The 114,724-nt window shown below is 61.9% G+C and carries 99 protein-coding genes, 1 tRNA gene, 1 other RNA gene and 2 pseudogenes (1 of these 103 cut by a window edge); 51 read left to right on the top strand and 52 right to left on the bottom strand.

Annotated features, from left to right (window positions below; genetic code table 11):
- The first annotated feature begins 52 nt into the window (after nt 1–52).
- From NVV93_RS16240 to NVV93_RS16215, 6 genes are all read left to right on the top strand, one after another.
- A complete protein-coding gene (locus NVV93_RS16240; RefSeq protein ID WP_258251675.1) occupies nt 53–1,240 on the top strand; it encodes a lipid-transfer protein in 1,188 nt (395 codons plus the stop codon).
- 56 nt (nt 1,241–1,296) lie between these two features.
- The gene (locus tag NVV93_RS16235) at nt 1,297–1,734 is read left to right on the top strand and encodes a MaoC family dehydratase N-terminal domain-containing protein (protein WP_258251674.1); all 438 of its coding nucleotides are present in this window, start codon (nt 1,297–1,299) and stop codon (nt 1,732–1,734) included.
- Nucleotides 1,735–1,744: 10 nt separating this feature from the next.
- Nucleotides 1,745–2,164: a MaoC family dehydratase gene (locus NVV93_RS16230; RefSeq protein ID WP_258251673.1), complete on the top strand. Its 420-nt coding sequence runs from the start codon at nt 1,745–1,747 to the stop codon at nt 2,162–2,164.
- Nucleotides 2,165–2,201: 37 nt separating this feature from the next.
- Nucleotides 2,202–3,035, top strand: a complete 834-nt coding sequence (locus NVV93_RS16225; protein WP_258251672.1) for an SDR family NAD(P)-dependent oxidoreductase — start codon at nt 2,202–2,204, stop codon at nt 3,033–3,035.
- A gap of 378 nt (nt 3,036–3,413) precedes the next feature.
- Complete coding sequence (locus NVV93_RS16220; protein WP_258251671.1) at nt 3,414–5,162, top strand: response regulator; 1,749 nt, start codon at nt 3,414–3,416, stop codon at nt 5,160–5,162.
- A gap of 230 nt (nt 5,163–5,392) precedes the next feature.
- On the top strand, nt 5,393–6,961 hold the full coding sequence (locus NVV93_RS16215; protein ID WP_258251670.1) for a long-chain-fatty-acid--CoA ligase: 1,569 nt from the start codon (nt 5,393–5,395) through the stop codon (nt 6,959–6,961).
- Nucleotides 6,962–7,162: 201 nt separating this feature from the next.
- Here NVV93_RS16215 and NVV93_RS16210 read toward each other — a convergent pair.
- The 3 genes and pseudogenes from NVV93_RS16210 to NVV93_RS16200 form a co-directional block, all read right to left on the bottom strand.
- Nucleotides 7,163–7,561: pseudogene (locus NVV93_RS16210) on the bottom strand (OprD family outer membrane porin); the annotation flags it as partial.
- A gap of 35 nt (nt 7,562–7,596) precedes the next feature.
- The gene (locus NVV93_RS16205) at nt 7,597–8,328 is read right to left on the bottom strand and encodes an RNA methyltransferase (RefSeq protein ID WP_258251668.1); all 732 of its coding nucleotides are present in this window, start codon (nt 8,326–8,328) and stop codon (nt 7,597–7,599) included.
- An 11-nt stretch (nt 8,329–8,339) separates the two neighbouring features.
- A complete protein-coding gene (locus tag NVV93_RS16200) occupies nt 8,340–9,959 on the bottom strand; it encodes an NAD(P)/FAD-dependent oxidoreductase (protein ID WP_258251667.1) in 1,620 nt (539 codons plus the stop codon).
- A gap of 256 nt (nt 9,960–10,215) precedes the next feature.
- Between NVV93_RS16200 and rlmE (NVV93_RS16195) the strand changes: the two genes are divergently transcribed.
- Nucleotides 10,216–10,836 (top strand): 23S rRNA (uridine(2552)-2'-O)-methyltransferase RlmE, encoded by a 621-nt coding sequence (gene rlmE / locus NVV93_RS16195; RefSeq protein WP_258254396.1) that lies wholly within the window; start codon nt 10,216–10,218, stop codon nt 10,834–10,836.
- Between the two features lie 298 nt (nt 10,837–11,134).
- Here the strand turns inward: rlmE (NVV93_RS16195) and NVV93_RS16190 are convergent, their stop codons facing one another.
- From NVV93_RS16190 to NVV93_RS16125, 14 genes are all read right to left on the bottom strand, one after another.
- Nucleotides 11,135–12,181, bottom strand: coding sequence for a lipopolysaccharide assembly protein LapB (locus NVV93_RS16190; protein WP_258251666.1), 1,047 nt, complete (start codon nt 12,179–12,181; stop codon nt 11,135–11,137).
- 1 nt (nt 12,182) lies between these two features.
- Complete coding sequence (locus tag NVV93_RS16185) at nt 12,183–13,151, bottom strand: type II secretion system F family protein (protein ID WP_258251665.1); 969 nt, start codon at nt 13,149–13,151, stop codon at nt 12,183–12,185.
- Nucleotides 13,152–13,177: 26 nt separating this feature from the next.
- Entirely contained in the window at nt 13,178–14,164 is a 987-nt protein-coding gene (locus NVV93_RS16180) for a type II secretion system F family protein (protein ID WP_258251664.1), read from the bottom strand.
- Nucleotides 14,161–15,591: a CpaF family protein gene (locus NVV93_RS16175; RefSeq protein ID WP_258251663.1), complete on the bottom strand. Its 1,431-nt coding sequence runs from the start codon at nt 15,589–15,591 to the stop codon at nt 14,161–14,163. Before NVV93_RS16175 ends, NVV93_RS16180 begins: the two co-directional genes overlap by 4 nt.
- 3 nt (nt 15,592–15,594) lie before the next feature.
- The gene (locus NVV93_RS16170; protein ID WP_258251662.1) at nt 15,595–16,812 is read right to left on the bottom strand and encodes an AAA family ATPase; all 1,218 of its coding nucleotides are present in this window, start codon (nt 16,810–16,812) and stop codon (nt 15,595–15,597) included.
- Complete coding sequence (locus NVV93_RS16165; protein WP_258251661.1) at nt 16,806–17,309, bottom strand: TadE/TadG family type IV pilus assembly protein; 504 nt, start codon at nt 17,307–17,309, stop codon at nt 16,806–16,808. The genes NVV93_RS16170 and NVV93_RS16165 overlap by 7 nt, the downstream gene beginning before the upstream one ends.
- On the bottom strand, nt 17,309–17,797 hold the full coding sequence (locus NVV93_RS16160) for a TadE family protein (protein ID WP_258251660.1): 489 nt from the start codon (nt 17,795–17,797) through the stop codon (nt 17,309–17,311). Before NVV93_RS16160 ends, NVV93_RS16165 begins: the two co-directional genes overlap by 1 nt.
- 8 nt (nt 17,798–17,805) lie before the next feature.
- Nucleotides 17,806–19,167: a Tad domain-containing protein gene (locus NVV93_RS16155; protein WP_258251659.1), complete on the bottom strand. Its 1,362-nt coding sequence runs from the start codon at nt 19,165–19,167 to the stop codon at nt 17,806–17,808.
- Nucleotides 19,168–19,177: 10 nt separating this feature from the next.
- Nucleotides 19,178–19,453, bottom strand: a complete 276-nt coding sequence (locus NVV93_RS16150) for a hypothetical protein (RefSeq protein WP_258251658.1) — start codon at nt 19,451–19,453, stop codon at nt 19,178–19,180.
- 16 nt (nt 19,454–19,469) lie between these two features.
- On the bottom strand, nt 19,470–20,987 hold the full coding sequence (locus NVV93_RS16145) for a type II and III secretion system protein family protein (protein ID WP_258251657.1): 1,518 nt from the start codon (nt 20,985–20,987) through the stop codon (nt 19,470–19,472).
- A 370-nt stretch (nt 20,988–21,357) separates the two neighbouring features.
- The gene (gene cpaB / locus NVV93_RS16140) at nt 21,358–22,161 is read right to left on the bottom strand and encodes a Flp pilus assembly protein CpaB (RefSeq protein ID WP_258251656.1); all 804 of its coding nucleotides are present in this window, start codon (nt 22,159–22,161) and stop codon (nt 21,358–21,360) included.
- A 12-nt stretch (nt 22,162–22,173) separates the two neighbouring features.
- Nucleotides 22,174–23,493, bottom strand: coding sequence for an AAA family ATPase (locus NVV93_RS16135; protein ID WP_258251655.1), 1,320 nt, complete (start codon nt 23,491–23,493; stop codon nt 22,174–22,176).
- A 15-nt stretch (nt 23,494–23,508) separates the two neighbouring features.
- Nucleotides 23,509–24,051 (bottom strand): prepilin peptidase, encoded by a 543-nt coding sequence (locus NVV93_RS16130; protein WP_258251654.1) that lies wholly within the window; start codon nt 24,049–24,051, stop codon nt 23,509–23,511.
- Between the two features lie 9 nt (nt 24,052–24,060).
- On the bottom strand, nt 24,061–24,261 hold the full coding sequence (locus tag NVV93_RS16125) for a Flp family type IVb pilin (protein ID WP_258251653.1): 201 nt from the start codon (nt 24,259–24,261) through the stop codon (nt 24,061–24,063).
- A 383-nt stretch (nt 24,262–24,644) separates the two neighbouring features.
- Here NVV93_RS16125 and NVV93_RS16120 point away from each other — a divergent pair, with 383 nt between their 5' ends.
- Complete coding sequence (locus tag NVV93_RS16120) at nt 24,645–25,523, top strand: AraC family transcriptional regulator (protein ID WP_258251652.1); 879 nt, start codon at nt 24,645–24,647, stop codon at nt 25,521–25,523.
- A gap of 67 nt (nt 25,524–25,590) precedes the next feature.
- On the opposite strand, the gene ssrA is transcribed toward NVV93_RS16120, so the two are convergent.
- Nucleotides 25,591–25,949: a transfer-messenger RNA gene (gene ssrA / locus NVV93_RS16115) on the bottom strand.
- A gap of 138 nt (nt 25,950–26,087) precedes the next feature.
- On the opposite strand from ssrA, the gene NVV93_RS16110 reads away from it, so the two are divergent.
- The gene (locus NVV93_RS16110) at nt 26,088–29,003 is read left to right on the top strand and encodes an ATP-binding protein (RefSeq protein ID WP_258251651.1); all 2,916 of its coding nucleotides are present in this window, start codon (nt 26,088–26,090) and stop codon (nt 29,001–29,003) included.
- Between the two features lie 10 nt (nt 29,004–29,013).
- Here NVV93_RS16110 and NVV93_RS16105 read toward each other — a convergent pair whose 3' ends face one another.
- The 5 genes from NVV93_RS16105 to NVV93_RS16085 form a co-directional block, all read right to left on the bottom strand.
- Nucleotides 29,014–29,259: a hypothetical protein gene (locus NVV93_RS16105; RefSeq protein WP_258251650.1), complete on the bottom strand. Its 246-nt coding sequence runs from the start codon at nt 29,257–29,259 to the stop codon at nt 29,014–29,016.
- Between the two features lie 222 nt (nt 29,260–29,481).
- Nucleotides 29,482–29,613 (bottom strand): hypothetical protein, encoded by a 132-nt coding sequence (locus tag NVV93_RS16100; protein WP_258251649.1) that lies wholly within the window; start codon nt 29,611–29,613, stop codon nt 29,482–29,484.
- Nucleotides 29,614–29,724: 111 nt separating this feature from the next.
- On the bottom strand, nt 29,725–32,538 hold the full coding sequence (locus tag NVV93_RS16095) for an FAD-binding and (Fe-S)-binding domain-containing protein (protein ID WP_258251648.1): 2,814 nt from the start codon (nt 32,536–32,538) through the stop codon (nt 29,725–29,727).
- A 163-nt stretch (nt 32,539–32,701) separates the two neighbouring features.
- Entirely contained in the window at nt 32,702–33,847 is a 1,146-nt protein-coding gene (gene lldD, locus NVV93_RS16090; protein WP_258251647.1) for an FMN-dependent L-lactate dehydrogenase LldD, read from the bottom strand.
- 130 nt (nt 33,848–33,977) lie between these two features.
- Nucleotides 33,978–35,666 carry a lactate permease LctP family transporter gene (locus NVV93_RS16085; protein ID WP_258251646.1) on the bottom strand — a complete coding sequence of 563 codons (1,689 nt, stop codon included), beginning with the start codon at nt 35,664–35,666 and terminating at the stop codon, nt 33,978–33,980.
- Between the two features lie 306 nt (nt 35,667–35,972).
- On the opposite strand from NVV93_RS16085, the gene NVV93_RS16080 reads away from it, so the two are divergent.
- The gene (locus tag NVV93_RS16080) at nt 35,973–36,743 is read left to right on the top strand and encodes a GntR family transcriptional regulator (RefSeq protein ID WP_258251645.1); all 771 of its coding nucleotides are present in this window, start codon (nt 35,973–35,975) and stop codon (nt 36,741–36,743) included.
- Here the strand turns inward: NVV93_RS16080 and smpB are convergent, their stop codons facing one another.
- A complete protein-coding gene (gene smpB / locus NVV93_RS16075; protein ID WP_119892257.1) occupies nt 36,744–37,226 on the bottom strand; it encodes an SsrA-binding protein SmpB in 483 nt (160 codons plus the stop codon). It abuts the gene before it with no gap.
- Nucleotides 37,227–37,394: 168 nt separating this feature from the next.
- Here smpB and NVV93_RS16070 point away from each other — a divergent pair, with 168 nt between their 5' ends.
- Both NVV93_RS16070 and NVV93_RS16065 read left to right on the top strand, forming a co-directional pair.
- Nucleotides 37,395–37,829: a type II toxin-antitoxin system RatA family toxin gene (locus NVV93_RS16070; RefSeq protein ID WP_258251644.1), complete on the top strand. Its 435-nt coding sequence runs from the start codon at nt 37,395–37,397 to the stop codon at nt 37,827–37,829.
- Nucleotides 37,792–38,142 (top strand): RnfH family protein, encoded by a 351-nt coding sequence (locus NVV93_RS16065; protein ID WP_375162894.1) that lies wholly within the window; start codon nt 37,792–37,794, stop codon nt 38,140–38,142. The genes NVV93_RS16070 and NVV93_RS16065 overlap by 38 nt, the downstream gene beginning before the upstream one ends.
- A gap of 54 nt (nt 38,143–38,196) precedes the next feature.
- Here NVV93_RS16065 and NVV93_RS16060 read toward each other — a convergent pair whose 3' ends face one another.
- Nucleotides 38,197–38,724 carry an outer membrane protein assembly factor BamE gene (locus tag NVV93_RS16060; RefSeq protein WP_258251643.1) on the bottom strand — a complete coding sequence of 176 codons (528 nt, stop codon included), beginning with the start codon at nt 38,722–38,724 and terminating at the stop codon, nt 38,197–38,199.
- A gap of 97 nt (nt 38,725–38,821) precedes the next feature.
- Here NVV93_RS16060 and fur point away from each other — a divergent pair, with 97 nt between their 5' ends.
- The gene (fur, locus tag NVV93_RS16055) at nt 38,822–39,226 is read left to right on the top strand and encodes a ferric iron uptake transcriptional regulator (RefSeq protein ID WP_258251642.1); all 405 of its coding nucleotides are present in this window, start codon (nt 38,822–38,824) and stop codon (nt 39,224–39,226) included.
- Nucleotides 39,227–39,289: 63 nt separating this feature from the next.
- Here the strand turns inward: fur and recN are convergent, their stop codons facing one another.
- Nucleotides 39,290–40,963: a DNA repair protein RecN gene (gene recN, locus NVV93_RS16050; RefSeq protein ID WP_258251641.1), complete on the bottom strand. Its 1,674-nt coding sequence runs from the start codon at nt 40,961–40,963 to the stop codon at nt 39,290–39,292.
- A 158-nt stretch (nt 40,964–41,121) separates the two neighbouring features.
- Here recN and grpE point away from each other — a divergent pair, with 158 nt between their 5' ends.
- From grpE to NVV93_RS16010, 8 genes are all read left to right on the top strand, one after another.
- Nucleotides 41,122–41,688, top strand: coding sequence for a nucleotide exchange factor GrpE (gene grpE, locus NVV93_RS16045; RefSeq protein WP_258251640.1), 567 nt, complete (start codon nt 41,122–41,124; stop codon nt 41,686–41,688).
- A 97-nt stretch (nt 41,689–41,785) separates the two neighbouring features.
- Nucleotides 41,786–43,702, top strand: a complete 1,917-nt coding sequence (dnaK, locus tag NVV93_RS16040; protein ID WP_258251639.1) for a molecular chaperone DnaK — start codon at nt 41,786–41,788, stop codon at nt 43,700–43,702.
- Between the two features lie 122 nt (nt 43,703–43,824).
- Nucleotides 43,825–44,949 (top strand): molecular chaperone DnaJ, encoded by a 1,125-nt coding sequence (gene dnaJ, locus NVV93_RS16035; protein ID WP_258251638.1) that lies wholly within the window; start codon nt 43,825–43,827, stop codon nt 44,947–44,949.
- 59 nt (nt 44,950–45,008) lie between these two features.
- Entirely contained in the window at nt 45,009–45,812 is an 804-nt protein-coding gene (gene dapB / locus NVV93_RS16030; RefSeq protein ID WP_258251637.1) for a 4-hydroxy-tetrahydrodipicolinate reductase, read from the top strand.
- Between the two features lie 184 nt (nt 45,813–45,996).
- A complete protein-coding gene (gene carA / locus NVV93_RS16025; protein ID WP_258251636.1) occupies nt 45,997–47,133 on the top strand; it encodes a glutamine-hydrolyzing carbamoyl-phosphate synthase small subunit in 1,137 nt (378 codons plus the stop codon).
- Nucleotides 47,134–47,168: 35 nt separating this feature from the next.
- Complete coding sequence (gene carB, locus NVV93_RS16020) at nt 47,169–50,390, top strand: carbamoyl-phosphate synthase large subunit (protein ID WP_258251635.1); 3,222 nt, start codon at nt 47,169–47,171, stop codon at nt 50,388–50,390.
- The gene (greA, locus tag NVV93_RS16015) at nt 50,387–50,863 is read left to right on the top strand and encodes a transcription elongation factor GreA (RefSeq protein WP_258251634.1); all 477 of its coding nucleotides are present in this window, start codon (nt 50,387–50,389) and stop codon (nt 50,861–50,863) included. The genes carB and greA overlap by 4 nt, the downstream gene beginning before the upstream one ends.
- A gap of 22 nt (nt 50,864–50,885) precedes the next feature.
- Complete coding sequence (locus tag NVV93_RS16010) at nt 50,886–51,275, top strand: DUF4149 domain-containing protein (RefSeq protein ID WP_258251633.1); 390 nt, start codon at nt 50,886–50,888, stop codon at nt 51,273–51,275.
- 19 nt (nt 51,276–51,294) lie between these two features.
- Here the strand turns inward: NVV93_RS16010 and yhbY are convergent, their stop codons facing one another.
- Nucleotides 51,295–51,609, bottom strand: coding sequence for a ribosome assembly RNA-binding protein YhbY (yhbY, locus tag NVV93_RS16005; protein ID WP_258251632.1), 315 nt, complete (start codon nt 51,607–51,609; stop codon nt 51,295–51,297).
- Nucleotides 51,610–51,695: 86 nt separating this feature from the next.
- Here yhbY and rlmE (NVV93_RS16000) point away from each other — a divergent pair.
- The 15 genes and pseudogenes from rlmE (NVV93_RS16000) to NVV93_RS15930 all read left to right on the top strand — a co-directional run bounded on the left by rlmE (NVV93_RS16000) (nt 51,696) and on the right by NVV93_RS15930 (nt 68,329).
- Nucleotides 51,696–52,323 (top strand): annotated as a pseudogene (gene rlmE, locus NVV93_RS16000) (23S rRNA (uridine(2552)-2'-O)-methyltransferase RlmE).
- A 171-nt stretch (nt 52,324–52,494) separates the two neighbouring features.
- Nucleotides 52,495–54,411, top strand: a complete 1,917-nt coding sequence (ftsH, locus tag NVV93_RS15995; protein WP_258251631.1) for an ATP-dependent zinc metalloprotease FtsH — start codon at nt 52,495–52,497, stop codon at nt 54,409–54,411.
- 8 nt (nt 54,412–54,419) lie between these two features.
- A complete protein-coding gene (gene folP / locus NVV93_RS15990) occupies nt 54,420–55,271 on the top strand; it encodes a dihydropteroate synthase (RefSeq protein WP_258251630.1) in 852 nt (283 codons plus the stop codon).
- A gap of 16 nt (nt 55,272–55,287) precedes the next feature.
- On the top strand, nt 55,288–56,625 hold the full coding sequence (gene glmM / locus NVV93_RS15985; protein WP_258251629.1) for a phosphoglucosamine mutase: 1,338 nt from the start codon (nt 55,288–55,290) through the stop codon (nt 56,623–56,625).
- A 63-nt stretch (nt 56,626–56,688) separates the two neighbouring features.
- Complete coding sequence (tpiA, locus tag NVV93_RS15980; RefSeq protein ID WP_258251628.1) at nt 56,689–57,444, top strand: triose-phosphate isomerase; 756 nt, start codon at nt 56,689–56,691, stop codon at nt 57,442–57,444.
- Between the two features lie 5 nt (nt 57,445–57,449).
- Nucleotides 57,450–57,836, top strand: a complete 387-nt coding sequence (gene secG / locus NVV93_RS15975; RefSeq protein WP_258251627.1) for a preprotein translocase subunit SecG — start codon at nt 57,450–57,452, stop codon at nt 57,834–57,836.
- A gap of 8 nt (nt 57,837–57,844) precedes the next feature.
- A tRNA-Leu gene (locus tag NVV93_RS15970) sits at nt 57,845–57,930 on the top strand.
- A gap of 297 nt (nt 57,931–58,227) precedes the next feature.
- Nucleotides 58,228–58,686 carry a ribosome maturation factor RimP gene (gene rimP / locus NVV93_RS15965; RefSeq protein WP_258251626.1) on the top strand — a complete coding sequence of 153 codons (459 nt, stop codon included), beginning with the start codon at nt 58,228–58,230 and terminating at the stop codon, nt 58,684–58,686.
- Nucleotides 58,687–58,733: 47 nt separating this feature from the next.
- Entirely contained in the window at nt 58,734–60,215 is a 1,482-nt protein-coding gene (gene nusA / locus NVV93_RS15960) for a transcription termination factor NusA (RefSeq protein WP_258251625.1), read from the top strand.
- A 25-nt stretch (nt 60,216–60,240) separates the two neighbouring features.
- Nucleotides 60,241–62,724, top strand: a complete 2,484-nt coding sequence (gene infB / locus NVV93_RS15955; protein WP_258251624.1) for a translation initiation factor IF-2 — start codon at nt 60,241–60,243, stop codon at nt 62,722–62,724.
- Between the two features lie 102 nt (nt 62,725–62,826).
- A complete protein-coding gene (gene rbfA, locus NVV93_RS15950; protein WP_258251623.1) occupies nt 62,827–63,219 on the top strand; it encodes a 30S ribosome-binding factor RbfA in 393 nt (130 codons plus the stop codon).
- A gap of 3 nt (nt 63,220–63,222) precedes the next feature.
- A complete protein-coding gene (gene truB / locus NVV93_RS15945; protein WP_258251622.1) occupies nt 63,223–64,140 on the top strand; it encodes a tRNA pseudouridine(55) synthase TruB in 918 nt (305 codons plus the stop codon).
- 134 nt (nt 64,141–64,274) lie between these two features.
- Entirely contained in the window at nt 64,275–64,544 is a 270-nt protein-coding gene (gene rpsO / locus NVV93_RS15940; RefSeq protein ID WP_258251621.1) for a 30S ribosomal protein S15, read from the top strand.
- 163 nt (nt 64,545–64,707) lie between these two features.
- A complete protein-coding gene (pnp, locus tag NVV93_RS15935; RefSeq protein WP_258251620.1) occupies nt 64,708–66,813 on the top strand; it encodes a polyribonucleotide nucleotidyltransferase in 2,106 nt (701 codons plus the stop codon).
- Nucleotides 66,814–66,913: 100 nt separating this feature from the next.
- Nucleotides 66,914–68,329, top strand: a complete 1,416-nt coding sequence (locus NVV93_RS15930; protein WP_258251619.1) for a tetratricopeptide repeat protein — start codon at nt 66,914–66,916, stop codon at nt 68,327–68,329.
- 260 nt (nt 68,330–68,589) lie between these two features.
- Here NVV93_RS15930 and NVV93_RS15925 read toward each other — a convergent pair whose 3' ends face one another.
- The 19 genes from NVV93_RS15925 to dksA all read right to left on the bottom strand — a co-directional run bounded on the left by NVV93_RS15925 (nt 68,590) and on the right by dksA (nt 92,183).
- Nucleotides 68,590–70,059, bottom strand: coding sequence for a rhomboid family intramembrane serine protease (locus tag NVV93_RS15925; protein ID WP_258251618.1), 1,470 nt, complete (start codon nt 70,057–70,059; stop codon nt 68,590–68,592).
- Nucleotides 70,060–70,083: 24 nt separating this feature from the next.
- On the bottom strand, nt 70,084–70,362 hold the full coding sequence (locus NVV93_RS15920) for a DUF2845 domain-containing protein (RefSeq protein WP_258251617.1): 279 nt from the start codon (nt 70,360–70,362) through the stop codon (nt 70,084–70,086).
- 37 nt (nt 70,363–70,399) lie between these two features.
- Entirely contained in the window at nt 70,400–70,714 is a 315-nt protein-coding gene (locus NVV93_RS15915; protein ID WP_258251616.1) for a DUF2845 domain-containing protein, read from the bottom strand.
- A gap of 76 nt (nt 70,715–70,790) precedes the next feature.
- Nucleotides 70,791–73,835, bottom strand: coding sequence for a DUF748 domain-containing protein (locus NVV93_RS15910; protein ID WP_258251615.1), 3,045 nt, complete (start codon nt 73,833–73,835; stop codon nt 70,791–70,793).
- Nucleotides 73,836–73,943: 108 nt separating this feature from the next.
- A complete protein-coding gene (locus NVV93_RS15905; protein ID WP_258251614.1) occupies nt 73,944–74,960 on the bottom strand; it encodes a class I SAM-dependent rRNA methyltransferase in 1,017 nt (338 codons plus the stop codon).
- 151 nt (nt 74,961–75,111) lie between these two features.
- Nucleotides 75,112–76,293, bottom strand: a complete 1,182-nt coding sequence (locus NVV93_RS15900) for an acetyl-CoA C-acetyltransferase (protein WP_258251613.1) — start codon at nt 76,291–76,293, stop codon at nt 75,112–75,114.
- A gap of 99 nt (nt 76,294–76,392) precedes the next feature.
- Nucleotides 76,393–77,271, bottom strand: coding sequence for an oxygenase MpaB family protein (locus tag NVV93_RS15895; RefSeq protein WP_258251612.1), 879 nt, complete (start codon nt 77,269–77,271; stop codon nt 76,393–76,395).
- Between the two features lie 197 nt (nt 77,272–77,468).
- A complete protein-coding gene (gene acs, locus NVV93_RS15890) occupies nt 77,469–79,406 on the bottom strand; it encodes an acetate--CoA ligase (RefSeq protein WP_258251611.1) in 1,938 nt (645 codons plus the stop codon).
- 145 nt (nt 79,407–79,551) lie between these two features.
- On the bottom strand, nt 79,552–81,216 hold the full coding sequence (gene pgi / locus NVV93_RS15885; protein ID WP_258251610.1) for a glucose-6-phosphate isomerase: 1,665 nt from the start codon (nt 81,214–81,216) through the stop codon (nt 79,552–79,554).
- Between the two features lie 87 nt (nt 81,217–81,303).
- Nucleotides 81,304–81,684 carry an aspartate 1-decarboxylase gene (panD, locus tag NVV93_RS15880; RefSeq protein WP_258251609.1) on the bottom strand — a complete coding sequence of 127 codons (381 nt, stop codon included), beginning with the start codon at nt 81,682–81,684 and terminating at the stop codon, nt 81,304–81,306.
- 85 nt (nt 81,685–81,769) lie between these two features.
- Nucleotides 81,770–82,630, bottom strand: a complete 861-nt coding sequence (gene panC, locus NVV93_RS15875) for a pantoate--beta-alanine ligase (protein ID WP_258251608.1) — start codon at nt 82,628–82,630, stop codon at nt 81,770–81,772.
- Complete coding sequence (gene panB / locus NVV93_RS15870; RefSeq protein WP_258251606.1) at nt 82,627–83,427, bottom strand: 3-methyl-2-oxobutanoate hydroxymethyltransferase; 801 nt, start codon at nt 83,425–83,427, stop codon at nt 82,627–82,629. The genes panC and panB overlap by 4 nt, the downstream gene beginning before the upstream one ends.
- Before the next feature lie 125 nt (nt 83,428–83,552).
- Complete coding sequence (gene folK / locus NVV93_RS15865) at nt 83,553–84,041, bottom strand: 2-amino-4-hydroxy-6-hydroxymethyldihydropteridine diphosphokinase (RefSeq protein ID WP_258251605.1); 489 nt, start codon at nt 84,039–84,041, stop codon at nt 83,553–83,555.
- A gap of 2 nt (nt 84,042–84,043) precedes the next feature.
- A complete protein-coding gene (locus NVV93_RS15860; protein WP_258251603.1) occupies nt 84,044–85,450 on the bottom strand; it encodes a polynucleotide adenylyltransferase PcnB in 1,407 nt (468 codons plus the stop codon).
- A gap of 678 nt (nt 85,451–86,128) precedes the next feature.
- The gene (locus tag NVV93_RS15855) at nt 86,129–87,559 is read right to left on the bottom strand and encodes a sigma-54 dependent transcriptional regulator (protein ID WP_258251602.1); all 1,431 of its coding nucleotides are present in this window, start codon (nt 87,557–87,559) and stop codon (nt 86,129–86,131) included.
- A gap of 4 nt (nt 87,560–87,563) precedes the next feature.
- Nucleotides 87,564–90,536: a sensor histidine kinase gene (locus tag NVV93_RS15850; protein ID WP_258251601.1), complete on the bottom strand. Its 2,973-nt coding sequence runs from the start codon at nt 90,534–90,536 to the stop codon at nt 87,564–87,566.
- Nucleotides 90,520–90,696 carry a hypothetical protein gene (locus tag NVV93_RS15845; protein ID WP_010796831.1) on the bottom strand — a complete coding sequence of 59 codons (177 nt, stop codon included), beginning with the start codon at nt 90,694–90,696 and terminating at the stop codon, nt 90,520–90,522. The genes NVV93_RS15850 and NVV93_RS15845 overlap by 17 nt, the downstream gene beginning before the upstream one ends.
- Nucleotides 90,697–90,801: 105 nt before the next feature.
- Nucleotides 90,802–91,689 (bottom strand): tRNA glutamyl-Q(34) synthetase GluQRS, encoded by an 888-nt coding sequence (gene gluQRS, locus NVV93_RS15840; RefSeq protein ID WP_258251600.1) that lies wholly within the window; start codon nt 91,687–91,689, stop codon nt 90,802–90,804.
- 50 nt (nt 91,690–91,739) lie between these two features.
- Complete coding sequence (gene dksA / locus NVV93_RS15835; protein WP_258251599.1) at nt 91,740–92,183, bottom strand: RNA polymerase-binding protein DksA; 444 nt, start codon at nt 92,181–92,183, stop codon at nt 91,740–91,742.
- 195 nt (nt 92,184–92,378) lie between these two features.
- On the opposite strand from dksA, the gene NVV93_RS15830 reads away from it, so the two are divergent.
- The gene (locus NVV93_RS15830) at nt 92,379–93,560 is read left to right on the top strand and encodes a pyridoxal phosphate-dependent aminotransferase (RefSeq protein WP_258251598.1); all 1,182 of its coding nucleotides are present in this window, start codon (nt 92,379–92,381) and stop codon (nt 93,558–93,560) included.
- On the top strand, nt 93,550–94,278 hold the full coding sequence (sfsA, locus tag NVV93_RS15825; RefSeq protein WP_258251597.1) for a DNA/RNA nuclease SfsA: 729 nt from the start codon (nt 93,550–93,552) through the stop codon (nt 94,276–94,278). Before NVV93_RS15830 ends, sfsA begins: the two co-directional genes overlap by 11 nt.
- 25 nt (nt 94,279–94,303) lie before the next feature.
- On the opposite strand, the gene NVV93_RS15820 is transcribed toward sfsA, so the two are convergent.
- Entirely contained in the window at nt 94,304–94,624 is a 321-nt protein-coding gene (locus NVV93_RS15820) for a Rieske 2Fe-2S domain-containing protein (RefSeq protein ID WP_258251596.1), read from the bottom strand.
- 224 nt (nt 94,625–94,848) lie between these two features.
- Nucleotides 94,849–97,155 (bottom strand): TonB-dependent hemoglobin/transferrin/lactoferrin family receptor, encoded by a 2,307-nt coding sequence (locus NVV93_RS15815; RefSeq protein WP_258251595.1) that lies wholly within the window; start codon nt 97,153–97,155, stop codon nt 94,849–94,851.
- A gap of 211 nt (nt 97,156–97,366) precedes the next feature.
- Between NVV93_RS15815 and NVV93_RS15810 the strand changes: the two genes are divergently transcribed.
- From NVV93_RS15810 to NVV93_RS15785, 6 genes are all read left to right on the top strand, one after another.
- Nucleotides 97,367–98,083 (top strand): energy transducer TonB, encoded by a 717-nt coding sequence (locus tag NVV93_RS15810; RefSeq protein WP_258251594.1) that lies wholly within the window; start codon nt 97,367–97,369, stop codon nt 98,081–98,083.
- A 15-nt stretch (nt 98,084–98,098) separates the two neighbouring features.
- On the top strand, nt 98,099–99,175 hold the full coding sequence (locus NVV93_RS15805) for a hemin-degrading factor (RefSeq protein WP_258251593.1): 1,077 nt from the start codon (nt 98,099–98,101) through the stop codon (nt 99,173–99,175).
- A 116-nt stretch (nt 99,176–99,291) separates the two neighbouring features.
- Complete coding sequence (locus NVV93_RS15800) at nt 99,292–100,191, top strand: hemin ABC transporter substrate-binding protein (protein ID WP_258251592.1); 900 nt, start codon at nt 99,292–99,294, stop codon at nt 100,189–100,191.
- A gap of 50 nt (nt 100,192–100,241) precedes the next feature.
- On the top strand, nt 100,242–101,225 hold the full coding sequence (locus NVV93_RS15795) for an iron ABC transporter permease (protein ID WP_258254394.1): 984 nt from the start codon (nt 100,242–100,244) through the stop codon (nt 101,223–101,225).
- Nucleotides 101,225–101,992, top strand: coding sequence for a heme ABC transporter ATP-binding protein (locus NVV93_RS15790; protein WP_258251591.1), 768 nt, complete (start codon nt 101,225–101,227; stop codon nt 101,990–101,992). Before NVV93_RS15795 ends, NVV93_RS15790 begins: the two co-directional genes overlap by 1 nt.
- 33 nt (nt 101,993–102,025) lie before the next feature.
- Nucleotides 102,026–102,904, top strand: coding sequence for a ChaN family lipoprotein (locus NVV93_RS15785; RefSeq protein WP_258251590.1), 879 nt, complete (start codon nt 102,026–102,028; stop codon nt 102,902–102,904).
- Between the two features lie 286 nt (nt 102,905–103,190).
- Here the strand turns inward: NVV93_RS15785 and NVV93_RS15780 are convergent, their stop codons facing one another.
- The 3 genes from NVV93_RS15780 to NVV93_RS15770 form a co-directional block, all read right to left on the bottom strand.
- Nucleotides 103,191–103,991, bottom strand: a complete 801-nt coding sequence (locus NVV93_RS15780) for a Crp/Fnr family transcriptional regulator (RefSeq protein ID WP_258251589.1) — start codon at nt 103,989–103,991, stop codon at nt 103,191–103,193.
- 105 nt (nt 103,992–104,096) lie between these two features.
- On the bottom strand, nt 104,097–104,369 hold the full coding sequence (locus NVV93_RS15775) for a TfoX/Sxy family protein (protein WP_258251588.1): 273 nt from the start codon (nt 104,367–104,369) through the stop codon (nt 104,097–104,099).
- 143 nt (nt 104,370–104,512) lie between these two features.
- The gene (locus NVV93_RS15770; RefSeq protein ID WP_258251587.1) at nt 104,513–106,075 is read right to left on the bottom strand and encodes a bifunctional aminoglycoside phosphotransferase/ATP-binding protein; all 1,563 of its coding nucleotides are present in this window, start codon (nt 106,073–106,075) and stop codon (nt 104,513–104,515) included.
- 116 nt (nt 106,076–106,191) lie between these two features.
- Here NVV93_RS15770 and mrcB point away from each other — a divergent pair, with 116 nt between their 5' ends.
- From mrcB to NVV93_RS15755, 3 genes are read left to right on the top strand one after another with little or no spacing between them, the layout of a single operon-like run.
- On the top strand, nt 106,192–108,516 hold the full coding sequence (gene mrcB / locus NVV93_RS15765; RefSeq protein WP_258251586.1) for a penicillin-binding protein 1B: 2,325 nt from the start codon (nt 106,192–106,194) through the stop codon (nt 108,514–108,516).
- Between the two features lie 43 nt (nt 108,517–108,559).
- Nucleotides 108,560–109,288 (top strand): tetratricopeptide repeat protein, encoded by a 729-nt coding sequence (locus NVV93_RS15760; RefSeq protein WP_258251585.1) that lies wholly within the window; start codon nt 108,560–108,562, stop codon nt 109,286–109,288.
- Nucleotides 109,288–109,617, top strand: a complete 330-nt coding sequence (locus NVV93_RS15755; protein ID WP_258251584.1) for a YqcC family protein — start codon at nt 109,288–109,290, stop codon at nt 109,615–109,617. Before NVV93_RS15760 ends, NVV93_RS15755 begins: the two co-directional genes overlap by 1 nt.
- Nucleotides 109,618–109,628: 11 nt before the next feature.
- Here the strand turns inward: NVV93_RS15755 and NVV93_RS15750 are convergent, their stop codons facing one another.
- Nucleotides 109,629–110,063 (bottom strand): DUF4124 domain-containing protein, encoded by a 435-nt coding sequence (locus NVV93_RS15750; RefSeq protein WP_258251583.1) that lies wholly within the window; start codon nt 110,061–110,063, stop codon nt 109,629–109,631.
- A gap of 418 nt (nt 110,064–110,481) precedes the next feature.
- On the opposite strand from NVV93_RS15750, the gene NVV93_RS15745 reads away from it, so the two are divergent.
- From NVV93_RS15745 to pssA, 4 genes are all read left to right on the top strand, one after another.
- Nucleotides 110,482–112,206, top strand: a complete 1,725-nt coding sequence (locus tag NVV93_RS15745; RefSeq protein WP_258251582.1) for an acetolactate synthase 3 large subunit — start codon at nt 110,482–110,484, stop codon at nt 112,204–112,206.
- 2 nt (nt 112,207–112,208) lie between these two features.
- Nucleotides 112,209–112,700 carry an acetolactate synthase small subunit gene (gene ilvN / locus NVV93_RS15740; RefSeq protein ID WP_258251581.1) on the top strand — a complete coding sequence of 164 codons (492 nt, stop codon included), beginning with the start codon at nt 112,209–112,211 and terminating at the stop codon, nt 112,698–112,700.
- Between the two features lie 45 nt (nt 112,701–112,745).
- A complete protein-coding gene (gene ilvC, locus NVV93_RS15735; RefSeq protein ID WP_258251580.1) occupies nt 112,746–113,762 on the top strand; it encodes a ketol-acid reductoisomerase in 1,017 nt (338 codons plus the stop codon).
- 148 nt (nt 113,763–113,910) lie between these two features.
- Nucleotides 113,911–114,724, top strand: the 5' portion of a protein-coding gene (pssA, locus tag NVV93_RS15730; RefSeq protein ID WP_258251579.1) for a CDP-diacylglycerol--serine O-phosphatidyltransferase. It continues 2 nt past the right edge of the window; only the first 814 of its 816 coding nucleotides appear in the window; it begins with the start codon at nt 113,911–113,913; its stop codon straddles the right edge of the window (only 1 of its three bases is visible, at nt 114,724).

The following is a 114,724-nucleotide window of genomic DNA, read 5'->3' as shown; positions in this document are numbered from 1 at the left end:
TGGCGATCCAGAGCTGGAGCATTCCGGCCAGTCTTTCAGAGGAGCATCACCCATGAGTGAGAAAGTCATCGTTGCCGGCGTCGGCATGATTCCCTTCACCAAGCCGGGCGCCAGCCCGAGCTACACCGACATGGGTGCCGAAGCCCTGCGCCAGGCGCTGAAAGACGCGGGCATCGGTTACGACAAGGTGCAGATGGCTTTCGCCGGCTACGTCTACGGCGACTCCACCTGCGGCCAGACCGCGATCTATGAAGTCGGCCAGACCGGCATCCCGATCGTCAACGTCAACAACAACTGCTCCACCGGCTCCACCGCCCTGTACCTGGCACGCGCCGCCGTGGCCAGCGGCCAGGCCGACTGCGTGCTGGCCCTGGGCTTCGAGCAGATGCGCCCGGGTTCGCTGAAGTCCAACTGGGACGACCGCCCGGTGACCCGTGAGCGTTTCCTGCCCGTCGTCCAGCAGCTCACCGCCGACGCCGCCGACGTTCCTGGCCCGCTGCGCACCTTCGGTGGCGCTGGCCGTGAGCACATGCAGAAGTACGGCACCAAGATGGAAACCTTCGCGGCGATCCGCGCCAAGGCCAGCCGTCACGCCGCCAACAACCCTTTGGCGCTGTTCAAGAAAGTCGTCACCACCGAAGACGTGATGAATGACGTGGTGATGTGGCCGGGCGTGATGACCCGCCTGATGGCCTGCCCGCCGACCTGTGGCGCCGCCGCGGCAATCGTCTGCAGCGAGAAGTTCGCCAAGCAGCATGGCCTGCGCACTGACGTGGTGATCCTTGCTCAGTCGCTGACCACCGACCCGGCCGTCTCCTTCGATCCGCCTTCGATGATCAGCTACGTCGGCTTCCAGATGGCCCAGAACGCCGCGCAGAAAGTCTACGAGCAATCCGGCTTCGGTCCGGAAGACGTGCGTGCCGTGGAGCTGCACGACTGCTTCGCCCACAACGAGCTGCTGACCTATGAAGCCATCGGCCTGTGCCCGATCGGCGGCGCCGAGAAGTTCATCCTCGACGGCGACAACACCTACGGCGGCCAGGTCGTCACCAACCCGTCCGGCGGTCTGCTGTCCAAGGGCCACCCGCTGGGTGCCACCGGTCTGGCCCAGTGCTACGAGCTGACCCATCAGTTGCGCGGTACCGCCGGTGCCCGTCAGGTCGAAGGCCTGAATATCGCCATGGCCCACAACCTCGGCCTGGGCGGCGCCTGCGTCGTCACCATGTTTGGCAAGAACTAAACGTCATCTCACGCGCCTCCTCGCAGGCGCGTGACCCAACATAGGAGTCAAGACAAATGGCAGACAAAAGTCTGATCGGTCGTTCGCTCGGCGTAACCACCGCCGACGTGGAGAAGGGCCGCCTGCGCTTCTTCGCCAAGGCCATCGGCGAGACCGATCCGATTTACACCGACGAAGCCGCCGCCAAGGCCGCTGGCCACAAATCCCTGCCGGTGCCGCCGACCTTCTTCATGTGCCTCGGTGGTGAAGGCCGCGATCAGGTCGAGCAGTTGAAGATCTACGGCTTCGACCTCGCTCGTATCCTGCACGCCGAGCAGTCTTTCGTTTATCACAAGATGGCTTATGCCGGTGACACCTTGACGTTCGACACCAAGGTCGCCGACGTGTACGACAAGAAAGGCGGCGCCCTGCAGTTCGTGGTCAACGAAACCCGCGTGACCAACCAGCACGGCGAGCACATCGCTGATGTCCGCTCGTCTCTCGTACAGCGTTAAGGAGCCGTCGATGACTACCGTTCAATACTCCGATATCCAGGTTGGCGACGAGATTCCGCTGCTCAAGTTGAAGCCGGTCAATCGCACCACTCTGGCTTTGTATGCCGGCGCTTCGGGCGACCACAACCCGATCCACATCGATATCGACTTCGCCCGCAAGGCGCGGATGCCCGACGTGTTCGCTCACGGCATGTTGTCCGCCGCCTACCTCGGCCGTCTGCTGACCAGCTGGGTGCCGCAGAGCCAGGTGCGCAGTCTGGCGATCCGTTTCACCGGTATCACTCAGCTCGGTCACATCCCGACCTGCACCGGCAAGGTCACCGAGAAGTTTGAAGAGAACGGCGAGAAGCGTGTGCGCCTGGCAATCCGTTGCGGCAACCAGTACGGCGAAGAAAAGCTTGCCGGCGAAGCGGTTGTCGCTCTGGCCTGATTTACCCCCACCCCCCAAAAAGCGTAGGAACAGTTAAATGAAAAAGCTCGAAGGTAAAGTTGCTCTGGTAACCGGCTCTGGCCGTGGCATTGGTCGTGAAGTCGCCCTGCAACTGGCTGCCTACGGCGCCAAAGTCGTGGTCAACGATCTGGACCAGGCTCCGGCTGATGAAGTCGTGGCTGAAATCAAAGCCGCTGGCGGCGAAGCCGTTGCTTGCGTCGGCAGCGTCACCACTCCGGATTTCGCCGAGCGTTTCGTACAGACCGCGGTGAAGAGCTACGGCGGCATCGACATCATCATCAACAACGCCGGCTTCACCTGGGACAACGTGATCCAGAAGATGAGCGACGAGCAGTGGTACGCAATCATCGATTGCCACCTGACCGCGCCGTTCCGCATCCTGCGTGCTGCTCAGCCGATCATCAGCGCCCTGGCCAAGAAAGAAGCTGCTGAAGGCAAAGAAGTGTTCCGCAAAGTGGTCAACATCTCCTCCGGCGCTGCCGGTGGCAACGTTGGTCAGAGCAACTACTCCTCGGGCAAGGCCGGCATCCTCGGTCTGACCAAGACTCTGTCCAAGGAGTGGGGCCGCCTGAAAGTCAACGTCAACGCCGTGGCTTTCGGCCTGATCGATACCCGTCTGACCCAGGCCCTGGCTGGCGACGAGAGCAAGACCGTGAACATCGAAGGTCGCGAGATCAAAGTCGGCGTGCAGCAGGCACGTCTGGACAGCGCCTCCACCACCATTCCGCTGGGCCGTCCGGGCAAGGCTGAAGAAGCTGCTGGTGCCGTGGTGCTGTTCTGCTTGCCGGAATCCGACTTCCTCTCCGGTCAGACCCTGTACTGCGGTGGCGGCCCTGGCGGCAACTTCTAAGTACCAACATCTCCCGTGCGCCCGGCTGTTTGAGCGGCGCGGATAAGTGGGATCGTGAAGGCCCGTGGCGCTAGTGCGCCACGGGCCTTCAGCATTTGAGGGTTCCCCGATGCTGCAAAGTGACCGTTCGCCGTGGATGGGCAGGTCGAGCGTCGGCAAGCTACTCAAGACTGAATTGCGCCAACTGTTCCGGGTAAACCACAAGCGCGGTATCGTCTAAGCCTGCAAAGGCTTCGCTAGGCGAACTGTTGCGCCCCCCCCATAAAAAAACCGCTTTCAAGCGGTTTTTTTATGCGTGCGTGGCAGAGCGGGGCGCTCAGCCATGACATCTTTGTCGATCCTCCTATGCTGTGGACGGTATTCCAAGGATGCCACTCGATGACTCGTGTCGTAATTGCTGACGAACAACCGCTGGTGCGCAGCGCCCTACGCACCCTGCTCGAAGCCGATGGGTATGAAGTGGTCGCCGAAGCTGATAACGGCCAAGACGCCTTGCAGCAGACGTTGCGCCTCCAGCCCGATCTGCTGATTCTTGAGCTGTCGCTGCCGCGTCTCGGTGGGCTGGAGGTCATGAGTCGGTTGCGCCAGGGAGGCAGCCCAAGCCGTCGCCTGATGCTCGCCGCGCACAGCACCAATCACTTCGCCGGACTGTGTCTGCAGGCAGGCGGCTCCGGTTTCGTCGGCAAGCACGAGCCGCTGAGTGAGCTGCGTAACGCGATCCATAGCGTGCTAAACGGGCTCAGTCACTTTCCGGTCCGTGCGCTGAGCACCGTGGCGCCGCAGCTAGAGGCGAAGAATGAAGACGAACAGTTTCGCAGCCTGTCGCCCCGTGAGCTGACCGTGTTGCGCTACTTCGCCAACGGCCACAGCAACAAGCAGATTGCCGACCTGCTGCATCTCAGTGATCGCACCGTCAGTACCTACAAGACGCGCCTGCTGCACAAATTGAATACCGGCTCGCTCGCCGGCCTGCTGGAAATTGCCTGGCGCAATGGCCTGCTGCAAAACATACCGCAGGCGGCGGGCGACCCCGGACTGGGGGACGAGCAGACGCGCGACGGCGTGTTCCACACCTTGTTCGATGCCATCCCCATTCCCGTGTGCCTGCGCGACCGTGAGGGCTGTTTACTGCTGTGCAATCAGCACTTTCTCGAATTCCACGGCGTCAGCCGGGCGGAGGCCAAGGGCACGCGTCTGATTGATGCCACGGCAATCGGTCCGGAGGATGCGCTCTGGCTGCATCAGGCCTATCTGCAGGCCGTGGCGTCTGAGCAGCCCTACAGTCACGAGCTGGCGTTGAACTACCGGGATCGCAGCCTTGCGGTGCGCAATTGGGGCGTGCCTTATCGCGATCAGCAAGGTCAGCTGCTGGGCATGGTCTGCTCGGTCGTCGATATGACCGAACAGGACCAGAAGCTCTCGGCGCTGCGGGAAAAACACCAACGACTCGAATCTATCGCCAATACGCGGTCGCTCTACCTCGAAGACATTGCCATGGAGTTTGGCAAGACACTCTCGGCGATCCAGACGGTACTGGCGGAAGTCGCGCCGCAGCAGATATCGCGGTCCCGAATCGCCGATGTACGCGGCGCCGCCACTTCGATGCAGGAAACCCTGAGCGTGCTGTATGACGTGCTGCTCCTGGAGAATCACAAGCTGCGGCTCAGCCCCGGGCCCACGGACCTGCAGCAACTCACCGAGGATGCCGTGCGTGAACTGGCGCAGCGCGATGAGTTTGCTGCGCTGCCGATCGAGTTAGTCGTTGCCCCTGGCGCGGCGGAGGCCTGGGTCGATCCGCGGCGCTACCGGCAGGTGCTTGCGGACCTGTTCAGTTACTGCGCCGGCCGGGGCGCCCGGCAGCTGCTGGTGCGTGCCACCGCCAAACGGTTGGTCCATGGCGAGCTGGACTGGCAACTCGATCTGGAAACCCACCAGCCACTTGGCCCGGCCACGCAACTATATCGGCGTACCAACCAGCAGGCCCACCCAATCGCCGAGGCACACGTGTCGCGCTGCATACGCCTGAGCAAGCTAATGGGCGGCGAGATTCTGCTGGATCATCTGCCTGCTCCTGGCTTGCTGGCCCGGTTGCAGCTGCGCCTGCCTATCGCCACGCAAGACGGCTGATAAACCGGCGCAGCTAACCATGAAAGACTTGCGCTGGCCGGTGTAGCGCCACTCGGATTTCTCTGAGCTGCGGCGCTGGCGCCCGTTGCAGGGACTAATTCCGGGCGAGGAATGAGCAAGGTGCTGGGTTAAATCCGGTTGCCAAAACGCCCACCCGCGCGGCCTCCCGCCAGCGCTGCCGACTACGCTGACGAAAGCCCAATGGTCCTGCACTGACAGCTGGAGTCCGTATGTACATCACTCAAGGTTTGCACCGCCATCTCCAGCAACGCCCTAACGCCACCGCCATCCGCTTCCTCGGTCGTTGCATGACCTACGCCGAACTCGGCGACCGGGTCGCCCGGTTGGCAGGCGCCCTGCAGCAACTGGGCGTGGCCCGCGGTGATCGGGTGGCGATGCTCTCGCTCAACTCGGCACGCTGCATTGAATACAACCTGGCGGTGCCTTGGGCGGATGCGGTGGTCAATCCGGTGAATTTCCGCTGGAGCCTGGCGGAGATCATCTATTCCCTGGATGACTCGGAAACCACCGTCCTGATCGTCGACGAGACCTTCAAGGCGCTAGGCGCGAAGATCCTCGAACAGGCGCAGACCGTGCGCCAGGTGATCTACGCCGGCGAAGGCGAAACGCCGGAAGGTCTGTTGAATTACGAGACGCTGATTGCCGAAACAGCGCCGGTCCAGGACGCGCGGCGGCGGGGTGACGACTTGCTGGGGATTTTCTACACCGGCGGCACCACCGGTTTCCCCAAGGGCGTGATGCTCAGCCACAACAACCTGTTCTTCTCGGCAACCGCCTCGCTGGCGGCCGGGCGCTTTGGCGCCGACGCGGTGTTCCTGCACGCGATGCCGATGTTCCACCTGGCCGATTTCGCCGCGATGGCTTCGTTGTTCATCACCGGCGGCACTCATGTGGTGCTGCCAGCCTTTACCCCGCAGGGCGCGCTGGAAGTCATCGCCAAGGAGCAGATCAACGAGATCCTGCTGGCACCGACCATGATCCAGATGATGCTCGACTGGCGCGATAGCCATGCCGACGCACGTGACCTCGACCTCGGCTCGTTGCGCTCGGTGACCTATGGCGCCTCGCCGATCACTCCGGCGCTGCTCGATCGGGCGCGCGCCGCATTCCCCTCGGCGGGCTTTGCGCAAGGCTACGGGATGACCGAGCTGGCGCCGATCGCCACGACCCTGGAGGCGAAATTCCATACGCCCGAACACCAGGCCAGCGGCAAGATGTATTCGGCCGGGATGCCGGCGTGCTGCGTCGAGGTGGCCATCGTCGATGCCGAGGACCACGAAGTGCCACGCGGCACCGTCGGCGAGATCGTGGTGCGCGGGCCGAACGTGATGCTCGGCTACTGGAAAAAGCCGGAAGCCACCGCGCAGGCGCTGCGCAATGGCTGGATGCACACCGGCGACGGCGGCTACATGGACACCGACGGTTTCGTGTTCGTCTGCGACCGGCTCAAGGACATGATCGTCAGCGGCGGCGAGAACGTCTATTCGGCCGAGGTGGAAACCGCCATCGCCAGCCACCCGGCGGTCGCGCAGGGCGCAGTAATCGGCATCCCCTCGGACCGATGGGGCGAGACGGTGCACGCGGTGGTCGTGCTGAAACCGGGCGCCAGTGTCAGCGAAGCGGAAATCGCCGCCCACTGCCGCGAGCGCATCGCCGGCTACAAGGTGCCGCGCAGCGTCGAGTTCCGCGATGCGCTGCCGCTGTCTGGGGTCGGCAAGGTGCTCAAGACAGAACTGCGTAAGCCGTTCTGGGACAACCACAATAAGGGCATCGCCTGACCGGGTTGCCTGGAGTCAGTCCAGGCAGCATTGATGGGCCTCTCGTGGAACAGAAATACAGCAAGAGCTATGCGGCGGTCGCCAAGGCGGTGAGGTTATTCCGAACCAGCATCGTCCACGTTTGGGCGATAAGGGAAACCTTCTGTCAGGGCGCTCAACGGCTGCGGGTTGCTGGCCCTTTGTGGAGGCCGGGTCGGTGACTCATTTCAGCGGGATGGTGTACGACAGGATCAGGTGGTTCTCATCCAGCTCGCCGGCGCCATCGGAGCGGACCATGGCGTTGCGCCAGCGGATGCCGAGGTTCTTCAGCGGACCAGCCTGTACCACGTAGCTCGGGTCCAGGTTGCGCTCCCACTCCTTGCCATTCTCGCCGGCGATCTCGTAGCCGTCGCCGCGCAGGTAGCGGGCGAAGAAGCTCAGGCCCGGTACGCCGAAGGTGGCGAAGTCGATGTCGTAGCGCATCTGCCAGGAGGTTTCCTCGGCGCGGGTGAAGTCGAGGATCTGCACCACGTTGGCGACGTTGGCGTCGGCGTCCTTCAGGTAGGGGAAGGGGTTGTCGCCACTGTTGTCCTGATAGCCGACGCGGAGGTGAATCGCCCCCGGCTTTCCAAACGAGAGAACGGCGCCCTGATCCGCTATCTGTTTAATTCGTACGCGCACATATTGACCGTCGCGGCCAGGTTCAGCGATTCGATGGCGCCACAACCGGGAATCGTAAAAGGCTGGGCGTTGAGTGCGATCAGTTGCTCACGGGGCACGCCGCGAGCTTCGTTGCCGAACAGATAACAATCGAAGGTTTTGAAACTGGCAGATTGCAAGCGGTCGCCATTCATATCCAGACAGGCAATGCGCTCAAAGCGCGTGCGCAAGGACTCCAATTCCACATCCAGTTCCATAGGCGCATGAAAAATGGCGCCCATGCTGGAGCGCACGACTTTGGGGTTGTACGGATCGACGCTGCCGGGGCTGAGCAAGCAGCGAAAATTACCGAACCACGCCAAGGTGCGCAGGATGGTGCCAAGATTGCCCGGGTCCTGAATTTCATGCAGGTAGATGGCGCGCTCGTTATGAGTGGGTGCAGCAACCGGCGCGGCTGTCGCCGGCATTGGCACCAACGCAATAATGCCCTGCGGTGTTTGGGTGTCGGCGATCTGCGCCATCTGGCGGTCGTTGATCACATGGGTCTTGAACGGGCTTTGCCAGTGCTCGTAGGCGCCGGTTACATACAGCTGGCTGCTCTGTAGCAGCGGATTCTGTAAGGCGGCTTTCTGCAGTTCCAGCAACAGATGTTCGCCCTCCACCAGAAAATGACCGAACTCGGCCCGGTACTTTTTCTGGTGAAGCTTTTTAATGTCGTCGAGTTTCATCAATGCGGCGCTCAGTTGCTCTGCTCAGACAAAAGCGACTTGGCCAACGCTTCGGCGACTTTAATGCCGTCCACGCCTGCCGACAGAATGCCGCCCGCATAGCCGGCGCCTTCACCGGCCGGATACAGGCCGCGCAGGTTGAGGCTTTGCAATGTCTCGTGGTCGCGGGTGATACGGACCGGGGAGGAGGTGCGGGTTTCGATACCGGTGAGCACCGCGTCATCGCGATCAAAACCGCGCAGCTGCTTGCCAAATGCCGGCAGCGCCTCGCGGATGGCCTCGATCGCATAATCCGGCAGCGAGGGCGCAAGATCGCCCAGACGCACGCCGGGTTTGTAGGAGGGTTCCACCTCGCCAAACTCTCTCGACGGCACGCCGCGAATAAAGTCGCCCACCAATTGCGCGGGCGCACAGTAATCACTGCCGCCCAATTCATAGGCGCGGGATTCCAGGCGCTCCTGCAACTCCACGCCGGCCAGCGGGCTGCCGGGGAAATCCTGCTCCGGGTTGATGCCCACGACGATGCCGGCATTGGCATTGCGTTCGTTGCGCGAGTACTGGCTCATGCCGTTGGTCACGACTCGCCCCGGTTCGGAAGTGGCCGCCACCACAGTGCCGCCGGGGCACATGCAGAAGCTGTAGACGGCTCGGCCATTCTTGGCGTGATGCACCAGTTTGTAGTCGGCGGCGCCGAGCTCCGGATGGCCGGCGTATTTGCCCAGGCGGGCCTGGTCGATCAGGCCTTGCGGGTGCTCGATGCGGAAACCCACGGCAAAGGGTTTGGCCTCCATGAACACGCCCTGCCGGTGCAGCATGCGGAAGGTATCGCGGGAGCTGTGGCCCAACGCTAGCACCACATGGCGACTGCGGATGGTTTCGCCGCTGGCCAGCACCACACCCTCGAGCTGGCCATCGTCGATCAGCAGATCGGTAACTTTGCTTTCAAAGCGCACCTCGCCGCCGAGGGCGATGATCTCCTCGCGCATCGCGGCGACCACGCCGGTGAGGCGGAAGGTGCCGATATGCGGCTTGCTCACGTACATGATCTCTTCCGGCGCGCCGGCGCGGACAAACTCGTGCACGACCTTGCGGGCGTAGAACTTGGGGTCTTTGATCTGGCTGTAGAGCTTGCCGTCCGAGAACAGACCGGCACCACCCTCGCCGAACTGTACGTTGGATTCCGGGCTCAGGACCTTCTTGCGCCATAGCGCCCAGGTATCCTTGGTGCGGCTGCGCACATCCTTGCCGCGCTCCAGCACAATGGGTTTGAACCCCATCTGTGCGAGCAGCAGCGCCGCGAACAAGCCACAGGGGCCAAAGCCCACGACCAGCGGTCGCTCGCTCAGATTGGCCGGCGCCTGTCCGACCGGATAGTAGTTAGTGTCCGGGGCTGGACGCACATTGTGATCATCGGCAAAGCGCGCCAGGATTGCAGCCTCGTCGCGGGCCTCCAGATCGATGATGTAGATGAACAGAATGACGCTGTTCTTCTTGCGGGCATCGTAGCTGCGCTTGAACACGGTGAAGTTCAGCAGATCGGCGTCGCTGATACTCAGGCGTTTGACGATGGCCTGGCGCAACTCATCGGCGGAGTGATCGAGGGGCAGGGACAGTTCGTTGATGCGAATCATGGCGGTAATCCTGGCCGGTGACTCCGGCAAAGGAAGCAACAAAGGGTGGGGTAAGGTGCGAATTGTAGCCGCCGCCGCCCACCACTGTCAGGCCTGGCCTGACGGTTCGCCATAAGGCGCCGTGGTGGTCGGTGCCGTGCGCCGCCGCCCCGCAGATTTAACCTGCGCAGTGTTATCGGCCTATAATCGCCGCTACTTTGCGGCCAATAGCGTCCTCTCCGCGCCGCTCCTCACCTTGATTTTCCGTGGCTCTCTCATGAAACGATCCAAAAGCAGCGCCCGCTGGCTGAATGAACACGTCAACGACCCCTACGTCAAACGGGCGCAGAAGGATGGCCTGCGCTCCCGTTCCAGCTACAAGCTGATCGAGCTGAACGAGAAGGACCGGCTGATCCGCCCCGGTATGCTGCTCATGGATCTGGGCTCGGCCCCTGGCGGCTGGTCGCAGGTGGCTGGGCGCTTGGTGGGCGACAAGGGACGGGTTATAGCCACCGACATCCTGCCGATGGATTCGCTGGATAACGTCGACTTTATTCAGGGCGACTTCACCGATGACGCCGTGTTCCAGCAGCTTCTCGAAAAGCTCGACGGCCGGCAGCCGGACCTGATCGTTTCCGACATCGCTCCCAATCTCAGCGGCGTCGCTGCCGCCGATCAAGCTTCGTCGATGTATCTGGTCGAACTCACCCTCGATATGGTCCGCAAAGTGCTCAAGCCCAATGGCAACTATGTGGTCAAGGTCTTTCAGGGTGAAGGCTCTGACGAATTCCTGAAGGACGTTCGCACCTCATTCGAGAAGGTGGTGATACGCAAACCAGCCGCATCGCGACCGCGCTCGAACGAGGTGTATCTGGTGGGGAAAGGGTTTAAAGGATAAGGCGCCTGCGGCGCTGAAGGGCGATCGAGCTCACTTCGATGGTGACGCAGGCTTGATCGGGGCGATTTCAGTGAAGAAGGTTGGAAGCGGTACCGGTCGGACGTGAAGGCGCATGCACAATTTCGCCGGCCAATCCCTGCGGCTCGTGAGCGAAATTGGCCTGGCTGGCGATGCCGCAGCAACACCCTTCGCTTCATCCCAATCCGGCGTATCCGCTGCCGCTGATGGCGATGTTGTGTATGCATCTGATGCCGAACAGGTGCGACTACTCCTTGAACACCGGGAGCTACCCTGCCTGTCAAGGTACCGCTACTGCAGTCACCTCAACGCCCGGCACTGACGCAACGGACTCAACCACCGGCTGGCTGCCCCCCAACTGCCGGATCTGCCGGATCTGCTGAACCCTGCTCAGATTTTCCCAGGCTTTGGTGTAATGCCCTGGCGACTGTTCGATCGCGCTGCGAAAGAACTGTTCGGCCTCATCCAGCTTGCCTTCCACCAGACAGACATAACCGACATCATTGCTGGCCTCGGCCCGCTTCTCGATCTGCTCGAACGCAGAAACGGCCTCTTCATAGCGCCCCATACGCGCCAGCAACAATCCATAGTTGCGCCACAGCGGATGGTAGGAAGGGTCGTAGCCGATCCCCCGCTGATACATACGCTCAGCCTCCGGCCATGAGCCGGCCAGGTAATAGGAATAGCCCTGACTGTTCTGCACCAGCGCCGAGCGCGGCTCGATTTGCATGGCCACGCGGTAGTAGGCCTCGGCCTGGGTGAAGTCGTTGCGCAGATCCGCGAGCACTCCCAGCCCGTTGTAGACCTTGAGCGGCGACTGGCTGTCCACCTTGAGCTCAGCCACGCCAGGCAGGCTGTCGCCCTTGCCATTACCAAGGCGCTTCTGGTCCACAGCGACCGCCTTGAACAGCAGTTCCTGTGCACGCCCGTGATCGCGCGCGGCGAGATACAGCAGGCCCATCTCCGTCAGAGCATCGAGATTGTCCGGATCGCTCGTCAGCACATCGTTGAACGCCATCTCGGCGAGCTGGGCATTGCCTCGCTCACGGTGGATGCGCCCGACCCAGACCAGAGCCTCGTAGCGTTTTGGGTCCAGTTCGAGAGCGCGCAGGTACTGGAACAGCGCCAGATCGAGATTGCCGCTCTGGTAGGCCCTAGCCGCCAGCTGCATGGCTTCGGTCGGCGAGTCGATCTGTTTCTGCACCTGATAAAGCACCGAGTTGTCGCCGGTGTAGACCGAGCGAAAGCCGCTGGCCTGCTCCGAACCGGTGGTCTGACATCCCGACAGCACGGCCAGCGTGGCCAACAGCAGCATTTTTCTGTTCATGTCATAGCTTCCCGAATGCTTTGAAGACACCAATGAGCGCCGGCCCGATGGCCACCAGAAAAAAGCTTGGCCACAGGCAGAAGATCAGCGGAAACACCAGCTTGGTACCAACTTTCGCGGCCTGCTCCTCAGCGGCCTGGGTGCGCCGGTCGCGAAACTCCTCGGCGTAGATGCGCAAGGTATCGGCGATGCTGGTGCCGAAACGGATGCTCTGCGCCAGCAGACTGACCAGGCCCTGCACGTCATCCAGCCCGGTGCGCAGGGCCAACCCCTTCAGCGCTTGGGCGCTGGGGATGCCGGCGCGGATTTCCGCATTCACCAACGCCAGTTCCTCGGCCAGTTCCACCTGGCTCACCGCCATCTCGTCGGCCACCCGCTCGATGGCCTGGGGTAAGGCCAGGCCCGACTCCACGCACACCACCATCAGGTCCAGAGCATCGGGAAAGGCTGCGCGCAGCCGGTTGATCCGCGCGGCCTTGCGCTTCCCCACATAGACCGCCGGCGCTAGCCAGCCGACGCCGGCCGCCCCGGCCGCTAGCAGCAGGGCCAAGGTCAGCGAGAACTTCGGCAGCAAGGGCAGCACCAACAGCGCCAAGCCCAGCAGCGTTAGCGGCAGTACCAGACGGATGGCCCAGTACAGCTGCACGGCCGAAGCAGAACGGTAGCCGGCGTGCATCAACAGGGTGCGGGTGGCGGAAACCTGGCTGCGGTCTTCCTTGGCGAAGCGCTGGCCCACCTGCTCCAGCAGCAGTTGCAGATTACCGGGAGCCCGCTGATCCCCGGACAAGTCGCCATGACCGCGCTTGATCAACGCCAGCCGGCGCTGCACCGGGTCCTGCAAGCCCATCACCAACAATGCCACGGTGACCACGGCGAGCGCCGCACTCAGGCCGATGGCGCCGAGAAACAGCAGGCGCGCCAGTTGTTCGTTGCCCACTGCGCCATTGATCAGAGCTAACAGGTAGTCCATGTCCAACTCCTTCCCTCGACGAACACCTACACCTGAATACGGATGACTTTGCGGATCCACACGATGCCCACCAGCATGGCGCCGAAAGCCGCCATGACCAGCTTCTGCCCAAGTGGCTCCTTGATCAGCACCGGCATGTACTCCGGAGTCGTCAGCATGATTGCCGCGGCCAGCACGAAGGGCACCGAGATCAGCACCCAGGCCGACATCCGCCCTTCCGCGGACAGCGTCTTGACCTTGCGCTGGAAGCGGAAGCGTCCGCGAATCAGGCTGCTCAGGCGCTCCAGCACCTCGGTCAGATTGCCGCCGGTATCGCGGTGGATGAGGATCGAGGTCACCAGCATCATCACCGTCATGCTCGGCATGCGCTCCAGCAGGCCAAGCATGGCCCGGCGCACATCGTTGCCATAGTTGATGTCGGCGAAGGTCAGGCCGAACTCATGGGCCACCGGCCCTTTGTGCTCGTCGGCCACCAGGCGCAGGGTCTCGTTGAACGGGTGGCCGGCGCGCAAGGCGCGGCACATGGCGTCCAGGGCGTCCGGCAGGCCTTCCTCGAAGGCGGCGAAACGCTTGTTGCGATCGCTGGCGATTTTCAGGATCGGCAGCCAGAACACCAGCGCGGCAGCCACTAGGGCCACCCACCAGAGCGGCACCAGCAGCCACAGCCCGACACCGGCCCAAAGCGCCAGCGCCAGACTGAGCATCAGCACGCGATAGGCCCGGTAGTCGTGGCCGGCCTGCTCGATCATCGTGGCCAAGGCCTCCATCAAGGGCCACTGCTCCAGGCCCGCTTCCAGTGGCGACAGCCGCGTGAGGTATTTCTGCCGCAGCACCGTCTGCATGTTCGGCAACTGGGCGGCATGCTCCAGCACACTCAGGCGCGCGCGGATACGCTTGCGCGTCTTGCCCGCCTCGCCAAACACCGGCACCACCACACCCTGGCTGAGCAGGAACACCGCGACGAAGACCATGCCGAGAAACGCCAGGATGTACTCGGAGGGGAGCTGGTTCATGACTGCAGGGCCTCCATCCATTCGGGGCGGAACAGGTTCAGCGGCAGCTCGATGCCGCGCTTGGCCAGCACGTCGCGAAAGCCCGGAATCATCCCGGTCGGACGGAAGTCGCCGAGTACTTCGCCCTGCTCGCCGATGCCACGCCGCTCGAAGGTGAAGATCTCGGTCATGGTGATGATGTCGCCCTCCATGCCGTTGATTTCCTGCACGCTGACCAGACGCCGGCGGCCGTCCTCCTGGCGTTCCAGCTGGACCACCACGTCGATGGCCGAGGCGATCTGCTGGCGCATGGCCTTGATCGGGAAGGTCGCCCCGGTCATCGACACCATGTTCTCGATCCTTCCCAAGGCATCGCGCGGGGTGTTGGCATGGATGGTGGTCAGCGAGCCGTCGTGGCCGGTGTTCATCGCCGTCAGCATGTCCAGCGCCTCGGCGCCGCGCACCTCGCCGATGACGATGCGGTCCGGGCGCATACGCAGGCTGTTGCGCACCAGCTCGCGCTGGCTCACCTCGCCGCGCCCCTCGATGTTCGAAGGCCGGGTCTCCAGGCGCACCACGTGCGGCTGCTGCAGTTGCAGCTCGGCGGAGTCCTCGATGGTGACGATCCGCTCGTTGTGCGGAATGAAACTGGACAGCACATTGAGCATGGTGGTCTTGCCGGTGCCGGTGCCGCCGGACACCAGCACATTCATGCGCCCGCGCACGATGGCCTTGAGCAGCAGGGCGATGGCCGGCGTCAGGGTGCCCATCTGCACCAGGCTCTCGGTGCTCAGCAGGTCCACGGCGAAACGGCGAATCGACATGCTCGGCCCGTCGATGGCCAGCGGCGGAATGATCGCGTTGACCCGCGAGCCGTCCTTCAGGCGTGCGTCCACCAGCGGCGAGGATTCGTCGATGCGCCGCCCCAGGCTAGAAACGATGCGGTCGATGATGTTCAGCAGATGCTGGTCGTCACGAAAGCGCACGTCGGTGCGTTGCAGCTTGCCGTGGCGCTCGACGTACACCGAGGCGTGTCCGTTGACCAGGATGTCCGACACGCTGTGATCGGCCAGCAAGGGCTCCAGCGGCCCCAGCCCAAGCACCTCGTCGGTGATCTGCTTGATGATCAGCTGGCGATTGCTGGCGCTGACCGGTGCCGAATGCTCGTCCAGCAGACGCTGGCATATCTCGCGAATCTGCCGCCCCGCCTCGGCCGGCTCCAGGGAGTCCAGCAATGACAGGTCCATGACCTTGAGCAACTGCTGATAGATCTTCTCGCGCCACTCGGTTTCCACCGGGCTGAGCTGGGTGCGGGTTTCGTAGACGACGTCCGCCGCATTGACCTCCCAGGCCATGGGCGCGGCGACGGCGGCCGGCTCTTCCGCCAATGCCGCCGGGGCGCTTTTACCGGGCTGTTGACGCAGACGATTGCGAAGTTCGCTGAGCATGGTCTATCCCCTGAACAGTCGGCCGAAGGTACGTTTCAGCAAGCCCTGCGCGGCGGCCTCGGTGCCGAGCAGCTCCTGGCACAGCTCGCGCACGGCCAGGGTGACCGGGGCGCGCGGCGCATGAATCCCCAGCGGCACGCCGGTGTTCTGGCTTTCGCTGACTACCGCATAGTCGTTGGGCAGTTTCTGCAGATCGGCACAGCGCAGCGCCTCGGCAATGTCCTTGAGGCTGACCGGGGCGACCTTGTTGTAGCGGTTGACCACCACCTGCAGACGGTTGCCCTGCACACCCAGGTCGTCACGCAGGATGCGCATCAGGCGGGTGGCATCCTTCAGGTGGCTGAGGCTCTGCTGCATCAGGATGTAGACCTGATCGGCCTGTTCCAGCGTGATGCTGGTGAGGTGATCGATCTGCCGCGGCAAGTCGACCACCACCCAGTCGTAGGTACTGCGCGCCAGGCGCAGCAAGGAATCCAATTGCTCCTGGTGCACGTCCTGCGGCAGGCACAGCTCGCTGGAGCGCCCGCCCAGCACATGCAAGTCAGGGCTGAAATGGCTGCAGAAGCCGCGCAGGGCCACGCTATCCAGCTCGTCGATCTGCTGCAGCACTTCCAGATGGCTGTGCGAGGGCCGTACATCCAGATAATGGGTCACGCTGCCGAACTGCAGATCCATATCCAGCAGCAAGGTGCTCGCGCCGCTGGCGCTAAGCTGCTGGGCCAGGTTACAGGCTAGGGAAGTGGCACCGGAGCCGCCCTTGGCATTCATCACCGCGACCAGCTTGCCGCCGCAGCCGGTGCCGCTGCGGGCCTCGCTAAGCACGCGGCCGATCGCCGCCTGCAACTCTTCAGCGGCCACCGGCTCGGGGAGAAAATCCCGGGCGCCGGCCTGCATCGCCAGGCGCATGCCCTCGCGCTCATCCAGCGGCCCGCAGACCAGCAAGGGCGGACGCTCCTGGGCCGGGCGCTGCAGCAGCGCGGCCAGTTCCTCGCGCCACAGGTGACTGAGGCGCAGCAACAGCAGGTCGGGCATCTGCTCCAGGCCGTAAAGCGGATCGGTATGGCCGTTGCTCACCAGCCGCGTGGTCACCTGCAGGCCGGGAATGCGCTGGCTGAGGCCTTGCAGGTGGCGCAAGGCCGCGGCGTCGCGGCTGCTGATCAGCAGCCGCATGCCCTGCTGGGCGACGGTTCTCGACGGGGTGACATCCCTGTTGCTCAGCATGGCGTGATCTCCGGCACTACACCCGCTTCGGCATGCCGGCCAAGGCTCTCGCGGGGCAGGATCGACTGGAACAGCGGCAGCGTGATTCCTGTGCCCAGCACGGGAATCAGCAGGTTGAAGGTGAAGTTCTGCACCCGCAGGCGGACGTAGCGGATCGCACGGAAGCCGGCGGCGCCGCTGAGATCGTTGGGGCTCGCCACGGCCGTGCCGTTCTCGTCCAGATAGGTCAGGCTCAGGTCGGCCGTGTCCAGGCCGCCGATCAGGCTGCTGGCGCCGGCGTCGTTGGCCGCGTTGTAGATAGCGCGGCGCAGGATGCGCGGCTCGCTGATGTCGCATACCGCCGCCAGCCGCGCACCGCGGCGCACGGTTTCATTCAGGGCGTTGACCGTGAAGAACAGACGGCCCATCTCCAGCACAGCGAACAGCAGGATGAACAGCAGCAGGCCGATGATGGCGAATTCGACCACATACACCCCGCGCATCCGCCTGGCGTTCATCACAAGGCCCTCATCACGGTGGTGGCGACCAACGGGACGTTCAGCGCCGTGCCATTGCCGATGAACGCCGGCAGGCCGTTGCCGATGAGTGGCCGGAAGGTGTAGCTGATGGTGACCCGAACGTGCTGCGTACCATCCGCCGCTACTTCCACGTTGCCCGGACAAACCTTGGGGGTCAGGGCGGCACGGGTGTCAGGCGTGCAGGACACAGCCGCCGAAGACGCCACCCCGCTGGTCGCCAGGTTCTGGGTCCGGGTGCGCAGGCTAGCGCTCAACTCGACCCGCCCCAGGGTGGCGTTCCAGGCTTCGTTGGCGGCGAAGCGCCCAGCGTCGCGGCTGGCCTGCAGCAGGCTGTTGTACTGGAACAGCAGGCGGCCGAACTCGCCGATGGCGAACAACAGCAACAGCAGCAGCGGCAGCGTGATGGCGAACTCGACCATGGCCACCCCCTCCTGGGCCTGGCGCCGCGCGAATGCTTGTCGGTCCATGGGCCCTCCTAGGAGTCGCCGCTCGGCGTGCGGTTGTTGTCGATATAGGTCTTGTACAGCTGGATGATCTGCGGGCCGGCATCGTCTATCGGGGTCGGCCCGGCCACATTGTCGCCTTCGCACTCGCGGACGAACTGGCCGAAGATCTGCGCCTCGTTGCCCTTGTGTTCCGCCGGTTGCAGCACGAAGAAGCAGCCGAAACCCAGCACTGGCACCGATGACGTACCCCCATCGGTTCCGCTGCACTGACCGACCACGATCTTCAGCATGCGCCGCTCGAACACCCCACCGCTCTGGCAGCCGCTGCCGCTGCCGGTGCCGGCGGCGCAGGCAGCGGAATCCCGTAGCCAGTCGTTGTAATCGAACAGTGCGTTGCTGGCGGTGGACAGGTTGCCGTTGCTGGAACTTACCGGCTGGTTGCGGTGCTCGATGCGCGGTGGGGTTTCGCTGTCGTCGTACTTCAGCTCGGGCGAGTTGGCGGTGATGACCAGATCCGGCGGATAGTCCTGGCGGCTGAGGTTGCCGCCCTGATACTCGCCAAAGCGGGTGTTCAGGCCCTGCACGGACGGCCCGACGGTATTGCCCGGCTTGGTCTGCACCTGCTCGCCGACGTTGTTGCACTGCTTGATTCCGCCGGCCAGCCCTTCACGGACGCCATTACCGCCATTGCCTCCCAGATCGAGCAGCTGGAAGTTGCCGGGGCCGATCGGCGAGTTGTTGCCAGCAGCGGTTTTCAGCAGCTGCAGATCGCCGAAGCGGTAGCCCCAGAACATCCCATTGCCCGGGTCGTACTGCGCCGGGTTGCCGCACACCATCAGCGGCGCGACGTCGCAGGGGCTGGTAGGACTGGGCCCGGCGGTAGCGATGGCGGCTACCGATTTGGCCGGATCGGGGCCAGCGATCGCCTGCAGAATGCCCCAGAAGAACTGGCTCAGCGGATAGTTCGGCACCGACACCCGCACATAGCTGGCATCTGCAGGCCCCGGGAAGGAGAACGGCCCGTAAACGCTGCTGGCCAGTTCTACCACCGCAAAACTGCCAATGCCCCCGGCTCTGGTGATGGCTGTCGCCAGCTCGCCGTTGCCGTTCTGCGCACTGGCGTTCAGCGACAACGTATCGCGCGCTGCAGTCCGCACCACGGTCGCCGCACCAGCCGCGCCGGACACCTGCAAGAGCCGCTTGGCCCCACTCAGCGCCGCGGCATCCACCGCATTCTGCAGGCGCGTCTTGTTCACCAGCATGTGCCCGCCGTCCAGCGCCAGCGCGGCCATGGCCAGGATCGCCAGCAGCGCGATCACGACCAGTACGATCACCGCCCCCCGCTGGCGACGCGGCGGCGCGGTAAATGGCCTATGGATGCGGGAGTTCATGGTCGGCTCCTCAGTCGCCGATGTTGATCTGGATCGGCTGGCCGACCTGCGCGGCATCGCCGGTCTGGCCCCGATAGCCGTCCATGACCTTCTCGGTCAACGGGCCGTCGGTGCCGGCGGGCGACACCTCCGTGCCGGGATTGGCCGCCACCTGCTTGTCGGCGATCTGCTGGTAGTGGGTCTGGTAGACGCTGTAGCCCAGCGTGCCGACCCGCCCCTCTTCGTAATCCATCACACAGCCGGTCAGCCCGACAACCAGCAGGCCCATGACAATCATGCGTTTCATGCTCGTGCGCTCCGAATCAGTTGAGATCATGGCCAAAGCTGCCTTCGCTGACGCCGAGGCTGACCGGCACCGAGCGCCCGGCCTCACGGCCCTTGGTCTTGCCAAGCAGGTAAAAGTCGAGGTCGCTGGGCTCGACGAACTTCTCGGTTGGCAGGCGCACGGTGCGCGCATCCACCGGCTTGGCCAGGTGCGGCGTGACGAGGATCACCAGTTCGGTTTCGCCATTGATGAACGACTGGCTGCGGAACAGATGCCCCAGCACCGGGATATCACCCAGCCCCGGGAAACGGCTGACGAAATCGCGGGTGTTTTCGCTGATCAAACCGGCGATGGCGATGGTCTGGCCATTGCCCAGCTCGACGGTGGACTCGGCGCTGCGCTTGGTCAGCGAGGGGATGACCTGGGTGACCCCATCACCCAGGATGCTCTGCAGGCCGGTATCCAGCACCAGCGAGTTGGCATTGGAAAGCTCGCTCACCGAGACATTCAGGTTGAGGTTGATGCGCCCGGAATCGAGCACCACCGGAAGGAACTTCACCCCGACCCCGAACTCCTTGAACTCGATGGTGATGCCATCGTCCTCGGTGATCGGCACCGGGAATTCGCCACCGGAAATGAACTCCGCTTGCTGCCCGGTCAGGGTGGTCAGGGTCGGCTCCGCCAATACCTTGGCCGAGCCATTGTCCTTGGACGCCTCCAGCACCACGTTAAAGAGGAATTCGTCCGAGAGGAACTGAGCGAAGATGCCCTTGCCATTGCCGATGAGCGAACCGGGTGGAGTAATCAGTCCACCTCCGGGGGTCAGGCCCAGCCCCTGACCATTATTGAAGCCGCCCCCGCTCCAGTTGCTGGAAGAGCCGAAGTCCAGGGCGTTGAAACGCACATTGAGATTCTTGACCAGGCTGCGTTGCATCTCCGCCACCTTGACCTCCAGCATCACCTGCTGGCTGCCACCGACGCTCAGCAGGTTGATCACGTCCAGCGACTGGGTCGGTGCCGCCACGGCGGCTTCACCTTCCCCCTGCACCACACTCGAGGTTTGTGCGGTATAGGTCTTGGCCAGCTTGACTGCGGTATCCATGGCCACCGCGCTGCTGACCTGACCGCGCAACACCAGGGCGCCTTGGGCGCTGTAAACCTCGATTTCTTCGTTGGGCAGCAGCTCGTGCAGCTTGCTCTTCAAACCGTTGAGGTCGTGCGCCACCTCGAGTTCGAAGTTGTCGATCAGGCGGTTGCTACCGTCCCACAACAGCACGTTGGTGCTGCCCAGGGAGCGCCCCAGCAGGTACAGCTGGGTCGGGCTGGTGATCAGGATGTCGGCGATCTCCGGGTTGCCGACCGAAACCCTCTTCACCGGCGCACGGGTGGTGAGTACGCGCGACTTGTAGATAGGCACTTGGATCTGGCTGGTGTTGGCCGCCGGCATCGCACGTACCGCCGTCGGCGGCTCGGCCGCCTGCACCGCGGCAGTCAGCAGCAAGCATGCGCCCAGGGTGTGCAGCGCGTATGTCCTGAATTTGTGGAGGGTATCCATGTACTACTCCTTGCGTGGTATGCCGCTTGCCATCAGTTAGTACGCCTGCCTCTCAGGGCATGCACCGCTTAGCTTGTCTCCCTCTTCCGTCTACGGGAGAGGGCTGGGGGAGAGGGCCAGCCCAGCTTTTGTAGGGCGGGTTAGCCGCGCAGCGGCGTAACCCGCCAGCGGTGCCACCTGGGCACCCGTGTCCAGCCTGGTCGGTGGGTTACGCCTACGGCTAACCCACCCTACGAATCTGCCTCTCTTGGCGTGCACCGCTTAGCTTGTCTCCCTCTCCCGTTTACGGGAGAGGGCTGGGGAGAGGGCCGGCCGTCGACATCCCCCTCCTGTCCTGCTCTCCCCGTAGGCGCGGGAAGTTAAAGCACCGCTACAGTTGGGCTTTCGCCACCTTGACCTCGATACCGCGAATCACCGTGATGCCGCCGCCACTGCCACCGCTGCGGCGCAGCACCGGTTTGGAAACCTCAGGTGCTACCGCTGCCGGCTGGTTCACCGCCAGTGGTTGCGCCGGCTTCTTCTGCTCGTCCAGCGGATTGCGCAGGGCCAGTTGCAGACGACCTTCGCTCATCGCCTTGACCAGCACCTCCGCCTCGGCGGGGCTCATTTCCAGGGTTACCGCGCGCACCACGACCGGCTGGGTCTTGTCGGTGCTGGCGGTCTGGTCCACCGCCAGCACGCGCAGGTCTTCCAGAATGGTTTCCGCCTCGGCATTGCTATTGCCGCCGGCCTGCTTGGTCGCCAGCACATCCACCCGGTTGCCCGGCAGGAGGAAGCCACCGACCCCGACCACGTCGTCCACCCGCACCGACACCGCGCGTTTGCTGGGCTCGATCAGCGAGGCCAGGGTGCTGCCGCCCAGGTGCTCGGCAAGCCGGGCGCCGCGCAGGATGTCGCCGCGCAGCATGGAGAAGGTGGCGATCTTGCCCACCACCTGCTCGCTGGTTTGGAACGAGTCGTCCGGCACCGTGCCCTTGGGCATACGCACCACGGTGACCTGCTGGGCCTCGACCATCTGCCCGAACGGAATCTCCACGGTGGCGACCACCACGTTCTGCAGGTTGTCGTCCGGACTGGCGTTGAGCCGCGCGCTCAGCCAGTTGTTGGCCATCCAGGCAGCGCCCAGGCCGAGGACCAGGGACAGGGCAATCAGAGTCAAGGTACGCGCGCTCATGTCGGTATCTCCCTAATCCAAAAAGTCGAGCTGGACGAAGTAATTGCGCCAGGCCCACTCCAGATCGATGAATGACAGCGGGCCAGAGGCATTCAGATAGCGTTGACGATCCAGCGCCATGCCCAGCAGGTCACGCGGGTGGCAGGGCACCAACGGCATGCCCTCGGCCTCGTACAAGCCCTGCAGCACGTACCGCAGCAGCAGCGGGTCGAAAGGAATGCCCAGGCGCTCGCACTCCTGGCGCCAGATGCGCTCGTAATGGCCGGGGTCGAGGTAGTTGAAATGCAGCTTGTAGCCAATCCGCCGAAGGAAGGCCTCGTCCGCAAGTTCCAACGGATTGAGGTTGGTGGAAAACACCAGGACCAGGTCGAACGGTATTTCGCAGTGCCGGCCGCCGCCAAGATTGAGGAAATCGCGCCGCTCTTCCATCGGCACTATCCAGCGGTTGAGCAGCGCGCCCGCCGCCACGCGCTGACGGCCCAGATCGTCGATGACGAACAGGCCGTTGCTGGCCTTGAGCTGCAGCGGCGCCTGGTACAGACGGGTGGAAGGGTCGTAGCGGACCTCCAGCTGCTCCAGGCCCAGCTCGCCGCCGGTGATCAGCAGCGGCCGCTTGCAGCACAGCAGCCGCCGGTCGATGCCTTCGTTGAGCAGCAGGCTGCCCTGCTGCTCGACATCCAGGCGCTGGTGGATCTGCGGATCGTAAATTTCCAGCACGGCATCGTTGATGACGATGGCATGCGGCAGCCAGATGGCCTCGGCAAACAAGCGGATCAGGCGGCTGCTGACATAGGTCTTGCCGGTGCCGGCCGGGCCGTAAATCATGATGGCGCGCCCGGAATTCAGGGCCACGCCCAACTGATCGAGCATGTCATCGGCCAGCACCACCCCGTCGAAGGCGCAGTGCATGTCGCTCATGCCGATGCGGCCGTGATGGATGGTCTGCACCTTCAGCAGCGAACGGTAGGCGCTCACCGGAAAGGGCGCGGCGCCGATGTAGCCGCTGCGCGCCAGGGCATCGCGGGCGGCACGCCGGCCACGCTCGGTGAGACCGTAGCGCAGCCCCTGACCGCCGACCTGACCAAGTACCTCGACGCGCCCATCCTTGCGCAGGAAGGCCAGCACCTCTTCCAGCACCGAGCCGGTCAGCGCCAGGCGCTCGACCAGACGCGGCAGATCCAGAACCCCGGCGTCGTGCAGATGCTTGCACAGCAGATCGCCGAGGAAGTTGTCGGTCAGGCCGGTATCACGGATGCTGCGTGGCTGCGGCGCCAGACGCTGCACGGCCTCGCGCTCGCTGGGGTAGGCATCGCTGTCGCTGACGGCGTACATAACGGTTCTCCCGTGCTACAGGCCGAAGCCGAACAGCTGCCAGTTCTTGAAAGGCTGCCAGAACAGACTGAGCAGTGTGCCGAGCAGAATGGCTACCGAGTAGGGGAAAGGCTGATCGGCCACTTCATTCGGCGCTGGCGCCAAGTAGGCCTGTGCCCTGAGCATCAGCCAGTAGCGCGACAGGGTCAGCGGCAACTGGCCGCGCACCAGCACCAGCAGGAAACCGCAGAGTCCGCCGGCCAGCAGACTGCACCCCGCCGCCCACAGCACCGCGCCGGGCGCCAGGAAACTGCCGACCATGGCCATCAGCTTGACGTCGCCGGCAGCCATGCCGCCCAAGACATAGAGCGGCAGGAACACGACGAAGCCGACCAGCAGACCCAGCAGGCCGTTGCCCAGCCCGGTAATGCCGGCGAAATACGCCTGGCTGGCCAGGCCCAAAACCAGCCCCAGCAGCACCAGCCAGTTGGGGATGCGGTGGCGCCGCAGATCGCTCACCACCGCAATCATCAACAGTCCAACCAGACTGAGCACCATTAGCCGTTGCTCCATGGGCATCAACTGGTGTCAGCAGCCAGCGCCCGGCGTTCCCGCTACGGCCTGATGCAAACAGGTGATTGCGGTGTTCACGTTCGTGCCCAGGGTGACGAACGCCAGGACGACCCCTACAGTGACCAGCCCACCCGCCACCGCATACTCCACGATGGTCAGCCCATTCTCGTCCTTCACGAACTTCACCACCGAACTCTTGATCGCTTGCAGATCCATTTCGCCCACCTCATTCGCTTATTGATTTGTCGAACTCAACGGCATGCCATGTGCCGCCTGTCTGCACCCTAGTCAGGGGCAAGTGCGGAGGGTTAGGAGTTTTTTGCGCATCACTAGGAGTTTTTTGCCCGTCCGGCGTCTGACCGAAAAGCGTCAGACGAACGGCGAAATCCCTGCAATGCCAAGCAAAATGGCGATTCCTTGACGCAGGCAGGCGGCCGAGGCAGTTTTTTAGATCGCTATTCAAATAAGACCTTAGTCTTATATAAAAAATAGGTCTTTAGGCTGGTAGCACATTGACAATACTGCAGGGCAGGGAAACGCAAGGCCCTGCGTAGAGTTTCTGGAAGGGCCATATAAGAAAACAGGGCGGGTTCGGGAAAATGGCGTGCATTTCCGGAAGTAAACCAGTGCTGTTATGGCTCGATCTCACACACGATCGCTCGGCGGAGGAATTGATCGGGCAGTTTCGCTCGTCCTGCGATTGCCGGCTGGCACGAGACTCCAATGTGACGGATGCGGAACATGACCAGCAGCCCGACATGATCTGCATGCACTTCGACCGCCCGGATGCCCTCGGTCTCAACCTGCTGCTGGAGGTCAAGCGCACCGCGCCATCGATCCCCATCACCATGTTCACCGTGCAACACTCCGAGGAGCTGGCTGTATGGGCTATGCGTGCCGGCGTCTGGGAGTACCTGGTGTTGCCGCTCCCCGGCGTCGAAAAGACCCGCTATCTGGAATGTCTGCAGCAACTGCGGACCTTGCGCCAAGGCGGCACCATCCACGCCAGCAAACCCTACATCGAGCACGGCTGCCCACTACCCGACAGCATCCGGCTGACCAAGTCGCACCAGAAGCAGCGCGCGCTGCAAAAGGCCCTGCTGCATATCGACCAGCACTTTCGCGAGGGTATCGATCAGAAGGAACTGGCTCAGCACTGCGGCATGACGTCCTTCCGCTTTTGTCGGCTGTTCAAGGAGCAGCTCGGTGTGGGCTTCATGGAGTACATCCTGCGCAAGCGCATGGGCTTCGCCAAGGAGCTGCTCGACAACAGCCAGATGCCTATCACCAGCATCGGTTATGAGGCCGGCTTCAAGGATCCTTCCTACTTCGCCCGCGCCTTCAAGCAATTCGCCGGCTGCACGCCCAGCGAATATCGCCAGGCGCGCCGCGGCGAAGTGCCTGTAGCAGTAGGGCCGGCATTGGATGATCGACCGTTAGAGGTGATCGACAGCCAGATGCTTGGCCTCGGAGCCTGACGCTGGTCATCGCTACTGGCTTTCAGGCACAAAAAAAGACGTCCGTGGACGTCTTTAGATGTGTGGGTGGTGGAGCCGGGGGGATTTGAACCCCCGTCCGCCAGTTCTCCGCTGTCGGTTCTACATGCTTAGCCATCTCTATTGAGTTAACTCCGCGCGGCCCGAGTGGCAGGGCGCTTGGAGCGAGCTGCATAAGTTTTAGCCGTTACACCTGCAGCGAGCTTGGCGGCGATCCTGTTCTATCTGACTGTCCAGAATCTTCGGGTTTACAGGCATCCCCTATGGACAGCTAGCGGCACTTAGGCGGCTAGAGCGTAGTTGTCGTCGTTGGCAACTATAAGTTTGCAACAGTGGATTTACGAGTTCTGTTACCAACTCGGCATGCCCCTAGAGTTTTGTTACCGGCGTCGAATCCTAATCGGCCCCAAAACACTGTAGTAACACAGTGGGATATGCAGTCTACGGCAAAGGTGCTGGCGCGTCGACCGGCATGGACGGCGGGCGGGCAGCGGTTATCATGCGGCTTTCGTCTGCTAACGCCGACATTCTGGAAGAGTCGTCGCTATGTCGCGTGCTTCGCGTTACCCCCTGCGCCGGTGGATCTGGCGCGCCTTCGTGCAGAGCGCCCTGATTCCGCTGATTCTGGTGGAGTCGGTGCTGATCGCCGTGTACCTGCTGACCAACAGTGCGATCCGCGATGCACAACTGGATTATCTGCAGCAGCGTGCGGTGCAGGATCTGACCGCCGCGGTGCAGCGCGAGGGGCAGATCATCGATGGCCGCTTGCAGGGCATCGAGGCACAAGTGCGCATCTACCGCGATGCGGTGGCCCAGGCTCTGGCGGATAAGGCCTACCAGCCGGACGCCTTGGAGCGTCAGCGCCATGCGCTGACGGCTGACGGCGTGTTCTACAGCCGCAGCGACGATGGTCGCGCGGCGTCCTTCTATGCCAGCAGCACGCCGCAGGCCCGGCAGGACCACGCCAAGGCCCTGCGCTTGATGCACGTCGACCCGCTGATGCGCTCGATCCAGGCTGCCAGCCCGCTGGTGTCGGCGATCTACTTCAACAGCTGGGACAGCTACAACCGCATCTACCCGTTCTTCCTCACCCCGGATCGCTATCCCCATGACATGGTGATCCCCGACTACAACTTCTATTACCTCGCCGACGCCCGCCACAACCCCGCGCGCAAGGTGGTGTGGACCGACGTTTACCTCGACCCGGCCGGTTTGGGCTGGATGATGTCGGCGGTCGCGCCGGTGTATCGCGGTGACTTCCTCGAAGGGGTGGTGGGTCTGGATATCACCATCGGCAAGATGCTCGCCGAGATTGGCAGTTTGCAGGTGCCCTGGCAGGGCTACGCGATGTTGGTGGGCCGCGACAACAGCATCATGGCGCTGCCGGAGGCCGGCGAGGGCGACTTCGGCCTCAACGAGCTGACCCAGCACGACTATCTCGAAGCCGTGCAGCAGGAGACCTTCAAACCCGCAGATTTCAACCTCGCGCAGCGCCGAGAGCTGCAGCCGCTGCTGCAGGCCATGGCGGCGAACCCGAGCAGCGTGCAGGAAGTGCTGCTCGGCGGGCGCAAGCAACTGTTGGCCTGGAGCGAGATTCCACAGACCGGCTGGCGCCTGCTGCTGGTGGTCGACGAGGCGAACATCTTCCAGCAGACCAACCGCCTCGCCGAGCACTACCGGCAGATCGGCTACCTGCTGATCGCCGGCCTGCTGTCGTTCTATGCGCTGTTCTTCGCCTGGATGTGGCGCCGTTCGCGGCGTCTGAGCGATGCGCTGGCCGCGCCGCTGCAGGGCATCGCCGGCATGCTGCAGCGCTTGGGCCTGGGTGACTATCGGCCGCAGGCGCCGAGCAGCAGCATCGTAGAGATCGCCAGCATGGGCGCAGCAGTGGTGCAGGCCGGCGCGCAGCTGCAGGCCAGCGAGACGCAACGCCAGCATGCGCAGCGCAAGCTCGAACTGATCCTCGAGAGCACCACCGAGAGCCTCTGGGAGTTGGACAGTGAGCGACTGACCTTCAAGCTCGGCGAGCGCTTCATCCGCCGCTTCGGCCTGCCCTACGACCAGATGCCGCTGGCCGAGTACAACCTGCGCGTGCACCCGGACGACCGTGATCGGTTGCGGCACCTGCGGCTGCTGTGTCGCGAAAGCGAGAGCGAGAACAGCTTCGATGCCGAATACCGCTTCGCCGACGCCCAGGGCCAGTACGCCTGGCTGCTCAGTCGTGGCCAGGTGCTGGAGCGCGACGCCGACGGCATGGCGCTGCGCGTCGCCGGCACGCACGTCGACATCACCCGGCTCAAACGCGTGCAGGAGGAGTTGCGCCGCACCAGCGTCGAGGCGCAGAGCGCCAGTCAGGCGAAGAGTCGCTTCCTGTCCAGCATGAGCCACGAACTGCGCACGCCGCTCAACGCCATTCACGGCTTCGCCCAGCTGATCGAACTGGAGGCCGAGGAACAGGGCGAGACCCAGCCGGTGCTCGGCTATTCGCGGGAAATCCTCAACGCCAGTCGCCACCTGACCTCGCTGGTCGACGACATCCTCGACTTGTCGAGCATCGAAAGCCGCCGCCAGCAGTTGCAGTTGCAGCCGATCGAAGCCGGCGCGCTGCTCGCCGGCTGCGCCGAACTGGTTCAGCCGGAGGTCCAGCAGCGGGGTCAGCAGTTGCAGGTGATGAGTGTCGAACCGCCGCTCTACGTGCTGGGCGATGCGCGCCGGCTGCGCCAGGTGCTGCTCAACCTGCTGTCCAACGCGATCAAGTACAACAGTACCTACGGCCTGGTCAGCCTCGGTTACGAGGTGCGCCCCGGGTGCGTGCGGCTGTGGGTCGAGGATGGCGGCGCCGGGCTGAGTGCCGAGCAGCAGGCGCAGCTGTTCCAGCCGTTCCAGCGCCTCGGCTGGGAGAATTCGACCACCCCGGGTGCCGGGATTGGTCTGGTGCTGTGCCGTGAACTGGCCGAGCTGATGGATGGTGAGATCGGCTTCAGCAGTTCGCCGGGCGTCGGCAGCCGGTTCTGGATCGATCTGCCCAGTGCCGCCGCGCCGCAGGCAGCGGCGGATGCTCAGGCGCACAGCCCGGTGGCGGCGCCACGGGCGCTGGCCCAGGTGCTGTGCGTCGAGGACCATCCGGCCTGTCTGAAGGTGCTCCAGGAGGGCCTGCGCGAATTCGCCGAAGTGCGCGGCGTGGCCTCGGTGCAGCGGGCGCTGGCCGCGCTGGATGAGCGGGTGCCGGCCTTGCTGCTGCTCGACCTCGACCTGCCGGACGGTGACGGCCTGGAGGTGCTCGACCACCTGCGCCACAGCGTTCGCCTGCGCGAGGTGCCGGTGCTGGTCATCAGCGCCACGGCCGACGAGGCCGCCTTCGCCGAGGCGCGCCGACGCGGGGCCCAGGCTTGCCTGGCCAAGCCGGTGGACCTGCAGCAGGTGCGCCGGCTGGCGTTGTCGTTGCTCGGCCGGGCACCCTGAGGCGCGGCGCTTACTCGTTGGCTTGCAGCAGCTGTATCGCTTCGCCGAGGACCTTCACCGACTCGGTGTGGTCGCCGGACTTGTGCAGCGCTTCGCCTTCGGCGCGCAGCTTCTGCACCTGAGCCAGCACGGCGGGGTCGCTGGGTGGGGCGGTTTTCAGCATCTGGTCGATCTGGGTCATGTCCGCTGGGCAGTGCATGGCCCAGAGCGGGGTGCTGAACAGCAGGGCGGCAAACAGCAGGCTGAAACGGCGCATGGCGGTTCTCCAATCTGAATGAACGGATCTTGAGTATAGGAAAGCCGGCGCTGCTGGTTAGCTAGTGCCGCCCCCGCCTTTATCGCTGTTTTCCAGTACCTGCAGGGTCTTGTTGCTGTTGTTAATGCAGCCTTCGGTGTCACCCACGACCTTGGCTTCCTCGGCCTGCTGGGTGGCGGTATCGCCGTTCGACGCTTGGGTCGCCAGGGCGTCCTCCAGCTTCTACAGGTTGATGTCGCACAGGTCGGCGGCGAACACCGGCGCGGTCAGCAAGGCCGCGACTATCAGCATCGCAAAGCGCTTCATGGTCGGTTCCTCTTGTCGGTTTACCCCGGTGCCCCAGTCGTGGGACAACTTCTGGGGTGCCGCTGTCGGCATACAAGGGTGGACTTGCGACTGTCCGGCTGGGTTCAGTTTTTTGGCCGCCCAAGAACGCCCCACGCAGTCGGGGCCGAGCGCAGCGCCTCAGGGCGCGGCCTTGGGCTGGGTGACTCGGTCGACAAGATAGACCAGGCCGTGGTAATCGATGCCGGAATGGCTGGACAGACCAATCTCGCAGGTGCGGCTGGTGGACACGCCTTCCGCGCAGGTCTGCACTGCGTCCTTCAGCGTGCGCAGCGCGTGGTCGTTGAGCTCCGGGGTGGTGAAACCCTTGTCGCCGGCGAAGCCGCAGCAGTGGATGCCTTCGGGGATCACCACTTGCGTGGTGCAGCGTCGCACGATGTCGATCAGCCCCTGGGCTTCGCCGAGGTGCTGGGTCGAGCAGGTGACGTGCACCGCCACCGGCTTGTCCTCCGGGCTGAACTCCAGGCGCTCGAAGAGCTGCTCGCGGATGAACTTCACCGGGTCGTGCAGGTTAAGGCGCGGATCGAGGCCGTCCTGTAGCAGGCGCAGGGTGCACGGGCTGGTGTCGCAATAGATCGGGTCGAGGCCGCCGCGGCTGGCTTTCAGCAGCGCGGCGATCAGTTCCTGCTTCTTGGCTTCAGCCTGCTTGGGGTAGCCCTTGGAGGCGAACGGCTGGCCGCAGCACAGGCTGTCCTGGTGGTCGGGGAACACCACCTGGTAGCCAGCCTTTTCCAGCAACTGGCGGGTCTTGGTGAGCAGCGGTACTTGCTCGGCATCGCCGGCCGCCGGGCCCATGGCCCGCGAGACGCAGGCCGCCAGGTAGACCACCCGTGGGCGGGCATCGGCTACCGGCGCCGGTTGCGGGCCGAGGCTCAGCGGCTGCGGCATGGCCGGTGACCACTGCGGCACGAGGCCGCCGCTGACCTTGTGCAGCGCCGCGCTGGTTTTCGCCAAGCGCGGTGCGCCGAGCAGCCGGCGCGCACCATTGGCCACGTGCAGCGCGGCGCGGGTGCCCTGCATCGCGGTGTGGAAATGCCCGGCCAGCCAGCTGGCGGTCTGCTGATGCGTCGCCGCCTGGGCGCGCAGCTGGCGCACCAGGTCGCCGGTGTTGATGTTCACCGGGCAGCGTTGCGCGCACAGGCCGGTGGCCGCGCAGGTGTCGAGGCCCTGGTACTGGTAGTCGCGTTCCAGTTGCCGGGTGTTCTCGCCGGCGCGCTTCTTGGCCTGGATATCGCGCCAGATGACGATGCGCTGGCGCGGGCTGAGGGTCAGGCCCTTGGACGGGCAGACCGGCTCGCAGAAACCGCATTCGATGCACTTGTCGACGATCGCGTCGGCGGCCGGCAGCGGCTTGAGGTGCTTGAGGTGGATCTGCGCATCGCGGCTGAGCTGCACGTCCGGATTGAGGATGCCGGCCGGGTCGAGCAGGGTCTTGATCCGCCACATCAGCTGGTAGGCGTCGCTGCCCCACTCCAGTTCGACGAACGGCGCCATATTGCGCCCGGTACCGTGCTCGGCCTTCAGCGAACCGCCGAACTCCACCGCCACCAGTTGCGCGACGTCGTCCATAAACGCCGCGTAGCGCGCCACCTGTTCCGGCGCCTCGAAGCCCTGGGTGAACACGAAGTGCAGGTTGCCCTCCAGGGCGTGGCCGAAAATGATCGCCTCGGCATAGCCGTGCTTGTCGAACAGCGCGAGCAGGCGGTTGACCCCGGCGGCCAGCTGTTCGACCGGGAAGGTCACGTCCTCGATGATCACCGTGGTGCCGGTCTCGCGCGCCGCGCCGATCGCCGGGAAGGTGTCCTTGCGGATGCGCCACAGCTGGTTGTAGACGGCCGGGTCTTCGCTGAAGTCGACCTGCTTCTCCACCGGGAACTCGGCGATCGACGCCATGATCTGCGCCAGCTGTTCGTGCAGCAGGCTCTGCGTGGCGGCGCGCGATTCGATCAGCAGCGCGCAGGCCTGGCCGGAGAGGTCCTTCACCCAAGCCGGCATGCCGACCATGTCCTGCACCGAGCGCAGGCTGCGCCGGTCGAGCAGTTCCACCGCCGACACCGGCTGGCGCTTGAGCACCGGCACGGCCAGGCAGCAGGTCTCCACCGAGGGGAAGACGATCAGCGCGCTGGCCTTGTGCGGGTGGTCGGGCACGGTGTCGTAGGTCACCGCGCTGATGAAGCCGAGGATGCCTTCGGAACCGACCATCAGGTGGCTGAGGATGTCCAGCGGCCGGTCGTAATCGACCAGGGCGTTCAAAGACAGCCCAGTGGTGTTCTTCAGCCGGTACTTGTGGCGGATCTTCGCCGCCAGCTCGGGGTTGGCGCGGGTTTGTCTGCCCAACTCGGCCAATTGCGCGAGCAGTGCGGCGTGGCGCTGCTCGAACGCCGCGACGCTGGTCGCGTCCTCGGTGTCCAGCACGCTGCCGTCGGCCAGCACCAGGCGAATGCCGGCGAGGGTCTGGTAGCTGTTCTGTGCGGTGCCGCAGCACATGCCGCTGGCGTTGTTGGCGACGATGCCGCCGATCTTGCAGGCGTTGATCGAGGCCGGGTCGGGGCCGATCTTGCGGCTGTACGGAGCCAGCCAGGCGTTGGCCTGGGCGCCGATCACCCCCGGTTGCAGGCGGATCTGCGCACCGCCTTCGCGGATCTCGCGGCCGTTCCAGTTGTCGCCGAGGACGATCAGCACCGAATCGCTGAGCGCCTGGCCGGACAGGCTGGTGCCGGCGGCGCGGAAGGTCACCGGCACCCGTTCGGCCTGCGCCAGTTGCAGCAGGGCGACCACCTCGGCCTCGCTCTCGACACGCACCACCAGCTTGGGGATCAGCCGGTAGAAGCTGGCATCGGTGCCGAAGGCCAGGGTGGACAGCGGGTCGTCGAAACGCCGCTCGCGCGGGATCAGGCGTTCGACGGCGGTCAGGAAGGCGGCGGGCAGGCTCATGCGTGCTCCAGGAATCACGGTGGGTTGGGGGCCGCTCGTGACGGCCCCTCGGATTATGGTTGACTGCACCCCGCTGCCGTTCACGGTCGCGGGGCTGGGGAGCGGGCCGCTGGTGGGTTGCCCGCTCCACTCCCGCGCCCGGTAAGGCGCGGGAGTCCGGGCGTCAGACGCCCAGTTCGCGGACCAGCGAGTCGCGGCTGATCTCGGAAATCGACTTGGCGCCGGTGAGCACCATGGCCACGCGCATTTCCTTCTCGATCAGGTCGAGCAGGTTGGTCACCCCGGCCTGGCCAGCGGCCGCCAGGGCGTAGATGAAGGCGCGGCCGAGCAGCACGGTGTCGGCACCGAGAGCGAGCATGCGCACCACGTCGAGGCCGGTGCGGATGCCAGAGTCGGCGAGGATCGCCAGTTCACCCTTCACCGCGTCGGCGATGGCCGGCAGCGCACGGGCGCTGGACAGCACGCCGTCCAGTTGGCGGCCGCCATGGTTGGACACGACGATGCCGTCGGCGCCGAACTTCACCGCGTCCTTGGCGTCTTCCGGGTCGAGGATGCCCTTGATGACCATCGGGCCGTCCCAGAAGTCGCGGATCCACTCGAGATCCTTCCAGGAAATCGACGGGTCGAAGTTGGTCCCCAGCCAGCCGATGTAGTCGGCCAGGCCGGTCGGGTGGCCGCGGTAGGTGGAGATATTGCCGAGGTCGTGCGGGCGACCGAGCAGGCCGACGTCCAGTGCCCAGGCCGGGCGGGTCACCGCCTGCAGCATGCGGCGCAGCGCGGCGTTGGGACCGCTCATGCCGGAATGCGCGTCGCGGTAGCGCGCGCCGGGCACCGGCATGTCGACGGTGAACACCAGGGTGGTCACCCCGGCGGCCTTGGCGCGCTCCAGGGCGTTCTTCATGAAGCCACGGTCCTTGAGCACGTAGAGCTGGAACCACATCGGCCGGTCGATGGCTGGGGCGACTTCCTCGATCGGGCACACCGACACGGTGGATAGGGTGAACGGCACGCCTTTGGCCGCGGCCGCCTTGGCCGCCTGCACTTCGCCGCGCCGTGCGTACATGCCGGTCAGACCCACCGGCGCGAGCGCCACCGGCATCGCCAGGGTTTCGTTGAACAGGCGGGTTTCCAGGCTCAGCTCGGCCATGTTCTTCAGCACGCGCTGGCGCAGGGCGATGCTGGCCAGGTCCTCGACATTGCGGCGCAGCGTGTACTCGGCGTAGGCGCCGCCGTCGATATAGTGGAACAGGAACGGCGGCAGCCGGCGTTGCGCGGCGGCGCGGTAGTCGGTTGAGGCAGAGATGATCATGAGCGTCTCATCGGTGGATGGTCGATGTCAGTTCCCTCTCCCGTATACGGGAGAGGGCTAGGGAGAGGGCGGCGGAGCTAATTACCCTCTCCCCCGGCCCCTCTCCCACGCATGAGAGAGGGGAGAGCACTTAATGCACCAGCATGCCGGTGAATACATAGGCTTGCGCCAGGGTGATCAGGCCGACGAAGGTGGCGAAGATCAGGCTGTGCTTGAGGGTGAAACGGAACAGATCCGACTCGCGACCGACCATGCCAGTGGCGGCGCAGGCCACGGCGATGGATTGCGGCGAGATCATCTTGCCGGTCACCCCACCGCTGGTGTTGGCCGCCACCAGCAGGGTGTCGTTGACCCCGATCTGGTGCGCGGTGGTCGCCTGCAGCGAGCCGAACAGGGCGTTGGACGAGGTGTCCGAACCGGTCAAGAACACGCCCAGCCAGCCGAGGAACGGCGAGAAGAACGGGAACGCCGCACCGGTACCGGCCAGCACCAGCGCCATGGTGGTCGACATGCCGGAGAAGTTGGTGACGAAGGCGAAGGCCAACACCATGCCGATCGACAGGATCGGCCACTTCAGTTCGACGAAAGTCTCCTTGAGAGTGGTCAGACCAGTTTTGACGTGGATGCCGAGGATCACCATCGACAGCAGCGCCGAGAAGAAGATCGCGGTGCCGGTAGCGGATACCGGGTCAAGCTTGAATACCGCAGGAATCGCGGTGGGGTTGGCGACGATCGGCGCGACCTTCATCACCAGCTGGTCGAGGTGCGGGATGGCGATTAGGAACACGAAGCTGTCCAGCGCACCGCCGGGAGCGAACATCGCCTTGAACGGCTTGAGGGTCCAGATGGTGACCAGCACGGTGAGCACCAGAAACGGCGACCAGGCTTTGAGAATCTGCGCGAAGCTGTACGGCGACGGCTCGGTGCTGCGCACCCCACCGAATCCGCCGAGTACTGCACTGCCGTCGGCATTCACGCCGGCGATCTCTTGCTCGCCTGCGGTCTTCGGTTGCCAGACCTTGAGGAACAGGGTCAGGCACACCAGGCTGACCAGCGCCGAGGTGATGTCCGGCAGTTCCGGGCCGATGAAGTTGGAGGTGAAATACTGGGTCACGGCGAAACTGGAACCGGCGACCAGGGCGGCCGGCCAGGTTTCCTTGATGCCGCGCCAGCCGTCCATCATCGCCACCAGCCAGAACGGCACGATGATCGACAACAGCGGCAGTTGGCGGCCGGTCATGGCGCCGATCTTGAACGCATCGATACCGGTGACCTGGCCGGCGACGATGATCGGGATGCCCAGGGCGCCGAAGGCTACCGGTGCGGTGTTGGCGATCAGGCACAGGCCGGCGGCGTACAGTGGGTTGAAGCCGAGGCCGACGAGCAGGGCGGCGGTGATCGCCACCGGCGCGCCGAAGCCGGCGGCGCCTTCGAGGAAGGCACCGAACGAGAAACCGATCAGCAGCACCTGCAGGCGCTGGTCACCGGTGATCGACAGCACCGAGCTGCGGATCACCTCGAACTGGCCGCTCTTCACCGTCAGTTTGTAGAGGAACACCGCGGCAACGATGATCCAGGCAATCGGCCAGAGGCCGTAGGCGAAACCGTAGCCGGCGGCGGCGAAGGCCATGTCGGTGGGCATGCCGAAGGCGAAGATCGCCACCAGGATTGACAGCGCCAGGGTGATGGTCCCGGCGACATGCCCCTTCATGCGGAATACCGCCAGGGCGAGGAAGAAGAAAATGATCGGGATGAGGGCTGCGAAGGCCGACAGGCCGAGGCTGCCGAGGGGCGTGTAGAGCTGTTGCCAGGCTTGCATCGTGGGGTGGCTCCCTGATTGTTGTTGGGTGTGCCTGTGGGCCGGGGCTGCCTCGGCGCTTGTGGCGCGCGGGCGAATCGGATCTTGACCTCGGCGTGCAGTGTCGGCTAAATTGGTAATACCAATTTACAAAATCGACGGCTCAGAGTAAAAGCTCGGCGGAAAGGCTGTCAATTTGTCGCACTACGACTTTGGTCGAGAGGCGCCTTGGTGGCGTCCTTCGCTATGGTCTGACCAATTTTGCTGGAGGTTGCGCAAAGCCGCGAAATAGACGCGTGCATCGCTGCGGGCCGGGAGGGAAAGGTAATGAGCTTCAATCAGATCCAACCGCGCCGTTTGTCGGACGATATCGTCGCGCGCCTCGAGTCGATGATCCTCGAAGGCACGCTCAAGCCGGGTGAGCGCTTGCCGGCGGAGCGTGCGCTGGCCGAGCAGTTCGGCGTGTCGCGACCGTCGCTGCGTGAAGCGATCCAGAAGCTGGCGGCCAAGGGCATGCTGGTCAGCCGCCAGGGGGGCGGCAACTACGTGGTCGATACGCTCGGCTCGACCTTCAGTGATCCGCTGCTGCAGCTATTGGAGAGCAACCCCGAGGCGCAGCGCGACCTGCTCGAGTTCCGCCATACCCTGGAGGGCTCCTGCGCCTACTACGCGGCACTGCGCGCCACCGCGCCGGACCATCAGCGCCTGCACGAGGCCTTCGCCGCACTACAGGCCTGCTATGCGCGGGCGCCGACCCCGAGCAGTCGCGCCGAGGAGGGCGCCGCCGATGCGCGCTTCCATCTGGCGATTGCCGAGGCCAGCCACAACGCCGTGTTGCTGCACACTATTCGCGGCCTGTTCGACCTGCTCAAGCGCAATGTGGTGACCAATATCGGCGGGATGTACGCGCAGCGCGGCGAAACCCGCGACATGCTGATGAGTCAGCACCGGGCGTTGTACGAGGCGATCATCGAGGGGCGCGCCGAGGCGGCGCGGGAGATTTCCAGCCAGCACATCCATTACGTGCAGGAAGTGCTGTCGGAGGCACGGCGTGAGGTCGAGCGGACGGCGCGGGCGCAGCGCCGTCAGGGCCTGTGACTAGTCGTCCTTGCCCTTGCTGCGCACCGCGCGCTGAATTTCGCGATCGGAGTCGCGTTCCTTCTCGGTGTGGCGCTTGTCGTATTCCTTCTTGCCCTTGCCCAGGGCGATTTCGCACTTGATCAAGTGTGCTTTCCAGTACAGCGACAGGGCCACGCAGGTGTAGCCTTTTTGCTGAACGTTGCCGAATAGCTTGCCCAGTTCGCGCTGATTGAGCAGCAGCTTGCGGGTACGGATAGGGTCGGCGATCACGTGGGTGCTGGCGGTAGTCAACGGCGTAATGTGACAGCCCATCAGCCACGCCTCGCCGTCCTTGAGCAGCACATAGCTGTCAACCAGTTGGGCTTTGCCGGCGCGCAGACTCTTCACTTCCCAGCCAGCCAATACCAGGCCGGCCTCGTAGCGTTGCTCGACGAAATAATCGTGCAGCGCCTTTTTGTTCTGCGCGATGGTGCCTTGAGGGTGTTTCTTTTGCTTAGCCATAGGGCGCGCATTATAGGGAGATGCTCGCCGGCTGGCGACAGCCTAAGCTTGAGGCGGGTGGGTGAATCTCCGACAATGCGCGATCTTTTCTATCTGTACGGCTTTCTGCGCGAGTGGGCGGTGCTCGCTGCGTGACCTGAACGCTGTGTCGTTACGGAATACAAATACATGAGCACCCACATCCAACGCTCCGCTTTGCTGCCTTATCCTGCGCGGCTGCTGTTTGAGCTCGTCAACGATGTCGCGAGCTATCCGCAATTTCTCCCCTGGTGTTCGACAACCGAGGTGCTTGAGGCCAGTGATACGCATATGCTGGCGCGCTTGTCGATCGCGAAGGCCGGATTTTCCCAGCAGTTTGTCACGCGCAACGTTTTGTTGGCTGGGGAGCGGATAGAGATGAATCTGGTGGAAGGACCGTTCACCGAGCTGCATGGCCTGTGGAATTTCAAGGCGCTGACCGATAAGGCCTGCAAGATCAGCTTGGATCTATCCTTCGATTACGCGGGGCCGCTGGTGCGGGCCACCCTCGGGCCGTTGTTCAATCAGGCGGCCAATACCCTGGTAGATGCCTTCTGCCAGCGTGCCAAGCAGTTATACGGTTGATCTGGTGGAGAAAGTCATCGCGGTAGAAGTCGTCTACGCCCTAGCGGAGAAGCAGGTTCTGCTGCGCTTGAATGTGCCTTATGGTGCGACGGTGTGCGAGGTGGTGATGCGCTCTGGGCTGGAGGCACAATTCCCTGGCCTCGATCTGCAAAATTGTCCGCTCGGCATTTTTGGCAAGGCGGTGGCGAAACCCGACGAGCGCTTGGTTGAGGAGGGCGATCGGGTGGAAATCTACCGGCCGTTGATTGCCGATCCAAAGGAAGTGCGTAAACAACGCGCCGCGCGGGCGGCCCAGGCGAAGGCCAATAAGTAACTATCGAGGCATAAAAAAGCCCGGCACTTGGCCGGGCTTTTTTATGCCTGAGCTTTACTGGGGCGAGGTGTCCAGCGGCTCGGGAATCGGCACCGGATTGGTCTCGATCTGATCGACATCGCGCTGAATCTGCTCAAGGGTTGAGCCGGGTTTGGCCGGTTCTTCAGCCTTTGGCGCTTCGCTGGGCTGGGCCTGCGGCGCCGGGGTGACGGTGCCATCCTGGCCCAGGATTGCTTGGTCGCGGCTGACGCCCGGCATGAAGTCGCCTGAGAGGCCGGCCAACTGGTCGTTGTCGCTGAAGATGACGCTCATGCGCTCTTGCTGGCGCTGGCCGCCACCAGGTTGGATGCTGTACAGGTAGTCCCAACGATTGGCGTGGAAGGTGTCGCTGATCAGCGGATTGCCCATGATAAACCGCACTTGCCGACGGGTCATTCCGGGCTTCAACTGGTCTATCATGTCTTGTGTAACGACATTGCCCTGTTGAATGTCGATTTTGTAAACCCCGGGGAACGAACAGCCGGCGAGTGCGAGCAGTCCCACAAGGGTGAGACCAGTCAGCATGAGCTTGGTGTTTTGCATCGGTGGGTGACTTCCACTATCTTGGCTGGGCAACTTGACCACCGATCATACCCGTATTGAAGGCTGCTGCGAACCAGCCGCCACGAGAAAGCTCACCATGGTTGAAAATAGCGAACTACGCAAAGCTGGCCTGAAAGTGACCCTGCCGCGGGTCAAAATTCTGCAAATGCTCGACTCCACCGGGCAGCGCCACATGAGTGCGGAAGATGTCTACAAAGCACTGATGGAGGCTGGTGAGGATGTTGGTCTGGCGACTGTTTACCGGGTATTGACCCAGTTCGAGGCCGCAGGTCTGGTGGTGCGTCATAACTTCGATGGCGGGCACGCAGTCTTCGAATTGGCCGACGGTGGCCACCACGATCACATGGTGTGCGTCGATAGCGGCGAAGTGATCGAATTCTTCGACAGCGAGATCGAAAAGCGCCAGAAAGAAATCGTCAAAGAGCACGGTTTCGAATTGGTCGATCACAATCTGGTGTTGTACGTACGCAAGAAGAGATAAGTCGGTTTTTTACCGATTGTGGCAACTAAAAAGGCGACCTGAGGGTCGCCTTTTTGCTTTCTCTCAAGAGTTGGCGCTGCTGACCATTTTGCGTGCGTGAGCCAGCGACTCATCGGTGAGGTCGAGGCCGCCGAGCATGCGGGCAATTTCCTCGATGCGCCCGCCGGTATCCAGTTTTGCCACAGCGGTGTGAGTGGCGTCGACCTCGCGGGCCTTGTGCACGAACAGATGTTGATGGCCCTGGGCGGCAACTTGCGGCAGGTGGGTAACGGTCAGTACTTGGCCGCGTTCGCCCAGGCGTCGCAGCAGTTGGCCTACTACCTCGGCAGTGGGGCCGCCGATGCCGACGTCCACCTCGTCGAACACCAGGGTTGGAACTCGCGAGGTCTGCGCGGTGATGACCTGAATGGCCAGGCTGATGCGTGACAGCTCGCCGCCCGAGGCTACTTTGGCCAGGGATTTAGGCGGTTGACCCGGGTTGGCGCTGACCAGGAATTCAACCAGTTCGAGCCCGATGGGGTGTGGCTCTTGGGCCTCTAAGGGGCGCAGTTCGATATTGAAGCGGCCGCCGGGCATGCCCAGCTGCTGCATTTCGCGCTCTACCGCAATGGCTAGGGTGGCCGCTGCTTGTTGGCGCTGCTCGCTGAGTTGGTCAGCTTTTTCCTGATAGTGGCGCGCAAAGGCGGCCAGCTCGTCGGTCAGGCGTTCACCGGCCTGATCGTCGGCATTCAGGCCTTCCAGCTCTTCGAAAAGTTGCTGTTGCAAGGCGGCCAACTCGCCGGGCTGGATGCGGTGCTTGCGCGCCAAGGTGTAGATGCTGTCGAGCCGCTCTTCGATCAGTTGCTGGCGCTTCGGATCGGCATCGAAATGATCGAGAAAGCGCTTGAGTTCGCCGACTGCCTCTTCGACCTGAATTTGCGCGCTGGCTAATAAATTGGCCGCTTCACTCAGTGCGCCGGGTTGATGCTGGAAAGCGGTCAAGCGCTGCAGGCTGCCGGTCAGTGCTGAGAGCACATTGCCGGCGTCGTTTTCGCTGCATTGTTCGAGGACTTGCTGGCAGGCGCCGAGGAGTCGTTCGGCGTTGGCCAGGGTTTTGTGTTCCTGCTCCAGCTGATCCAGCTCGTTTTCGCCGAGCCCCAGATTGTCCAGTTCTTCCAGCTGATAGCTAAGCAATTGATGGCGAGCACGCTGCTCGTCACCCGCGCTGGAAATGCGTTCCAGCTCCTGGCGCGTTTGCCGCCAGCGTTGCGCGGCCAACTGCACCTGGCGAGCGAGCTCCTGGCTGCCGGCGTACTCGTCGAGTAGGCGGCGGTGGGTCTCCGGCTTCAGCAGCGACTGGTGTTCGTGCTGATTGTGAATGTCGATCAGCAGCTCGCCGAGCGCCTTGAGGTCGCCGAGTGGGCAGGGCGAGCCATTGATATAGCCACGCGAACGACCTTCGGCGGTGATGACGCGGCGCAGGATGCACGGACCGTCAATGTCCAGGTCGCGCTCGGCGAGCCAGGCACGCGCCTCGGGGATGGCATGCAGATCGAAGCTGGCCAGGATATCGGCTTTGTCTGCGCTCGGCCGCACTGCGCCACTGTCGGCGCGATCGCCCAGGGCCAGGCCCAGGGCGTCGAGCATGATCGATTTACCGGCACCGGTTTCGCCGGTAATCACACTCATGCCGCGATCCAGTTCGAGGTCGAGATGTTCGACGATGGCGTAGTTGTGGATAGAGAGATGAACCAGCATGACGATCCCCTGAGAGGTCTTTGCTGGGTATTTATACAGTAGTGGTTTTCTGCCTGACAAGCCGTGCATTGCACTTGAAGCGAAAAATTGCGCCCCCATATAGGCGGACAGAACAGTGGGTTATTCCCCGCGAAGAGACTCTAGTTAAGGAGGAACGCATGGCTGAAGAACAGATCCTGGATAACCAGAATCCCGAAGTAGAACCCGCAGCCGAGGCGGCGAGCGATGAGCTCGCGACCCGCGTGCAGGTGCTGGAGGAACAATTGGCGGCGGCCCAGGATCAGTCGCTGCGCGTTGTCGCCGATCTGCAAAACGTGCGCCGGCGTGCCGAGCAGGACGTTGAGAAAGCGCACAAATTCGCCCTGGAGAAGTTTGCCGGCGATTTGCTGCCGGTGATCGACAGTCTGGAGCGTGGCCTGGAACTATCGAATCCTGACGACGAAGCGCTCAAGCCGGTTCGCGAAGGGATCGAGCTGACCCTCAAGCTGTTCCACGACACCCTCAAGCGCTACCAGCTGGAGGCGATTGATCCGCATGGTGTGCCGTTCAATGCCGAGCACCATCAGGCGATGGCCATGCAGGAAAGCACCAACGTAGAGCCGGGTAGCGTGCTCAAGGTGTTCCAGAAGGGCTATCTGCTTAACGGTCGCCTGCTGCGCCCCGCCATGGTGGTGGTCAGCAAGGCGCCAGCGGGTACGCCACCTTCGATCAATGAGCAAGCTTGAAATCGGCGATCAGGCCCCCATCTGTTAAGCAAGCGAATTAGTGCTGCCGGGGTCCGCGATGCGGGCCGCGGCCAAAACCAAGTTTCGGGAGAGTGAAATGGGCAAAATTATCGGTATCGACCTGGGGACTACCAACTCCTGCGTCTCCATTCTGGAAAACGGCAACGTCAAGGTTATCGAGAACGCTGAAGGCGCGCGCACCACGCCGTCGATCATCGCCTACACCAATGATGGCGAAATTCTGGTCGGCCAGTCCGCCAAGCGTCAGGCGGTAACCAACCCGCACAACACTCTGTACGCGGTGAAGCGTCTGATCGGTCGTCGTTTTGACGAAGAAGTGGTCCAGAAAGACATCCAGATGGTCCCGTACAAAATCGCCAAGGCCGACAACGGCGACGCGTGGGTGGAAGTCAAAGGGCAGAAAATGGCCCCGCCACAGATTTCCGCCGAAGTCCTGAAAAAAATGAAGAAGACCGCCGAAGACTACCTCGGCGAGCCGGTCACCGAAGCGGTGATCACCGTGCCGGCCTACTTCAACGACAGTCAGCGTCAGGCCACCAAAGACGCCGGCCGCATCGCCGGTCTGGACGTCAAGCGCATCATCAACGAGCCGACTGCGGCTGCGCTGGCGTACGGCATGGACAAGGCCAAGGGCGACCACACCGTGATCGTCTATGACTTGGGCGGCGGTACCTTCGACGTGTCGGTGATCGAGATCGCCGAAGTCGACGGCGAGCATCAGTTCGAAGTGCTGGCCACCAACGGTGACACCTTCCTCGGTGGTGAGGATTTCGATATCCGCCTGATCGACTACCTGGTCGACGAATTCAAGAAAGAAAGCGGCATCAACCTCAAGGGCGATCCGCTGGCCATGCAGCGCCTCAAAGAAGCCTCTGAGAAGGCCAAGATCGAGCTGTCCTCGGCGCAGCAGACCGACGTCAATCTGCCGTACATCACTGCCGATGCGTCCGGTCCGAAGCACCTGAACGTGAAGATTTCCCGCGCCAAGCTGGAATCGCTGGTCGAAGACCTGGTGCAGCGCACCATCGAGCCGTGCCGCATCGCCTTGAAGGATGCCGGTATCGACGCGGGCGCGATTCACGATGTGATCCTGGTCGGCGGCCAGACCCGCATGCCGCTGGTACAGAAGCTGGTGAGCGACTTCTTCGGCAAAGAGCCGCGCAAGGACGTCAACCCGGATGAAGCCGTGGCCATGGGCGCCGCCATTCAAGGCGCGGTACTGGCTGGCGACGTCAAGGACGTGCTGCTGCTCGACGTCAGCCCGCTGACCCTGGGTATCGAAACTATGGGCGGCGTGATGACTGCGCTGATCGAAAAGAACACCACCATTCCGACCAAGAAGTCGCAGGTGTTCTCGACGGCTGATGACAACCAGGGCGCCGTGACCATCCATGTACTGCAGGGCGAGCGCAAGCAAGCCGCGCAGAACAAGTCGTTGGGCAAGTTCGACCTGGCTGAGATCCCGCCGGCGCCGCGCGGTGTGCCGCAGATCGAAGTGACCTTCGACATCGACGCCAACGGTATCCTGCACGTCGGCGCGAAAGACAAGGCGACCGGCAAGACTCAGTCGATCGTGATCAAGGCCAACTCCGGTCTGTCCGAGGATGAAATCGCGCAGATGGTGCGTGACGCCGAAGTCAACGCCGAGGAAGACCGCAAGTTCGAAGAGCTGGCCGGTGCGCGCAACCAAGGCGACGCGTTGGTGCATGCCACTCGCAAGATGGTCACCGAAGCGGGCGACAAGGCGACCGCAGACGAGAAAGCTGCCATCGAGAAAGCCCTTGGCGAGCTCGAAGTCGCGGTCAAGGGTGACGACAAGGCGGCCATCGAGGCCAAGATGAATGCCCTGTCCGAAGCCACCACACCGCTGGCGCAGAAGATGTACGCCGAGCAGCCGCAAGGCGCGGATGCCGCGAATGCAGCGGATGAGTCGAAAGGCGGCGCCGACGATGTGGTCGATGCCGAGTTCGAAGAGGTCAAGGACAACAAGTAAGCCGCCGGTTTACTTTCGCCCTGTCCGCTGAAGCCTGGCTTCGGCGGACAAGATCCGCCGCGCGGGAGTTCTCTCCCGCGTTGGCGTGTCTGGGGTAGACGAATTAAAGGTGTTGATGAGTTATGGCCAAACGCGATTATTACGAAGTGCTCGGTGTCGAGCGCGGCGCCAGCGAGGTGGAGCTGAAAAAGGCTTACCGACGCCTGGCGATGAAGCATCACCCCGACCGCAATCCCGACGACAAAGCGTCGGAAGAGAAATTCAAAGAGGCCAACGAGGCCTACGAAGTGCTGTCCGACGCCAGTAAGCGCGCGGCCTTCGATCAATACGGTCATGCCGGCGTCGACCCGCAGATGGGTGGCGGCGCGGGCTTTGGTGGCGGCGCCAATTTCTCCGACATCTTCGGTGATGTGTTCAGCGACTTCTTCGGCGGCGGTCGTGGCGGTTCGCGCGGCGGCATGCAGCGCGGCAGCGATTTGCGCTACACCCTCGAATTGGATCTGGAAGAGGCCGTACGCGGCACGACGGTGACCATTCGCGTGCCAACCCTGGTCAATTGCAAAATTTGCGAGGGCTCGGGCGCCAAGAAAGGCACCAGCCCAGTGACCTGTACCACCTGCGGCGGTATCGGCCAGGTGCGCATGCAGCAGGGCTTCTTCTCGGTCCAGCAAACCTGTCCGCGCTGCCATGGCAACGGCAAGATGATCAGCGACCCGTGTGGTGCTTGTCACGGCCAGGGGCGGGTCGAAGAGCACAAGACCCTGTCGGTCAAAGTCCCGGCTGGAGTCGATACTGGCGACCGGATCCGCTTGTCTGGCGAAGGCGAGGCGGGCGCCCACGGTGGTCCGGCTGGCGATCTGTATGTGGTCGTCAATGTGCGTGAGCATTCGATCTTCCAGCGCGACGGCAAGCATCTGTACTGCGATGTGCCGATCAGCTTTGCCGATGCGGCATTGGGCGGCGAGTTGGAAGTGCCGACCCTGGATGGGCGGGTGAAGTTGAAAATTCCCGAGGGCACCCAGACCGGCAAGCTGTTCCGCCTGCGCGGCAAGGGCGTGGCGCCAGTGCGTGGCGGTGCCGCGGGTGATTTGATGTGCCGGGTCGCGGTGGAAACGCCGGTGCATCTGGATCGTCGCCAGCGCGAACTGCTCGAGGAGTTCCGGAGTTCGTTGCAGGGTGACAACTCTCACTCGCCCAAAGCCAGTGGCTGGTTCGAAGGTGTCAAACGCTTCTTTGGCGATGTTTGATTGAGCGGTGCGTGCTGCGCTCCCGAATGGGCGCGGCGTGCGGCTAGGAGCTGAACGATATGCGACGTATTGCAGTGATGGGCGCCGCTGGGCGCATGGGCAAGACTCTGGTCGAGGCAATCCAGCAGACCGAAGGCGCCGGCTTGACGGCGGCGGTCGACCGTCCGGACAGCACGCTGGTGGGTGCGGATGCGGGCGAGCTGGCCGCGATCGGGCGGATCGGCGTGCCATTGTCGGCGGATATCGAGCGGGTGGTCGATGAGCTTGATGTCTTGATCGATTTCACCCATCCCTCGGTAACCCTGAAGAATCTGGACGTCTGCCGTAAGGCCGGCAAGGCCATGGTCATCGGTACCACCGGGTTTTCCGTCGAGGAAAAGCAGCGCCTGAGTGAGGCGGCCAAAGAGATTCCGATCGTCTTCGCGGCCAACTTCAGCGTTGGCGTCAATCTGTGCCTGAAGTTGCTGGATACCGCGGCACGGGTGTTGGGCGACGATGTCGACATCGAAATCATCGAGGCGCATCACCGCCACAAGGTCGATGCGCCGTCCGGCACCGCGCTGCGCATGGGTGAAGTGGTGGCGCAGGCGCTAGGACGCGATCTGCAACAAGTCGCGGTCTATGGTCGTGAGGGGCAGACCGGCGCTCGCCAGCGCGAGACCATCGGTTTTGCCACAGTGCGCGCCGGTGATGTCGTTGGGGATCATACCGTGCTGTTTGCCGCGGACGGTGAACGGGTGGAGATCACCCATAAGGCTTCCAGTCGGATGACCTTCGCCAAGGGTGCGGTACGTGCGGCGTTGTGGCTGGAAGGGCGCCAGGCGGGCCTGTACGACATGCAGGATGTGCTCGGTCTACGTTGAGATACGCCCGTCGGTCATGATGGCGGTAGACCAAAAAGGGGTTTTTCTGTAAGCTGCCCGCTTTAGTGTATCCACTAAAAGTTACGCAGAATGACTCAAATAAAAAAGCGGGGTGACGGTTCGAACGTCATCCCGCTTTTTTTCAAACTGCGTTTGCTCCATGCCTTGATTACGGGAGGTCTTCTTGACTAAGCCAGCCATACTCGCCCTTGCCGACGGCAGCATCTTTCGCGGCGAAGCCATCGGTGCCGATGGTCATACCATCGGCGAGGTGGTGTTCAACACTGCCATGACCGGCTATCAGGAAATTCTCACCGATCCTTCCTACGCCCAGCAAATCGTAACCCTGACCTACCCGCATATCGGCAATACCGGTACCACGCCCGAGGATGCCGAGGCGAACCGCGTCTGGGCCGCTGGCCTGATCATCCGCGATCTGCCGCTGATTGCCAGCAACTGGCGCAGCAAACAGTCGCTGCCCGATTACCTGAAGGAGAACGGTACCGTTGCCATCGCCGGTATCGATACCCGCCGTCTGACCCGCATCCTGCGCGAAAAAGGCTCGCAGAACGGTTGCATCCTGGTTGGCGACGACGCGACAGAAGAGAAAGCGCTCGAGCTGGCCCGCAGCTTCCCGGGTCTGAAAGGCATGGACCTGGCCAAAGTGGTCAGCGCCAGCGAGCAATACGAATGGCGTTCCGGTGTGTGGAATCTGGAGAGCGACAGCCACCCGGAAATCCCCGCAGCCGATCTGAAATACCACGTGGTCGCCTACGACTACGGGGTCAAACTGAACATCCTGCGCATGTTGGTCGCGCGCGGCTGCCGACTGACTGTGGTACCGGCGCAAACTCCGGCCAGCGACGTGCTGGCGCTGAATCCAGACGGTGTGTTCCTGTCCAACGGCCCTGGCGATCCTGAGCCGTGCGATTACGCGATCCAGGCAATCAAAGATGTGCTGGAAACCGAGATCCCGATCTTCGGTATCTGCCTCGGCCATCAGCTGCTCGCCCTGGCCTCCGGTGCGCAAACAGTGAAGATGGGCACCGGCCACCATGGTGCCAACCACCCGGTCCAGGACCTCGACAGCGGCGTGGTGATGATCACCAGCCAGAACCACGGTTTTGCCGTGGACGAGGCGAGCCTGCCGGCCAACCTGCGCGCCACTCACAAGTCGCTGTTCGATGGCACCCTGCAGGGCATCGAGCGGACCGACAAAGTCGCCTTCAGCTTCCAGGGTCACCCGGAAGCCAGTCCTGGCCCGCATGACGTCGCCCCGCTGTTCGACCGCTTCATCGAAGCCATGGCCGCGCGCCGCTAAGCCTGCCGACTGACCCAAGGATTCGAGTAAAAGACATGCCAAAACGTACAGACATCAAAAGTATCCTGATCCTCGGCGCCGGCCCCATCGTCATCGGCCAGGCCTGCGAGTTCGACTATTCCGGCGCCCAGGCCTGCAAGGCGCTGAAGGAAGAAGGTTTCCGCGTCATCCTGGTGAACTCCAACCCGGCCACCATCATGACCGACCCGTCGATGGCCGACGCCACCTACATCGAGCCGATCAAATGGCAGACCGTGGCCAAGATCATCGAGAAGGAGCGCCCGGATGCGTTGCTGCCGACCATGGGTGGCCAGACTGCGCTGAACTGCGCGCTGGACCTCGAGCACCATGGCGTGCTCGCCAAGTTCGGCGTCGAGATGATTGGCGCCAACGCCGACACCATCGACAAGGCCGAAGACCGTTCGCGCTTCGACAAGGCGATGAAAGATATCGGCCTGGCCTGCCCGGTTTCCGGGATCGCGCACAGCATGGACGAAGCCTATGGTGTGCTCGATAAAGTCGGCTTCCCGTGCATCATCCGTCCGTCCTTCACCATGGGCGGCACCGGCGGCGGCATCGCCTACAACCGTGAAGAGTTCGAGGAAATCTGCGCCCGTGGTCTGGACCTGTCGCCGACCAAGGAACTGCTGATCGACGAATCGCTGATCGGCTGGAAAGAGTACGAGATGGAAGTGGTCCGCGATAAGAAGGACAACTGCATCATCGTCTGCACCATCGAGAACTTCGATCCGATGGGCGTGCACACCGGCGACTCGATCACCGTCGCTCCGGCGCAAACGCTGACCGACAAGGAATACCAGATCCTGCGTAATGCCTCGCTGGCGGTCCTGCGCGAGATCGGCGTAGAAACCGGCGGCTCCAACGTGCAGTTCGGCATCTGCCCGGACACCGGGCGCATGGTCGTCATCGAGATGAACCCGCGGGTGTCGCGTTCCTCGGCGCTGGCCTCCAAGGCCACCGGTTTCCCGATCGCCAAGATCGCCGCCAAGCTGGCTGTCGGCTACACCCTCGACGAACTGCAGAACGACATCACCGGCGGTCGTACCCCGGCGTCCTTCGAACCGGCGATCGACTACGTGGTTACCAAGATTCCGCGTTTCGCCTTCGAGAAATTCCCCAAGGCCGATGCCCGCCTGACCACTCAGATGAAGTCTGTCGGTGAAGTCATGGCCATCGGCCGGACCTTCCAGGAGTCGGTGCAGAAAGCCCTGCGCGGCCTGGAAGTCGGCGTCAACGGCTTCGATCCGAAGCTCGACCTGAGCAATCCGGACAGCGAACACATCCTCAAGCGCGAACTGACCGTGCCGGGCGCCGAGCGCATCTGGTACGTGGCCGACGCGTTCCGCGCCGGCAAGAGCGTCGAGGAGGTGTTTGAGCTGACCAACATCGACGAATGGTTCCTGGTGCAGATCGAAGATCTGGTCAAGGACGAGGCGAAGGTGCAAACCCTCGGCCTGTCGAGCATCGACACCGATCTGATGCGCAAGCTCAAGCGCAAAGGTTTCTCCGATGCGCGTCTGGCCAAATTGCTTGGCGTTACCGAGAAGAACCTGCGCAGCCATCGTCACAAGCTGAAAGTGCTGCCGGTATTCAAGCGCGTCGACACCTGCGCCGCCGAGTTCGCCACCGACACCGCCTACATGTACTCGACCTATGAGGAAGAGTGCGAGGCCAATCCGTCGTCGCGCGACAAGATCATGATTCTCGGCGGCGGTCCTAACCGTATCGGCCAGGGCATCGAGTTCGACTACTGCTGCGTACACGCGGCACTGGCCATGCGTGAAGACGGTTACGAGACCATCATGGTCAACTGCAACCCGGAAACTGTCTCCACCGACTACGACACCTCCGATCGCCTGTACTTCGAGCCGGTGACCCTGGAGGACGTGCTGGAAATCGTCCGCGTCGAGCAGCCGAAAGGCGTGATCGTGCAGTACGGCGGGCAAACCCCGCTGAAACTGTGCCGCGCCCTGGAAGAAGCCGGCGTGCCGATCATCGGCACAAGCCCGGATGCCATCGACCGCGCCGAAGACCGCGAGCGTTTCCAGCAGATGGTCCAGCGCCTGAACCTGCGTCAGCCAGCCAACGCCACGGCGCGCAGCGAAGAAGAGGCGATTCGTGCCTCGAAGGTCATCGGTTATCCGCTGGTGGTGCGCCCGTCGTATGTACTGGGCGGCCGCGCCATGGAGATCGTCTATGAAGAAGACGAGCTCAAGCGCTACATGCGTGAAGCGGTGCAGGTCTCGAACGACAGCCCGGTGCTGCTCGATCACTTCCTCAACTGCGCCATCGAAGTGGATATCGACGCGGTCTGCGACGGCACCGATGTGGTAATCGGCGCGATCATGCAGCACATCGAGCAGGCTGGCGTGCACTCCGGTGACTCGGCGTGCTCGCTGCCGCCGTACTCGCTGCCGGCCCATATCCAGGACGAGATCCGCGACCAAGTCAAGAAAATGGCCCTGGAGCTCGGCGTGGTCGGTCTGATGAACGTGCAGATGGCCGTGCAGGGTGAGGACATCTTCGTCATCGAGGTCAACCCACGTGCCTCGCGGACCGTGCCGTTCGTTTCCAAGTGCATCGGCGAGTCGCTGGCCAAGGTCGCCGCACGCGTGATGGCGGGCAAGACCTTGAAAGAAATTGGCTTCACCAAGGAAATCATTCCGCCGTTCTACAGCGTCAAGGAAGCGGTATTCCCGTTCGCCAAGTTCCCGGGCGTCGACCCGATCCTCGGCCCAGAAATGAAGTCCACCGGTGAAGTAATGGGCGTCGGCGACAGCTTTGCCGAAGCATTCGCCAAGGCTCAGCTGGGTGCCAGCGAAATCCTGCCGACCAGCGGTTGCGCGTTCATCAGCGTCCGTGAGGATGACAAGCCGATGGTCGAGCAGGTCGCTCGCGATCTGGTCGAGCTGGGCTTCGAGGTAGTGGCCACTGCCGGTACCGCGCGAATCATCGAGGCCGCCGGCCTGCCGGTGCGCCGCGTCAATAAGGTGACCGAAGGTCGTCCGCATGTGGTCGACATGATCAAAAATGACGAAGTCACGCTGATCATCAACACCACCGAAGGCCGTCAGTCGATCGCGGACTCCTACTCCATTCGTCGCAATGCCCTGCAGCACAAGATCTGCTGCACCACCACGTTGGCAGGTGGTCAGGCGATCTGTGAGGCGCTTAAGTTTGGTCCAGAGAAGACCGTGCGCCGGCTGCAGGATCTCCATGCAGGAATCAAAGGATGACTAAATACCCTATGACCGTTCAGGGCGCTCGCGCCCTGGAGGACGAATTGGCGCATCTGACCAAGATCGTACGGCCGAAGCTCAGTCAGGATATCGGCACCGCGCGTGAGCTCGGCGACCTCAAGGAAAACGCCGAGTACCATGCTGCCCGCGAGCAGCAGGGAATGGTCGAAGCGCGAGTTCGCGATATCGAAGGTCGCCTGCAGAATGCGGTGGTAATCGATGTGACGAGCATTGCGCACACCGGCAAGGTGATCTTCGGCACTACCGTGGAGATCGCCAACGTCGAGACCGACGAAAGCGTGACCTATCAGATCGTTGGTGAAGACGAAGCGGACATCAAGCTGGGTAAGATTTCCGTAGGCTCACCCATCGCACGTGCGCTGATTGCCAAGGTAGAGGGCGATGTGGTGGCGGTGAAAACTCCGAGCGGTCTGGTTGAGTACGAGATTGTCGAAGTCCGCCATCTTTAATCGTCGCTCGTCCAAGGCGGCCATGATCAGCTGGCAACTGGCCCAGACATTCTGGGTCGGCGGCCTGTGGCTGTTGCACTTCGTTATGCTGCCGGCCTTGACCAAGATGGGTCTGGCGCCGCTGCTGATCGACGAAGTCGCCAATACCTTGAATCCGCTGCTGATGGGCTTCGCCGCGTTTTGCGCGCTGCTGCAAATGCTGGTGCTGTGGCCGACGCTCGGTACGCGTGGCATGCGCAGCGATACCCGTGCGCAGTTGCTGCTGACAGTGCTGGTCATGACGGCGGTGTATTTCGTCGTCCACACCGTAGCGCCGCAGGCCATGCGCTGGCTGCTGTTCAATTATCTGGTGGTGGCGTTGTGCGGTTTGCTGCTCGTGCTGCAGCCAGTGCCAGGAAGCAGGGCGCGCTAGACGCGCGCCAGTGCTTGGCTTACATGCCGCTGAAGCGGCTGATGTTGGACAGGTTTTTGTTCGGCTTGGGATTTTTGCGATACAGCAGAGCCATTTTGCCGATGACTTGCGCCAGTTCGGCGCGCCCGGCTTTGCACAGTTCGGCGATGACCGCGAGACGGTCTTCGCGCTCGGTGATGCGCAGCTGCACTTTGATCAGTTCGTGATCGCTGAGCGCTCGATCCAGTTCGGCGATCACTCCTTCGGTCAAGCCATTGTCCGCCACGATCAATACCGGTTTCAGATGGTGGCCAATAGATTTGTATTGTTTCTTCTGCTCCTGAGTGAGCGGCATAATCTGACCCCTGCGTCCGATCTGTTAAAACGGCGGCCAGTTTACCCGAGCGCCCGGTAACCGCCCAGCTAATCACGAGGTATCCCGTGGCCCGCTCCAAAACCAGCCAGTGTTGGCTGAAAGAGCACTTCGACGACCCTTGCGTCAAAATGGCGCAGAAGGGCGGTTATCGTTCGCGTGCCAGTTATAAACTGCTGGGGATTCAGGAGAAGGACCGCATCTTGCGGCCTGGTATGACCGTGATCGACCTCGGCGCTGCGCCAGGCGGCTGGTCGCAAGTCGCCAGTCGAGTGATCGGTGACAAAGGCACGCTGATCGCGTCCGATATCTTGGAAATGGACAGCATCCCTGATGTGACCTTCATTCAGGGTGATTTCACCGAGGATGCGATGCTCATGCAAGTCCTCGATGCTGTCGGTGGTAAACCTGTAGACCTTGTGATTTCAGATATGACCCCCAATATGAGTGGAGTAAGGGCCGCCGATCAGCTGCGCGCGATATTTCTCTGCGAGCTGGCTCTGGATCTCGCCGGCCGCGTGTTGCGTCCGGGAGGCGACTTCCTGATCAGGATCTTCCAAGGCGAAGGCTTCGATGTTTACCACAGGCAGGTTCGTGAATTATTCGACAAGGTACAGATGCGCAAACCCCTGTCGTCGCGTGACCGTTCACGCGAGCAATATGCTCGCCCGCGGTTTCCGCGGCGGACTAGAGTGAAACAAAGGAGCGTTGCTTCGGTCTGACAAGGCGGAACTGCCTCATAAAGGGTTACAGACCGCGCCTGCCCGGGGTGGGCGTTTGTAGTAAGTTAGGCAGGTAAACAACCAGCCAGTATGCAGGCCGCGTTTCGGGACGCGGGCTGCTTCAGAGGGTAGCTAATTGAACGACATGGCAAAGAATCTGATCTTGTGGCTGATCATCGCCGCTGTCTTGGTGACAGTGATGAACAACTTCTCCAGCCCGAGCGAGCCGCAGACGCTCAACTACTCGCAATTCATCGAGCAGGTGAAAGAGGGTGGCGTGCAGCGCGTGACCGTCGACGGTTACAACATTAGTGGCATCGGTACTGACGGCAAGCCGTTCACCACTGTGCGGCCGATGATCGAAGATCGCGGCTTGATCGGTGATCTGATCAATAACAACGTGGTCGTCGAAGGCAAAAAGCCTGAGCAGCAGAGCATCTGGACGCAATTGCTGGTCGCCAGCTTCCCGATTCTGGTGATCATCGCGGTGTTCATGTTCTTCATGCGCCAGATGCAGGGCGGTGCCGGTGGTAAAGGTGGTCCGATGAGCTTTGGCAAGTCCAAGGCGCGCCTGCTTTCTGAGGATCAGGTAAAGACCACCCTGGCTGACGTCGCCGGTTGTGACGAGGCCAAGGAAGAAGTTGGCGAGCTTGTTGAGTTTCTTCGGGATCCGGGCAAGTTCCAGCGTTTGGGTGGCCGAATTCCGCGCGGTGTGTTGATGGTTGGCCCGCCCGGGACCGGTAAAACCTTGCTGGCCAAGGCCATTGCAGGCGAAGCGAAGGTGCCGTTCTTTACTATTTCCGGCTCGGACTTCGTGGAAATGTTCGTCGGTGTCGGCGCCTCCCGTGTGCGTGACATGTTTGAACAGGCCAAGAAGCATGCGCCGTGCATCATTTTTATCGACGAGATCGATGCCGTTGGTCGCCATCGTGGTGCCGGCATGGGTGGCGGTCATGACGAGCGCGAGCAGACCCTTAACCAGTTGCTGGTAGAGATGGACGGCTTTGAGATGAACGATGGGATCATCGTCATCGCGGCCACCAACCGTCCCGATGTGCTGGATCCGGCGTTGCTGCGTCCGGGCCGCTTCGATCGCCAGGTGGTGGTCGGTTTGCCGGACATCCGTGGTCGTGAGCAAATTCTCAAGGTTCACATGCGCAAGGTGCCGGTCGGCGATGACGTCAAACCGGCGGTGATCGCCCGTGGCACGCCGGGGTTCTCCGGTGCTGACTTGGCTAACCTAGTCAATGAAGCGTCGTTGTTCGCCGCGCGTGCGAGCAAGCGCATCGTTGAAATGAAGGAGTTCGAGCTGGCCAAGGACAAGATCATGATGGGCGCCGAGCGCAAATCCATGGTCATGTCCGAGAAAGAAAAGCTCAATACCGCGTTTCATGAGGCTGGGCATGCGATCGTCGGACGTTTGGTGCCCGAGCATGATCCGGTTTACAAGGTGTCGATCATCCCGCGAGGTCGTGCTCTGGGTGTGACCATGTTCCTACCCGAAGAGGATCGCTACAGTCTGTCCAAGCGCGCGCTGACCAGCCAGATTTGCTCGCTGTACGGTGGTCGTATCGCTGAAGAGATGACCTTGGGTTTCGATGGTGTAACCACCGGCGCCTCCAACGACATCATGCGCGCCAGCCAAATCGCGCGGAACATGGTGACCAAGTGGGGGTTGTCAGAGAAACTCGGCCCGCTCATGTATGCCGAAGAGGAGGGTGAAGTATTTCTCGGGCGCAGCATGGGGACCCAACACAGCAATATCTCGGCCGACACGGCGAAGATGATCGACCTGGAAATACGCAGCATCATCGATCACTGCTACGGCACCGCCAAGCGCTTGTTGGATGAGAATCGCGATAAGCTCAATGCTATGGCCGACGCGTTGATGAAATACGAAACTATCGATGCTGAGCAGATCGACGACATTATGTCCGGTCGTGAGCCGCGTGAGCCGCGCGATTGGCAAGGTGGCGATGATGACGCTGGCAAGCCTGTTAGTCGCGAGAGTGAGATCGATCTGTCCGAGAAGCCCATCGGTGGCCCGGCTGCAGAGATCTAAGGCTTTCCATGTCCCTTAAGCAACATCCTGACCGGCTGCCGTGTGGTAGCCGGTTTCTTGATTTGAGCCATCCGCAAGTGATGGGTATCCTCAATGTTACCCCCGACTCTTTCTCCGACGGTGGTCGTTTCAGTCGCCTCGATCAAGCGCTACGGCATGCTGCTGCAATGGTTGCGGCAGGTGCCAGTCTGATTGATGTGGGTGGCGAATCGACGCGCCCAGGTGCGCGTGAGGTTTCGCCAATCGAGGAGTTGGAGCGGGTAGCGCCGATTGTCGAAGCTATTGCGGCTGAGCTCGATGTAATTATCTCGGTGGATACTTCTACGCCTGCAGTGATGCGCGAAGCGGCGCGACTGGGAGCTGGATTGATCAATGATGTCCGCTCGCTGCAGCGCGATGGCGCCTTGGATGCGGCGGCGGCTACTGGCTTGCCGGTGTGTCTGATGCATATGCGCGGCGAGCCGAGCACCATGCAGCAGGATCCGTACTACACGAACCTACTCGATGATGTGCGAGATTTCCTTGCGGAGCGCTTAGTGGCTTGCGAGGCGAGGGGGATTTCACGTGAGCGGGTGATCCTTGATCCTGGCTTCGGCTTTGCCAAGACCCTCAAGCACAATCTGAGTTTGTTCAGGCATCTTGAGTCGCTCCATGCGCTCGGTCGGCCGCTTTTAGTGGGCGTCTCGCGCAAAAGCATGGTTGGCCAGGTGATTGGGCGGGAAGTGAATGAGCGGTTGTATGGCAGTTTGGCTCTGGCGGCCCTGGCAGTTATCAAGGGTGCCAGCATTCTGCGTGTGCATGATGTGGCCGAGACTGTGGATACGGTAAGGATGATTGCCGCTGTGCAGGCGGCCGAATAAGAAAGGCGGAGTAGTTATGGGTAGAAAATATTTTGGCACCGACGGAATTCGCGGCCGAGTGGGCGAGTATCCGATTACTCCTGATTTTGTCCTCAAGCTCGGTTGGGCGGCCGGTATGGCATTTCGTCGTCAAGGCGCATGCCGAGTATTGATTGGCAAGGACACACGGATTTCCGGCTATATGTTCGAGTCGGCGTTGGAGGCGGGCCTTTCCGCTGCGGGCGCCGATGTCATGCTGCTTGGGCCGATGCCAACCCCTGCGATTGCTTATCTGACCCGTACTTTCCAGGCGCAGGCGGGCATCGTCATCAGTGCCTCCCATAATCCGCATGATGACAACGGCATCAAGTTCTTTTCCGGGCAAGGTACCAAGCTGCCGGATGAGATTGAGCGGATGATCGAGGAGTTGCTCGATGCGCCCATGACCGTGGTCGAATCGGCTAATTTGGGAAAAGTCTCGCGCATCAACGATGCAGCGGGGCGTTACATCGAGTTTTGCAAAGGCAGCGTTCCGAGTAACACCAGCTTCTCTGGTTTGAAGATGGTGATCGATTGTGCGCACGGTGCGGCCTACAAAGTGGCACCGAGCGTTTTTCGCGAGCTGGGTGCCACGGTATCGGTGCTGGGTGCGCAGCCCAATGGCTTGAACATCAACGCGGAGTGCGGTTCGACGCACCTTGCATCCTTGCAAGCCGCGGTGCTCAGCGAGCAAGCCGACATCGGCATTGCCTTCGATGGTGACGCCGATCGGGTTTTGATGGTTGATCATGCCGGGGCGGTGGTGGATGGCGACGAGCTATTGTTCATTATTGCGCGCGACCTGCTAGAGCGCGGCAAGCTCCGGGGTGGCGTTGTTGGTACGCAAATGAGTAACCTCGGACTTGAATTGGCTTTGGCCGATCTGGGCATTCCGTTCGTGCGGGCAAAGGTCGGGGATCGATATGTGGTTGCCGAGCTGCTCGAGCGCGACTGGCAGATCGGTGGAGAAAATTCCGGCCATCTGGTGTGTTTCCAGCACACCACCACGGGTGATGCGATCATCGCCGCGCTGCAGGTTTTGCTGGCGCTTAAGCGTCGTGATCAAAATCTCGCGGAGGCTCGCCAGGCAGTGCGCAAGTGCCCTCAGATATTAGTGAATGTACGTTTCGGTGGGGGTTCGGATCCCCTTACCCATCCCGCAGTCAAGGATGCGTGTGCGCGAGTCACAGAGCAGATGAAGGGGCGGGGTCGGGTATTGCTACGCAAGTCGGGTACCGAGCCGTTGGTGCGGGTAATGGTTGAAGGCGATGACGAATCGCAAGTGCGCGGCTATGCCAATGAGTTGGCTAAAGTAGTATCTGAGGTCTGCGCCTAACCGCTTGCCAGTGCTTAGGCTCTTGGGTAAGATCTGCGCCCACTTTGATCGACGAGGTAAGGCATGCGTCGCCCCCTGGTAGCTGGTAACTGGAAAATGCACGGTACCCGCGCCAGCGTCGCAGAGCTGATCAAAGGTCTTCGTCATTTGGCTTTGCCGAGTGGTGTTGATGTGGCGGTTTTTCCGCCCTGCTTGTATGTCAATCAGGTCATGGCTGGGCTCGAAGGTAAGTCAATTGCCGTCGGTGCACAGAACTGCGCGGTTGAGCCTATGCAGGGTGCGCTGACCGGCGAAATAGCGCCGAGTCAGTTGGCTGATGCAGGTTGTACGTTGGTGTTGGTGGGGCATTCTGAGCGTCGCCTTATTTTGGGCGAGCGGGATGAGTTGCTGAGTCGTAAGTTTGCCGCAGCGCAATCTTGCGGGCTGATACCGGTGCTCTGTGTCGGTGAGACGCAGGCGCAGCGCGAAGCCGGCAGAACGCTTGAGATTGTCGGGCGTCAGCTTGGTAGCGTGATTGAAGAGTTGGGCGTTGGTGCATTCACGTCAGCCGTAGTGGCTTATGAGCCGGTCTGGGCTATTGGCACTGGGTTGACGGCTTCGCCGCAGCAGGCGCAGGACGTGCATGCGGCGATGCGCGCTCAATTGGCGACCGAAAATGCAGAGGTCGCGCGCGGTGTAAGAATTTTGTATGGCGGCAGCGTGAAGGCGGCCAATGCGGCTGAGTTGTTCGGCATGCCGGATATCGATGGGGGGCTCATTGGTGGGGCCTCTTTGAATGCGGATGAGTTCGGTGCGATCTGTCGCGCCGCAGGAAGCTGAAGAAAATGCTGGAAACTGTAGTGGTGGTTTTGCATCTGTTGGCAGCGCTCTGTGTGGTGGTGCTGGTGCTGTTGCAGCAAGGAAAGGGTGCGGATGCTGGTGCCTCTTTCGGTTCGGGTGCTTCGGCCACTGTTTTTGGCAGTCAAGGTTCCTCTACCTTTCTCAGTCGCTTTACTGCTATACTTGCGGCCGCTTTTTTCATTACTAGCTTGGGCTTAGGCTACTTTGCTAAGGAAAAGGCTCAAGCATTGACGCAAGTAGGTTTGCCTGATCCGGCAGTGCTTGAAATTCCGCAACAAAAACCGGCTACTGATGATGTGCCGGTGCTCGAAGAGCATAAGCAGGCGACTGGTGATTCAGTCGATGTGCCGAAAGCTCCGGAGCAGAAGTAAACAGTTTTGCCGAGGTGGTGGAATTGGTAGACACGCTACCTTGAGGTGGTAGTGGCCATAGGCTGTAGGGGTTCGAGTCCCCTCCTCGGTACCAATTAACAAGAAAGCCCGCAGTTGCGGGCTTTCTTGTTCGCGGGAGGATTGATTGACCCATCAGGGTTTGGAGACGTATACTTCGGCCCCGGCTTTAGCGCTGGGCGAGGTGGTCTGACGGTTCGCTCTGCGCGTGATCCAGAGGTTGTTGGTTCATCCAATCCCGCAACCAGTTGTAGCGGAGCCCCTTTTTAGGGGCTTTTTGTTAGCTGGATATAGTTGTCGCCAAAATTATTGGTGATTCAAAGGGATGGGCGTTTCGCCCATTTTTTATTTGCACAGCACACGAGAGGCTCAGGTGTCGAGCAAGCTAGAAGAGTTGCAGGCCTTGTTGGCCCCCGTGATCGAGGCCCTTGGCTATAAATGCTGGGGTATCGAGTTTCTTTCCCAGGGGCGACACTCCCTGCTGCGCGTTTATATCGATCATGCCAACGGCATCTTGGTTGACGACTGCGAGATTGTCAGTCGTCAAGTGAGCGGCGTTCTCGATGTCGAGGACCCGATCAGCAGCGAGTACACCCTCGAAGTTTCCTCTCCTGGCATCGATCGGCCGCTGTTCACTCTGGAACAGTTTGCCGCGCATGTTGGCGAGCAGGTGAAGATCAAGCTGCGCTCGCCCTATGACGGGCGGCGCAACTTTCAGGGGCTTCTTCGTGGGACGGAGGAGCAGGACGTAGTTGTGTTAGTTGATGAACATGAATATCTGTTGCCGATCGATTCCATCGAAAAGGCCAACATTGTTCCCAGTTTTGACTGAGACGCGGATCCCGCGGATCCAATGGATTGCGAAAGGCGAGGCGTACGATGAGCAAAGAAGTACTGCTAGTAGTTGAGTCGGTGTCCAACGAGAAGGGTGTACCGGCCAGCGTAATTTTTGAAGCGCTGGAGTTGGCTTTGGCCACTGCGACCAAAAAACGCTTCGAAGACGAAGTCGAGTTGCGTGTAGAGATCAATCGCCACACTGGCGTTTACGATACTTTCCGCTGCTGGACAGTGGTCGACGAGGAAGCGCTGGAAAATCCCGCGGCTGAACTGACCTTTGAGCAGGCGCAAGAACAGCAACCCGGCGCTAAACTCGGTGACACCGTCGAAGAGAAGATCGACTCCATCGAGTTCGGACGGATTGCGGCTCAGACTGCCAAGCAAGTGATTGTGCAGAAGGTCCGCGAGGCCGAGCGCGCCCAGGTCGTTGAGGCCTATCGCGAGCGTTTGACCGAGATTATTTCCGGCACAGTGAAGAAAGTTACTCGCGACAACGTGATTGTCGATCTGGGCAACAACGCTGAGGCCTTGCTGGCACGAGAAGACATCATTCCGCGTGAGACTTTCCGCGTTGGTGCTCGTGTCCGTGCGCTGCTCAAGGAGATCCGCACCGAAAATCGCGGCCCCCAGCTGATTCTGTCGCGTACTGCGCCGGACATGCTGATCGAGCTGTTCCGTATCGAAGTTCCGGAGATCGCTGAAGAGCTGATCGAAGTGATGGCTGCATCGCGGGATCCAGGTTCGCGCGCCAAGATTGCCGTGCGCTCCAAGGACAAACGTATCGACCCGCAAGGCGCCTGCATTGGCATGCGCGGCTCACGCGTTCAGGCGGTATCCGGTGAGTTGGGCGGTGAGCGCGTGGACATCGTGCTGTGGGACGACAACCCGGCGCAGTTCGTCATCAACGCCATGTCTCCGGCTGAAGTGGCAGCGATCATCGTCGATGAAGATGCCCATGCGATGGACATTGCGGTGGCTGAAGACAACCTGGCGCAGGCCATTGGTCGTGGCGGTCAGAATGTCCGCTTGGCCAGCCAGCTGACCGGCTGGACGTTGAACGTGATGACCGAGGCCGATATTCAGGCCAAACAGCAGGCTGAAACTGGCGACATCCTGCAGGCCTTCATCGATGAACTGGAAGTTGACGAAGAGCTGGCTCAGGTTCTGGTTGAAGAGGGTTTCACCAGCCTGGAAGAAATTGCTTACGTACCGATGGAAGAGATGCTCAGCATCGACGGCTTCGACGAGGACATCGTCAACGAGCTGCGTGCTCGAGCCAAAGATCGCCTGCTGACCAAGGCCATCGCGACGGAAGAAAAGTTGGCCGATGCCCAGCCGGCAGAAGATCTGCTCTCACTCGAGGGTATGGATAAAGCGCTTGCGCACGAGTTAGCGGTACGCGGCGTGATAAACCGCGAAGACCTGGCCGAGCAGTCGATTGATGACTTGCTCGACATCGACGGTATCGACGCAGAGCGTGCCGGCAAGTTGATCATGGCCGCCCGAGCCCACTGGTTCGAGTAAGTTTGCGGCCTGAGGAGAGAAATGCATGACGCAAGTCACGGTGAAAGAACTGGCCCAAGTGGTCAACACACCGGTAGAGCGCCTGCTGCAGCAGATGCGTGAGGCGGGTTTGCCGCACACGGGCGCCGAGCAAGTTGTGACCGATAACGAGAAACAGGCCCTGTTGGCCCATCTCAAAAGCAGTCACGGCGACAAGGTCGAAGAGCCGCGCAAGATCACTTTGCAGCGCAAGACCACCAGCACTCTTCGAGTGGCTGGCAGCAAGACCATCAGTGTTGAGGTGCGCAAGAAGAAAACCTTCGTCAAGCGCAGCTCGGAAGAGATCGAGGTCGAGAAGAAGCGCGAGCTGGAAGAGCAGCAGCGTGCTGCGGCCGAAGAAGCTGCGCGTGTGAAAGCGGCGGAAGAAGCCAAGCAGCAGGCTGTCGAAGCTCCAGCGCAACCTCAGGTAGCGCCGGAAGTGGTGCAGGCTGCGCCAGCCCTGGCTGTGGCTGACATCGTGGCAGCTGCGCCAGTCGCCGATGAGCGCAAGAAGGATGACGTGCGTCGTCCTGAACGTGCGCGCGTTGACGATGATCGTCGCGGCGGTGAACGCAAGAACTCCACGCATCGCCCGAACCTCAAGGAAAAGGCGCCGGCTCCGCGTGTGGCTCCGCGTACCACAGAGGAGGAAAGCGACAGCTTCCGCCGTGGTGGTCGTGGCAAGGCGAAGCTGAAAAAGCGTAATCAGCATGGCTTCCAAAGCCCGACTGGTCCGGTTGTGCGTGAAGTCGCGCTCGGTGAAACCATCACCGTTGGCGATTTGGCGCAGCAGATGTCGGTCAAAGCGGCTGAGGTCATTAAGTTCATGTTCAAGATGGGCACTCCGGTGACCATCAACCAGGTCCTTGACCAAGAAACTGCTCAACTGATCGCCGAAGAGCTGGGCCACAAGGTCAAGCTGGTCAGCGACAACGTGCTGGAAGAGCAATTGGCCGAGTCGCTGAAGTTCGAAGGTGAAGCGGTTTCCCGTGCGCCGGTAGTGACCGTTATGGGTCACGTCGACCATGGTAAGACTTCGCTGCTCGACTACATCCGTCGTGCCAAAGTGGCGGCTGGCGAGGCTGGTGGTATCACCCAGCACATCGGCGCCTACCACGTGGAAACCGATCGCGGCATGGTGACCTTCCTCGACACCCCGGGTCACGCCGCGTTTACCGCGATGCGTGCCCGTGGTGCCAAGGCTACCGACATCGTGATTCTGGTCGTGGCAGCGGACGACGGCGTAATGCCGCAAACCGTTGAAGCGGTTCAGCATGCCCAGGCTGCCGGGGTTCCGCTGGTGGTTGCCGTGAACAAAATCGACAAGCCGGGCGCCGATCTCGATCGCATCCGTAGCGAGTTGTCGGTGCACGGCGTGACCTCCGAAGAGTGGGGTGGTGATACGCCGTTCGTGTCTGTTTCGGCGAAAGTCGGTACGGGTGTGGATGAGCTACTGGAAGCTGTCCTGCTGCAAGCTGAAATTCTCGAGTTGAAGGCCACTCCGTCGGCCCCAGGTCGTGGTGTCGTGGTTGAGTCGCGTCTCGACAAGGGCCGCGGTCCGGTTGCCACCGTACTGGTGCAAGACGGTACGCTGCGTCAAGGCGACATGATCCTGGTCGGTTCGAACTTCGGTCGTATCCGCGCCATGCTCGACGAGAATGGCAAGCCGATCAAAGAAGCTGGCCCATCCATCCCGGTCGAGATTCTCGGTCTGGACGGCACCCCGGATGCGGGTGACGAGATGAGCGTGCTGACTGACGAGAAGAAAGCCCGTGAAGTCGCGCTGTTCCGTCAGGGCAAATTCCGCGAAGTGAAACTGGCCCGTGCGCATGCCGGCAAGCTGGAAAACATCTTCGAGAACATGGGTCAGGAAGAGAAGAAGACGCTCAACATTGTCCTCAAATCCGACGTCCGTGGTTCGCTGGAGGCGCTGCAGGGTTCGCTCAGTAGCCTGGGTAACGATGAAGTGCAGGTGCGTGTGGTCGGTGGCGGCGTCGGTGGTATCACCGAGTCCGATGCCAACCTGGCACTGGCCTCCAATGCTGTTCTGTTTGGCTTCAACGTGCGTGCCGATGCCGGTGCGCGCAAGATCGTCGAGCAGGAAGGTCTGGATATGCGTTACTACAACGTCATCTACGACATCATCGAAGACGTCAAGAAAGCCCTGACCGGCATGCTCGGCAGCGATGTTCGCGAGAACATCCTGGGTATCGCCGAAGTCCGTGAGGTGTTCCGTTCGCCGAAGTTTGGCGCGGTTGCTGGCTGTATGGTCATTGAAGGCGTTGTACACCGTAACCGTCCGATCCGCGTACTACGTGACGACGTGGTGATCTTCGAAGGCGAACTGGAATCCCTGCGTCGCTTCAAGGACGACATGTCCGAGGTGCGTTCTGGCATGGAGTGCGGTATCGGCGTGAAGAGCTACAACGACGTCAAAGCCGGCGACAAGATTGAAGTGTTCGAGAAGGTACAAGTGGCCCGCAGCCTGTAAGCCGCGCGCTGTAAGACGCAACGCCCGGTCCGGCCCCGCCTGACCGGGCGTTTGCCGCTTTTAAGCCGCCCGGGTTTGGCCCGTGCGGGGAGTGACGAAGAAATGGCAAAAGACTATAGCCGTACCCAGCGTATTGGCGATCAGATGCAGCGCGAACTGTCTCAGCTGATCCGGCGCGAAATCAAAGACCCGCGCCTGGGATTGGTGACCATCACTGCGGTCGACGTGAGTCGTGATGTTGGCCACGCGAAGATTTTCATTACCGTGATGGGCCAGGATGAATCTGCCGAAGCCATCGCGCAGAACCTCAAGGTACTCAACGATGCCTCGGGCTTCCTGCGTATGCAGTTGGGCAAGGCCATGAAGCTGCGCAGTGTGCCGAACCTGCATTTCCACTATGACGAGAGCGTGATGCGCGGTACGCATCTGTCGGCCCTGATCGAGCGTGCGGTAGCTGAGGATAATCAGCACCGCTCGAGCGACAGCGAGGAATAACCGGTGGCTCAGGTTAAGCGTATTCGCCGCAACGTCAGCGGCATCCTGCTCCTCGATAAACCGCATGGTCTGACCTCGAATGCCGCGTTGCAGAAGGTTCGCTGGCTGCTGAATGCCGAGAAGGCCGGGCATACCGGTAGCCTCGATCCGTTGGCGACCGGGGTGCTACCGCTGTGCTTCGGTGAGGCGACCAAATTCTCCCAGTACTTGCTGGATGCCGACAAAGGCTATGAGACGTTGGCCCAGTTGGGCGTGACCACCACCACCGGCGACGCCGAAGGTGAGGTATTGGAGCGTCGCGAAGTGACCGTTGGTCGTGCCGATATTGAAGCTGTGCTACCGCGTTTTCGCGGGAAAATCAGTCAGATACCGCCGATGTACTCAGCACTGAAGCGCGATGGCCAACCTCTCTACAAGCTGGCGCGGGCGGGCGAGGTGGTGGAGCGCGAGGCGCGTTCTGTTACTATTGCGCGCCTGGAATTACTGGCTTTGGATCAGTCGCAAGCGCGACTGGTCGTGGCTTGCAGCAAAGGCACCTATATTCGCACGCTGGTTGAGGACATCGGCCAGCTGCTGGGTTGCGGAGCGCACGTCGCCGAGTTGCGGCGTACCCAGGCCGGGCCGTTTCAGTTGGCGCAAACCGTGACCCTTGAAGCGCTCGAACAAGCGCACGCCGAGGGTGGCAACGAGGCATTGGATCGCTTCCTGTTGCCATCGGACAGCGGTTTGGAGCATTGGCCGCTGCTGCAGTTTTCCGAGCACAGCAGTTTCTACTGGCTGCACGGGCAACCAGTACGCGCCCCGGACGCGCCGAAATTCGGCATGGTGCGGGTGCAGGATCATAACGGCCGCTTTATCGGTATCGGTGAAGTGAGCGAAGACGGACGGGTCGCGCCGCGTCGACTAATTCGGTCGGAATGACCGTAGCGGACGGTTGAAAGCCTTTGGCGTTTGACCGTTCGATAACGAGGGTGGCTGTTAACAGGCATGGTCACACCTCATTTTTCCATACAGGGAGTTAGTCCCTGGCCTGTTCACTCTAGGAGTCCATTACCATGGCACTGAGCGTCGAAGAAAAAGCCCAGATCGTTAACGAGTACAAGCAAGCTGAAGGCGACACCGGTTCTCCGGAAGTGCAAGTTGCACTGCTGTCCGCCAACATCAACAAGCTGCAAGGCCACTTCAAGGCCAACGGTAAAGACCACCACTCGCGTCGTGGCCTGATCCGTATGGTTAACCAGCGTCGTAAGCTGCTGGATTACCTGAAGGGCAAGGACCACACTCGTTACAGCGCCCTGATCGGTCGCCTGGGTCTGCGTCGTTAAGACGTACACCTGAAGTGAGAAGCTGGAAGTTGGGGGTTGAAAGCGGGGTTTACCGGCTTTTGGCTTCGAGCTTCCAGCTTCTGGCTTTCTGCAGGAATGACTTTGGGTCCGACTCCCGGCATTCCACCAGTTTCCCCAAGGCAACAAAGAGAAGGAAAACACCGTGAACCCGGTAACCAAGAAATTTCAGTTCGGTCAATCGACCGTTACCCTCGAGACTGGCCGTATAGCCCGTCAAGCCTCCGGCGCAGTGCTGGTCACCGTCGACAACGACGTCACCGTATTGGTCGCTGTGACCGGTGCCAAGACTGCCGACCCGAGCAAAGGTTTTTTCCCGCTGTCCGTGCATTACCAAGAAAAGACCTACGCTGCCGGCAAGATCCCTGGTGGTTTCTTCAAGCGTGAAGCGCGTCCTTCCGAGAAAGAAACCCTGACCTCGCGCTTGATCGACCGTCCGATTCGTCCGCTGTTCCCGGAAGGTTTCCAGAACGAAGTGCAGGTCATCTGCACCGTGGTTTCCACCAGCAAGAAGACCGATCCGGACATCGCGGCGATGATCGGTACCTCGGCTGCTCTGGCGATCTCCGGCATTCCGTTCGAAGGCCCGATCGGTGCCGCGCGCGTAGCCTTCCACCCGGAAACCGGCTACTTGCTGAACCCGACTTATGAGCAACTCAAGGCTTCCAGCCTGGACATGGTCGTCGCTGGTACCAAAGACGCCGTGCTGATGGTCGAGTCGGAAGCCAAAGAGCTGACCGAAGACCAGATGCTCGGCGCCGTACTGTTCGCCCATGACGAATTTCAGGCTGTAATCCAAGCCATTGCCGAGCTGGCTGCCGAAGCCGGCAAGCCGACGTGGGACTGGAAAGCCAAACCGGCCAACACCGTGCTGCTCGATGGCATCCGTGGCGAGTTCGGCGAGGCGATTTCCCAGGCCTACACCATCACCGTCAAGCACGAGCGTTATGGCCGTCTGAGCGAGCTGCGTGACCAAGTGGTGGCCAAGTTCGCCGCTGCTGAAGGTCAACCGACCGTTGGCGAAGTCAAAGACGCTTTCGGCGAAATCGAATACCGCACCGTGCGCGAGAACATCGTCAACGGCAAACCGCGTATCGATGGCCGCGACACCCGCACCGTGCGTGGTCTGAACATCGAAGTCGGCGTGCTCGACAAGACTCACGGTTCGGCGCTGTTCACCCGTGGCGAAACCCAGGCGCTGGTCGTTGCCACCCTCGGTACCGCACGTGACGCGCAGCTGCTCGACACCCTCGAAGGCGAGCGCAAAGACCCCTTCATGCTGCACTACAACTTCCCGCCGTACTCGGTCGGTGAGTGTGGTCGCATGGGCGCTACCGGTCGCCGCGAAATCGGTCACGGTCGTCTGGCCCGTCGCAGCGTATCGGCCATGCTGCCGAGCGCCGACGAGTTCCCGTACACCATCCGCGTGGTCTCGGAAATCACCGAGTCCAACGGTTCCAGCTCGATGGCGTCGGTCTGCGGTGCCTCTCTGGCGCTGATGGACGCCGGTGTGCCGATGAAGGCGCCGGTAGCCGGTATCGCCATGGGTCTGGTTAAAGAAGGCGAGAAGTTCGCCATCCTTACCGACATTCTCGGCGACGAAGACCACCTGGGCGACATGGACTTCAAAGTGGCTGGTACCGCCAAAGGCGTTACCGCACTGCAGATGGACATCAAGATCAACGGCATCACCGAAGAAATCATGGAGATCGCCCTGGGCCAGGCCCTGGAAGCGCGCCTGAACATCCTCGGTCAGATGAACCAGGTTCTTGCCCAATCGCGTAGCGAACTGTCCGAAAACGCCCCGACCATGCTGGCGATGAAAATCGACCAAGACAAGATCCGTGACGTGATCGGTAAAGGCGGTGCCACCATCCGCGGTATCTGCGAAGAGACCAAGGCGTCGATCGATATCGAAGACGACGGCTCGATCAAGATCTTCGGTGAAACCAAGGAAGCGGCCGAAGCCGCCAAGCAGCGTGTTCTGGCCATCACCGCAGAAGCCGAGATCGGCAAGATCTACGTCGGCAAGGTCGAGCGTATCGTTGACTTCGGTGCCTTCGTCAACATCCTGCCGGGTAAAGACGGTCTGGTGCACATCTCGATGCTGAGCGATCAGCGCGTCGAGAAAGTCACCGACGTGCTCAAGGAAGGTCAAGAGGTCAAGGTTCTGGTGCTCGACGTGGACAACCGCGGCCGCATCAAACTGTCGATCAAAGACGTAGCAGCTGCCGAAGCGTCCGGGGCTTAATCCCGCCGCTGGCAACTGGAAAAAAAGGGCCCCTTAGCGGGCCCTTTTTTCGTTCGGTACACTGGGTTTTTTAAATGCGCCTCGACAAGGATGTTTTCGCATGGACAAGACGCTCTGCCACTATCACTCGGCGCAACCGGCAACCTGGCATTGCGTGCCGTGTCAGCGCTTTTATGGCGACTGCTGTATTCCCCTGAGTGCCGACGCGCCGGAGCACACCCCGACGTGCCCGTTATGCTCGGGCAAGCTCGATTTTCTCGGTGCGGCCAATACCGCGCAGCCTTTCTGGGAGCGGATTCCGCGCTTCTTCGTCTATGCCCTGCAAAGCGGGCCGCTGGCCGTCAGTGCGCTGCTGGCCCTAGCCAGCTTGTTCATGCCGAACTCGATACTGCTCTGGCTGATTCTGTTCAGTATCGCCACCAAATACTTCTACAGCGTGATTGAGGCCAATAGTCAGGCCGAGTCCCAGGCACCGAGCCTGCTGAGCGCCTTCAGCGGCGATGGCTTTGGCTTGTTCTTCAAGCAATTGGTGATCTTCATTCTGGCTTTTGCCGCGCTCTGGCTGGCCGTCGACTTCGATAGTGAGGCGTTGTACTGGGCAGTCACTCTGGGGCTGCTGCTGGCATTGCCGGCCAGCATCATCCGCCTGGCGTTGGATAAAACCCTGGGCTCGGCGCTGAGCCCAGACGAAGTGGGTCAGGTCATCAAGGCCATGGGCTGGCGTTATCTGATTCTCTGCGCGTTTTTGTTCATCCTCTGGCAATCACCGAGCTGGGTCATTTACATGCTTTCCAGCGGCCTGCCGCGGGTCGTACTGATGCCGGTAGCGGCGTTCCTGTTCGGTTATTTCGGCGTGGTGATGTGCGCCATGATGGGCTACGCGGTGTTTCAGTATCAGGCCGCGCTGGGCTATGTCATCGCCGACGAGGAGGGACACGCCGGTTTTCCAGAAGGCGAATATTTACGCCGCCGAGCGTTGGCTGAAGCTGAGGTCCGCCTGAAGGAGGGCCAGAGCGGCCAAGCCCTGGAGACCCTACGGATGGCATTGGAACGGATGCCGGATGATCTCAAGCTGAACGAGCGGTTTCACCAATTGCTCTATGGACTGAATGCGCGGGACCGCTGCCTGCGCCATCTCCAGCATTACTTGCCGTTGGCCACGCGCAGCAACCCGGCATTGGCGGCAACTGCGCTGCTCAATGCTCGCCAGCTGCAGGCCGACTTTCTCCCGGACGATGCACTGATCTGCGAAAAACTCGCCGAGGCTCTGCTGATGCGTCACAAGACCCACGAGGCGCTGAGCTTGCTGCGCAACCTGCACCAACGCTTTCCCGACTATCCGCATATTGCCCGCGCCTACCTGCTCGCGGCCCGCGGTTTTGCCGAGAACCTCGGCCAAGTGGAGCCGGCGCGCAAGCTCCTAGCCTTCATTAGGGCCCGCTACCCGCAGTCGCCGTTACTCGATGACGTAGCGACGCTGGAAGCGACCCTGACGCGTTTGGCGGAACGCTCCTGAAACCAGCGGAGAGTCATGCAAGTTGCAGGTTTTTTTCATAGCTATGTCCCAGTTACGTGTTGCATGGTCTCGCGTAGGGTGGGTTAGCCGAAGGCGTAACCCACCGACCGGCAGTCAGGCCGGCAATGCCTTGTAGCATCGATGGTGGGTTACGCCGCTGCGCGACTAACCCACCCTACGGAAACACCGAGTTTCGGCAGCCATCCGCGCCACCAACACACAGCTGGGATATAGCCTTTTTCATCGGCCTAAAAAGCCGATCAGCGCGCCACAGAATGGCGAGCAGCCAGATGCTGGCAATACAGCGCCAAGTGCTGGGCTTGCTCGCTGGCCGGATAGGCATGGGCCAGCAAGCGATTCAGCTCGCTGATGGTGGTGAGATCCTGACGATCCAGGAGCTTGGCCAAATGTAGGGTCAGTGCGGCAAAGTCCGTGGGCCGCGTCGTCAGTTGGCCGAGGCGACGCCAGACCGACAACGCCGCGCGCGCCTCACTGGCGCGCAGCAAGTTACGCAGCAGATGGGCCTGGACCCCGGAATGCAGCAACAGCGCGGGCGTGGCGGTGTTGCTGTCCTGCGCCATACGCAGGAGCAGAGCCCGTTCGCCTGGCGATGGCGGCAGCGCGAAGAGCTGTTTAAGCACGGCAGTGAGCAGTGCCTTGTCCTGGCGGCCCTGGGCGACCGGATAGAGTTTGTCGAGCAGCTCGATGCGCCCCGGATAACGCTGCAGCAGATCGAGGCCTCGGGGCGCGACCTGATCCAAGGCAAAACGCCCAATCAGCTGATCAAGCCCTTGCAGTTCGCGCTTGAACGGCGCGTCTGGATCTTCCTTGTGCAGATAGCTTTCGTCGACTTTCAGGCGGCCGCCTTGACGGGGTAGCCAAACTGCGAGAAAACCCGCGGCCATACCGCCGAGGTGCGCGTAGTAGTTGACGTGATCGGCGGCCAGCAACAAGCCGTACAGCTCCTTGCCCATCCAGATCGGCAAAATCCACAGCGCCGGCGCGCGAAAATAGCCAAACAGCGGCCCTAGCCAGTAGAAAAAATTGATCCGGCGCATGCCGTAAACGCCCAGATACATGCCCATCAATCCGGCGATGGCACCCGAGGCGCCGATGCCGGTGACCCACGCCGGGTCGAGCATCCACCAGAGCAGGTGCGAGGCCAGGCCGCTGAACAGATACAGGCCCAGATACAGCCAGCGCCCCAAGGCGATTTCGAGGGCGAAGCCGAAGATAAACAGGAACAGCATATTGCCGGCCAGATGGCTGAAGTCGGCGTGCAGAAACATGGCGCCAAACAGGCCCTGCACGCTGAACTTGGCTGGAATGAAGCCAAAGCGGTAGCGGCTGATCTGATCGCGCGCCGCCTCGGCGCGCTGGCGTGCCTGTTGCCAGGCTGGGTCGGCCTGGTAGGCGGGGTCATGGTGAATACGCTGCTCGAACTCCAGATCGCTCAGAACCAGGGTGGCCAACTGGCTGCGTGGCAGTGCGGCGACGGCTTTTTTATGCGCCTCATCCAGCTCGCGGCGGTGGCCGAAAGAGTCGACAAACAATGCCCGCTCGCGACTGAGCAGACCGCCGTCCAGGTACAGCTTGGCCGCCTGCTCTTCACGCGCCTGATCGCCACCCTGATAGGCGAAGTAGATCAGCACGTTGAGCAGCACCAGCAGCAGAGTAATGACCGGTGGCTTCTTCCAGTTCAGCGGATGTTCAGCAGGGATAATCAGCATGGGCCGTCCTTGGCGTGGTCGCGGTCAGTTACCGCGTTTGCTGTCGATGTGCGTTAGGCGACCGCCCTCGAAGCGCAGAAAGTAGATCATCCCGCCGCTGCGGCTGTAGACCCACTCCTCAACGGGACGGTCGCCGCCGGAGCTGTAGCCGACGAAGCTTTTATTGTCTGGAGGCCCGCACTTACTGATGACCTCCGAGGTGCGGTCACCTTCGCTGATAATGCCTTTGTCGCAACGCAACGAGGCGGATGCTGCGCCTGCCAGCAGGAGCAGGGGCAGGATGAGCAGAGGCAAAGATTTCATCGCAGTTGGTATTCTCTCCAAGGGGGCGGCAAGCCTATCAGTTCCCGCGCTTGCTCTCGATCTTGGCCAGGCGGTTACCCTCGAAGCGCAAAAAATAGAGCATGCCGCCGCTCATCGCGTAGGACCATTCCTCGACGCTCACTTCTTGTTGGTAGCCGTCATCGTCGAGCACTTGGCGATAGCCGAGAAAGTCGCGGGTGCGCGGTTGCCCGCATTTGCTCTGCACTTCGCTGGCGTGATCGCCCAGGCTGACCAGACCGCTGCCACAGCGCAGCGTCGATGCGGCAAAGGCCGGTGCGGCGAGTGCCAGCAGCGGCAGGCAAAGGGTGGTGGCAAGGCGCAGACGGTTCATGGGGCGGGTCCGTAGGGGCTTGGCTGAGGCGCGGTCAGCTATGGGTTAGCGTACCGCGCAGGGTGAAAGGGGGCGCTTAATCGCTATCCAGATGCAACTGAGTGGCCACCTTGCCGTCACCCTCGGCGGCCTCCGCCAGGCTGACATCTAGCAGGTAGATGCGCTCGTCCTGCAGACCGCCTTTGTCGACCAGATAGTCCTTGATTTGCGCCGCGCGTGCCTGGGCCAGCTGACGCAGGAGCAACTCGCTTTGGCCCCAGGACTGCAGTACCGCTTCGCGCATCTTGGTCGCCCGTTCGTCGTCGCCGAGCTCTTTCCATTCCGCTGGCGGTTGCTGCTTCAGGCGGGTGCGATAGACACCTTCAAGCAGTGAGGCTTGCTCGTCTTCCGGGACTTTCAACTGGCTGGCTTCGGCCGGTACTTTGTCGCCACGGCGCTGCAGAATCTTGTAGTAAGTGCTCTGGTATTCGCGCTGTAGCCTCTGTTCGGCCAGCAAGGCGCCGTCGCTGCTTTGCGCGCTCATGCCTTCGACTTCCAGGCGCAGCAACGGTCGTTCCTTAAGCGCCTTGGCCAGGGTGTTGAGGGTGCCTTGTGCTTGGTCGTCCAACTCGTTGCCACCCGGCGAGAAGGACACACTGCTGAGGTCAACATCCCCGCCGCCGCTAACCAGCCCGGCGATGAACTTGAAGGGTGCCTGCACGGCACGCAACACCAGGTTGCGCAGGGTTTGCCAGACGATCGGCATGACGCTGAACTGCGGATTGTTGAGGTCGCCGGCCACCGGTAATTCGATCTGGATCTTGCCTTCGGTGTCCTTCAGCAAAGCCACCGCCAGGCGAATTGGTAGATCGACGGCGTTCGGGCTGTCGACTTTTTCGCCCAGTTGCAGATGTTCGACCACCACCTTGTTTTCCGCCTTCAGCTGCTTCTTCTCGATCTGATAGTGCAGATCGATATTCAACCGACCCTTGCGGATGCGGTAGCCAGCGAACTTGCCGGAGTAAGGCGTCAGGGTGGTCAGCTCGACGTTCTTGAAACTGGTGGTTAGGTCGAGGCTGTCCAGCGGGTCGAACGGATTGACGCTGCCCATGATGCTCATCGGCGCGTAGCGGTCGACCTTGCCCTTGATCGCCACCTTGGCCGGTTGCGGCTTGCGGCTGTCCAGCGTGCCGATGCGCCCGTTGAGCTGCTGGATCGCCGTGGCGAAGTTGGGGCGCAGGCTGAAGTCGGCGAAGTTGGCCGAGCCATCAGCGATATTCACCTCGCCAATGCGGATGCCCAACGGTTTGCTCGCCGGCTTGGCGGCTGCCGGCGCCTGTTTGACTGGGGCAGGCGCTTGGGCGATCAGCAGGTCGTTGACGTTGGTGGTCTGGTCCTCGTTGATGATCACCCGTGCATAGGGCTGGCTGAGGCTGACCTTGGCGATTTCCAGGCGATCCTCATGTTGATAATTGAGACCGTCGAGGACCAGCTTTTGCCATTTGACGAAATCGCGCTCCTTGAGGGTATCGAGCGTATGCAGCTGATTGATTTCCGCTCGGCCGCGCACGCCGAAGGCCAGCGGTTCGGTGCTTTTAAGGTCGACGTCGAGATCGCTGCCGAGCTGGCCGCTGCGCAGTTCCAGGCGGATCAGCGGGCTGATGTAGGCCTGCGCGATGCGCAGATCGATATTCCGCGTGGCGACTTTAAGCTTGGCGCTGACCGGCGCCAGATTGACCTCGCCTTCGGCGCTCAGCTGACCTTCTTTGCCCAGCCCGCTGTCGAGCTTGAGGGTGAAGGGCGACTGGTTGAGGCTATCGAATTTATACAGATCGAGATTCAGCGGGCCGATCTCCAGCGCCACGGCCTCGGCGGGCTGACGATCGGCGAGGTGAATGCGGTAGCCGCGCAATTGGGTGTCGTTGAGCAGCACTTGCCAGGGTTTGTCCGCGCTCGTTTCGGGAGCGGGGGTTGGCGGTGGAGTGGGGGCGGCTGGTTGGGTGTTTGCTGCGGCCACCGGGGCATTGGTGCTGTCGCTGGGTGGTGCTGCTGCCGGCACAGGTGGCACAGCAGTTTGCGGAGCGGCTTCGGGTGCGGCTTTGGCAGCGAGCTCCGGGGTCGGCGCTGGCGGGCGCTGGTGGGAGGCGAACAGCTTTTGCCAATCGAGTTCACCATCCTTCTCACGAGCCGCCCAGGTTTCCAGGTTCTGGCTGCGGATCTTGCCGACCACGACCTGCTGCTTGACTAGGTCGACGGAGGTTTCGCTCACATCAAAACGTTCCAGATTAACCAGCGGGCGGCCATCTGGCGCCTTCATGGCGAACTGCTCGATGGTGGCAGCGGTATTGTCGAGGAACAGCGCCGTGCCTTTGCTGAGGTCCAACCGATAATCGGTGGACAGGCTCAGCACGCCTTTTTCCAAAACCAGCGGCGCGGCGTCGCGGACATACGGCCAGAAGGCTTTCATGCTGCCGTGGGTGACTTGCAGATGGCCGCTGGAGGTGATCGGCGTCAGGCTAATCTGGCCGTGCCAGTCAATCTGTCCGCCATACGGCCCCTTGGCCACCAGGGTTATGTCGGAGAGGTCTTCGGGCAGGGTACTGAGCTTCTTCAGCTCGAGATTGAGTGAGTCATAGACAAATTCGACCGGTTCGCTGGGGCGCAAGTCCTGGAAATGCAGGCCGCCTTCGATCAAGGCGATCTGGTCGATACGCAGCGGGAAAGGGTCGCTGGGCGGCTGATCGACGGGCTTGGGCTCACTGGGTGGCAGCGCGAACAACTGGGTCAGATTCAGCGTGCCATCTTTGGCGAACAGTACGGCGGTATGCGATTTCTCCAGCTCGACTGACGCCAGGTGCAAGGCGCCGCTCCACAGACTGTCGGTCTGCAGGTTGGCGTACAGGCGCTGGAAGCCAACGTGCGGCTTGTCGCTTTCGCCAATGCGCAGGCCCCACAGGGTCAGCTCCAGGCTGAACGGGTTGAATTCCAGGCGTTCCAGGCTGGCCGGTACTTTGGCGTACTTGGCCAACTGCTGGTTGATCACATGCAGGGCGATACCCGGCACAACGAGGAAGCCCAGCAGGCAATACAAACCCAGGGCAATCAGCAGCGCTCCGGCGGCGCGTTTCAATCCTTTGGACATAGCTCGACGTCATCTTCCAGGCAGAGTGCTCTGGAGTATGGCATGGGATGGGCGTGTCAGCGCCAGCGTCAATTCACAGCGAACTTTTCCCGTCTCCGGGGGGCTAGCTTAAAACTGCAGAATCAGCGTTTTCAGCGGCGGCTGACCGTCCTGCGAGGGGAAGTCCGGCGCCGGTGCCAGGGTTTTCCAGTCGCGCACGGGACGGCCGAGTTTTTCGGCGCAGCGCAGCACCTGTTCGCGCCAATCGGCCATCGCGACTTTTGCCAGGTTGTTGCAGCAGATCAGCGTGCCGTGTTGCGCCGTGGCGAGAATCGCTGGCTTGAGCAGGCTCTGGTAGTCGCGCAGCAGATCGACCGTGCCGAAGGCGCTTTTGGCCCAGGCCGGTGGGTCGAGGAACACCAGATCGAACTGCCGCGCCGCGAGGCGTGGATACGACGGCTGCTTGTGCCCACGGCGCGCGGCTACCGGCAGACCGGCCAATTGACGGATCGCCGGGAAATAATCCGACTGGATGAACTGCATGGCCGGCAAGTGCGGATTTAGCGCGCCGTTCTCGCGGCCGACCGCCAGATTGCCTTCGGCGAAATCCAGGTTGATCACTTCCCGCGCGCCACCGGCCGCGGCAGCGAGCCCCACGCCGCAGGTGTAGGCGAACAGGTTGAGCACCGATTTGCCGGCGCTGTGGGCCTTGAGCCAGCCGCGGGCGTTGCGCAGGTCGAGGAACAGCAGCGGGTCCTGGCCCGGGTGACGGCCGCGGACGCGATAGTTCACGCCCCATTCATGGCCGATCAGATCAGCCAGGGCGGCCGGGTCGGCGCGATACACCGGATCGTCGCGGTCGATGCGCGAATTGCCCTGCGAGCGGTCGTTGTAGACCAGCAGTAAGTCGAGGCCGAGATGCGCATTCACCGTGGCGTGCAGGTACAGCAGTTCGTCGCTAGTGAGGGGCTGGTGAAAGCTTTGCACCAGTAGTTGCGGACCATAGCGGTCGACCGTCAGCCCGGGCGCGCCTTCCTGGCTGCCATGGAACAGCCGATAGCAATCGGTGGCATGCGCGTGCAACTCGTCGAGCAGTGGCAGACGGGCGGTGAGCGCGGCGCGCAGCGCCAGATCAAGAGAGGGCATGCGCGGCGTCTCGACAAAGGGGGCGCGCAGTTTATCAACAAAAACGCCGGCTCTTGGCCGGCGCATTTTGGGCGTTCGCAAATCGGTAGGGCGGGTGCAACCCGCGGTGCAGGCTGCTGAGCTGCTATGCGGGTTTCACCCGCCCTACGGGTCAGGCTCTTTCGATAGCCAGCGCCACGCCTTGGCCGCCGCCGATGCACAAGGTCGCCAGACCTTTTTTCGCATCGCGTTTGATCATCTCGTGCAGCAGAGTCACCAACACTCGGCAGCCCGACGCGCCGATCGGGTGGCCGAGGGCGATGGCGCCGCCGTTGACGTTGACCTTGCTGGCGTCCCAGCCCAACTCCTGGCCGACTGACAGGGCTTGGGCGGCGAAGGCTTCGTTGGCCTCGATCAGGTCGAGGTCGGCCAGCTGCCAGCCAGCCTTGGCCAGGCAGCGCTGGGTCGCGGAAACCGGGGCGATGCCCATGATCGCCGGATCGACCCCGGCGTTGGCGTAGCCGGCAATGCGCGCCAGGACCGGCAGGCCAAGGGCTTTGGCTTTCTCGGCGCTCATCAGCAGCACCGCGGCGGCGCCATCGTTGAGGCTCGAGGCGTTGCCGGCCGTCACGCTGCCGTCCTTCTTGAACGCCGGCTTGAGCTTGGCCAATGCCTCAGCGGTGGTGCCGGCGCGCGGTTGCTCGTCGGTGACGAAGCTGAGCGGCTCGCCCTTGCGCTGCGGAATCAGGATCGGGGTGATTTCATCCTTGAAGCGTCCACCTTCGATCGCAGTCACGGCTTTCTGCTGCGAGGCGGCAGCGAAGGCATCCTGGGCTTCACGGCTGATGGCGTACTTGTCCACCAGATTTTCGGCGGTGATGCCCATGTGGTAATCGTTGAAGGCATCCCACAAGCCGTCCTGGATCATCGTGTCGATCAGCTTGGCATGGCCCATGCGCAGGCCGGTGCGCGCACCGGGCATGACGTAGGGGGAGAGGCTCATGTTTTCCATGCCGCCGGCGATGATCACTTCGGCATCGCCGCAGCGAATCGCCTGGGTGGCCAGGTGCAGGGCTTTCAGGCCCGAGCCGCAGACCTTGCCGACCGTCATCGCCGGCACCGCGTGTGGCAGGCCGGCGAGGATGGCCGCCTGGCGCGCTGGGTTCTGCCCGCTGCCCGCGGTCAGCACCTGGCCGAGCAGCACTTCGTCGACTTCGGCGCCGTCCAGGCCAGTCTGTTCGAGCAGACGCTTGATCACCGCGGCGCCCAACTCTGGAGCCGGGATATTGGCTAGCGCGCCCTGGAAGCTGCCGATGGCGGTACGGGTGGCGGCAACGATGACGACTTCTTGCATAACGCAATCCTCATGAACGGTGGGCGCGTCTGGCGCGGCGGGTTGGCATGTTGGCACGCACACCAGGCTCCGGCCACCACCAAAACCGGGGGGTCACGTTCAGCGTAGGGGTGGCAAACCCATGCGCCGCCGGGCGCGGTGCAGCGAGCCGTTGCGTACCGCCCAGCGCAACAGCGGTACGGTGCTGTGCACGCCGCCACGCACCAATTGGCGCTTTAGCGGGTTCTGCTGCAAACCGAGCAGCTCGGTCGCCCAGTCTGGCAACAGGTCGATGCCGGCGCGCAGCATCAGCGCGCTGTAGGGGCGGGCGAAGGCGCTGGGCGCCGGCGCGGCGAGCAGCACACGGACCACCTCGCGGGTGCGCTCGTCGCAGATCAGTTGCGGACGCATGGCCTGCAAATACTCGGCGACGGCTTGGCGCGAGCGCGGTACGTCGCGGGCGCCCAGGCGTTCGGCCACCAGGGCGATTTCCGCGTAGTAGCGGTCCTGCTCATGGCCGGGGAACTGCGGGTTGCGGTAACGCAGGTAGGATTTGAGAAAGCTGCTGACCTCGGCTACATGCACCCAGGTGAGCAAGTCGGGATCGTTGGCGGAATACGGTCGACCATCGGCCAGGGTGCCGCTGACCTCGTCATGAATGCGCCGCACCCGATCGATGAGTTTTTGCGCATCGGCGCGCGAGCCATAGGTGGTGGTGGAGATGAACTGGCCGGTGCGGCGCAGGCGGCCGAGCATATCCTCGCGGAAGTTGGAGTGGTCCCACACCCCGGCCAAGGCCAGCGGATGGAGCATCTGCAGGAGCAGGGCGCTGACGCCGCCGATCAGCATCGAGCTGAAATCGCCATGCACTTGCCAACTGGCCGAATCGGGGCCGAACAACCCCGGATCGCCGGCGGGTGCTTCGAAGTCGATACCGCCCAAGGCCAGGCCAGTGAGGCTGAGGACTTGGGCTTCGATGTGCTGGCGGATAGTTTCCATGGGCAACGCGTTGGACTCCAAGCGTGGCAAGTGCGGGGTCATGAGAACTGTTGGGTGGATGTCGCTTTTCACATCCACCTTACGTTGAAGCTGTAAGTTCGCTGTCCTGCATGTAAGTCGTACCGCTTGTAGGCGCGGATTCATTCGCGATGCTGGGCATGCCTATCGCGAATGAATTCGCTCCTACGGCAGAGGCGTCAGCGGTTCAGGCGCTTGTCGATCAGCCCGTCGACCACTGAGGGATCGGCGAGGGTCGAGGTGTCGCCGAGGTTGTCCAGTTCGTTGCAGGCGATCTTGCGCAGGATGCGCCGCATGATCTTGCCCGAGCGGGTTTTCGGCAGCGCCGGCGCCCACTGGATCAACTCGGGGCGGGCAAAGCCGCCGATTTCCTTGCTGACCAGGCCGAGCAGCTCCTGTTTCAGCGCGTCATTCGGCTCGATACCGCCCATCGGCGTGACGAAGGCGTAGATACCCTGGCCCTTCACGTCATGTGGATAACCGACCACCGCCGCTTCGGCAATGCTGTCATGGAGGACCAAGGCACTTTCCACCTCGGCGGTGCCGATGCGGTGGCCGGAGACGTTGATCACGTCGTCGACGCGGCCGGTGATCCAGTAGTAGCCGTCCTCGTCGCGGCGCGCGCCGTCGCCGGTGAAGTAGTAACCGGGATAGGCGCTGAAATAGGTGTCGAGCATGCGCTGGTGGTCGCCATAGACGCTGCGGATCTGGCTCGGCCAACTGGCCTTGATCGCCAGCACGCCGCTGCCGGGGCCGGTGATTTCCTTGCCCTGTTCATCCAGCAGCGCCGGTTGCACGCCGAAGAACGGCAGGGTCGCCGAGCCGGGTTTGAGGCTGGTGGCACCGGGTAACGGGGCGATCATGATCGCGCCGGTTTCGGTCTGCCACCAGGTGTCCACGATCGGGCAGCGCTGCTCGCCGACTACGTTGTAGTACCACTCCCAGGCTTCCGGGTTGATCGGCTCGCCGACCGAGCCGAGCAGGCGCAGACTGTCCCGCGAGGTCTTCTGCACCGGCCCGGCGCCTTCGCGCATCAACGCGCGCAGGGCGGTCGGCGCGGTGTAGAAAATGTTCACCTGATGCTTGTCGATCACCTGCCAGAAGCGCGAGGCGTCCGGGTAGTTGGGCACGCCTTCGAAGATCAGGCTGGTCGCGCCGTTGGCCAGCGGGCCGTAGACGATGTAGCTGTGCCCGGTGACCCAGCCGACGTCGGCGGTGCACCAGAAGATATCGCCCTCGTGGTAGTCGAACACGTACTTGTGGGTCATCGCCGTCTGCAGCAGGTAGCCGCCGGTGGTGTGCAGCACGCCCTTGGGTTTGCCGGTGCTGCCCGAGGTGTAGAGGATGAACAGCGGGTCCTCGGCATCCATCGGCTCCGGCGGGCAATCGCTATCCACCGTGCGCAGCGCTTCGTGGTACCACAGGTCGCGGCCCTCGACCCAGTTGATCTCGCCTTGGGTGCGTTCGACGACGACCACGGTGGAGACGTTCGGGCAGCTCTGCAGGGCCAGGTCGACGTTGGCCTTGAGCGGGATGTACTTGCCGCCGCGCACGCCCTCATCGGCGGTAATCACCGTGCGGCAGTCGGCGTCGAGGATGCGATCACGCAGGGAATCCGGCGAGAAACCGCCGAACACCACCGAATGCACCGCGCCAATGCGCGCGCAGGCGAGCATCGCGTAGGCCGCCTCGGGCACCATCGGCATATAGATGCAGACCCGGTCGCCCTTGCTCACGCCGCGGCTCTTCAGCACGTTGGCCAGGCGGCTGACGTGGTGGTGCAGCTTGTTGTAGGTGATATGCGCGGATTCGCGCGGGTCATCGCCTTCCCAGATGAAGGCGATCTGCTCGCCGCGTTGTTCCAAGTGACGGTCGATGCAGTTGTAGCTGACGTTCAGCTGGCCACCCTTGAACCAGGTCGCCTGGCCCTTGCGCATGTCGCCGTGGTGCACGCTGTGCCAGGGCTTGAACCAATCGAGAAAGGTCGTCGCCTGCTCGGCCCAAAAGGCTTCGGGGTGCTCGACGGACTGTTGGTACAGGCGCCGATAGTCCTCCTCGTTGAGGTGGGCGCGTTGACGCACCGCATCGGGAACCGGGTGGCTGCTGATTTCGAACATGGCTGGGCCTTCTTGTTGTATGCAGTGGGATCAGGGTGCACCCAAGCACTTGCTTGGTTCAACCCTGAACGTCATCTCCCAACTTTAGAACACCCAAAACGCACGAACCCGGCGCAAGGCCGGGTTCGTGGAGTCGAGCGAGGCGTCAGCCGCGATGGCGGTTGCGGAAAAAGTCGATCAGGCCCTGAGTCGAGGGGTCTTCGGCCGGCTGCTCATTGTTGCCAGTGAGGCGCTGGTAGACGCCTTTGCCGAGCTCCTTGCCCAGCTCCACACCCCACTGGTCGAAGGCGTTGATGCCCCAGATCACGCTCTGCACGAACACCTTGTGTTCATACATCGCCACCAGCGCGCCGAGGCGCCGCGGGCTGACCCGCTCCATCACCAGGGTGTTGCTCGGCCGGTTGCCGGGGATCACCTTATGCGGCGCCAGGCGCTGCACTTCGTCCTCTGGCAGGCCCTTGCCGCGCAGTTCTTCCTCGGCTTCGGCGCGGGTTTTGCCGAGCATCAGCGCCTGGCTCTGCGACAGGCAGTTGGCATACAGCCACTGGTGATGGTCGGCGACCGGGTTGTAGCTGACCACCGGCACGATGAAGTCCGCCGGGATCAGCTGGGTGCCCTGATGCAGCAACTGGTGATAAGCGTGCTGGCCATTGCAGCCGACGCCACCCCAGATCACCGGGCCGGTATCGCAGGGCACCGGACTGCCGTCCTGGCGCACGCTCTTGCCGTTGGACTCCATGTCGAGCTGCTGCAAGTGTTTGGTGATGTTGCGCAGGTAATGGTCGTACGGCAGGATCGCGTGGCTCTGCGCGCCCCAGAAGTTGCCGTACCACACGCCCAGCAGCGCCAGCAGAACCGGCATGTTGCGCTCGAACGGCGCGGTCAGGAAGTGCTGGTCCATGCTGTAGGCGCCGGACAGCAGCTCCTTGAAGTTGGACATGCCGATGGCCAGGGCAATGGGCAGGCCGATCGCCGACCACAGCGAATAACGGCCGCCGACCCAGTCCCACATCGGGAAGATGTTTTCCTCGCGAATGCCGAACTCGACGGCCGCGTCGCGATTACTCGAGACGGCGATGAAGTGCTTGTGCAGCTCGTCTTGCGTACCGCCTTGGGCCAGATACCAGGCGCGCGCGGCCTGAGCGTTTTTCAAGGTTTCCAGGGTGTTGAAGGATTTCGAGGAAACGATGAACAGGGTGGTTTCGGCGCGCAGATTGGCCGATAGCTCGTGGAACTCGCTACCGTCGATGTTGGCCAGGTAATGGCAACGCACACCTTGTTTGGCGAAGGGCAGCAGCGCCTCGGAAACCAGCTGCGGGCCAAGGAACGAACCGCCAATGCCGATGTTCACCACGTCGGTGATCGGTTTTTCGCTGTAGCCGCGCCACAGACCGCTGTGAATCCGCGTGACCAGCTCGGTCATTTGGTTCAGGACGCGGTGCACGTCTGGCATGACGTTGACGCCGTTGACGTTCAGGCGATCAGCCACTGGTCGACGTAGCGCGGTATGCAGCGCCGGGCGACCTTCCGAGGCGTTCAGTAGCTCACCGTTGAACAGCGCTTCGATTGCCTCCTGCAAATTGACTTCGCGCGCCAGACCCACCAGCAGATCGCGGGTTTGCTGGTCGATCAGGTTCTTCGAGTAGTCGAGGAACAGGCCGCAACTGCTCAGTGTGAAATTCTGAAAACGCTCGGGATCGCGACTGAACGCCTCGCGCATGCTGAAATCCTGCATGGCAACACGGTGTTGGCCAAGCGCTTGCCAAGCGGGCAGCGCGGTAACGTCGAGCGGGGTTTGCTGATACGCCATGACCTACGAATTCCTCTGGCTGGGCAAGCTTTGAGCAGTAAAAAGCCCGGAGCGTTCCGGGCTTTGGAGTGTAGCGCCTGGGCGGACCTAGGCGACCTGCACCGGGATGGCGTTGCTGGTATGGCTCAACTGGTTGCCCGGGGCCATGTACAGCATGCGCGGTTTGAAGCTGGCCAGCTCGGCATCGCTGTACTGCGCGTAAGCGCAGATGATCACGCGATCGCCGACTTTGGCCTTGTGCGCGGCGGCGCCGTTCACTGAAATGATCTTCGAGCCTTCTTCGCCACGAATCGCGTAGGTGGTGAAGCGCTCGCCGTTATCGATGTTATAGATCTGAATCTGCTCGTATTCGCGGATGCCCGAGAGGTCCAGCCATTCACCGTCAATGGCGCAAGAGCCTTCGTAATCCAGCACGGCGTGAGTGACTTCGGCGCGGTGCAATTTGGCCTTGAGCATGATGGTGTGCATGGCATTTCCTCCTGGCGGGCCTGAAACGGCGGCTGAGTGTGCCCGAACCCCGATGGTCGATCAAGGTTGCGGGGTTCGAGTGTTTTTAGTGGATTTCGGCGAGATCGAGGGTGAGGTTGTCGATCAGTCGCGTGCTGCCGATGAATGCGGCAACTGCAATCACCAACTGGCGGTCATCGGCGCTGGCGGGTTGCAGGGTGTCGGCCTGGCGGATCTCCAGATAATCAGGACGCAGACCGGCTTGCTCGATGCGGCTTTTGGTCTCGACGATCAATTGCTCGTAGTTGCGCGCACCGGTCTGGATACGCTCGGCCAGCAGTTGCAGGTCGCGATACAGCTGCGGCGCGAGGGCTCGTTGCTCGGCGCTCAGGTAGCCATTGCGCGACGACAAGGCCAAGCCATCGTCGGCGCGAATGGTCGGGACACCGAGAACCTGGATCGGCATGTTGAGATCGCGAACCAGCGTGCGAATGACCGCCAGTTGTTGGAAATCCTTCTGGCCGAACACGGCGAGATCAGGCTGCACCATCTGGAACAATTTGGTCACCACGGTGGCGACGCCATCGAAATGCCCAGGACGACTGCCCCCACACAGACCCTCGGACACGCCGCTGACGCGGACCCGGGTCTGGCTATTTAAGCCGTGTGGGTACATTTCCTCGACCGTCGGGGCGAACAGCAGGTCGCAACCCGCTTGGTGCAATTTCGCCTGGTCGGCGGCCAATGTGCGTGGGTAGCTGTCGAGATCTTCGTTGGGCCCGAACTGCAGCGGATTAACGAAAATGCTGGCGACCACAAAGTCGGTCCGTTGGGCGGCCTTTTCCACCAGGGCGACATGCCCGGCGTGCAGATTGCCCATGGTCGGTACCAAGCTGACGTCTTTACCCTCGGCGCGTGCCTGGGCGACCGCGGCGCGTAACTCGCGCACGGTGGTAACGGTGTTCATGCGGAGAATCCGTGTTCGGCGGCCGGGAAAGAAGCACTTTTGACGGCGCTGACGTAGGCCGCGAAAGCGGCTTGCACCGAGGTCTGGCCTTCCATGAAGTTCTTCACGAACTTCGGCATACGACCAGTCAGCGAGAGACCGAGCATGTCATGGACGACCAGCACCTGGCCGTCGGTGGCGCTGCCGGCGCCGATGCCGATCACCGGAATCTTCACCGCTTGGGAGATTTCTGCCGCCAACGCACTAGGGACACATTCGAGTAGCAGCATCGCGGCACCGGCCTGTTCCAGAGCGATGGCGTCGGCGCGCAACTGACGGGCCTGGGCTTCGCTGCGGCCTTGCACTTTATAGCCGCCGAACAGGTTGACCGATTGCGGCGTCAGGCCCATGTGCATGCACACCGGCACGCCATTCTCGGCGAGGCGTTGCACGGCGGGGGCCAGGGCCACGCCACCCTCGAGCTTGACCATGTGCGCGCCGGCCTGCATGACCCGGGCGCTGTTGACGAGGGTCTGCTCCAAGGTCGCATAGCTCATGAACGACAGGTCGGTGACGATCAGGGCACCCTGATTGCCACGCTTCACGCAGGCGGTGTGATACGCCATCTCGTCGATGCTGACCGGCAGGGTGCTGTCCTGGCCCTGAACCACCATGCCCAGTGAATCACCCACCAACAACACTTCGACTCCCGCCTGGCAGGCGGCACGCGCGAAAGTGGCGTCATAGGCTGTGAGCATGGCGATTTTTTCGCCTTTTTGCTTCAGCTCTTGCAGTGTGGTCACGGTAACGTCAGGCATGGAATGTTCCTCAATCAGGCCGCGTGCGCACCAGCGCGGGGCAACGGGACGCCTATAGTCCTGATGGGGGGGCGCGAAGTCAATTGCAGGTGTTACCGAGTTGTTACTGGCGTTACCGCCAATAATTACTGCTCCGGCAGGCGCTCGATACCCCGGAACGGGCAAGCCTCAAGCAGTGCACTGAGCGAGCGGCCATCGGCAAGCTGCAGGTCGGTGGTGATCTCCGCCAGCGGGTAGAGGACGAACGGCCGGGCGTGCAGATGGTAGTGCGGAACTTGCAAGCGCGGTTCGTCGATCAGGCGTTGGCCGAACAGCAGGATATCCAGATCGAGGGTCCGTGGTCCCCAGCGCTCGGCTTTACGTTGTCGGCCCTGGTCTTGCTCGATGGCCTGCAAGGCATCCAGCAGTGGCAGTGGCGCGAGGGAGGTGTCCAGCGCCGCGACCGCATTCACATAGCGGGGTTGGTCAGCTGGGCCGAGCGGATCGCTGGCGTAGAACGACGAGACTGTGACCAGTCGCGAGTGCGGTAAGGCGTCGAGTGCAGCCAGCGCCGCGCGTAGTTGCTCGATGGGCTTGGCGAGGTTGCTGCCCAGGCCAATGTAGACCCGTTCCATTCTTATTCAGCCGCTGGCGGGGTTGCCCCTTCGCCACGGTTGCGCCGTTTGGCGCCGCCACGTCGGCGTTTGCGCGGTGCGCTGCCTTCGGCAGGGCTGCTGCTGAGGTCGCGAATCATCCGCCGCCGCTCGCTATCAGAGGCGTCCTGATAATCGGTCCACCAATCGCCGAGGCCGCCGGTATCGTCGCCGGCATTTTCGCGTAGCAGGAGGAAGTCATAACCGGCGCGGAAGCGCGGATTCTCCAGCAGCAGATCAGCCCGCTTGCCGCTGCGGCGCGGTAGGCGTTCCTGCATGTCCCAGATTTCACGGATCGGCAAGGTGAAGCGCTTGGGCACGGCGATGCGTTGACATTGCTCGCTGATCAGTTCGTGGGCAGCTTCTTGAATGGCAGGAATTGGCGGCATGCCGCGCGCCTGTAGCTGCGCGGCGCGGGCGGGCAGCGCGGGCCAGAGCAGGGCGGCGAACAGGAACGCCGGGGTAACCGGCTTGCCCTGTTCGATACGATCATCAGTGCTGGCGAGGGCTTCACGGATCAGGCGTTCGGTGTATTCCGGATTGTGCTTGAGAGCCGCGGCGCTCGCCGGGAACAGCGGGGCGAACAGTCCGTAGTCGAGCAGCAGGTCGAAGGTGCGCTCGGCATAACCGGTGAGGAACAGTTTCAGCACTTCATCGAACAGACGTGCCGCGGGAATATCACGCAGCATTGGGGCTAGGCGTGCAATCGGCTCAGCGCTGTGTTTCTCGATGTCGAAGTCCAGTTTGGCGGCAAAGCGCACCGCACGCAGCATGCGTACGGGGTCTTCGAGGTAGCGTTGCTCGGGGTCGCCGATCAGGCGGATCAGTCGGTTGCGGATATCATGCATGCCGCGCGCGTAGTCGAGAATGCGCTCGCCGGTGACATCGAAATACAACGCGTTGATCGTGAAGTCGCGGCGCTGGGCATCGTCTTCCAGGCTGCCGTACACGTTGTCGCGCAGAATCCGGCCACTTTCATGGCGCGCTGAGAGGTTGCTGTTCTCGTCTTCCTCGCCTTGCGGATGATTGGCACGGAAGGTGGCGACCTCGATGATTTCTCGCCCGAAATGGACATGCACCAGCTTGAAGCGACGGCCGATAACCCGGGCATTGCGGAATTCAGCGCGCACTTGCTCCGGTGTGGCGCTGGTAGCCACGTCGAAATCTTTGGGTTTGATACCCAGCAGTAGGTCGCGAACACAACCACCCACCAAGTAAGCCTGATAGCCAGCGTTCTGCAGGCGCTCGACGACACTCACGGCATAGCGGCTGATGTTTTCGTCGCGGCGCAGTGGATGCTGACGATTGCTCAGGACTTCGGGGGTGCTACGCGGATGCTGCTTGCTATGGCGCAAGGGCGAGCGGAAAGACTGGAACAGCTTTTTCAGCATGGGATGCACTGTTTGACGAGGTGGTCGGCCAGAATAGGAAATGACCGCATGATTGGCGCGGATTCTAGCATTGACTCGGGAGATGGTGTACGAGACTGCGGCGGGGAGCGAAAGCTACTGGGGGAGCCGAAGCTCCCCCCCAAGTAGGTGCGTGCTTTGTTTTTATTATTATGTCGGGCTTGTTGTTTTTGTTTGTTGACCCGTTCCTTCTGCCCAGTGGCTTCAGGAAAAACCCCCAAACTGGGAGTCAGTAGCAAACGGATTGCTTTGGAAGCTGATGTGGCCATCATCGTGAATCGATCCAACCAGTTCGGGCGCTGCATGAGTGCAGTTTTATTGTTCTCGGTCTGGTGGTGGGGCGAACCCCAACGGCTAGTCCTCTCCAAAAAAATCAGTTAGCTGCGTCCCCTGCGTTTTTGTTTTTGTTATGCCGGAGTCGTTACGTGTTGTTTTTATTGTGTGGGCACTGCTTGTTATTGTTGTTGTGTCAGAGATATAGCAGAACGCGTGCCAGTTTTTGAGATTCCTTATAAAACAATAAGTTAGCTGTTTTTGGTGTGATTGGTGGGGCACAAAAAAGCCGGGTTATCGTTACCTTAAGACCCGGCTTTGTTACGTGATGTTCCTGGTGGGTAACAAGCGGGGAACCTGAACGTTCCACCGCTGTCACCGCCGTCGTCAGTTTTCCACTGCGCTACCGGTCTTGCGACGTGGAATTCCCAGGCGTTGGCGGCGCTCCCAAAGACATTTGCGGCTGATACCCAGTTTGCGGGCCAGTTCGGTCTCGGTCATGTGATCTTGATGTTCGAGAACGAAATGCTGGAAGTAGTCTTCCAGCGACAGGTCTTCTGTCGGTTCATTGGCATTGCTGGCCGCATGACTGGGCGCAGAGCTAACGAAGGCGTCGTCATCCAGGTCATCCAGCTCAATGTCGATGCCCAGCAATTCGGCGGAAATCTCCGTGCTCTCACAAAGAATCACTGCCCGCTCGATGGCGTTTTCCAGTTCGCGGACGTTACCTGGCCACGGGTAATGCCGAATGGCCTGTTCGGCGTCATGGGCAAAATGCATTTCCCCACGGTTCATGCGTGCGGCCTGACGGGCCAGGAACAGCTTGGCAATTTCATTGACATCGCTACCGCGCTCGCGCAGCGGCGCCAATTTGAGCGCGATCACATGCAAGCGGTAATACAGGTCTTCGCGGAACTGGCCGACCTTGGAGAGGCTCTTGAGGTCACGGTGAGTGGCGGCGATCAGGCGCACGTCGACTTTCTGCGATTGCACCGAGCCGACCCGACGGATTTCGCCTTCCTGCAATACGCGTAGCAGGCGAGCCTGAGCTTCGAGCGGCAGTTCGCCGATTTCATCGAGAAATAGGGTTCCGCCATCGGCAGCTTCCACCAGGCCGGTGCGTCCAGCGCTGGCGCCGGTGAACGCGCCTTTCTCATGGCCGAACAATTCGGATTCGATCAGGGTTTCCGGGATCGCCGCGCAGTTCACTGAGATCAGCGGCGCTTTGGAGCGCCGCGACAGGTTGTGTAGCGCGCGAGCTACCAGTTCCTTGCCGGTACCGGATTCGCCTTGGATCAACACGGTGGAATCGGTCGGCGCAACCTTACGAATCTTGCTGTACAGATCCTGCATAGCCGGACAGGAACCGATGATGCCAATTTCGCCCTGACCCGCCTCGGCAGGTTTGCTGCGGCTATTTGCCGAAGCGCCATTGCCGCGCTCTGCTGCCGGTGCGCTGAGATTCTCTTTGCGCTCGCGCAGGATGCGCGCGACTGCCTGGAGCATCTCGTCATGATCGAAAGGTTTGGCGATGTAATCGACCGCGCCCATTTTCATAGAGTCCACCGCCGAGCGCAGGCTGGCGTAGCTGGTCATGATCAGCACCGGCGTGCCTTGGCCGAGCTTGATCAGTTCGGTTCCGGGTGCGCCGGGTAAACGTAAGTCGCTGACGATCAAATCGAAACCGGAAATGCTGAAGCGCTCTTGGGCTTCCTGCACCGAGCCGGCCTCGCTGACTTCGTATTGATTACGTTCCAGCAGGCGGCGCAGTGCCGAGCGGATGATGGTTTCGTCTTCGACGATCAGGATATGCGGCATGAATTCAGCTCTCTCGACGGTCTCTGGTTACTACGGACGTCGTTGCGACGTGGCGCGGCAAAGTCACCCTGATTCGGGTGCCGCGCTGGTGCTCGGCGTCGGCCGGGCTGTCGATGGTTATTTGCCCATAATGCTCTTCCACGATCGAATAGACCAGTGCAAGCCCCAGCCCGGTGCCTTCGCCAGGATCCTTGGTGGTGAAGAACGGCTCGAACAAGCGATCCATGATCGATTTAGGAATGCCGCTGCCTTCGTCTTCGACGATAAGATCGACGGTGTGTCCGGATGCTTCGCTGCGTACGCGGACGCCACCGCCTGGTGGTGAGGCGTCGCGGGCATTGGAAAGCAGGTTGATGAGTACTTGGGCGAGACGTTGCGGATCGCCTTCTACCCAGTGCTCGGGATCGCAAAGATTGTAGAACTGCACTTCGAAATTCCGCCGGTTGAGCGACAGCAGGCCGATGGCATCCTGCGCCACATCCGCCAGACAGACCGGTTCTTCTGCGTGCTGATGACCGCCGGCGTGGGCGAAGCTCATCAGCGACTGGACGATGCGCGATATGCGTTTGGTCTGTTCGATGATCTGGCTGCTGATCTCGCTCAGTTCGCCGTCGCTTTCGCGCTCCTCGCGTAGATTCTGCGCCAGACAGGCGATGCCGGTGATCGGGTTGCCGATCTCATGGGCCACGCCGGCAGCCAGGCGACCAATGCTCGCCAGGCGTTCGGAGTGCACCAGTTTGTCTTCGAGCATCTGCGTTTCGGTCAGGTCCTCGACCAGCAGGACCAGGCCGGTATTGCCCGGGGCCAGCGGCTCTTCGATGGCCGCCTTATGCAGATTGAACCAGCGGGGCTGGCCATCCAGCGCCAGGCGCTGTTTGTGCAGGTGCTCGTCGGGCAGGTTGATGAAGCCTTCCAGCAAGCCTTTCCAGGGTTCGGCGAGGGTGCTCAGGCGTGAGCCGACCAGGCGCTGCGCGGGAATGCCGGTGAGCTCTTCCATGGCGCGGTTCCACATGAGGATTTCCTGATCCTTGGCCAGCGAGCAGGCGCCCATCGGCAACTCCTGCAGCGTTTGCCGGTGGTAGCGACGCAACGCATCGAGCTCGGCGGCCAGGCCGGTGAGGCGTGAGTGGTAATCCTCCAGGCGGCTTTCGATGAAGTGAATGTCTTCGGTAACGTAGCCTTCGCTGCCGGACTTGTAGGGCAGGAAGGTTTCGACGATGTCTTGGGCGACGTTCGGCCCCATCAGGCCGGAGAGGTTAGCTTCCAGGCGGTCGCGCAGGCGGCGCAAGGCGTAGGGGCGGTTCTCGTCAAACGGCAGATGCAGATCGCGCAGCGCCTGTTGGACTTCGCGCTGCGCCGTCTTGGCGCCGAGAGGTTTGGCCAGTTGGGTGGCGAATTCCTGCGGCGTGGACGCCTGCAGTTCGCGGCGCTGTGGACGGCGCACGTTGTCCACGGCGCAGGCCTCGGCGGCGCTCTGTTCCTCGCTGCTGGTTTCGCTGAATAGCGATACCAAAGTGAACACCAGCACGTTAGCGGCCAGCGAACCGATGGCGGCGAGATGCCAGCTGGTGTCATCGAGCACATAGATGACATCGAACATCGGCAGGTAGATGCCCTGGATGTTACCCAGCAGCGGCAGCAACATGCTGACCATCCATACGCCGATGCCGCTCAGCAGGCCGGCGATGAAGCCGCGGCGGTTGGCCGTCGGCCAGTACAGCACCGAGAGCACACCGGGCAGGAACTGCAGGGTGGCGACGAAGGCGACGATGCCCAGATTGGCCAGGTCCTGTTGCGCGCCGAGCAACAGGTAAAAACCATAACCGGCGGCGATGATGGCGATGATCAGGGCGCGCCGCGTCCACTTCAGCCAGCGGTAGATATTGCCCTCGGCCGGTGGCTGATAAAGCGGCAGCACCAGATGGTTGAGGGCCATGCCGGAGAGTGCCAGGGTGGTGACGATGATCAGCCCGCTGGACGCCGAGAGGCCGCCGACATAGGCCAGCAAGGCCAGTGTCTGGTTGTTTTCGGCGATGCCGATCCCGAGGGTGAAATATTCCGGGTTGGTGGTCGCGCCGAGCCTCAGTCCGGCCCACAGGATCAGTGGCACCGACAGGCTGATCAGCAGCAGGTACAGCGGCAATCCCCAGCTGGCGCTGACCAGCGCGCGCGGATTGAGGTTTTCGGTGAAGGTCATATGGAACATGTGCGGCATGACGATCGCCGAGGCGAAGAACACCAGCAACAACGTGCGCCACGGGCCTTCCTGCAAGGGCGTGTGCAGAGCGGCGAGGGCGCTCTGGTTCTGCAGCAGCCACATCTCCAGTTCCCGTGGCCCGCCGAACACGTGGTAGAGCGCATAAAAACCGATGCCGCCGAGGGCTAGCAACTTGACGACCGACTCGAAGGCGAGGGCGAACACCAGGCCTTCGTGTTTTTCCCGCGTGGCGATGTGGCGGGCGCCGAACAGGATGGTGAACAGAATGATCAGCCCGCAGTAGCTCAGGGCGATCCGCTCGTGTACGGCTTCGCGGGTGAGGATGCCGATCGAGTCGGCGATCGCCTGCATCTGCAGGGCCAGCAGCGGCAGTACGCCAATCAGCATGAACACGGTGGTCAGCGCGCCGGCCCAGGTGCTGCGAAAGCGAAAGGCAAACAGGTCGGCCAGCGAGGCCAACTGATAGGTGCGGGTAATGCGCAGGATCGGATAGAGCAGCACCGGGGCGAGCAAGAATGCGCCGGATACCCCCAGGTAACTGGCGAGGAAGCCGAAGCCGTACTGATAGGCCATCCCCACGGTGCCGTAGAACGCCCAGGCGCTGGCATAGACGCCGAGCGACAGGGTATAGGTCAACGGATGCGAGATGATGCGCCGCGGCACCAGGCCGCGTTCGCTGAGCCAGGCGACGCCGAACAGGGCAAGCAGATAGAGGGCGCTGATCAGGATCAGCTGGGTGAGGCTAAAGCTCGTCAGCATCGCGTTGACTCTGCAGGATGAAGGTCACCACGATGAGGATCAGCCAGAGCAGGTACGGTCGGTACCAGGCGCCGGTCGGGTCGATCCACCAATCCATGATGGCGGGCGAGAACAAATAGATCCCCACCACCAGGAGCAAGACCAGTCGATAGATGTACATGGGGTGTGTCCACGTGGAATTGCCGTGGATGGTAATGGATGGGGGAGAAAAGCCGATAGGCCGACGTTGCGCTGGGTAGAACGACTTCTACAAACCAGGCACGCGCTAGTGCAATTGGGCTTCGGCCAGGGTGCGGCTACGCGGGATCAGCAAGGCGTCCCAATGGGCGATGCCCCAGGCCAGCACTTCTTGGGCGCTGCCGGCATTCAGTTCGGTCGGCGGGCATTGGCCAAGGGCACGCAAGGCGCGTAGCAGCAATGGCGTGGCTTGCTCGGTGGGCAGTGGCGGCGAGCGGTAAGACTTGCCGAGCTTGTGGCCATCCGGCTGGATGATCAGCGGTACGTGCAGATAGTCGGGCGGCGGCAGGCCAAGCAATTCTTGCAGATACAACTGGCGCGGGGTGGAGTTGAGTAGATCGGCACCGCGCACCACATCGGTCACGCCTTGCCAGGCATCGTCGAGGACCACGGCCAGTTGATAGGCGTAGAGGCCGTCGCGGCGGCGGATGACGAAGTCGCCCACTTCGCGGCCCAGATGCTGGCGGAACTGGCCCTGCACGCGATCAACGAAGTGATACTCCAGCTCGGGGACGCGCAGGCGAATGGCTGCGTCGTGCTGGGCGTGGCCGGCATTGCGACAGGTGCCGGGGTAGATGCCGCCGTTACCTTCGAGTTGTTTGCGCGAGCAGGTGCAGGCATAGGCCAGGCCAGCTTGCAGCAGACGGTCGATGACCAGGGCATAGGCGCTGTGGCGTGCGCTCTGGTTGACCAGCTCGCCGTCCCATTCGAAGCCGTAGGCCTCCAGGGTGCTGAGAATCGCAGTTTGGGCACCTGGTGCCTCGCGAGGCGGGTCCAGGTCTTCCATGCGCAGCAGCCATTGACCGCCACAGGCGCGCGCATCCAGGTAGGAGGCAAGAGCTGCGACCAGAGAGCCGAAGTGCAGAAAGCCACTGGGCGTGGGGGCGAAGCGGCCGATGTAGGGGGGGAGAGTCATCGCTATGACGCTATAAATGAAGCGGGGCGCCGAAGCGCCCCGTTCTCGGTTCAGGAACCGATTTGTTTTTCCTTGATTTCCGCCAAGGTCTTGCAGTCGATGCACAGCGTAGCGGTGGGGCGGGCTTCCAGGCGACGGATGCCGATTTCGACTCCGCAGGATTCGCACCAGCCGTAATCGTTGTCTTCGATCAGCTGCAAGGTTTCGTCGATCTTCTTGATCAACTTGCGCTCGCGATCGCGGGCGCGCAGTTCCAGGCTGAACTCTTCTTCCTGGCTGGCCCGGTCGGCCGGATCCGGGAAGTTGGCTGCTTCGTCCTGCATGTGATGCACGGTCCGATCGACCTCCTGCATCAGCTCCATCTTCCACTTGTTCAGAATTGCGACGAAGTGAGCGCGCATGGCATCGCTCATGTATTCCTCGCCCTTCTTCTCTTTGTAGGGTTCGAACCCGCGAGTCAGCTGGCTGCTCTTTTCTTTTGCTTTGGTGGGCATGGATGACCGCCTCTTAATCTCTCTGATTCACTGCGCAGGATGATGTCCATTGCCGTCAATTTCCCGGCCCTGCGGCTGCAAGCGGGCGAACTTACCAGATCGATTCCGCCTGCGCCACTCCCGGTTGTCGTGGCTGCTGCTGTTTGCTGAGTCGGTCGGATAGAATCGGCTCCTCTCTTCTATAAAGGAAGGCCCATGGCCCATCCCTATAGTGCGCGCAGCCGCGCCATCGAACCTTTTCATGTCATGGCCCTGTTGGCCCGCGCCAACCAGCTGCAGGCCGACGGTCATGACGTCATTCACCTCGAAATCGGTGAGCCGGACTTCACCACCGCCGCGCCAATCATCGCGGCTGGCCAGGCGGCCTTGGCTGCTGGCCATACCCGCTATACCGCGGCGCGTGGGCTACCCCAGCTGCGCGAAGCCATCGCTGGTTTCTATGCCGAACGCTACCGGTTAAGGATAGACCCCGAACGCATCCTGATTACTCCCGGTGGTTCGGGTGCTTTATTGCTGGCCGCCAGCTTGCTGGTCGATCCGGGCAAGCATTGGCTGTTGGCCGACCCTGGTTATCCGTGCAATCGGCACTTTTTGCGACTGGTGGAAGGTGCGGCGCAGTTGGTGCCGGTAGGGCCGGAGGCGCGTTATCAGCTGAATGCCGAATTGGTCGACCGCTATTGGGATGCGCAAAGCGTCGGCGCGCTGGTGGCCTCGCCGGCCAACCCGACCGGGACGTTGCTGCATCGCGACGAGCTGGCCAGTCTGTCCGCCGCGCTCAAGGCGCGTGGCGGGCATCTGGTGGTCGATGAGATCTACCACGGCCTGACCTATGGCGTGGAGGCGTCGAGCGTGCTGGAAGTCGACGATGAGGCGTTCGTGCTGAACAGCTTCTCCAAGTATTTCGGCATGACCGGTTGGCGCCTCGGCTGGCTGGTCGCCCCCGAAGCGGCGGTGGCAGACCTGGAAAAGCTGGCCCAGAACCTTTACATCAGCGCGCCGAGCATGGCCCAGTACGCCGCCCTGGCCTGTTTCGAACCAGCGACGCTGGCGATTCTCGAGGAGCGGCGCGGCGAATTCGCCCGGCGTCGCGATTATCTGCTGCCGGCCTTGCGCGAGTTGGGCTTCGGCATCGCCGTAGAGCCGGAAGGGGCTTTCTACCTTTATGCGGACATTTCCGCCTTTGGCGGCGATGCGTTCGCCTTCTGCCGGCACTTCCTCGAAACCGAGCATGTGGCGATCACCCCGGGCCTCGACTTTGGCCGCTATCAGGCCGGTCATCACGTGCGCTTTGCCTATACGCAAAGTTTGCCGCGCCTGGAGCAGGCCGTTGCGCGCATTGCCCGCGGGTTGCGCAGTTGGAACCCCCATGCGCTTTGACCCGCCGCTCGAAGAAGGCCGGTTGCTGCGCCGCTACAAACGCTTTCTGGCCGATATCGAGACCAGCAGCGGCGAGCTGCTGACCATTCATTGCCCAAATACCGGCTCGATGCTCAATTGTCTGAGCGATGGCTGTCGGGTCTGGTTCAGCCGCTCCGACAACCCCAAGCGCAAGCTGCCTGGTACCTGGGAGTTGAGCGAGACCCCGCAGGGACGGCTCGCCTGCGTCAACACCGCACGCGCCAATGCGCTGGTCGAGGAAGCGTTGCGAGCCGGGGTGATCGGCGAGCTGGCGGGGTTCACCGCATTGAAGCGTGAAGTCGCCTACGGAGTGGAAAATAGCCGCGCCGACTTGCGCCTGGACTATCCCGATGGCGCCGCCTTCGTCGAGGTGAAAAGCGTGACCTTGGGTTTCGAAGGGACGCCAGTCGCCGCCTTCCCCGACGCGGTGACGGTGCGCGGCGCCAAGCACTTGCGCGAGCTGGCGGCGTTGGCGCGTCAAGGCGTGCGGGCGGTGCAGCTGTACTGCGTGAATCTCAGCGGCATCGAGGCAGTGCGCCCGGCGATCGAGGTCGATCCGGCCTATGCCGCCGAACTGCGCGAGGCACAGACGGCGGGCGTGGAGATTCTCGCCTACGGCGTGGCGATCAGCTGTGAGGAAATCCGTCTGGTTCGACCCTTGCCCGTGCTATTACCGGAGCCGGCAGCGCTGGTCTGACCTGCGCGCCTGGAGTGCAGCCAGGCTACAGGGGCGCGATCCACAGGCCTTCGGCGTCTTCTCGACACTCCAGCGGCTGCAGCGATTGGCCGGCGCAGGGACCGGCCACGCATTCGCCAGATTCGATCAGAAATAGCGCCCCGTGGCTGGCGCATTGGATCAGGCTGCCACTTGGGTCGAGGAATTGGTCGGGCGACCAGTTGAGCGGGACGTTGCGGTGCGGGCAACGGTTCTCGAAGACATAGACCTGGCCCTGCCGGCGCACGGCCAGCAGCTTCAGGTCATCACAAGCAAAGCCCCGGCTCTGGCCTTCGGCCAGCTCATGCGGGGCACATAAACGAATCATCGGCATCTCCACGACAGGCGGGGATTATCCCGCACTGGCGTGCGCGACCGATATCAGGTCGTTGAAAAACGTAGCGAGCGAAGGCTAGATAAGGCGAAATCAAGCGAAAAAGCGCAGTTTACGAGTGGTAAATGAGCATTTTGAGCCTGATTTCAACGCGGTATAGCCGAGCGCAGTAGTTTTTCAACGGCCTGATAGCGCGTCCCTGCGCGCCGAGGCTTGACTCAGATTTCCCAGACCAGGTTGACCGCCGCATGGCGACCCGGCTGGGTGTAGCGGCCGAGGCTGACGCTGTTGCTGTCCAGACCTTGGACGTCGCCCCATTGCCAGTATTTCTTGTCCGCCAGGTTGAACAAACCGGCGTTGACCGAGAATTCCTCGCTGACCTGCCACCAGCCATTCAGGTCGAGTAGCCCATAGCCGGGCGCTTCGAACTGCTCGTTGATGCGGACGGCGGCGTTCTGGCTTTGGTCGACGCGATCCTTGGCACTCACCAGGGTCCAGGCGAGATCGCCGCCGAAACGGCCGCTCGGTGCGGTGTAGCCCAGGCCCAACACCGCCTTGAGCGGGTCGACGGAGTTCAACGGTGCGCCGGTTTCCTCGTTCTTGCCGCGGGCGTAGGCGATCGAGCCCAAGGCGCGGGTGCCGGCCGGCAGGCCGAAGCGGTCGAGGAACAGCTCGCCCTTGGCTTCGGCACCACGGATGGTGACCTTGCTGAGGTTCTGCTGCTGGTAAGTAAGGAAGTTGTTGCCAGTCGGGTCCGGCACGGTGACCTGGTCGATGAAGTCTTTGTAGCGGTTGTAGAACAGCGCCACGCCGAAGCTGCCGACGTCGTACTGGCCGCGCAGACCGATCTCGTAGCTGTCGCTGGTTTCGGCTTTCAGGCTGGTGTTGGCGATGGTCTGGTACTGCATTCCGGCGTTGACGAACTCGCCAAAGATGTCCACCGCCTCGGGTGCCTTGAAGCCGGCGGCGTACTGGCCATAGACGCTGTGGGCGTCGTCGAGCTTGTAGGTCACGCCAAGTTTCGGCGACAGCGCGTTGTCGCTGAACGAGGACGGGTTGGTGTCAATCGGGTGAGCGTTAAGGTAGTCGTCGGTGACGTGCGGGTTGAGCTGGTAGTAGTCGTAGCGCAGGCCCGGCAGCAAGGTCCAGCGGCCGATCTCGATGCTGTCCTGAACGAACAGGGCGTACTCGTGGGTGACCGGGTCGGGGAAGTCGCTCAGCGGGAAGGTCTCGGCGCCGAAGGCCGGTGGGGTGGGCAGGCCGGTGCTGACGCGAATCTCGTTGCCTTTACGCAGGTCGCTGCTCTCCAGGCGTTTGAGGTCGACGCCGTAGATCAGGTGGTGCTGGGTGTCACCGATGGCGAACTGCTTGTCCAGCTGGGTGTTGAGCGACCACAGGGTTTCTTCGTAGCGCGAGTCGCGGGTGCGGAAGCGCTCGTAGGCGGAGGCCGGCGGGGTCGGGTTGGTGTTGAAGGCGGTCCAGGAGTAGCGACTCTGCATGGTTTGCTGGCGGATCTGGCTTTCCTGGTAGTTCAGCTGCCATTTCATCTGGTCGGCGATGCTGCTGTTCAGCTCCAGCAGGTGCTCGAGACTGACGCGCTCGCGGTCGGTGCTGTCCTTGGCGTCGCTGGCGCTGATCAACGAGTTGCTGAACATGCCGCGGCCTAGCGAGGTCGGTGTGAAGGTTGGGTAGTCGCTGCGCAGGTTGGTGTCGGCATCGTCCTGGAAGCGCTCGTAGCTGAGTTGCAGGCGATCGTTGCCGGCATAGTTCCAGCCGCCTTTGAGCAACAGGTTCTGCGCTTCGTAATCCTGCGGGTTGGCCTCTTCGCGAGCGCGGCCGTTGCCGCCCTGGCCGCCGTAGGTGTTCAGTGCGTGGCCGTCGCGACGGCCGATGTGCAGCACGCCGTCGACTTGACCTTGGCGGCCGGCGAGGGTGGCGCTGCGCAGCCAGCTGTCGTCGGCGCCGTCATAGCCGGTCTTCAGGCGGGCGTAGGCGTCGTCGCCTTCGTCCAGATAGTCGGCTGCATCCTTGGTCAGGAAGCTGACCGCCCCACCGATCGCATCACTGCCGTACAGCGAGGACGCCGGGCCGCGAATGATTTCCACCTGCTTGACGGTGTCCGGATCGATGTAATTGCGGCGGGCGTCCATGAATGGGCCGAAGTTGAAGGCATCCGGCACGCTGACACCATCCACCTGGGTCAACACGCGATTGCCGCCGATGCCGCGGATGGTGAAGCCGGACAGGCCGAAGCGGCTGCCGGTGCCGCTCACCGAAACGCCCGGTTCGTAGCGCACCAGGTCCTGGATGTTGTTCACATTCTGCTGATCGATATCACGTTCGGTGAGAACCGAAACGGTGTTTGGCACCTCACCCAGGGTCTGCTCGTTGCGCGTGGCCGTGACCGTGATGGTGTCGAACTGGGTGGCCTGCTTGGCGGCTTCAGCGGCCAGGGCCAGGGAGGGTGTGAGCAACAGCAAGGCCAGCCAGGAACGGCGAGCAAAGGGCGGGCGAATGGACGACATGAGCAACTCCTGATGGGTAACGCGTCGCGATACTGCAAAAGCTCGTTCTAGTGCGAGCCTGACCGGGCTGTGGGTAAGGCCCGCGCCACGGTGATGGGCAGAGCGGCAGCATGCAGCGCTTGTAGGGTGATGGCGGCGCAAAACCTTAATGAGCTTGACGTGTAAATGCAAATAAATATCAAATAGATTATCGTTTGATGGTTGCGCTCTAATGTCACGGATCCCTTTATATGCGTCGCTCTCTCTGGTCCTGCATGCCGGCCTTGGCTGGCTGTTGCAGGGACAGTGGCAGGCGCATGGGCAATCCACCGCCGTCAGCCAACCCGTTGCCATTCAGATCAGCTTGGCGCCGCTGGACGCGCTGCCAGTCGCGGCAGCTCCCCGGCCCGCTGCGACAGCCCCTGCGCAAGCGGTCGCCGCTACGCCAGCACAGCGTCCGCCGGTCAAGCCAGTTCTAACCAAACCAGTGGTCGCCAAACCGCCGAGTAAAGTCGCCATCGCCAAGGCTGCCCCTCAGCCGGAGCGCCGGCAGCCCAAGCCGGCGGCGTTGACTGCAGCCACCACGGTCGCCGCAGCGCCTACCACTCAGCTGGCCGCCGCGGCGTCAGCTCCGAGGGCGAGGACCGTGCACGTCGAGGAGGTGTTCAGCAGTCGCCCCTCCTTTCTCGAGCCGCCGAAGCAGCCGGGCTATCCCGCGTTGGCGCGCCGGCGCAATCAACAGGGAGTGGTGCTGATTGAAGTGCGCCTGGATGCGCGGGGTGATCAGCGTGAACTGAAACTGTTGCGTTCATCCGGCATCGACAGCCTGGATCGCGCTGCCCTCGAGGCGGTTGCCAGTTGGCGGTTTCGCGCGGAAAGCCAGAACGGTCAACCGGTGCCGAGCCGCGTCCATATTCCGATTCAATTCGCCCTTACGGCGAGCCGATAACCATAAGGAGTCACCATGACTAGCCAAACCCAATCCCCCCTGGCCAACGTAGCCAACCCGCTGTATCAAGCCTGGCAAGTACTGCGCAGCGAGCAGCCGAAGCTGCGCGCCCGCGATGCCGCCGAGCATCTGGCGGTGAGTGAAGGCGAATTGACCGCCAGTCGCCTGGGCGTCGACGCGGTGCGCTTGAATCCGGACTGGGCCGGGCTGCTGCCGGCGCTGGGCGAGCTGGGTTATGTCATGGCGCTGACCCGCAACGAGCATTGCGTGCACGAACGCAAAGGCTACTACCGCGAGGTCTCGGTGATGGCCAACGGGCAGATGGGACTGGTGGTTTCCGCGGATATCGACCTGCGCTTGTTCCTCGGTGGTTGGGCCAGCGTGTTCGCCGTGGCCGAAGAAACTGCGCGGGGTATGCAGCGCAGCGTCCAGGTGTTCGACCGGCAGGGCGTTGCCGTCCACAAGGTGTTCCTCACCGAAGATAGCGAACTAGCCGGCTGGGAACCGTTGGTCCAGCGTTTCCGTGCCGACGAGCAGAGCGCTGAACTGGCCCTGCAACCGTTGCCGGCGCGTCCCGATGAGCAGGCTGATGCGGTTATCGATGTCGCGGCGCTGCGTGAAGGCTGGTCGAATCTGAAAGACACGCACCATTTCTTCGCCCTGCTGAAAAAGCATGGCGTGGCCCGTACCCAGGCTCTGCGCCTGGCGGGCAGCGAGTGGGCCGAACCGCTGGATGTGCGTGAATTACCCAATCTGCTGGAAGAGGCCGGACGCCGTGAAGTACCGATCATGGTCTTCGTCGGCAACCAGCATTGCATCCAGATTCACTCGGGTCCGGTGAGCAATATGCGTTGGCTGGACACCTGGTTCAACGTGCTCGATCCGCAGTTCAACCTGCACCTGAAAACCCCTGGCGTAACTTCGCTGTGGCGCGTGCGCAAGCCGAGCAGCGATGGCGTGATCACCAGCTGGGAAGCCTTTGACGCCAACGGCGAGCTGGTCGTGCAACTGTTTGGCGCACGTAAGCCAGGGATTCCTGAGCGTCAAGACTGGCGCGAGTTGGCCGAGAGCGTATCGGTTCTGGTCGGCTGAGCAGCGGCTTCGCGCTTTTAAATCAGGCGGCGCCAATCGAGCGCCGCTTCCTTATTTCGCCCGCATGGCTGCCCCCGGCCACGCGGGTTCGCTGTATTGCAATGGAGTCGATTTGCATGCGCCTTATCCTCTGTTTGACTGGTCTGTTTGCCGCTCTTCTGTTCGGCCAGCTGGCCGGTGCCGCCGAACCGTTACCGCAGCGCTGGGTCAGCGCCGGTGGCTCGCTCAGTGAGTGGGTGGTGGTCTTGGGCGGCGAGCCGCGTCTGGTCGGGGTGGACACCACCAGTCAGCATCCGGCCACGCTGAAGGCGTTGCCGAGTATCGGTTATCAGCGCCAGCTGTCAGCCGAGGGCATTCTCACGCTGCGTCCGGGTCTGCTGATCGGCAGCGAGGAAATGGGCCCGCCGCCGGTGCTCGAGCAACTCAAAGCGGCTGGCGTGCGGATCGAAACACTGCCAGTCAAAGCCGACCTGGATAGCCTGGCGCAGAGCCTCACGCGAATTGGCGAATTGCTCGGCGATCAGGCCCGCGCGGCTCAAGTGTTGGCCGCCTACCGGCAAAAACTGCAAGACCAGGCGGTTTGGGTCGCCGCGGCACAGCGCACCCAGGACGCGCCAAGGGTTTTGCTATTGCTCGGACACGCCGGCGGCAATCCGATGGCGGCCGGGCGGGACACTTCCGCGGCTTGGCTGATCGAGCGCGCCGGCGGACGTAACATCGTCGCGCATACGGGCTACAAGGCGATTTCCACCGAGGCGCTGATGGCGCTCGATCCGCAGGTGGTGATTTTTGCCGACCGCAGTCTGAGCGGCGAATCCGCCAAGCAGGCTTTGCTCAAACAAAATCCAGCGTTGGCGGCGACTCCAGCGGCGCGCGATAGCCGCTTGGTCGCGCTGGATCCCACGCTGCTGGTGGGTGGGCTTGGCCCACGTTTGCCGGAAGGATTGGCTCAGTTGTCGGCAGCCCTCTATCCTGCCGCGCACGCACTCAACGGAACCGCTAAGACTCAGCCATGAGGCCACTCCTGACTCCCCGCTCACTGTTTTTCGCTCTGGGCTTCGCCTTACTGCTGGCGCTCTGGTTGTCGCTGGCGTTAGGACCGGTAAGCCTGCCGCTGCTCGACACCCTGCGCGCTGCCCTGCGGTTACTCGGCGTGCCGTTGGCGGGCGCGGGCCTTGAGCAGGCCGAATTGATCCTCGGCCAGATTCGCCTGCCGCGTACGTTGCTCGGCCTTGCGGTCGGCGCGGTGCTGGCGCTTTCCGGCGTGGCCATGCAGGGTTTGTTTCGCAACCCGCTGGCGGACCCTGGCTTGGTCGGCGTCTCCAGTGGCGCGGCGCTGGGTGCGGCGGTGGCGATTGTCGGCGGCGCTGTGTTTGGCGGTATCCCCGAAGTCATCAGTCCGTATTTGCTGTCGTTGTGCGCCTTTGGTGGCGGCCTTGGCGTGACCGCGCTGGTCTATCGGCTGGGGCGCCATGATGGGCAGACCAGCGTGGCAACCATGTTGCTCGCCGGTATTGCCCTCACAGCCTTGGCCGGTGCCGCAATTGGCCTGTTCACCTACTTGGCTGATGACGCGACCCTGCGCACGCTGACGTTCTGGAACCTCGGCAGCCTCAATGGCGCCAGTTATGCGCGGCTTTGGCCGCTACTGATCGTCACCGCCGGCGTGGCGCTGTGGCTACCGCGCCGCGCCAAGGCGTTGAATGCGCTGTTGCTCGGTGAGTCCGAAGCGCGGCATTTGGGCTTCGCCGTCGAGCGCCTGAAGCGCGAGTTGGTGTTTTGTACCGCGCTAGGCGTCGGTGCCGCGGTGGCGGCGGCGGGGATGATCGGCTTCATCGGCCTGGTGGTACCACATCTGGTGCGCCTGCTGGTCGGGCCCGATCACCGGGTGCTGCTGCCGGCCTCGGCGCTCGCTGGTGCCAGTCTGTTGCTGTTCGCCGATTTGGCCGCACGCCTGGTGCTGGCGCCGGCGGAATTGCCGATCGGTATCGTCACGGCATTGATCGGCGCGCCGTTCTTCTTATTCCTGTTGCTGCGAGGACGAGCCTGATGCTGTGTGCGGAGAATCTGTCGGTCCGTCGCGGCACCTCGCTGGTGCTCGCCGATATCCAGCTCGAGCTGCAGCCCGGCGAAGTGCTTGGCGTGCTTGGTCCGAATGGTGCAGGTAAAAGCACTTTGCTTGCCGCCTTGTGCGGTGAGCTGCAACCGTCCAGTGGACAAGTCAGCTTGCACGGTCGGGCATTGGCCGATTGGTCAGGGCCGGAGCGGGCGCAACAGTTGGCCGTACTGCCGCAAAGCTCGACGCTGAACTTTGCCTTTCGCGTCGAGGATGTTGTCGGTATGGGCCGGCTGCCGCACGCCAGCGGCCGGCAGCGTGATAAGGAAATCATCGTCGAGGCGCTGCAGGCCGCCGATGCGTTGCATCTGGCGGGGCGCAGCTATCTGGAGTTGTCCGGTGGCGAGCGCCAGCGCGTACATCTGGCGCGGGTGCTGGCGCAGTTGTGGCCAGGCACGCAAGGTCAGAGTCTTTTGCTCGATGAGCCCACGTCGATGCTTGATCCACTGCATCAGCACACCACTTTGCAGGCCACTCGTGCCTTTGCCGGGCGCGGCGTGGCGGTGTTGGTGATCCTCCATGATCTTAATCTGGCGGCGCGCTATTGCGATCGCATCCTGTTGCTTGAGCAGGGCCGAGCCCATGCGCTCGGTAGCCCGCAGGACGTCCTGCGCGCCGAACCGTTGCAGGCGGTGTTCGGCCTGGAAGTCCTGGTTCAACAACATCCCGAGCGCGGCCATCCGCTGATCGTTGCGCGCTGAGTCTTTCTTTTTCTATTCCTAGAGGTGCTGTCTGTGCGCGTTGGACTGTTGCTGTTGTTCGTGGTGTTGCTGACGGCGTGTCAATCGACTGCGCCGTTGCCAGCGTGGCAAAGCCCGCAAGGTCGCGAACATGCTGAGCTAGGGGTGATTTACGATTTACGGGATGGATCCCGGTTGACCGCCGAGCAATTGATCGCCCGTCTGGCTGCCGCGCCGCGCGTGCTGGTCGGCGAGCAGCACGACAATCCCGATCACCATGCTTTGCAGTTGTGGTTGCTCAAGGCTTTGGAAGCAAAACGCCCGCAAGGCAGTTTGCTGCTGGAAATGCTCAATCCCGATCAACAGGCCAAGGTTGACCGCGTGCATAGCGAGTGGGCGGCGGGCCAGCCGGCTGATCTGGCGAGCGCGCTGGCCTGGCAGAAGAACTGGGACTGGGCGCTCTACGGACCAATCGTCAGCCATGCGCTGGCGCAGCCATATCCGTTGCTGGCAGCGAATCTGGACCGCAGCGAGATCATGCGCGTTTACGCCGCGCAGCCGGCGCTCACGGGTACCGCGTCCACCACTGCCAGCGTGCGCGAGCCGCTGCTAGTGCAGATTCGCGAATCGCACTGCGGCTTGCTACCGGAGGCACAGATGCCAGCGATGCTCGCCGTGCAGCAGCAGCGTGACCGGCGTATGGCCGAGCGACTGCTGGCGGCGCCCACGCCAGCGCTGTTGTTCGCAGGGGCTTTTCACGTGCGTCGTGATCTTGGCGTGCCATTGCATTTGAGCGATCTCGGTGCGGCGGATGGCAACTTGGTGCTGGTGCTCGCGGAAGTGGGTAAACCGGTGGCTGCGGCGCAGGCGGATTTCGTCTGGTACACCGCGGCGCTACCTGAGCAAGATCACTGCGCCAAACTGCGGCGATAGGAGATCCGATTCCACACAGCCGTCCGTAAGGGCGGCTTTTTGGTTTTCTGCAGGCAAAAAAAGACCCGGCAGAGCCGGGTCAAAACCGTGATTAGCCTGATGAGGAGATAATCTGAAAAGTCCGACTGGATGATCTTTCAGCTTATCGACTGATCTCGCGACCAGTTGATTGAATAATAACAATTCTCATTCTTAAGTCAACACTTCGTTCCCAATTCTTTTGCTGGTCGCCGCCCAGATACAAAAAACCCGGCTTTGCGCCGGGTTTTGCTGAATCGCTTGCAGGCTATTCGGGATGACGCGGAAACCGCAGCTGGGTGACTTCTTTGTTCAGCAGGTCGATACGGCGGGCCATGCTCTCGATCAGGCTATGGGCGATTCGCGGATTGCTCTGCATCAAGCTGAGAAACTGCTCCTTGGGGATGACCATCACGGTGCACGCCTCGGTGGCTAACACCGTGGCGCTGCGCTTTTCGCGGGTGAATACGGCCATGGCGCCGAAAATTTCATCCTTCTGCACGTCGCCGACTTTATGGCCATCGACATACGCCTCGGCATGGCCTTCGATGATGATGAAGACGTGGTTGGCTTCGTCACCCTGATGAATCAGCTCTTCGCCGGCGGCGAAATGCTGAAAGCCGGTGGCGGGGCGGATTTCTGGCTGCTTGAGGCGGGCGAGAGCATCGGAAAGTAGCGCGGTATGACCAATCAGGTATTGGATCAGCAGTTCTTGGCGCTGTTCGTTGGCATAGATGTGCTGAAACACTTCGTTGCGCTGGTAGGGGATCAGGCTCAGCGGTTCATCGCTGCTGTAGCGGCAGCTGGGTAGATCGATGCCTTGGCGCAGACCGACCAGATCGCCTTCTTGCAGGTAGAACAGGGGGCGCTCGTCGACCAGCGCGTGGAGCAGGCCGTTATCGATGATGAACAGCTGGTTGCTCGGCAGTTTCTGAGCCAGATCATCTGTGCGCTCCATGCGCAGCGGCTCTCCGGCGGGTGTCAGTCCTTCCAGCAACCGTGCGGGGATGCTTTGCAGGCGGTTGATCAGCTGGTCGGCGTAGGCCGGTTGCTCCCCGAGTAGATACATACGGTAATTCCTTGGACTGGCTGGGCTGACGAGAATGCACGAACGTCCCTGAAACAATATGCCGTCGTATGTTCGGCGTAAATCGTTGCCGATAGAGGTTGTGAGCTAGCTCTTATTGTCTATGGACGGGGCGTCCAATTGGCCATTCAACGCTGCTTTATGGGCGGGTGGCAACTCATTCCAATGCACATCGAGGAGTGCGCCTTCAATGGCGTAGAGCAATACTTTCGACGCTCGGAATCCTCGTGCCTGAACGGCTCGGTACGCACCGACCGCGCCCAAACGGCGCAAATCCGTTGCGCTGTGGATGCCTGAAGCGTGCAGCCATTGGGCTGAAGTCTTGCCCAGATTCTTAAGGTGTTGCAGTTCGTCATTCATGACGCCTCCTTGCCCCGCCATACCGTTAGCCCGTCATTTGCTCGGGCATTGTGCAAATCAGTGTAGCGGTCGTGGGGCAAAACGCGGGCATGTGGCCTGGAGGAGTGCGCCGCCCTGCATGGCGGCGCAGATTTCATGCGTGTTCAGAGGCCTGGCAAGCGCTGGCGAATAGCGGCGATCAAGTTATCCAGGCTCGCCGCCTCGTGGGTGTCGACGCGTTTGCTGCTAATCAACTCGTCAGCGCTCAACGGTTCGCGGTTAGCCTGCTGGGCTTCAACGACTTCCAAGGTGGCGTCGGACGGATCGGAGCCGGCTTGCTGCCGCTGGACCAACCATTCGGCAATCACCGCCTGCGGGGCCTGGCAGTCGAGGATCAGGAAGGGTACTCCGGTGCTGGCGGCAATCTGGCTGGCTTCCAGGCGTTGGCTCCGTTGCAGGTAAGCCGCGTCAATCACTACTGGAAAGCCAGCCTGCAAGGCGCCGGCGGCCAGTTGGTGGAGTCGCTGATAAGTAGCGGCGGTGGCGTCCGGGGTGTAGATGCCGGCCTGCAGTTTCCCATGCGCACTGGCGCTTTGTTCGCCGAACAGGCGCTTGCGCTCGACATCCGAACGCAGGCGGATGGCACCCAATGCTTCGACTAGACGCATGGCGACATGGCTTTTGCCCACGGCGGAAACGCCGTGGGTGATGGCCAGTAAGCGTGACGGGATGGCGCTGTAGCTCTCGGCCAGCGCGGCATAGTTGCGGTATTGACGGAGAATAACCGCGCGTTGCACGGCGTCCGTTTCTTGGCCGAGGCGGAATAGATTGACCTTGGCGCGGACCATGGCGCGATACGCCTTATAGAAGTTGAGCAGCTCCAGCGCGGCGTAGTCGCCGGTATGCTCCAGCCAGGCATTGACGAGGCGCCGGGCGAGGGGCTTGAGATTGCGGTCTTCCAGGTCCATTGCCAGGAAGGCGATATCCGAGGCGATGTCGATCAAGCGGAACGGTTCGTTGAACTCGATGCAGTCGAACAAGACCACTTGACCATCCAGTAGTGCCGCGTTGCCCAGATGAATGTCTCCATGGCATTCGCGGATCGAGTTGCTGCTCGCGCGCTCGGCCAGCAACGCTTCCAGTCGGCTGAAGCTGGCTTCGGCCCAGGCTTCCAAAGCATCTAGTCGCTGCAGGTCGGATTTGTCGCTGAGAAGCGGGCGGATCTGTGCGAAGTTCTCGCGCGTCGGCGCCACGATAGCCTGCGGCGAGCACAGGGGATGGTCGGCGGGGACGGCCGGGGTCTGCGCATGGAAGTCGGCGATCTGTTTGGCGAGTGCATCGATGTGCGCGGTGGTCAGTTCGCCGCGCGACTGAACTTCGCTGAGCAATTGGCTCTGCGGAAACTGGCGCATCTTCAGGGCATATTCGATGACCGGGCCGTCGCCACCCAGTTGCGGTGATTGCATGCTGCCAGTGATCGGCAAAACCTCGAGATACAGGCCTTCGGTTAGGCGTTGGTTGAGGCGCAGTTCCTCGCTGCAGAAGTGCTGACGGCCAGCCAGCTCGGTGAAGTCGAGGAAGCCGAAGTTCACCGGCTTCTTGATCTTGTAAGCGTAGGGGCCGGTCAGCAGCACCCAGGAAATATGCGTCTCAATGACCTGGAACGTCTCTACCGGGTGCGGATAAAGGGCGGGGTTCTGCAGCGCGGCGATCAGGGTCTGGCTCACGGACGATCCTTGCATTCGGTCTTAATAGAGAGCGGCATTATGGCCTGTGGGGGAGGTCATGCAAACCGCCGGAGGGCGCCTGCCGGGCCTCGGCAAAGTGCGTATAATGCGCCGCCATGACTCGACCACGATCCTCCCGCTCCCCTCAATCGCGCAAAAAACGCGGCTCCTCCGGCATCCGTCCCTGGCTTGGCTGGGCCTTCAAGCTAGGCCTTGTCGGCTTGGTTGTGCTGGCTGGTTTTGCCGTGTATCTGGACGCCGTGGTGCAGGAAAAGTTCTCCGGCAAGCGCTGGACCATTCCGGCCAAGGTCTATGCCCGTCCGCTGGAGTTATTCGTTGGCCAAAAGCTAGCCAAGAGTGACTTCTTGGCTGAACTCGATGCATTGGGTTATCGCCGTGAGTCGGTGGCCAACGGTCCTGGCGCGGCTGCTGTCGCCGGTAATAATGTCGAACTGAATACCCGCGGCTTTCAATTCTATGAAGGCGCCGAGCCGGCCCAGCGCGTGCGTGTGCGTTTCTCCGGGGATTATGTGGCCGGTCTCAGTCAGGCCAATGGCGCGGAACTGGCCGTCGCGCGCCTGGAGCCTTTGCTAATTGGCGGGATCTACCCGGTGCATAACGAGGATCGCATCCTCATCAAACTCGATCAGGTACCGCCTTATCTGGTGGAGACCCTGGTGGCAGTCGAGGACCGAGAGTTCTTCAATCACCACGGGGTATCGCCGAAGTCCATCGCCCGGGCCGTCTGGGTCAACGCCAGCAGCGGCCAGCTGCGGCAGGGCGGTAGTACGCTGACCCAGCAGCTAGTCAAGAACTTCTACCTGACCAATGAGCGAAGCATCGCCCGTAAGGCCACCGAAGCGATGATGGCGGTCTTGCTGGAGTTGCATTACGACAAGCGGGAAATTCTCGAGGCTTACCTCAATGAGGTGTTCCTCGGGCAGGACGGTCAGCGCGCCGTGCATGGTTTTGGTCTGGCCAGCCAGTACTTCTTTAGCCAGCCTTTCGCCGAGTTGAAGTTGCACCAAGTGGCCTTGCTGGTCGGTATGGTCAAGGGGCCGACCTACTACAACCCGCGACGCAACCCCGAGCGGGCATTGGTACGGCGGAATCTGATTCTTGATGTGCTGGCCGAGCAAGGCGTGGTGAGCGCCGATGAAGCTGCCGCCGCGAAGGCTCGTCCGCTGGGCGTCACCTCGCGCGGAAGTATGGCCGACAGTTCCTATCCGGCATTTCTCGATCTGGTAAAGCGCCAACTGCGTCAGGATTATCGTGATGAGGATTTGACCGAAGAGGGGCTGCGAATTTTCACCAGTTTCGATCCGATTCTGCAGTTCAAGGCCGAGGGCTCCATGGCGGCGACGCTGAAAAGTCTGAGCGGGCGCAAAGGTGTCGATCAGGTGGAGGCGGCGATGGTCGTGACCAATCCCGAGACCGGTGAAGTGCAGGCCATGATCGGCAGTCGCCAGCCCCGCTTCGCCGGTTTCAATCGCGCATTGGACGCGGTCCGGCCGATTGGCTCGTTGATCAAGCCAGCGGTCTACCTGACGGCACTGGAACGGCCCAGCCAGTACACCTTGACCAGCTGGTTGGCGGACGAACCGTTCTCGGTGAAGGGGCAGGACGGCCAGGTGTGGCGCCCGCAGAACTACGACCGCAAGGCGCATGGCGCTATCTATCTCTATCAGGGCCTGGCCAATTCCTACAACCTCTCCACCGCCAAGCTTGGGCTGGAAGTGGGCGTGCCGAATGTGCTGAAAACCCTTGGCCGACTGGGAGTGTCGCGCGAATGGCCGGCTTATCCGTCGATGCTCTTGGGTGCTGGTGCACTGAGCCCGGTCGAAGTGGCGACGATGTACCAAACCCTCGCCAATGGTGGTTTCAACACGCCGCTGCGCGGTATCCGCAGCGTGCTCACTGCTGATGGTCAACCCCTCAAGCGTTATCCCTTCCAGGTGCAGCAGCGCTTCGATTCGGGTGCGATTTATCTGGTGCAGAACGCTATGCAGCGGGTCATGCGCGAGGGTACGGGGCGTTCGGTCTATAGCCAGTTGCCCAGCTCGCTGAATCTGGCCGGCAAGACCGGTACCAGTAATGACTCGCGGGACAGCTGGTTCGCCGGTTTCAGCCAGGATTTGCTCGCCGTAGTGTGGCTGGGGCGCGACGATAATGGACCCACGCCACTGACGGGTGCGACCGGTGCTTTACAGGTGTGGACAGGTTTTATGCGGCGTGCCGATCCGCTGCCGCTGAACATGCCGTTGCCCGATAACGTGGTGCAGGCATGGATCGACGCAGGCACTGGGCAGGGCTCGGCCGCCGGCTGCCCGAATGCGGTACAGATGCCGTATATTCGCGGCAGTGAACCGCCAGCCGGCCCCGCCTGCGGGATGGCTCCGGCCGATGCGGTGATGGATTGGGTACGAGGCTGGATGAACTGAAGGCGCGCGTAGTCAGAGCGCTGCAACGTAACGAGGATGGGCTGTGAACAAGTGGTTGATTCCTGCGCTGGTGTCCGGCGTATTGCTTAGCGGTTGTGCTTCACCTCAACGTAGCGCCATTCCGGTCGTGGACTCGGGCGCCTCGATTTCCGAGGAGCAGGAGGGCGGCGCTTATCGTCCGGCGCCTGCACAGGCCCGTCCTCAGGCGGTCCCGCAGGATTCTGGTGTGGTGGTGATGGTGCCGGGCGCATCGTCCAGCCAGGCGTTCCCAGCGGCCAGCGCGCCTATTTCCGGATCGATCGACAGCGGCCCCATTACACCGGGTCCAGCGGTTGGCGCACCGACAGGCAGTATCGGTGGCGCTGGTGTATCGCCCAGCTATAGCTCTCCGGCGCCTACCGCGCCGAGTGGCATTCCGTCATCGGGCGGTCTGGCCGCGGACGAGCAGCTCGATGGCCCCGTCTTGGCACTGTTGACCACGGCGCAACAACAACAGGGCGGTGGTGATCTGAACGGCGCGGCATCCAGCCTGGAGCGCGCTCAGCGCATCGCTCCGCGTGAACCGCAAGTGCTCTACCGCTTGGCGGAGGTGCGCCTGGCCCAAGGCGAAGCGGCGCAGGCCGAACAACTGGCGCAGCGCGGTTTGAGTTATGCCGGTGGCCGGCCGTCGTTGCAGGCCAGTCTGTGGGGTTTGATTGCTCAGGCTCGCGAGCGTCAAGGCAATGCCGCCGGCGCCGCCCAGGCTCGTGAGCGGGCGCGGGTTAATCTCTGATGGATTCGCGCGTGTCAGCAGTGGCGGAGCAGTTATTGCTGATCGAGCGAGAGCTGCGGGTGCAGGGCTGGTGGTCGCTGGAGTCGCCGGCAGAGGCGGCGTTAGCCAGTCAGGAGCCTTTCTGCGTCGACACCTTGGAGTTCGAGGAGTGGCTGCAATGGATCTTCCTGCCACGCATGAAGATCATCCTCGAGAGCGGCGGGCCGCTGCCGGAGGTCTCAGGGATTCGCCACATGGCTGACGTGGTCTATCGCGAGCAGCCGTTGAAAGCTAAAACGCTCTTGTCTTTGCTGGATGGGTTCGATCGGCTGATAACTCGGGCGGTCTGAGCCGCCCAGAGTTACTGGCAATTATCCTTGATGGCTTTTTCGGCCTCGCCGATGCGTTTCTGACGCTCATCCTCATCCACTCGGCGCACTTCGCCGTTGGCTTCGGTCACGCGCAGGCGCGGGTTGTTTTGAAGTTGGGCGAGATTGATGCGAGTGTTCTCGCAGAATTTTTTGCGCTCGGTCTCTTGTTCCGCCACTTCCTTCTTGACCTTGCTGTCGATGGCTTTCTGCTCGGTATCGTCAGCGGTTTGCGCGGGCGGGGTGATTGGCGGCGAAGACTTGCCAGTCGGCACCACGGTGTTGACGGAGGTGGCAGCTTGACCTTGTGGTGGTTGCGCGCCGAAGTGGGTAATGCCTTTGTCATCGACCCATTTGTACACCTGGCTGGCCATTGCGGTAGCACTCAGGGCGAATAACAAACTGCCGGTGAGCATCATGCGACGCATGCGGATTCCTTTTGTGAGCGGCTTATGATCGGCACGAGGCCTGGCAGCTACTATAACCAAATACCGCCGATCGTCATCCTGCGTTAAGTCACAGCCGTGGCGGGAATTAGGCCTAGGTATGACTTGACTTGCTCCCGTCGAATCCGAACAATTCGACGTTCGCTGTAGTGGGCTAGCCGCAAGCCAGCTTTTCTCAGCAGACCATGAGGTGCTACCCGCGCCGACCAGCTTTACCCGCAACGCGTTACCTCGCGCTGGGTGGGGGAGTCCCGCAACACTAGGGCCGCTCCCAATACTTGCTCAGTCAGGAGCTGACGTAGTCGGCGACCACCCGTCGCTCATGCTCTCTGCTAGGCAGTAAACCTATTTGATAGCCGTCCGGCTTGGGCGGTCTTCTGGCGTTCTAGAGGTGAAAAACGTGGAGCTCTTATCCGGCGCTGAAATGGTCGTCCGCTCATTGCGCGACGAAGGCGTGAAGTACATCTATGGGTATCCTGGCGGTGCCCTTCTGCATATTTACGATGCTCTGTTCAAAGAGCCTGATGTGACTCATATCCTGGTCCGTCATGAGCAGGCGGCGACTCACATGGCCGATGGCTATGCGCGGGCTACCGGCAAGCCGGGCGTCGTGCTGGTCACCTCCGGCCCTGGCGCGACCAACGCCATTACCGGCATCGCTACCGCCTATATGGACTCGATTCCGATGGTGGTGATTTCCGGTCAGGTACCGAGCAACATGGTCGGTACCGATGCCTTCCAGGAAACCGATATGGTTGGTATTTCCCGGCCGATCGTGAAGCACAGCTTCATCATCAAGCACCCGTCGGAAATTCCGGAAGTGATCAAGAAAGCCTTCTATCTGGCGCAGTCCGGGCGTCCGGGCCCGGTCGTGGTGGATATTCCCAAAGACATGGGCGATCCGACCCAAAAGTTTGAATACGCCTACCCGAAGAAGGTCAAGCTGCGTTCCTACAGCCCAGCGGTACGTGGTCATTCCGGCCAGATCCGCAAGGCTGCAGAGATGCTTTTGGCGGCTAAACGTCCGATCTTCTACGCCGGTGGCGGGGTGATCATGGGCGGAGCGGCCGAGCCGCTGACCGAGCTCGCGCAGATGCTCAACGTGCCGGTGACCAATACCCTGATGGGCCTTGGCGCCTTCCCTGGCACTGATCGTCAGTTCCTTGGCATGCTGGGCATGCACGGTAGCTATACGGCCAACCTAGCGATGCATCATGCCGATGTGATTTTTGCAGTTGGTGCGCGTTTCGATGACCGGGTGATCAACGGTGCGAGCAAGTTCTGCCCGAATGCCAAGATCATTCATGTCGATATCGATCCGGCCTCGATCTCCAAAACCATCAAGGCCGATATCCCGATCGTTGGTCCAGTCGACAGCGTACTGGCCGAAATGGTCGCCATCCTTAAAGAAATCGGCCAGAGCCCGAATAAGGATGTGGTCGCTAGCTGGTGGAAGCAGATCGACGAGTGGCGCGGCAGTCGTGGCATGTTCCCTTATGACAAGGGTGATGGCTCGATCATCAAGCCGCAGAGCGTTATCGAAACCCTCTGGGAAGTTACCAAGGGCGATGCTTACATCACCTCGGATGTCGGCCAGCACCAGATGTTCGCTGCCCAGTATTACCGGTTCGATAAGCCTAACCGCTGGATCAACTCCGGTGGTCTCGGCACCATGGGCTTCGGCTTTCCGGCTGCAATGGGCGTCAAGCTGAATTTTCCGGAGAATGACGTCGCCTGCGTGACCGGCGAGGGCAGCATCCAGATGAATATTCAGGAGCTGTCGACCTGCCTGCAGTACGATTTGCCGGTGAAGATCATTAATTTGAATAACGGCGCGTTGGGCATGGTGCGTCAGTGGCAGGACATGCAGTACAGCAGCCGTTATTCGCACTCCTACATGGAGTCGCTGCCGGACTTCGTCAAGCTAGCCGAAGCCTACGGTCACGTCGGCATGCGGATCACCGATCTGCAAGACCTCAAGCCAAAGATGGAAGAAGCCTTCGCGATGAAGAATCGCCTGGTATTCCTCGATATCCAAGTCGATACCGCCGAGCATGTTTACCCGATGCAAATCCGCGACGGTTCGATGCGTGATATGTGGCTGAGCAAGACGGAGCGGACCTGAACATGCGACACATCATCTCCCTGTTGTTGGAAAACGAACCGGGCGCCCTGTCGCGCGTAGTGGGTCTGTTCTCCCAGCGTAACTACAACATCGAAAGCCTGACCGTGGCGCCGACCGAGGACCCGACCCTGTCGCGTCTGACCTTGACCACCGTTGGGCATGATGAGGTGATCGAGCAGATCACCAAGAACCTCAACAAATTGATCGAAGTGGTCAAGCTGGTGAATCTGTCGGAGAGCGCTCATATCGAGCGCGAGCTGATGCTGGTCAAGGTCAAGGCCACCGGCGCTCAACGCGCCGAGATCAAGCGCACCACGGACATCTTCCGCGGACAGATCGTCGACGTGACCAGTACCGTCTACACCATCCAGCTGGCCGGCACGAGCGACAAGCTGGACAGCTTTATTCAGGCAATCGGTACGGCCGCGATTCTGGAAACCGTACGCAGTGGCGTTACGGGCATTGCCCGTGGCGACAAAGTGCTGAGCATTTAACCGTTTAGTAAGTGGCCGCAGCGGCCAATAGATAGGGGAACTCCCATGAAAGTGTTTTACGACAAAGACTGTGACCTCTCGATCATCCAAGGCAAGAAAGTTGCCATCATCGGTTACGGCTCCCAGGGCCACGCTCAGGCGTGCAACCTGAAAGACTCTGGCGTTGACGTCACTGTCGGCCTGCGCAAAGGTTCGGCTACCGTTGCCAAGGCTGAGGCCCACGGCCTGAAAGTGACCGACGTTGCCGCAGCCGTTGCCGGTGCCGACTTGGTCATGATCCTGACTCCGGACGAATTCCAGTCCCAGCTGTACAAGAACGAAATCGAGCCGAATATCAAGAAAGGCGCCACTCTGGCCTTCTCCCACGGCTTCGCGATCCATTACAACCAGGTTGTACCGCGCGCTGACCTCGACGTGATCATGATCGCGCCGAAAGCACCGGGCCACACCGTGCGTTCTGAATTCGTCAAAGGCGGCGGCATTCCTGACCTGATCGCGATCTATCAGGATGCCTCCGGCAACGCCAAAAACGTTGCCCTGTCCTATGCTGCAGGCGTTGGTGGTGGCCGTACCGGTATCATCGAAACCACTTTCAAGGACGAGACCGAAACCGACCTGTTCGGCGAGCAAGCTGTTCTGTGTGGCGGTACCGTTGAGCTGGTCAAGGCCGGTTTCGACACCTTGGTTGAGGCTGGCTACGCGCCGGAAATGGCCTACTTCGAGTGCCTGCACGAACTGAAACTGATCGTTGACCTCATGTACGAGGGCGGTATCGCCAACATGAACTACTCGATCTCCAACAACGCTGAATATGGCGAGTACGTGACTGGTCCGGAAGTGATCAACGCTGAATCCCGTCAGGCGATGCGCAACGCCCTGAAGCGCATTCAGGATGGTGAGTACGCCAAGATGTTCATCAGTGAAGGTGCTACTGGCTACCCATCGATGACCGCCAAGCGTCGTAACAACGCCGCTCACGGTATCGAAATCATCGGCGAGCAACTGCGTTCGATGATGCCGTGGATCGGTGCCAACAAGATCGTCGACAAAGCCAAGAACTAAGTTCCAGCCTTGTCAGAGAAAACGCGGCTTAGGCCGCGTTTTTTCGTTCTGCGATAGGGCTTCTGGTATAAAGCTTGGGTGTTGTCGCGGGGCGAACCTCTCGCTAACCGCTTTGTCGAAAACTCAAACCCGTTGCAAGGTATTGTTCATGAACGAACGTCCTGAGGAGTCCAATTCGGCCTCCGACGCAGAAAGCCTGCTCCCGATCGATGAGCATATTGAAGAGGGCCACGATGCCGAAGGGCGCAAGGTCCGTCATCGCGGTATCTATCTGTTGCCCAACCTGTTCACCACGGCGAATCTGTTCGCCGGTTTCTATTCCATCATCAATGCCATGAGCGGCAACTTCTCGGTGGCTGCAGCGACTATTTTCGTCGCCATGGTTCTGGATAGTCTGGACGGCCGTGTCGCACGCCTGACCAATACGCAAAGCGCTTTCGGCGCTGAATATGACTCGTTGTCGGACATGGTGGCCTTTGGTGTAGCGCCTGCGCTGTTAGCCTTTGAGTGGGCATTGTCGGATTTGCGCAGTGTAGGTTTGGCCGTCGCCTTCATCTATGTCGCAGGAGCGGCGCTACGTCTAGCGCGGTTCAATACCCAGATCGGCAAAGTAGATAAACGTTACTTTATCGGGTTGGCCAGTCCAGCGGCGGCAGGAGTGGTGGCGGGTACTGTGTGGGCTTTTAGTGATTTCGGTATCAAAGGATCAAACATCTCGTTCCTTGTCGCCCTGTTGGTGGCGGCTGCGGGCTCCTTGATGGTCAGTAATATCAAGTACTACAGCTTCAAGGATCTTGACCTCAAGGGCCGAGTGCCTTTTGTGGCGATCTTGGTGGTGGTGCTGGCCTTTGCGGTGGTTTTCAGTGATCCGCCTCGTATCCTCCTGCTCATCTTCCTTGCGTACGCTGCTTCAGGGCCTATGCAATACCTGCTGCAGCTTCGTCGCCGCAAGCAAGCTGAAT

The organism is Pseudomonas sp. LS44, from assembly GCF_024730785.1.
Classification (GTDB): Bacteria; Pseudomonadota; Gammaproteobacteria; order Pseudomonadales; family Pseudomonadaceae; genus Aquipseudomonas.
This window is presented reverse-complemented; position numbering and strand designations above follow the sequence as displayed.

Coding starts and splice junctions, on each gene's coding strand:
- NVV93_RS16240 (WP_258251675.1), top strand. CDS start 53: ATGAGTGAGAAAGTCATCGTTGCCGGCGTCGGCATGATTCCCTTCACC.
- NVV93_RS16235 (WP_258251674.1), top strand. CDS start 1,297: ATGGCAGACAAAAGTCTGATCGGTCGTTCGCTCGGCGTAACCACCGCC.
- NVV93_RS16230 (WP_258251673.1), top strand. CDS start 1,745: ATGACTACCGTTCAATACTCCGATATCCAGGTTGGCGACGAGATTCCG.
- NVV93_RS16225 (WP_258251672.1), top strand. CDS start 2,202: ATGAAAAAGCTCGAAGGTAAAGTTGCTCTGGTAACCGGCTCTGGCCGT.
- NVV93_RS16220 (WP_258251671.1), top strand. CDS start 3,414: ATGACTCGTGTCGTAATTGCTGACGAACAACCGCTGGTGCGCAGCGCC.
- NVV93_RS16215 (WP_258251670.1), top strand. CDS start 5,393: ATGTACATCACTCAAGGTTTGCACCGCCATCTCCAGCAACGCCCTAAC.
- NVV93_RS16205 (WP_258251668.1), bottom strand. CDS start 8,328: ATGAAACTCGACGACATTAAAAAGCTTCACCAGAAAAAGTACCGGGCC.
- NVV93_RS16200 (WP_258251667.1), bottom strand. CDS start 9,959: ATGATTCGCATCAACGAACTGTCCCTGCCCCTCGATCACTCCGCCGAT.
- rlmE (WP_258254396.1), top strand. CDS start 10,216: ATGAAACGATCCAAAAGCAGCGCCCGCTGGCTGAATGAACACGTCAAC.
- NVV93_RS16190 (WP_258251666.1), bottom strand. CDS start 12,181: ATGAACAGAAAAATGCTGCTGTTGGCCACGCTGGCCGTGCTGTCGGGA.
- NVV93_RS16185 (WP_258251665.1), bottom strand. CDS start 13,151: ATGGACTACCTGTTAGCTCTGATCAATGGCGCAGTGGGCAACGAACAA.
- NVV93_RS16180 (WP_258251664.1), bottom strand. CDS start 14,164: ATGAACCAGCTCCCCTCCGAGTACATCCTGGCGTTTCTCGGCATGGTC.
- NVV93_RS16175 (WP_258251663.1), bottom strand. CDS start 15,591: ATGCTCAGCGAACTTCGCAATCGTCTGCGTCAACAGCCCGGTAAAAGC.
- NVV93_RS16170 (WP_258251662.1), bottom strand. CDS start 16,812: ATGCTGAGCAACAGGGATGTCACCCCGTCGAGAACCGTCGCCCAGCAG.
- NVV93_RS16165 (WP_258251661.1), bottom strand. CDS start 17,309: ATGAACGCCAGGCGGATGCGCGGGGTGTATGTGGTCGAATTCGCCATC.
- NVV93_RS16160 (WP_258251660.1), bottom strand. CDS start 17,797: ATGGACCGACAAGCATTCGCGCGGCGCCAGGCCCAGGAGGGGGTGGCC.
- NVV93_RS16155 (WP_258251659.1), bottom strand. CDS start 19,167: ATGAACTCCCGCATCCATAGGCCATTTACCGCGCCGCCGCGTCGCCAG.
- NVV93_RS16150 (WP_258251658.1), bottom strand. CDS start 19,453: ATGAAACGCATGATTGTCATGGGCCTGCTGGTTGTCGGGCTGACCGGC.
- NVV93_RS16145 (WP_258251657.1), bottom strand. CDS start 20,987: ATGGATACCCTCCACAAATTCAGGACATACGCGCTGCACACCCTGGGC.
- cpaB (WP_258251656.1), bottom strand. CDS start 22,161: ATGAGCGCGCGTACCTTGACTCTGATTGCCCTGTCCCTGGTCCTCGGC.
- NVV93_RS16135 (WP_258251655.1), bottom strand. CDS start 23,493: ATGTACGCCGTCAGCGACAGCGATGCCTACCCCAGCGAGCGCGAGGCC.
- NVV93_RS16130 (WP_258251654.1), bottom strand. CDS start 24,051: ATGCCCATGGAGCAACGGCTAATGGTGCTCAGTCTGGTTGGACTGTTG.
- NVV93_RS16125 (WP_258251653.1), bottom strand. CDS start 24,261: ATGGATCTGCAAGCGATCAAGAGTTCGGTGGTGAAGTTCGTGAAGGAC.
- NVV93_RS16120 (WP_258251652.1), top strand. CDS start 24,645: ATGGCGTGCATTTCCGGAAGTAAACCAGTGCTGTTATGGCTCGATCTC.
- NVV93_RS16110 (WP_258251651.1), top strand. CDS start 26,088: ATGTCGCGTGCTTCGCGTTACCCCCTGCGCCGGTGGATCTGGCGCGCC.
- NVV93_RS16105 (WP_258251650.1), bottom strand. CDS start 29,259: ATGCGCCGTTTCAGCCTGCTGTTTGCCGCCCTGCTGTTCAGCACCCCG.
- NVV93_RS16095 (WP_258251648.1), bottom strand. CDS start 32,538: ATGAGCCTGCCCGCCGCCTTCCTGACCGCCGTCGAACGCCTGATCCCG.
- lldD (WP_258251647.1), bottom strand. CDS start 33,847: ATGATCATCTCTGCCTCAACCGACTACCGCGCCGCCGCGCAACGCCGG.
- NVV93_RS16085 (WP_258251646.1), bottom strand. CDS start 35,666: ATGCAAGCCTGGCAACAGCTCTACACGCCCCTCGGCAGCCTCGGCCTG.
- NVV93_RS16080 (WP_258251645.1), top strand. CDS start 35,973: ATGAGCTTCAATCAGATCCAACCGCGCCGTTTGTCGGACGATATCGTC.
- smpB (WP_119892257.1), bottom strand. CDS start 37,226: ATGGCTAAGCAAAAGAAACACCCTCAAGGCACCATCGCGCAGAACAAA.
- NVV93_RS16070 (WP_258251644.1), top strand. CDS start 37,395: ATGAGCACCCACATCCAACGCTCCGCTTTGCTGCCTTATCCTGCGCGG.
- NVV93_RS16065 (WP_375162894.1), top strand. CDS start 37,792: ATGCCTTCTGCCAGCGTGCCAAGCAGTTATACGGTTGATCTGGTGGAG.
- NVV93_RS16060 (WP_258251643.1), bottom strand. CDS start 38,724: ATGCAAAACACCAAGCTCATGCTGACTGGTCTCACCCTTGTGGGACTG.
- fur (WP_258251642.1), top strand. CDS start 38,822: ATGGTTGAAAATAGCGAACTACGCAAAGCTGGCCTGAAAGTGACCCTG.
- recN (WP_258251641.1), bottom strand. CDS start 40,963: ATGCTGGTTCATCTCTCTATCCACAACTACGCCATCGTCGAACATCTC.
- grpE (WP_258251640.1), top strand. CDS start 41,122: ATGGCTGAAGAACAGATCCTGGATAACCAGAATCCCGAAGTAGAACCC.
- dnaK (WP_258251639.1), top strand. CDS start 41,786: ATGGGCAAAATTATCGGTATCGACCTGGGGACTACCAACTCCTGCGTC.
- dnaJ (WP_258251638.1), top strand. CDS start 43,825: ATGGCCAAACGCGATTATTACGAAGTGCTCGGTGTCGAGCGCGGCGCC.
- dapB (WP_258251637.1), top strand. CDS start 45,009: ATGCGACGTATTGCAGTGATGGGCGCCGCTGGGCGCATGGGCAAGACT.
- carB (WP_258251635.1), top strand. CDS start 47,169: ATGCCAAAACGTACAGACATCAAAAGTATCCTGATCCTCGGCGCCGGC.
- greA (WP_258251634.1), top strand. CDS start 50,387: ATGACTAAATACCCTATGACCGTTCAGGGCGCTCGCGCCCTGGAGGAC.
- NVV93_RS16010 (WP_258251633.1), top strand. CDS start 50,886: ATGATCAGCTGGCAACTGGCCCAGACATTCTGGGTCGGCGGCCTGTGG.
- yhbY (WP_258251632.1), bottom strand. CDS start 51,609: ATGCCGCTCACTCAGGAGCAGAAGAAACAATACAAATCTATTGGCCAC.
- ftsH (WP_258251631.1), top strand. CDS start 52,495: ATGGCAAAGAATCTGATCTTGTGGCTGATCATCGCCGCTGTCTTGGTG.
- folP (WP_258251630.1), top strand. CDS start 54,420: ATGTCCCTTAAGCAACATCCTGACCGGCTGCCGTGTGGTAGCCGGTTT.
- glmM (WP_258251629.1), top strand. CDS start 55,288: ATGGGTAGAAAATATTTTGGCACCGACGGAATTCGCGGCCGAGTGGGC.
- tpiA (WP_258251628.1), top strand. CDS start 56,689: ATGCGTCGCCCCCTGGTAGCTGGTAACTGGAAAATGCACGGTACCCGC.
- secG (WP_258251627.1), top strand. CDS start 57,450: ATGCTGGAAACTGTAGTGGTGGTTTTGCATCTGTTGGCAGCGCTCTGT.
- nusA (WP_258251625.1), top strand. CDS start 58,734: ATGAGCAAAGAAGTACTGCTAGTAGTTGAGTCGGTGTCCAACGAGAAG.
- infB (WP_258251624.1), top strand. CDS start 60,241: ATGACGCAAGTCACGGTGAAAGAACTGGCCCAAGTGGTCAACACACCG.
- rbfA (WP_258251623.1), top strand. CDS start 62,827: ATGGCAAAAGACTATAGCCGTACCCAGCGTATTGGCGATCAGATGCAG.
- rpsO (WP_258251621.1), top strand. CDS start 64,275: ATGGCACTGAGCGTCGAAGAAAAAGCCCAGATCGTTAACGAGTACAAG.
- NVV93_RS15930 (WP_258251619.1), top strand. CDS start 66,914: ATGGACAAGACGCTCTGCCACTATCACTCGGCGCAACCGGCAACCTGG.
- NVV93_RS15925 (WP_258251618.1), bottom strand. CDS start 70,059: ATGCTGATTATCCCTGCTGAACATCCGCTGAACTGGAAGAAGCCACCG.
- NVV93_RS15920 (WP_258251617.1), bottom strand. CDS start 70,362: ATGAAATCTTTGCCTCTGCTCATCCTGCCCCTGCTCCTGCTGGCAGGC.
- NVV93_RS15915 (WP_258251616.1), bottom strand. CDS start 70,714: ATGAACCGTCTGCGCCTTGCCACCACCCTTTGCCTGCCGCTGCTGGCA.
- NVV93_RS15910 (WP_258251615.1), bottom strand. CDS start 73,835: ATGTCCAAAGGATTGAAACGCGCCGCCGGAGCGCTGCTGATTGCCCTG.
- NVV93_RS15905 (WP_258251614.1), bottom strand. CDS start 74,960: ATGCCCTCTCTTGATCTGGCGCTGCGCGCCGCGCTCACCGCCCGTCTG.
- NVV93_RS15900 (WP_258251613.1), bottom strand. CDS start 76,293: ATGCAAGAAGTCGTCATCGTTGCCGCCACCCGTACCGCCATCGGCAGC.
- NVV93_RS15895 (WP_258251612.1), bottom strand. CDS start 77,271: ATGGAAACTATCCGCCAGCACATCGAAGCCCAAGTCCTCAGCCTCACT.
- acs (WP_258251611.1), bottom strand. CDS start 79,406: ATGTTCGAAATCAGCAGCCACCCGGTTCCCGATGCGGTGCGTCAACGC.
- pgi (WP_258251610.1), bottom strand. CDS start 81,216: ATGGCGTATCAGCAAACCCCGCTCGACGTTACCGCGCTGCCCGCTTGG.
- panD (WP_258251609.1), bottom strand. CDS start 81,684: ATGCACACCATCATGCTCAAGGCCAAATTGCACCGCGCCGAAGTCACT.
- panC (WP_258251608.1), bottom strand. CDS start 82,630: ATGAACACCGTTACCACCGTGCGCGAGTTACGCGCCGCGGTCGCCCAG.
- panB (WP_258251606.1), bottom strand. CDS start 83,427: ATGCCTGACGTTACCGTGACCACACTGCAAGAGCTGAAGCAAAAAGGC.
- folK (WP_258251605.1), bottom strand. CDS start 84,041: ATGGAACGGGTCTACATTGGCCTGGGCAGCAACCTCGCCAAGCCCATC.
- NVV93_RS15860 (WP_258251603.1), bottom strand. CDS start 85,450: ATGCTGAAAAAGCTGTTCCAGTCTTTCCGCTCGCCCTTGCGCCATAGC.
- NVV93_RS15855 (WP_258251602.1), bottom strand. CDS start 87,559: ATGCCGCATATCCTGATCGTCGAAGACGAAACCATCATCCGCTCGGCA.
- NVV93_RS15850 (WP_258251601.1), bottom strand. CDS start 90,536: ATGCTGACGAGCTTTAGCCTCACCCAGCTGATCCTGATCAGCGCCCTC.
- NVV93_RS15845 (WP_010796831.1), bottom strand. CDS start 90,696: ATGTACATCTATCGACTGGTCTTGCTCCTGGTGGTGGGGATCTATTTG.
- gluQRS (WP_258251600.1), bottom strand. CDS start 91,689: ATGACTCTCCCCCCCTACATCGGCCGCTTCGCCCCCACGCCCAGTGGC.
- dksA (WP_258251599.1), bottom strand. CDS start 92,183: ATGCCCACCAAAGCAAAAGAAAAGAGCAGCCAGCTGACTCGCGGGTTC.
- NVV93_RS15830 (WP_258251598.1), top strand. CDS start 92,379: ATGGCCCATCCCTATAGTGCGCGCAGCCGCGCCATCGAACCTTTTCAT.
- sfsA (WP_258251597.1), top strand. CDS start 93,550: ATGCGCTTTGACCCGCCGCTCGAAGAAGGCCGGTTGCTGCGCCGCTAC.
- NVV93_RS15820 (WP_258251596.1), bottom strand. CDS start 94,624: ATGATTCGTTTATGTGCCCCGCATGAGCTGGCCGAAGGCCAGAGCCGG.
- NVV93_RS15815 (WP_258251595.1), bottom strand. CDS start 97,155: ATGTCGTCCATTCGCCCGCCCTTTGCTCGCCGTTCCTGGCTGGCCTTG.
- NVV93_RS15810 (WP_258251594.1), top strand. CDS start 97,367: ATGTCACGGATCCCTTTATATGCGTCGCTCTCTCTGGTCCTGCATGCC.
- NVV93_RS15805 (WP_258251593.1), top strand. CDS start 98,099: ATGACTAGCCAAACCCAATCCCCCCTGGCCAACGTAGCCAACCCGCTG.
- NVV93_RS15800 (WP_258251592.1), top strand. CDS start 99,292: ATGCGCCTTATCCTCTGTTTGACTGGTCTGTTTGCCGCTCTTCTGTTC.
- NVV93_RS15790 (WP_258251591.1), top strand. CDS start 101,225: ATGCTGTGTGCGGAGAATCTGTCGGTCCGTCGCGGCACCTCGCTGGTG.
- NVV93_RS15780 (WP_258251589.1), bottom strand. CDS start 103,991: ATGTATCTACTCGGGGAGCAACCGGCCTACGCCGACCAGCTGATCAAC.
- NVV93_RS15775 (WP_258251588.1), bottom strand. CDS start 104,369: ATGAATGACGAACTGCAACACCTTAAGAATCTGGGCAAGACTTCAGCC.
- mrcB (WP_258251586.1), top strand. CDS start 106,192: ATGACTCGACCACGATCCTCCCGCTCCCCTCAATCGCGCAAAAAACGC.
- NVV93_RS15755 (WP_258251584.1), top strand. CDS start 109,288: ATGGATTCGCGCGTGTCAGCAGTGGCGGAGCAGTTATTGCTGATCGAG.
- NVV93_RS15750 (WP_258251583.1), bottom strand. CDS start 110,063: ATGCGTCGCATGATGCTCACCGGCAGTTTGTTATTCGCCCTGAGTGCT.
- ilvN (WP_258251581.1), top strand. CDS start 112,209: ATGCGACACATCATCTCCCTGTTGTTGGAAAACGAACCGGGCGCCCTG.
- ilvC (WP_258251580.1), top strand. CDS start 112,746: ATGAAAGTGTTTTACGACAAAGACTGTGACCTCTCGATCATCCAAGGC.